Here is a 115,343-nt window from a genome sequence, read left to right on the forward strand (position 1 = left end):
GCCGTCGCGCCCATCGCGAGCGCGCTCCAGGCGACGACGCGCGTGGCACCCGGCAGCATCGGTGCACCGCCCGCGCGTGCGGCGACGGCGCCGAGCAGGGCGAGGCAGGCGAGCGATCCGCCGACGACGATGCCGAGCCGCGCCGTCTCGGGGGCGAACACCGCGCAGGCGAGCGGCAGTGCCGCGCCGATCGAGAACGCACCGGCCGAGGCGGCTGCGGCCTGCAGCGGACGCGCGCGCTGTTCGGGCGTGATGCCGAGCTCGTCGCGCGCGTGCGCCTGCAGTGCGTCGTGCGCGGTGAGCTGCTCGGCGACCTGCGCGGCGAGCGCGGCGTCGAGGCCGCGACGTTCGTAGATCAGGGCGAGCTCGCGCAGCTCGTGCTGCGGTTCGGCGGCGAGCTCGCGTCGTTCGATGGCGAGATCGGCGTGCTCGAGGTCGGCCTGCGAACTGACCGACACGTACTCGCCCGCCGCCATCGACAACGCGCCGCCGACGAGGCCGGCGACACCGGCGAGTACGACGCCTTGCGTACCCGTGCCGGCCGCGGCGAGTCCCGCGATCAGGCTCGCGGTCGAGACGATGCCGTCGTTGGCGCCGAGCACGGCCGCACGCAGCCAGCCGATGCGGCCGGAACGATGCATCTCTCGCGTGTGCGGCATGGCGGCGTGTCGTGGCGTGGGGGCCGCGTCACCGTAGCGGCGCCGCATGGCGGCGTCAAAGCCGCCTGCACGCGGATCAGTAGGCGATGTTGAGGCGGCGCATGACCTTGCCGGCCAGCCACGCGGGGCCGATCAGCAGATAGGCGAGGTCGGTGAAGAACGAGGGACGCGCGCCTTCGATGACGTGACCGATGAACTGCCCGATCCATGCGGCGACGAACACGCCGATCGCGCTCCACAGCAGCATCTGCGGGCCGAGCTGGCGATACAGGACCTCGGTGATCCCGCCGAGCACGACGAACACGAGCAGCATCGCGAGGCCGATCGGCTTGGACATCTTCCAGTAGAACGCGAACGCCGCGACCATCGCGAGCATGCACCAGAAGCCCGGGCGGCCGATCGACGGCGACACCGGGATCACCCACAGCGCGGCGAGCACCGACCACAGGATCGCCGGCACGCAGATCCAGTGGATCAGCCGGTTGGTCGGGTTGCGGTGATCCTGGCTGTAGTGGCCGAACCACTCGTTGACGGTACGCATGGCGACGGCTCCGGTACGCGAACGTGCCAAGTCTAGTGCGCCGGCCCGCGCCCCGGAAAGGCGCGTCGCAGCACGTGCGCTCAGGGCCTCGGGGCGGGCGCCGGATCGACCGCCGGCGCGACGCGCGCGATGCGCAACGGGCGCAGCGGCGAGCTGTACCACTCCGTGACGCGTCCCTGGTGGAACATCACCCAGGACGGGCCGTAGTCCCAGCGCACGCCACCCCGCTCGATCGGCTCGCCCTCCTGGCGCACGACGTCCTCGGCGCGCATGCCGACATACAGGCCCGGGGAATCGCTCGCCACGACCGGCGCAGCGGTCGGGACGCGCGACGCCACGCCGGCGACGGGTGCGCTCATGCCTGCATCGTCGGCGGGATCCGTGCCCTGCAGCGCATACCATGCGCCGAACGCGGCGGCGCAGGCGAACACGATCAGCGGCGTGCGCAATCCCGTGCGCCGATGCACCTCCACAACGGGGGCGTGTGCGGACGCGCTGCCGGCGCGTGTGGCGGACGGCTCGGCAGCGGCAGGCGCGGCGCCTGGCAGGCGGCCGTGCCGGCGGTGGAAATCGACGCCGGCGTCGTAGAGCACCGTGAGGCGCTTGAGCTCCTCGCCGGCCAGCTGTGCCGAGATCGGATCGCGGTGTGCATGGCGGTCGGGATGCAGCTTGGCGACGCGGCGCCGGTAGGCCAGCCGCAGATCGTCGATGCCGGCGCCGGGCTCGAGGCCGAACGCCTGGTAGAGCTTCAGGACATCGATGCCGTGCGCCATGCTCCGCCCCCCCGCAGAGACCGGACGCCGCCCGTGCGTCCGCGTGACCCAGTATAAGCGCGTCAGTCCAGCGTGATGCCGGCCAGGCGCTGCAGGGCTTCGGCGTACTTCGCCGCGGTCGCCTCGATGACGTTGGCGGGCACGTGCGGTCCGGGCGCGGTCTTGTTCCAGTCCAGCGTCTCGAGGTAGTCGCGCACGAACTGCTTGTCGTAGCTCGGCGGGCTCGTGCCCACGGCGTACTGTTCGGCTGGCCAGAAGCGCGACGAATCGGGCGTGAGCATCTCGTCCATGACGTAGAGGCGGCCTTCCGGATCGGTGCCGAACTCGAACTTGGTGTCGGCGATGAGGATGCCGCGTTCGGCCGCATAGGCGGCTGCATGGCGATAGATGCGCAGCGTCGCGTCGCGCACGCGCTCGGCGAGGTCGCCGCCGATCTTCGCGACGACCGTGTCGAAGCCGATGTTCTCGTCGTGGTCGCCGACCGCGGCCTTCGTCGACGGCGTGAAGATCGGTTCCGGCAGGCGCTCGGCCTGGCGCAGGCCTTCCGGCAGCGCGATGCCGCACAGCGAGCCGGTCGCCTTGTAGTCCTTCCAGCCCGAGCCGATCAGGTAGCCGCGCGCGATCGCCTCGATCGGCACGGGCTTGAGGCGGCGTGCGACGACGCTGCGACGCAGATAGGTCGAGGCATCGACGCCGGCCGGCAGCACGTCGGCGACGGCGCGCCCGGTGAGGTGGTTCGGCATGACCTCGGCGGTCAGCGCGAACCAGAAGTTCGACATCTGCGTGAGCATCTCGCCCTTGCCGGGGATCGGATCCGGCAGCACGACGTCGAACGCACTGAGGCGGTCGGTCGCGACCAGCAGCAGCGTGTCGGCGTCGAGCGCGTAGACGTCACGGACCTTGCCGCGGTGGACGAGGTCGAGGCCGGGCAGGTTCGAGGCAGACAGCGTGGTGGGCACGGCAGCGGATCCGGGACGGCGGCGGGGCGCGCATTCTACCGCCCGCGCAGCGCGTCGCGGACGGTAGAATGCGTGTCCGATCCGCCCTGGCTTGCCTGGATGCCTTCACCCGTGTCGTTGTCCATCGCTCTTCGTGTCGCCCGTGCCGCCGGCGCGCCAGGGCACACATGCACGTCCTCCCTGGAGCGCTGCGCATGAGCTGGATCGGCAAGATCGTCGGCGCGGTCATCGGTTACCTGATCTTCCGCAACACCGTCGGGCTGCTGCTCGGCGCGGTGGCCGGCCACTTCTTCGACATGAGCGTGCAGCGCGTGCGCCACGGCACGCAGGAAGGGACGTTCATCGGGCCGCTGTTCGCGTTCGCGGGCGCCCTGTCGAAATCCGACGGGCGCGTGTCGGAACAGGAGATCCGCGCGGCCGAGGCGCTCATGACGCGCCTGCAGCTCGACGGCGAGCAGCGGCGCGTGGCCATCGAGCGCTTCAACGTCGGCAAGCAACCCGAGTTCGAGGTGCACCTCGCGGTGGCCGAGCTCAAGGCGTGGACGCAGGGTCGCCGCGACCTCGCGTTCCTGCTGCTCGACATGCTGCTCGATCTCGTCTACGCGGAAGGCACGCTCGCCGTGGCCAAGCACGGCATGGTGCGCAAGCTGTGCTGGGCGCTCGGCGTCAGCGACGCGGAGCTCGGTGCGATCGCGGCGATGAAGGGCTACGGCCCGCGTTACGAGACGCCGCGCGGGCGCCCGGGCGGCGGTGGGCAGCGCGCGCCGTCCGGTCCGCCGACGACCGATCCCTACGCCGTGCTCGGCATCGGCCACGATGCGGACCCGCGCGACATCAAGCGTGCCTATCGCAAGCTCATGAGCCAGCACCATCCCGACAAGCTCGGCAACGTGCCGGCCGAACTCAAGAGCCGCGCGGAGTCGCGCGCACGCGAGATCAACGCGGCCTACGAGCGCATCAAGGCCGAGCGCGGGTTCACGTGACGGGTCGCTGCGGTCGGGGGCTGCGGCGCCTCGCGTCGTTCGCCGTGGCCATCGTGGCCATGCCGTGCGCGGGGTTCGCGGAAGAGGGCGGCGACGGCCTCGCCTCTGCACGAACCACCTACGCGCTTGCGGTGCGCCAGGCGATCCAGGCCCACCTCGTGTTCCTGCCCGGACTCGAAGGCACGAGTTGCCGCGTCGCGATCGAGCAGGATGACGGCTTGGTCACGTCGATCGAGCGCATCGCCTGCGACGATGCCGTGCTCGCCGCAGCCGTCGAGCGCGCGATCCGTCGCGCGTCGCCATTGCCGCGTCCCGGCGATGCACGCGTGTCCGAACCGCGCATCGTCCTCACCCTCACGGTGCCTGCGTCGTACTGACGGCGGCACGATGCCACACGGCACGCGCTTGCCCGTGCCACGTGTTTGCCGGAGCATCCGCCGCATCGCCGCCGCCTCCGAGGAACTCGCCATGGCCAAGCAATCCTGTGTCATCGCCCCGTCGATCCTGTCGGCGGATTTCGCGCGGCTCGGTGCCGAGGTCGACGACGTGATCGCCGCGGGCGCGGACTGGGTCCATTTCGACGTCATGGACAACCACTACGTGCCGAACCTCACGATCGGCCCGCTCGTGTGCGAGGCGCTTCGCAAGCACGGCGTCACGGCGCCGATCGACGTGCATCTCATGGTCAAGCCGGTCGACCGCATCGTTCCCGATTTCGCCAAGGCCGGCGCGACGACGATCAGCTTCCATCCCGAGGCGTCCGAGCACATCGACCGCACGATCCAGCTGATCCAGGGCGCGGGCTGCAAGGCCGGCCTCGTGTTCAATCCGGCCACGCCGCTGCACTATCTCGACCATGTGCTCGACAAGCTCGACCTCGTGCTCATCATGTCGGTGAATCCGGGTTTCGGCGGCCAGAGCTTCATCCCGTCCGCGCTCGACAAGCTGCGCAGCGTGCGCGAGCGCATCGACCGCAGCGGCCGCGACATCCGGCTCGAGATCGACGGCGGCGTGAAGGCCGACAACATCGCCGAGATCGCACGCGCAGGCGCCGACACGTTCGTCGCCGGTTCGGCGATCTTCGGCCAGAAGGACTACGCGGGCGTCGTCGCCGCGATGAAGGCCGCCGTGGCCGGCGTCTGAGGAGACGACGATGACCACCGCCAAGCCCATCGACCTCGGCGTCGCCGACCTGCGTCCGTTCCTGCCGTCGAAGGATTTCGAGATCTCGAAGGCGTTCTACGAACGGCTCGGCTGGGAGGTCGAGTACATCGACCACGAGCTCGCGCTGATGGCCAATGCGGAGCGCCGCTTCTACCTGCAGCGCGGCTATCTCAAGGAATGGGCCGAGAACACGATGCTGTTCATACCGGTCGCCGACGCGCGTGCGTGCCACGAGGCGATCGCCGCGGCGCTCGCATCCGGCGAGTACGGCGAGGCGCGTGTCGCGCCGCCGCGCCAGCAGCCGTACGGCGCACTCGTCACGCACGTGTGGGATCCGGCCGGCGTGCTGCTGCACCTCGCGGAGTGGAACGAGGGCTGAGTGCGGCCCCGCATGCCGATCGGCAGCGGATCCGGCTCGTCGTCGATGCGCGTCTCGCACACGAGAACGCGCGGGCGAGATTCCTGAACGTTCGCGGCAGGTCCCAACGTCACGGAATTCCAGTATCGTCCGCGCCGGGGTAGCAGTACGGAGCGGCCCGCAGCCGCATGCGTGACGCCGCGTTCGCGGTAATGAATCAGGGGATTTCGGTGAATACACGTTTGCAGGTGCTCGCCCTGAGCACTGCCATGGCCGTGCTGGCCGGATGGACCGTGCCCGGGCGCGCCGTCGCGCAGGGACCGGCGGGGGCGCTTCCGCTCGAGTTCGCACCGGTCCAGTCGATGGACGGCATCAAGGGCGTGATCCCGGGTGACAAGCCGGCCTCGCCGTCACGTGTCGAGAACCAGGCGATTCCTGCGGCCGTGCTCGGGCAGGGCTACCAAGGCGAGGTCGAGCCCAACGGCACGTCGGCGACGGCATCGCCGCTCACCGGCACCAACCTCGTCGTACGCGCGACGCTGTTCCCGAACGGCGACGTCGACTACTACAGCTTCACCGGCAATGCCGGCGACCGCGTCTACGCGGCGACGATGACCTCGGCTTCGGCCGGCAGCAGCACCGACAGTCAGCTCAGGCTGTACGACACCGACGGCACCACCGTCATCGAATTCGACGAGGACAACGGCACGTTCGCGGCCCTCTCTTCGTCTATCGCGGGTGCGGTGCTGCCGACGACGGGTACCTACTACCTGCGCGTCAACGACTTCACTGCGGGTACGACGTCCGAGCGTCCCTACGAACTGCATGTCCGCGTGCAGAGCGGCACGCCGACGCCCGAGGTCGAAGGCAACGACACGCCGGCGACGGCCAATCCGCTGCCTGCCAATGGATGGGTCAGCGGCGCGCGCAATCCCGCTGCCGCGACCGAGCAGGACTGGTACAGCCTGAACCTCAATGCCGGTGACACGGTGTACCTGTCGCTCGACCTCGATCCCGAGCGCGATGGCGTGACCTGGAACGGACGCCTCGGCTTCGGCCTGTTCGGCGACGCCTCCAACCAGATCCTCGTCGCCGACGACGCGGGCACCGGCGACGTCGCGCCCAACCCCAACATTCCGTCCGAGGCGATGTTCATCACGGTCAAGGAGGCGGGCACGTACTACGCGTTCGTCGACTCGGCGAGTGCAGCCGTCGGTGGCCCGACCGCCACCTACCACCTCAGCGTCAGCGTGCATCCGGCCACGCCGCAGGGCGTCAACTGCACGACGTACACGAGCACCAACGTGCCGCAGACGATCGGTCCCGCTGCAGGCCTGGTCAGTTCGACGATCACGGTGCCCGGCAACCCGCGCATCGCCGATCTCGACGTGGCGATCACGCTCAACCATGCGCTCATGGCGGACGTCGATGCGCACCTGCGTTCGCCTGCCGGCAACGACATCGGTCTGTTCACCGACATCGGTGCCGCCGCGACGGGTGGCCAGCAGCAGATGGATGTCGTGTTCGACGACGAGGCCGCCGTCCCGCCCGCGTTCACGGTGCTGAAGGGTGTGAACCTGAAGCCCGAACTCGCCTACCGGCTCTCGTGGTTCGACGGCGAGAATGCCGGTGGCACGTGGACGCTCGACCTGCGTGACGACACGACCAATACGAGCGGCGGTACGCTGACCTCGTGGAGCCTGCGCATCTGCGAGGCGCCACCGCCGCCCGCGTGTCCGGCCGGCTTCGCGCCGGTCACCGTCTACGCGACCGATTTCGAATCGGGCGCGGCCGGCTTCACGCACAACGGCACGCAGGACGAATGGGAGCTCGGTCTGCCGGCCACTGTCGCGACGACCACCGCCAATCCGGTCGCCGCGTTCGACAGCTGCAACAGCGGCGTGAACTGCTGGAAGACCGATCTCGACAACACCTACAACAACAGCAGCGACCAGAACCTGCTCTCGCCGAACATCAACCTCGCCGGCATCTCGCCGCCGATCGTGGTGAGCTGGGCGCACCGCTACCAGATGGAAAGCGCGAGCTTCGATCACTACTCGGTCGATCTGCAGCAGGTCGGCGGCGCGACGCCCGTGCGCCTGTTCGAATGGCTCGACGCCACGATGACCGATGCGCCGGGCAACCCGGTCGTCAACATCGCCGCGAGTGCGGGCTGGGGCGTGGTCTCCGCGCGAGCGGACAGCCTCGCGGGACTCAACACGGAACTGCGCTTCCACGTCGACAGCGACAATACGGTGGTGCTCGGCGGCGTCGCGATCGACGACATCTCGGTCACCGGATGCCGCGCAGCCACGGCCGATCTCTCGATCACCAAGACCAACGGCACGACGACCTCGACGCCGGGCGGCAGCACGACCTACACGATCACGGCGAGCAACCCGACGGGCGGTGATGGCGTCACGGGCGCGACCGTGGCCGACACGTTCCCGGCCGCGCTGACCTGCACCTGGACCTGCGTCGGTGCGGGCGGCGGCACCTGCACCGCGGCGGGCAGCGGCAACATCAACGACACGGTCAACCTGCCGGCCGGTGGTTCGACCACCTATACGGCGAGCTGCACGATCTCGGCGTCGGCGACCGGCACGCTGAGCAACACGGCGACGGTGACGAGCGCGGTCACGGATCCGAACCCGACCAACAACTCGGCGACCGATGCCGACGCGCTCGTCGCTTCGGCCGACCTGTCGATCACCAAGACCGACGGCGTCACCTCGGCAACGCCGGGCGGCTCGGTGACGTACACGATCACGGCGTCGAACGCCGGCCCCAGCAATGCCATGGGCGCGACGGTAGCCGACACGTTCCCGGCGGCACTCACGTGCACCTGGACCTGCGTCGGTGCGGGCGGTGGCACCTGCCCGGCATCGGGCAGCGGCAACATCAACAATACCGTCAACCTGCCGGCCGGCGGATCGACGACCCACACGGCGAGCTGCACGATCTCGGCTGCGGCGACGGGCACGTTGAGCAATACCGCGACGGTGACGGCACCGGCCGGCGTGACGGATCCGAGTCCGGGCAACAACTCGGCGACCGACACCGACACACTCGGTGCCTCGGCGGACCTGTCGATCACCAAGACCGACGGCGTCACCTCGGCGACACCGGGCGGCTCGGTGACGTACACGATCACGGCGAGCAACGCGGGCCCGAGCAGCGCGACCGGTGCGACCGTGACCGACACGTTCCCGGCGGCGCTGACCTGCACGTGGACCTGCGTCGGCGCCGGTGGCGGCACCTGCACGGCGTCGGGCAGCGGCAACATCAACGACACGGTCAACCTGCCGGCGGGAGGCTCGACCACACATACGGCGAGCTGCACGATCTCGACGGCGGCGACGGGCACGCTGAGCAACACCGCCACCGTGACGGCACCGGCCGGCGTGACGGATCCGACGCCGGGCAACAATTCGGCGACCGACACCGACACGCTCGCGGCCTCGGCGGACCTGTCGATCACCAAGACCGACGGCGTGACGTCGGCGACGCCGGGCGGCTCGGTGACGTACACGATCACGGCGAGCAACGCGGGCCCGAGCAACGCGACCGGTGCGACCGTGACCGACACGTTCCCGGCGGCGCTGACCTGCACGTGGACCTGCGTCGGCGCGGGCGGCGGCACCTGCACGGCCGCAGGCAGCGGCAACATCATCGACGCGGTCAATCTGCCGGCGGGTGGTTCGACGACCCACACGGCGAGTTGCACGATCTCGGCCTCGGCGACCGGCACGTTGAGCAATACCGCCACCGTGACGGCACCGGCCGGCGTGACCGATCCGACCCCGGGCAACAACTCGGCGACCGATACCGACACGCTCGTCGCCTCGGCGGATCTCGCGATCACCAAGACCGACGGCGTCACCTCGGCGACGCCGGGTGGCTCGGTGACGTACACGATCACGGCGAGCAACGCAGGCCCGAGCCATGCGGCCGGTGCGACCGTCGCCGACACGTTCCCGGCCGCGTGCACGAGCCCGACCTGGACCTGCGTCGGTGCGGGCGGTGGCACGTGCGGCGCGTCGGGAAGCGGCAACATCAACGCGACGGTCAACCTGCCGTCGGGTGGCAGCGTCACCTATACGGCGACGTGCCCGATCAGCGCGACCGCAACCGGCACGCTGAGCAACACCGCCACGGTGACGGCGCCGACCGGCGTGACCGATCCGAACACGGCCAACAACTCGGCGACCGATACGGATGCCCTCGGCGCCGAAGCGGACCTGTCGATCACCAAGACCGACGGCGTCACCTCGGCGACGCCGGGCGGCTCGGTGACGTACACGATCACGGCCTCGAACGCGGGTCCGAGTGCGGTCACGGGTGCGACCGTCGCCGACACGTTCCCGGCCGCGTGCACGAGTCCGACCTGGACCTGCGTCGGCGCGGGCGGTGGCACGTGCGGTGCGTCGGGCAGCGGCGACATCAACGCGACCGTCAACCTGCCGTCGGGTGGCAGCGTCACGTACACGGCGACCTGCCCGATCAGTGCAACGGCCTCGGGTTCGCTCGTCAACACGGCGACGGTGACGGCACCGGCCGGTGTGACCGATCCGACGCCGGGCAACAATTCGGCGACCGATACCGACACGCTCGTGGCGTCGGCCGACCTGTCGATCACCAAGACCGACGGCGTGACCTCGGTGAACTCGGGCGACACGTTGACCTACACGATCGTCGCGTCCAACGCGGGTCCGAGTGCGGTGACGGGTGCGACCGTGTCCGACACGTTCCCGGCGGCGTGCGCCACGGCGACGTGGACCTGCGCCGGCGCGACCGGCGGCACGTGCACGACCGCGGGCAGCGGCTCGATCGCCGACAGCGTGAACCTGCCGGTCGGCGCGACCGTGACGTATACGGCGGCGTGCGCGACGAATGCGTCGACGCCGAACGGTACGGTCATCAGCAACACCGCCACGATCGCCGCACCGGCGTCGGTCACCGACCCGGTGCCGGGCAACAACGCGGCGACCGACACGACGACGGCGACACTCCTCGGTACCTCGGTCAGCGCGACGAAGTCGGTGACGACCTCGGGCACGACGCCGGGCAGCACGGTCACGTACACGATCGTGATCGCGAACGGCGGTCCGGGCGTGCAGGGCGACAACCCGGGTGACGAGCTCGTCGACGTGCTGCCGTCCGCGCTCGACCTCGTCTCGGCGACCTCGACGAGTGGCACCGCGGTGGCGAACACGGGCACGAACACGGTGACATGGAATGGCGCGATCGCGGCCGGCGGCAGCGTGACGGTGACGATCGTGGCGACGATCCGCGCCGATGCAGCGCCGGGTGACGTGGTCAACCAGGGCACGGTGAACCACGATGCCGACGGCAACGGCAGCAACGAGTCGACGCTCGTGACCGACGATCCGTCCGGTGCGGGCGGTGCCGATCCGACCGTGTTCACGGTGACCTCGCCGACGGGTACGGAAGCGGTGCCGATCCCGGTCGACGGTCACCTTGCCCTGCTCTTGCTGATGCTCGGCCTGGCCGGTATCGCGTGGACGGCGATGCGGCGTCGCGCCGGTACCTGACGCGCCGACACACGGCAGCGGGACACACGAGGGGCGGCATGGCCGCCCCTCGTGCTTTCCGCGATGATGGCGTCGCGTACACGCGGGCGCCATGTGTGACCCGATTCCGCGCGGACGCACCCCATGGCGTGCGACGTGCTACCGCCCCGCTCACCTCCTCGAGTCGCGCCGACGCTTCGTGAACCTCGCCCTGTTCGATTTCGACGGCACGATCACCACCGGTGAGACCTATCCCGCCTTCGTGCGCGCGAGCATCACGCCCGACCGACTGCGCGGCCGCTGGCGGCTCGTACCGTACGTCGCCGGTTACCGCATGGGACTCGTGTCCGGCACACGCGTGCGCGAGGTCGTCACGTGCCACGCGTATGCGGGTGCCGATGCCGCGCAGGTCGACGAGGCGGGCGAGGCCTTCGCGCGCGACGTGCTGCCCGGCCTGCTGCGTGCCGACATGCTCGCGCGCGTCGAGGCCCACCGTGCACGAGGCGATCGCGTCGTTGTCGTCTCCGGTGCGTTCGACGTCTACCTCGCACCGTGGTGCCGCGCGCACGGACTCGAACTGCTGTGCTCGTCGCTCGAGCGCGTCGACGGCGTGCTGACCGGGCGCTATGCCGGCGCGCAGTGTGTGCTCGACGAGAAGGTGCGCCGCGTGCGCGAGGCCTGCGATCTCGCGGGCGCGCGGCACATCAGCGCGTACGGCGACACACCCGAGGATGGCCCCATGCTCGCGCTCGCGCACGAACGCTGGTATCGCGGTGAGCGCATCGCGTGACCTGCGTCGCGCATGGCGGCATGCTCGCGGGATCCTTCACGCTGCCAGGGAGACCACGATGCCGGCCTACGCCATCGCCCATATCCGCGAAACGCGCTTCGGCGACGCGATCGTCGAGTACCTGCAGCGCATCGACGACACGCTGCGTCCGTTCGAGGGCGTCTACCGCGTGCACGGCGGGCCGTACGAGCCGCTCGAAGGCCACTGGCAGGGTGATCTCGTGATCCTCGAGTTCCCGAGCATCGCGCAGGCGCGCGCGTGGTACGCCTCGCCGGCCTATCAGGCGATCCGCGCGTTGCGCATGGCAAACACCGAAGGCGAGCTCATCCTCGTCGAGGGTGTGGCCCCGGCACACAAGGGCGTCGACCTGCTCGGCTGAGTCCAGGCGAGGCGTGCCGGGGAGCCGAGGTTTGGTGGCCATGTTCCTCCACCCCCAAGGCCGTGTCCCGCCCGCGCATGCCTTCCGGCCCACGGGGATCCGGGCCCGGGTCGCTAGACTGCGTTCCCCCTGACCGGAACGGAGTTCCCGCATGCGTCGTCCCGTCCTCGTCGCCCTGCTCGTGGCGGCCGCTGCGCCTGCCGCGCAGGCCATGCCCGCCGGCGACTCCCGCCTGCTGCGCTTCCCCGACATCTGCGGCGACGCGATCACGTTCGTGCACGGCGGCGATATCTACCGCGTCGCCTCGAACGGAGGCACCGCGCTGCGCCTGACCTCGCACGCCGGCCAGGAGCTGTATCCCAAGTTCTCGCCGGACTGCCGCTCGATCGCGTTCTCGGCCGAGTACGACGGCACGCGCCAGGTCTACGTGATCCCGGCCGCCGGCGGCGTGCCGAAGCAGCTCACCTGGTACAACGACGTCGGCGCGCAGCCGCCGCGCGGCGGCACCGACTACCGCGTGCTCGACTGGACGCCGGACGGGAAGAACATCGTCGTGCGCGCCAACCGCGTGGCGACCGACGACCGCGGCGGTCGTCCCTACCTCGTTCCCGTCGAGGGCGGCATGGAGACGCCGCTCGCGATCCCCGAGACCGGCGGCGGCATGCTCTCGCCGGACGGCAAGCAGTTCGTCTACACGCCGATCGACCGTGATTTCCGCAGCTGGAAGCGCTACCGCGGCGGCCGTGCGCAGGATGTGTGGACCTACGACCTCGTCGCCAACACTGCGCACCGGCTGACCGACAACGTCGCCACCGACCATCAGCCGATGTGGGTCGGCGACACGATCTACTTCGTGTCCGACCGCAACTACACGCTCAACCTGTGGGCGATGGCGCCGGACGGCAGCAACCAGCGCCAGGTCACGACGTTCACCGATTTCGACGTGCTCTGGCCGAGCGCAGGCAAGGACGCGATCGTGTTCGAGAACGGCGGCAGGCTGTGGCGCTTCGATCCCGGGGCCGGCAAGGCCGTCGAAGTGCCGGTCACGGTGACCGGCGACTTCCCGCAGACCGTGCCGCAGTGGAAGAACGTGGCCGGCCAGGTCGAGTCCTATGATCTCGTCGCCGATGCGTCGACGATCGTGTTCGGTGCGCGCGGCGAGCTGTTCCGCCTGTCCGGCAAGGACAAGGCGATCACCAACCTCTCGCACACGCCCGACGCGCGCGAACTCGGCGTGACGCTCTCGCCGGACGGCAAGACGGTCGCCTACCTTTCCGACGCGACCGGCGAGTACGAGCTCTACACGCGCCCGGTCGCCGGTGGTGTCGAGAAGCGCATCACGCGCGATGGCGGCATCTGGCGCTTCGCACCGCTGTTCTCGCCCGATGGCAAGCACATCGCCTACGCCGACAAGCAGCAGCGCCTGCGCATCGTCGACGTCGCCACGGGCGCCACGCGCGACGTCGACAGCAGCCGCCGCGACGACATCACCGAGTACACGTGGTCGCCCGACGGCCAGTGGCTCGCCTATACGCTCGAGAACGAGGCCGCGCTGACCCAGGTGTGGCTGTACTCGCTGCGCGACGGCCGCAAGGCCGCCGTGACGGAAGCCGTCTCGAGCGCAGGCAGCCCGGCCTTCGATCCGCAGGGCCGCTGGCTCTACTTCGTGTCGAACCGCGACTACAACCTGCAGTTCAGCGCCTACGAGCAGAACTACCTCTACACCAACGCCTCGCGTCTCTACGCGGTCGCGCTGTCGGCCAAGGGCCCGTTCCTCTATCGCGACGATGCCAGTGCCGCTGATGCGAAGGCCGGCGACAAGGGCAAGGACGCGAAGAAGCCCGCGCTGCCCGAGGTGCGTGTCGACCTCGACGGCATCGTCGGCCGCGAGCAGGTGCTCAAGGCTCCGAGCGGCAACTACAGCAACCTGCAGGCGAGCGCGAACGCGCTGTTCTACGCGGCCGGCTCGGGTGGCCGCGGCGGCGGTGGCGGCGAGCTGCGCATGCTCGCGCTCGATGCCGACAAGGAGGCGACGATCGCGCGCGGCCTGTCGGGCTTCCGCGTCGCCGCGGACGGCAAGAGCGTGCTGGCCCAGCAGGGCGACAAGTTCGCGCTGCTCGAGGCCAAGCCCGACCAGGACTTCGCCAAGGCCTCGCTCGACGTCTCGCGCCTGAAGATGCTGGTCGACCCGCCGCGCGAGTGGAAACAGCAGTTCGTCGACGGCTGGCGCATCCTGCGCGACTGGTTCTACGAGCCCGGCGTGCACGGCGGCATCGACCGCTGGAACGCGATCCGCGCGCGCTACGAGCCGCTGGTCGCCTACGCGGCGACGCGCCAAGACCTCGACTACCTGTTCCAGGAGCTCGTCGGCGAAGCCAACGCGGGCCACGTCTACGTGCAGCAGGGCGATGAACCGCGCATCGAGCGCACGCCGGGCGGCCTGCTCGGGGCCGAGTTCGCGGCCGATGCTTCGGGCTACTTCCGCATCACGAAGATCTTCGCTGGTGCGAACTGGGACGAGCGCAACCGCTCGCCGCTGACCGAGAACGGCGTCGGCGTGCGCGAGGGCGAGTTCCTGCTCGCGGTCGACGGCGTCGATGCGCGCAGCGTCAGGAACGTCTACCAGCTGTTGCAGGACAAGGGCGACCGCGAGGTCGTGCTGCGCGTCGGCGCGAAGCCCGATGCGGCTGCCGGCCGCGACGTGCGCGTCAAGACGCTGACCTCCGAGCTCGCCCTGCGCTATGCCGACTGGGTCGCCTCGCGCCGTGCGCTGGTCGATCGCCTGTCGGGCGGCCGCATCGGCTACATCCACGTCCCGAACACGGCCGTCGAAGGCAACCGCGAACTGTTCAAAGGCATGCTCGCCTACGCGCACAAGGACGCGCTGATCCTCGACGACCGCTACAACGGCGGCGGCTTCATCCCGGACCGCATGATCGAGCTCGTCGCGCGCAAGCCGCTCAACTACTGGAAGCGCCGTGGCCTCGATCCGCAGGCCACGCCGCTGCTGTCGCACAACGGTCCCAAGGCGATGCTCGTCAACGGCCTCTCGAGCTCGGGTGGCGACGCGTTCCCGTACTACTTCAAGAAACTCGGCCTCGGCAAGGTCATCGGCACGCGCACCTGGGGCGGCCTCATCGGCATCTCGGGCAACCCGTCGCTCGCCGACGGCGGCACGCTGCTCGCGGCGACGTTCCGCTTCATGTCGACCGACGGCCAGTGGGCGGTCGAGAACGAAGGCGTGAGCCCGGACATCGAAGTGATCGACAGCCCGGATCGCATCGCCGCGGGCCACGACCCGAGCGTCGAGAAGGCCGTCGAGCAGCTGCTGCAGGAACTCGCCGCGAACCCGCCGCGCAAGCCCGTCGCCCCGCCACCGCCGAGCGATTTCGGCCAGCCGCGCTGAGCGATCCTCGAGCCCCTCTCCGGTACGGAGAGGGGTTGGGCAGGGCGAGATGTCGCTCCTGCCGTCTACTCCCTGGTGAAGTGTCCGTGGCCCACGCCAAGCGCGGGGTGGCGCGTTGGCTCGCGATCGCGCGGGTCATGCCGTCCACGGACATGATTGGCGCAGAGCCTATTCCACGATGATCGTGAACCGGTACTCCAGACAGGATGCTCCCTTCGCGACGATCGTTGCGCTCATGAGCAGGTCGCCACGGACCTGCTTCATGGCGAACCAGTGGGTCTGTTCACCACGGTGTTCCTCGTGGCTGTAGCGCACGATCGTGTAGTCGCGATTCGCCAAGGCGTGCTTCATTTCGTCGTGACTGATCGCGTCGCCGCCTCGGATGCAGCCCCGGCCACTCGTCATGGCGCGTACCCCCTGCTCCAGAAGCCTGACGGCGGTTTCGGGCGCGACGGCATCTCTCGTGACATGGAGTTTCGGCTGGCAGCCGGTCAGCAGTACAAGCAGCGAGACGGCGCTCATCATGCTCACCATCTTGCGGCGAAGCGGAGCGTTGTTTTCCGCGGGCCGGAAGAACACATCATGCGCCTTGCTGGAATCGTGCATGGAGCGCGGGTCCTTTGACGCGAGCGATGTGATGCGTTTCGTTCGCGGGTGACGCGCCTCAGCGCGGCTTGCGCGTCCGCGAGCTGCCGAGCTTGCGCGTGATCGTGTTGCGGCCGAGGCCGAGGGCCTTGGCGGCGTTCTGGCGGTGGCCGCGGTGTTCGGCGAGTGCGGCGTCGAGCAGCACGCGTTCGAATTCGGCGAGCGCGCGCGCGTGCAGGTCCGGTTCGCCTTCGGCGAGCTCGCGCGCTGCCCATTCGCCGAGCGACACGCTCCATTCGGGACGGCGAGGCACGTGCGCGGCGCGCATCTCGGCGGGCAGGTCGGCGACGCCGATCTGGCGGCCGCTCGCGAGCACGGCGAGGCGGCGGCACACGTTCTCGAGCTGGCGCACGTTGCCGGGCCACGGCTGCTCGCGCAGCGCGGTGAGCACGGCCGGCGAGAAACGCTTGGACTCGATGCCGGTCTCGGCGACCGCACGCGCGAGGAAGTGCTCGGCGAGGCGCGCGATGTCGTCGCGACGCTCGCGCAGCGGCGGCACGTGCAGGCGCAACACGTCGAGTCGGTGGAGCAGGTCGGCGCGGAACTCGCCACGCTCGACCTTGCCTTCGAGATCCTGGTGCGTCGCCGCGATCACGCGCACGTCGGCACGCAGCAGCTCGCGACCGCCGACGCGGTAGAACTCGCCCGCGGCGAGCACGCGCAGCAGGCGCGTCTGCAGCGCGAGCGGCATGTCGCCGATCTCGTCGAGGAACAGCGTGCCGCCTTCGGCCTGTTCGAAGCGGCCGGCCTGGCGCTTGAGTGCGCCCGTGAACGCGCCGGCCTCGTGGCCGAACAGTTCCGACTCGAGCAGCTCGGACGGGATCGCCGCCGTGTTGAGCGCGACGAAGATCTCGCCGGCCCGCGCGCTCTCGCGGTGCAGCGCGCGCGCGACGAGCTCCTTGCCGGTACCGGTCTCGCCGAGCACGAGCGCGTTGAGTCCGCTCGCGGCGGCGCGGCCGATCGCGCGGAACAGTTCGCGCATCGCCGCCGTGCTGCCGATGAGCTCGGGCTCGCTGACCGCCGGTGCACGCGGCGGCGCGACCTCGGGATGCGCCTGCGCGAGGGCGCGCTGCGCCATCTCGACCGCGGTGTCGAGGTCGAACGGCTTGGGCAGGTAGTCGAACGCGCCGGTGCGATACGCCGCGGCCGTCGTGGCGACGTCGGTGAACGCGCTCATGACCACGACCGGGAAGCGCGGCACGTGCGCGGCGAGGCGTTCGAGCAGGCCGAGGCCGTCGCGGCCCGGCATGCGCACGTCGGTGAACAGCATGCCGGGCTGCGCCTCGCCGAGCGCGCCGAGCACCGATTCCGCATCGGGGAATTCGCGCGGCACGAGGCCGGCGTCGCGCAGCGCCGCGCTCAGCACGAGGCGCACGCTGCGGTCGTCGTCGACGATCCAGACATGGGCCGGCGCGCTCATGCGGGCAGCTCCAGCGGCAGCAGCAGGATGAACGTGGTCAGCCCGGGCCGACTGCTGTGGCGCAGCTCGCCGCCGTGCTCGCGTGCGATCTCCTGCGCGAGCGCGAGGCCGAGGCCGGTGCCGTCGCTGCGCCCGGAGACGAGCGGCTGGTACAGCGAGCCGGCGAGCTCGGGCGGGATGCCGCGGCCGTCGTCGATGACGTCGACGCGCAGCGCGACGCGGCGCAGTCGCTCACCGAGGCGCACGCCGAACTCGATGCGCGTACGCAGCGTGATCGTCGCCGCGCCGGCCTGCACGGCGTTGCGCGCGAGGTTGAGCAGCAGCTGGAACAGGCGGTCGGCATCGCCGGTCGCGGAAGGAAGGCTCGGATCGTAGTCGCGGCGCATCACCGGCGCACCGGGTTCGGCACCGATCAGTGCGGCGACGCGTTCGAGCAGCTCGTGCACGTTGAGGCGCGCGAGGCGCGGCTTGCCGCCCGCGCGCAGCAGGCGGTCGGCGAGCGCGGTGAGGCGGTCGGTCTCGCCGATGATGAGTTCGGCGAGTTCGGCGAGCTCGGGATCGTTGACGCGGCGGCCGAGCAGCTGCGCCGCACCGCGCACGCCGGCGAGCGGATTCTTGACCTCGTGGGCGAAGCCGCGCAGCGATTCCGACAGCGCCGGCGAGGTCGCTTCGGTGGTCGTGCTCGCGGCATGCAGCTCGAGCAGCACGCGGCGTCCTTCGAGCGGCGTGAACGCGATGTCGCCGAGCAGCTCGCCGTCGCTGCCGCCGCGCAGGCGTGCATGCAGCAGCAGCACCATGTGCTGCGCGTCGAGCGCGCGCCGCGCCGCGTCGGCGAGGCCCGAGGCGCCCGGATCGAGCAGGTCGAGCGAGGCGCCGAGCCAGCGCCGCGTGCCCGCGCCGAGCATCTCGGTCAGGGCCGGATTGAGCCAGGTGAAGCGCAAGGCCTCGTCGAGCTGGGCGAGGCCGGTGCGGCACAGGCCGACGAGTTCGGCCGGTTCGATCGGCTCGGGTTGCGCCTGGGTGGTGCGTGGAGCGCTCATTGCACGATGGTAGTGCAATTCATGGGCGTCAGGACGATTTCAGGCAGTCGAATCGTGTTCGATGGCTCACCGCGTGCCCGCCGACCTTGAAGTGCTGCTCAACAATGCTGTGTGCGCAGCCCCGTGGCGACCTGCCGCAGCGAGGAGTAGCCTCGGTCCCACCCAGGCCCGTACCCAGGTGAAGCGATGAAGCTCGAGGTCAACGGTCGGCCGCACGAGGTCGACGCCCCCGATGACATGCCGTTGCTGTGGGTCCTGCGCGACCTGCTCGGCATGACCGGCACGAAGTTCGGTTGCGGCATGGCCCAGTGCGGGGCCTGCACCGTGCATGTCGACGGCCAGCCGATGCGCTCGTGCGTGACGCCCGCGTCCGCGGTCGCCGGCAAGCCGATCACGACGATCGAGGGCCTCGCCCCCGAGGGCGGCCTGCACGCGGTGCAGCGTGCGTGGATCGAACTCGACGTCGTGCAGTGCGGCTACTGCCAGTCCGGCCAGGTGCTCGCCGCGGCCGCGCTGATCAAGGCCAAGCCCAAGCCCACCGACGAGGACATCGACGCCGCGATGGCCGGCAACATCTGCCGCTGCGGTACGTACCAGCGCATCCGTGCCGCAGTGCATCGCGCCGCCGAGCTCGACGGGGAGAACGGCCGTGCAGCATGACGACGACGTGATCGCGCTGCCGTCGCGGCGGCGCTTCCTCGCCACGACGGCGATCGCCTCGACCGGCCTCGTCATCGCGTGCTTCGTGCCGTTCGGCATGCGCAAGGCGTTCGCGCAGGACGCACCCAAGCCGCAGCCGGTCGACCCGAACGCGTTCGTGCGCATCGGCGCCGACGACACCGTGACCGTGCTGCTCAAGCACTCCGAGATGGGGCAGGGCATCTGGACCTCGATGCCGATGGTCGTCGCCGAGGAACTCGACTGCGACTGGTCGCGCGTGCGCGTCGAGCACGCGCCTGCCGCGCCCGCTTACGCGCACACCGCGTTCGGCATCCAGATGACCGGCGGTTCGACGAGCACCTGGGAATCGTTCGAGCAGCTGCGCACGGCCGGCGCGATGGCGCGCGCGATGCTCGTGCAGGCGGCCGCCGCGGCGTGGAAGGTCGATTCGAAGACCTGCCGCACCGAGAACGGCATGATCCTGTCGGGCACGCGCAAGGCGCGCTACGGCGAATTCGCCGAGGCGGCCGCGAAGTTGCCGCCGCCGAAGACCGTGCCGCTCAAGGACGCGGCGAAATGGGGCGTCATCGGCAAGCCGACGCGTCGCGTCGACAGCCAGGCCAAGGTCACCGGCACCGCGCAGTTCGGCATCGACATCCAGCGTCCCGGCATGCTGGTCGGCGTCGTCGCGCGTCCGCCCGTGTTCGGCGGCAAGGTCGTGCGCGTCGACGCGGCGAAGGCGAAAGCCGTGCCCGGCGTCGTCGACGTCGTGCAGATCCCGCAGGGCGTCGCGGTGCTCGCCAGGCATTTCTGGGCCGCGAAGCAGGGCCGCGAGGCGCTCGTCGTCGAGTGGGACCACGGTGCCGGTGCCGCGATGTCGAGCGCGGCGCTGCGCAGCGAGTACCAGGGCCTCGCCGGCACGCGCGGTGCGGTCGCCAAGACCGCCGGCGACGTCGATGCCGCGCTCGGCTCGGCCGCGCATCGCGTCGAGGCCGAGTACGAGCTGCCGTACCTCGCGCATGCGCCGATGGAGCCGCTCAACTGCACGGTCGAGATCGGCAAGGACGGTTGCGAGATCTGGACCGGCACGCAGTTCCAGACCGGTGACCAGGGTGCGGCCGCGAAAGCGCTCGGCCTCAAGCCCGAACAGGTCAAGGTGCACACGCCGTTCCTCGGCGGCGGTTTCGGCCGCCGTGCGAATCCGGCGTCGGATTTCGTGCTCGAGGCGGTGCATGCGGCGAAGGCGGCCGGCAAGCCGGTCAAGCTCGTGTGGACGCGCGAGGACGACATCCGCGGCGGCTACTACCGCCCGATGTGGCTGTCGCGCATGAGCGCGGGCATCGGCGAGGACGGCAAGCCGAGTGCGTGGGCGCACACGCTGGTCGGCCAGTCGATCATGGCCGGCACGCCGTTCGAGATGATGATCAAGGACGGCGTCGACGGCTCGTCGGTCGAGGGCATCGGCACCTACCTCGCGTCGATCCCGAACCATCGCGTCGACCTGCACAGCCCTAAGAGTCCCGTCACGGTGCTGTGGTGGCGCTCGGTCGGGCATTCGCACACGGGCTTCGTCGTCGAGAGCTTCATCGACGAGCTCGCCCACGCGGCGAAGCAGGACCCGCTCGCCTACCGCCTGTCGCTGCTGCCGCAGGGTTCGCGCGACCGTCGTGCGCTCGAACTCGCCGCGGCGAAGTTCGGCTGGGGCAAGCCGCTGGCGAAGGGGCGCGCGGCCGGCCTCGCCGTGCACGAGTCGTTCGGCAGCCACGTCGCGCAGGTCGCGGAAGTCTCGGTCGAGGCCGGGCGCATCCGCGTGCATCGCGTGGTCTGCGCGATCGACTGCGGTCCGGTCGTCAATCCGCTCGGCGTCGAGGCGCAGATCCAGTCCGGCATCGTCTACGGCCTCAGCGCGGCGCTGTACGGCAAGATCACGTTCAAGGACGGCAAGGTCGAGCAGGGCAACTTCCACGACTATCCCGTGCTGCGCCTCGATGCGATGCCGGTCGTCGAGGTGCACATCGTGCCGAGCACCGACAAGATGGGCGGCGTCGGCGAGCCCGGCACGCCGCCGATCGCACCGGCCGTCGCCAACGCCGTGTTCGCGCTGACCGGCAAGCGCCTGCGCAAGCTGCCGTTCGACCTCGCCTGATCGCGTCACGCCTTCCCCGCCACGAGGGTGGGGAAGGCGCCCTTGCGGCGTTCATCACCTCGTCGACCCTGAACGCGACGACGTGCGAGCTGCGCGCGTCCTGGCGTCGATGCGATCACTGCATGCACGCGCTACGCTTCGCCGATGAAGGTCGCGGCCTACGCATTCGAAGGATTCCGCCTCGTGCCGGCGACGCGCGAGCTGTGGCGCGACGGCGCACGCGTCGCCGTGCCGCGGCGATCGTTCGAATGCCTCGAGCACCTCGTCGCGCACCGTGACCGCGCGGTCGGTCGCGACGAGCTCGTCGCCGTGGTGTTCGGACGCGCGGACGTCTCCGACGCACAGCTCGGCCAGGTCGTGCTGCGCGCGCGCCGCGTGCTCGACGATGACGGCAATGCGCAGCGCCTGATCCGAACCGTGCCGGGTTTCGGCTACCGCTGGGTCGGCGAGGTCGAAGTGCTGGCGGGTGATGCGTCGGGCACGGCGAGGCGTGAGCGTTCTGAGCGAGATGCGGGCGTGGATCCTGCGGTCGCGCCGCTCGACCAAGACGGCGGTGGCGAGGTCGATCGCCTGCCCGGTGTCGCCGACGACATGACGAGCGTGGCCGCGGATGCGATCCCGGCATCGGCACCTGCATCGTCGACGCGGCGGTCGAGCTTCGATGGCGCGCCGGATCCGGCCATCCTCGTGAGCGGCGACGCACGCGCGAAGGGCTCGACTGCAGGCCAGCAACGTCGTGGTCGCGCGCGCCTCGCCGCGTGGGGCGCCCTCGCCGTGCTCGTGATCGTCGTCGCAGGCGTGTTCGCGTGGCGTCCGGGTGTGCCGGATGGCGCCACCGATGCAGCGGTCGGTGCGGTCGCCGACACGACGGCCACGCCGTCCGGCCTCGCCGTGCTGCCGATCCGCGTCGAAGGCCTGCGCGAGGATGCGTGGATCCGCCTCGGCGCGATGGACCTCGTCGCCGACCGCTTGCGCCAGGCCGGCTTCGCGGTGCCGCCGAGCGAGAGCGTGCTCGCCGCGATCGATGCCGAGGCCGCGACCGAGCCCGCACCACGCGTGCGCGCCGCGACCGGCGCCGTGCGTGTCGTCGAGGGACGCGCGCGACGTGATGCGACCGGCTGGCACGTCGAGCTCGCGGCGATCGGAGCCGACGGCGTGCGCACACCCGTGCAGTTCGCCGACCGCGATGCGATGTTCGCGATGCGTGGCGCGACCGACCTGCTGCTCGCCGCACTCGGCCGCAGCGCGCCGGTCGACGGCGAACTCGACGCACCGATCGAGTCGACGCTGCAGCGGGCACGTGCGGCGATGCTCGCGAACGAACTCGACACCGCACGTGCGATCCTCACCGCATCGCCCCAGCTCGCCGACGCGTCCGCATTGCTGCGCTACCAGCTCGCGATGGTCGACCTGCGCGGCGGCCAGCTCGATGCGGCCGAGGCGAGCCTCACGGCCCTGCTCGACGATCCCGCCACGCGCGCCGACGCGGCCTTCCACGCCAGGGTGTTCTCGGCGCGTGGATCGACGCGCATGCGGCGCGCCGCGTTCGCCGGAGGTGGCGCCGATTTCGACGCCGCACTCGCGCTGCTCGGCACGGAAGGCGATGCGCTCGAGCGCGGCCGCGCGCGCATGGGCCGCGCGAACAGCCGCGTGCCCGAGCATCGCTACGACGAGGCGCTCGCCGATTTCGGTGCCGCGCGCGTCGACCTCGAGACGGCCGGCGACGCGCTCGGCGTCGCGCGCGTCGACGCCAACCTCGGCATGCTCGAACTCTACCGTGGGCGACCGGCCGCGGCGCTCGACGTGCTGCAGCCGGCCGCCGAGCGCTTCCAGTCGTTCGGTGCCTTGCACGAGTTCCTCGTCACGCTCACCGCGGTGATCGACGCACAGCTCGCGATGCTGCAGCGCGCCGACGCGGCGGCGACGGTGGAGCGTGCATGGGCGCTGCGCGAGCGCATCTCCGATCCGGACCAGCAGGCCGACGTGCTGCTCAACCGCGCGCAGGTCAGCCTCGGCGAAGGCCGCTACCGCGACGCCGCCGAAGCGCTCGCGCACGCGCAGCGCACCGTCACCTCGGGCAACCGCGTCCTGCTCGCCCGGCAGCGCTCGCTCGCCGCCGATCTCGCCTGGCGACGCGGCGATGCACGCGCCGCCGCGGGTGCGTCGGCGGCGGCGCTCGCGGGCTGGCCCGCCACGGGTGCCGACGTGGAGCGCAACAGTGTCGCGCTGCTGCGCCAGCGCAGCGCGCTCGCGAACGGCGAGGAGGCCGCCGTATCCGGCCTGTTTCCCCGAAGCGAGGTTCCATCGCCGGATGCACGCGAGGGGCCCGGACGCGTTGCCGAGGCGATCGCGAATGCCGAATGGGCCGCGAGGCACGGCGATGCGGTGGTCGCGGACACATGGTTCCGCGAAGCGATGGCGCGCGCGGATCGCCGCGGTGTCCCGGCCGACCTCGTCGCCGTCGCGCTCGCGTGGACGCCTCACCTGCTCGCGCGCCGCGACGAGGCGCAGGCCGCCGTGGTCGTCGGACGCGTCGCCGCGTGGGCTGCGCGCGACTACGACTGCGCGTTGCTGCAGGTGCGCCTGCTGCACGCGCTCGGACGCCGCGAGGCATGGCAGGCGGCACTCGCCCAGGCTCGCGCACTGGCCGGCGAGCGCGAGATCCCCGCCGAACTCGTCACGCTCGACGCACCGCCTGCGCCCGTGCGCATCAGCCAGGCGGCGCGCTGAGCCGGCCCATCCGGGCCATGGCGTCCTTCACCGAGCCCCGCGCCGGGATGGCGGCGCGAGCGCAGGTCCGGCATCTCGATGTCCCGACGGCGGGTCCGCTGCGTGCTTGCGTCGATGCCAAGCGATCCGAGCGGAGGTGCGGTCGCCGTGATCGCGCCCCGGAATCGTTCCCGGTGCCTTGCCTTGAAGCGCGCATGGAGCGCCTTGCAGAAGGACTTGTCACGCGTTTGTAGCGCCGATGGAGTGCCGGCCCGGTGACCGGGATCGAGACTCGGCCCACCGTGCCAGCCCCGGAGTCCTGCGATGCCCGTCCCGCATTCCTTCCTCGCGCCACTCGGCGCGTTCGTCGCCACCGCGCTCGCCGCGGGCACCGTGCAGGCCACACCGCAGGCCGGCGTGGCGCTGCGGTTCGATGCCGGCGGCATCACCGTCAACAACTGCTGCTTCGCGAACACGATGGCGACGGCCGACGTGAACGGCGACGGGCGCCCCGATCTCGTCACCGGCAACGGCTTCAGCAGCGACATCTCGGTGCTGCTCGCGCAGCCGGGCGGCGGCTTCGCGGATCCGCTGACCGTCACGCTCGGCAACGTCGAGGTCGGCTACGTCGCGGTCGCGCTCGGCGACCTCGACGGTGACGGCCACGTCGATCTGGTCGCCAACGGTTATGCGGCAGGCCAGGTCGAGACCTGGCGCGGCGACGGCCAGGGCGGCTTCACCCCCTCGACCGTGCTGACCGAAACGGGCAGCGGCGGCGTCTGGACGCGTGCGCTCGCGGTCGCCGACATCGACGGCGACGGCCACCTCGACATCGTCGCGGGCAGCCGCGAGGTCGAGCGCATCGTCGTGTTCCGCGGCGACGGCGCCGGAGCGTTCCCGGCCCCGCAGGCCTACGTCGTCGGCGCCGGTCCTGTCGCGATCGTCGCGCGCGACCTCGATGGCGACGGCCACGTCGACCTCGCCGTCGCGAATGCCGAATCGCTGGACATCACCGTCCTGCGCGGCAGCGCCACCGGCACGTTCACGCACGCGCAGACGATTCCGCTCGGCGCCTCGACGCAGCCGGCCTCCCTCGCGGTGGGCGACCTCGACGGCGACGGCCATCTGGACCTCGCCACCGCCAACGCGATCGTCGACGAATGGGGCTTCCCGTCGCCGGACGTGCCCGGTTCGGCATCGGTCGTGCGCGGCACGGCCTCCGGTGTGTTCGCTGCAGCGCAGTCGCACGCGATCGGTGAAGGTGGCGGTCGCGGCCAGACCATCGCGATCGCCGACGTGACCGCGGACGGCGTCGCCGATCTCGTCGTGACGCGGCCGATCTCGAACCACGTCGCCGTGCTCGCCGGCGACGGCAACGGCGGCCTGCTCGACGCGGTGCTGCTGCCGACGTCGGTCGGGCCGACCTCGCTCGTGGTGGTCGACGCGAACGGCGACGGCCATGTCGATGTCGTCGCCGGCAATGCGGTCAGTGCGAACCTGTCGATCCTGCCCGGCAATGGCCAAGGGATGGTCGGCTTCCGCCGCCAGGCCGCGGTCGGGCGCTACCCGCATGCGATCACGACCGGCGACTTCAACGGCGACGGCCACATGGACGTCGCCACCGCGAACCTGGATTCGAACGACGTCTCGATCCTGCTCGGTCATGGCGACGGCACGTTCGCGCCCGAGGTGCGCCACACGGTGGGCATGTCGCCGGTCTCGATCACGGCCGGCGATCTCGACGGCGATGGGCATCTGGATCTCGTGGCCGGCAACCTCGGCGGCGGATCGGTGTCGGTGCTGCGCGGCAACGGTACGGGCGGCTTCGCGAATGCGGTCGCGTATCCGGTCGGGCGCGGCTTCGAAGGCCCGTACGCGATCGTGATCGGCGATGCGAACGGCGACGGACGCCCCGATATCGCGACGGCGAACTCGAGCTTCGAGAGCGACAGCGTGTCGTATCTCGCCGGCAACGCCCAGGGCGGCTTCGCGCCCGCGCTCACGCTGCCGGTCGGGCCGGCGGCCGGCTACATGGTCAACGGCCTCGTGTTCGCCGACGTCACCGGCGACGGCCACGCCGACCTCGTCACCGCGAACGGCGGCAACGACACCGTGTCGCTGCTGGTCGGCAACGGTGCGGGCCAGTTCGCCGCCGCGCAGGTCCTCGCGGGCGAAGGGGGGCCGGTCATCGTGCGCGCCGCCGACGTGACCGGCGACGGCATCGTCGATCTCGTCACCGTGAATCAGTACGGCCACAGCATCTCGGTGTTCGCGGGCACCGGCAGCGGTGCGTTCGCGGTGCCCGTGAGCCACGCGATCTATCCGGCGCAGGTCAATTACGAGTACGAACCGTGGGCCTGGGGCATGGTGCTCGCCGACCTCGACGGCGACGGCATCGCCGACGTCGCCACCGCCAACACGCAGAACGACACCGTGTCGGTGCTGGTCGGCGACGGATCCGGCGGATTCTCCACGCCGCTCATCGTCGGCACCGGCGCGCATCCGGGTTCGATCGCGGTCGCCGACATCGACGGCGATGGACGTCCGGACCTCCTCACGGCCAATCGCCAGAACAACAACGTCTCGGTGCTGCGCAACGTGGCGGCGGCTGCCGACACGATCTTCGCCGACGGCTTCGACTGAACGGAGCACGACGCGCGCCTGACTGCGCGGCGAACGGCGATTCGTCGTTCCGCCGCGGGGTCAGGTGGCGGTCAATCCACGGCCGCTACAACGAGGGTGACTCCAACGCCATCGCATCGCGCGAAAGCTGCGGAAGCCCGTCTGCCGGTGCGGCGGTCGCGGCACGACAGGCGTCGGGGCGGTCCGTGCAGCGTGCGTGGACCACAAGCGGAGAACCGCCATGGTCGCCCGAATCCCGTATGCCGCCGCAGGACTTCTCGCCGCCGCGCTGGCCGGTCCGCCCGCGTCGGCGGCTTCGCGTGCCGAGGCGATCACGGCCTTCGACACCGTCAGGGACGTGCTGCAGCATCCGCGTTGCCAGAACTGCCACATTCCCGGTGACGCGCCGCTGCAGTTCGACGAAGGGCGCGTCCACGCGCAGCTGGTCAAGCGTGGCGACGAAGGCAAGGGCGCACCTGGCCTGCCGTGCTCGACCTGCCATGGCGAGAAGAATCTTCCCGCGAGCTACGGCGACCACGTGCCGCCCGGCGCACCGAACTGGCACCTGCCGCCGCCCGATCACAAGATGGTCTTCATCGGCCTCGACGCGCCCGCCCTGTGCAAGGGCCTCAAGGATCCGAAGAAGAACGGCGGCAAGGATCTCGAGGCGCTGCTCGAGCACGTGCGTTCCGACGGCCTCGTGCTGTGGGGCTGGAACCCGGGCCAGGGGCGCGAACCGGTGCCGGTGCCGCACGCGCGTTTCGTCGCGGCATTCAAGCAGTGGACCGATGCGGGAGCGCCTTGTCCGGGCTGAGGCACGCCGCGTCGGAACCCGGCATCGATCGCAAGAAGAAGGGGCGCCGAGGCGCCCCTTCTTTCGTTCACTCGGGATCCCGCGCGTGGATCACGGGGCCGGATCGAACCCGTTGGCGAAGATCGCGTCGGTGAGCGTCGCGCAACTCGTCACGTTGATGTCGTCGACGTACCAGCCTTCCTTGGCCTGCGACGAATCGGTGCCGAGGCGGAAGCGCAGGTTGACGGTCTGGCCCGCGTACGCGCCGAGATCGACCAGTACGGGGCCGGTCGTGTACGGACGCGCCGGATCGTCGCACCATGCCGGCATGCCACCGAGCGGATTCGCAAAGCTCGTGCTGACCGCGCCGCGGTAGGCGCCGCCGCCGATGATGCTGGCCGCGGGAACCTGCGTGAACGACGTGCCGCCGTTGGTCGAGACCTCGAGGATGCCCGCGTCGTAGCAGCCCGTCGCGCCGTTCTGCTCGATCTGGCGCCAGTTCTGGAAGCTCAGCGTCAGCGGCTGCTGGCCCGTCGGCAACGTGATCGCCGGCGAGATCAGGCGCTGGTCGCTCACGGTCGCGATGTCGGAGGCGAACCACGCATGCGTGCCCGAGTTCGGGCGTGCGGTGCTGCGCGTCCATGTGCTCGCGCCGGTGCTGCCCGTCGTCGTCCAGCCGTTGACGCCACCGTCGACGTTGTCGGCGAACACGCTGAGCTGGGTCTGGCCGTCACTGCACTGGCCCGGTGCCGCGACCGTCTTGAACGAGAACACGGCCGAATTCGCCGCGTCGCCGCAGTAGTTGGTCGCACGCACGCGCCAGTAGTGCGTCGTGTTGCCGGTGAGCGGCGTGGTGACCGTGTAGCTCGTGCCGGTGACGACCTGGTCGACGACGACGGTCGTGAAGCCGGCGTCGGTCGCGATCTCGAGGCGGTAGCTGTTGGCGGCACCGCCCGTGCCTGCGGCCCACGTCAGCGTCGGCGTGAAGCTGACGCCGACGTCGCCGTTGCCGGGGGCCGACGGTGCGGCGACGCCCGGAGCCGTGCTGCTGAGGCCGAACGGGATCGTGACCGGGAACGTGTCGCCGCCGGCCGTGCCGGTGACGACGACATTGGTATTGCCGGGCGTGGCCGAGGCGAGTCCCGAAACCGTCAGCGTCGCGGTACCCGGCGGCGTCAGCGGATTCGGCGCCACGGAGGCCGTGCTGCCGGCCGGTGCACCGGTGACGGCGAGCGCGATCGGCGTCGTGAAGCCGGCGTCGGCCGTCGCGGCGATCGACACCGTCGTGCTGCCCGCGGTCGCGCAGACGCCGACCGAGGCCGGCGTTGCCGCGAGGCGGAATGCCGAGGCGCCGATGCCGTCGATGAAATCGGGCGCACCGCCGACCGGATCGAGGTAGTCCTTGAGGCGCGTGGTCGGCGTGCCGAGGCCTTCCCAAGCGTGGGCGATCTTGCCGTACTCGTCGGACAGGCTGGAGCCCGTCGCGCCGCAGAACGAGGCGCCGCCGCTGAGCACGCCGACGAGGCGCTGGCTCGCGTTGTACAGCGGCGAGCCCGAGGAGCCGCCTTCGGTGACGCTCGGCGGCAGCGCGCCACCGGCCGGGAATGCCGGCAGGTTGGGCGGCGTCGGATCCCACATCACGCGCCAGTGCACGCCGTTCGAGGCGGCGATGCTGCCCGACACCATGTTCTGCTCGATGAAGGTGATGCGCTTCTCGTCGACGCCCGGGTGGTGGATGCTCGCGCACAGGCCCGTGGTCTGCGTGATGTCGCCCGGAGCCGAGCAGGTCGAGGCGACGTCACGGCGATCCCAGCCGGACCAGTACAGGTTGAACGCAGGATTCGCGGGCTGGTTGAGCTGGACGATCGTGTTGTCGGAGCACTGGGTGCCGTTGGTGCAGCCGCCGCCCGTGAACGGATTGATCGTCGCGGCGAGGAACGTCGCACCGGTGTTGGTGATGTTCGGGTCGCGCGTGACGACGACGCCGCTTGCCGCGGAACCGGGGCGACGACAGGTCGGCGACTCGTAGTTCCAGTAGACGACCATCGAGGGCGCGCTCGCGGTCGTCACGCCGCAGTGCGTGGCCGTCATGAACAGCATACGGCGGTCGTTGGCGGTGTTGTTCACGAGCGAACCCGTGCACGCGTCGACGCCGCTGCGCGAGTACGCGCCGACCGAGCGGCGCGGCAGGTTCCACGGATCGCCTGCGCTGAGGCAGGTCACGTCGGTGTTGCACGAACCCGAGCGCGTGCCGCCTTCGTTCTTGCAGGCCTTGCCTTCGCCATTTGTATCGAGCTCGGGCTGCGCATAGCCCTTCACGGCCGTGCCGAAGCCGCGGTAGCCCTGGTTGATCTTGGTCAGTTCGAGGACGACCTGGCCCTTGCGGGCCGTCGGCACCTCGAGCTCGATGACGACGTCGGCGCGATCGATGATCGGCGTCCACAGCTGCTCGGCGTCATTGTTGTGGAACGAGGTATACGGGCCTGCCGACACGCTGCGGTCGGCCGCGTAGATGAACAGGCGGGCCTCGTCGGGCAGGCGGAAGCGCGTGAAGCCGAAGTTGAACGACGCGGTCTCCTTGCCGGTGACGCGCAGGCGCCAGATGCTCGTCGCACCGCGCTCTTCCCAGGTGCCACCGGAGGACGGCGTGACCGCCACGTCGTTGGCGACGGCGAAGCGCGGCGGCTTGCCGGCGGCTTCGTTGAAATGGTCTTCCTCGGCGAGCGTGGCGAGGTCGAGGGCCTCGTAGCTGCGCGTCGCGACCGCGTCGAGCGAGGCGGCCGCCTCGTTCCACGTCAACGGTCGAGGCTGATCGGCCGCGGATGCGGCCACACCGGTCAAGGCCAGCGCGAGTGCGCCGGCCAGCGTGAGAGCTCTCATGATCATCACACCCCAAGTCTGTGGTTGGATCGGAACCGCCCCTGTGCGGTCGACGCTACCACAGACTTCCGGGATGGACGGCGGTCACGTGTCGCGCTTTTCGCGCGACGCGCACCGTTCGCCGGCGTACGTGCCCGACAGGTCAACTGGGGAACTCCAGAAATAGACCCCGCTACCGACAACAGTACTTTCAACACCAGCTCGGCCTGCATCTGAACTTGCATCATCCAGCCCACGACCTGACTCCAATGCAGATCGAGCACCACCACCGCCAGGTACGCCCAACCTTCGTGAGTGCGGATGTAGGTGATGTCGGTCACCCGGTGCGTATTCGGCGCAGTCACGTCGAACTGCCGGCCAAGCAGATTGGGCGCCGCCAAGGAGAGCTGGCCGCTCCGGGCGATGTGGCCTGTGCCCATAGCTCACTTGGGCGCGCAAGCACTCTTTGTGCATCAGTCGGGCGACGCGGTACTTGCCGCAAGCCTCACCCAGATCGCTGTCGATCTTGCGATACCCGTACACCGTTCCACTTTCCAGCCACGAATGCTTGATCAGGCCCAGCAGGCGACGATCCTCGCGATCTCGCGCACTCGATGGCTGACGCTGCCATGCGTAGAAGCCGCTGCGCTCTACGCCGAGCACCCGGCGCACGCGAGTGGCGTGGAACTGTCCACAATACGATCGCATGAACGCGTACTTCGCCCTCATCCGTTGGCAAAGTACCCTGCGGCCATTCTTAGGATGTCGCGCTCCTCGATCACGCGCCGCAGCTCCGCTTGCAGGCGCCAATTCTCCACGGCTAGCGAGGCATCGGCCTGCCGTGTTTGCGGGACCTTGCGATGCTCACGCACCCACGCGTACATCGAATGGATGCTTGTGCCCCAGACGTGCAGCCACATCCCATGCCGAACGCCCTTGCTCGATCACCTGCTTGGCCGCCTCGGCCTTGAACTCATTCGGGTGTCGCTTGCCGCTCATACACGCCTTCGTCGTTGCCGTAATGTACGGCTTGGAGATGTCTACTCAACTCGGGGCGATTCAGTGAACAAACTGGCTGAGCTAAAGCCGCGGCGACGTGATCGCATCATGGATGCCGTGAAGGCTGCCGGATTGGATGTCTCCGAATGGGCAGGCTCGGCCATGGGGGCCGCTAACGGCAAGTACTGTTATGAATGGGCGTTTGCCGATGAGCGGCGGGACAACGTCGTCCTCTGCCTCTGGTTTGAAGACTGCGAGTTGGATTCGGATGGTGAGGTGGTGCAGCGGGGCAACATGCGCCCACTGATCTTGCGACTCGAGGGGCAGGGAACGCCGCGAGCCCGACGCGCACGACGATTTGATGAGCTCTTGCAAGACGCTTGGCGACTCGGCTCCAGAATTCGCGTTGCCTTGGTAGATCGAAGTGATGCCGCAAAACGTGGCGTCGCAGGTCAGGACGTCTCGCACGCTGCCTTCCGTCAGCTCGATCCGGTTGCATGGCGCGTAGCGAGCTACGACATGTTGAAGGGCGACTATCTGCTCAGGCGTGAGCGGGTTCAATCGGGGCCCGCGGCTGCAACGGACCTTGCCGACGTCGATCGTTTCGCTCACGAGGTTGGGGACATCCCGGATTCCGATTCGCCCAGCAACGACGCCGACGCGGGCACGGGTCAGATGGACTACGTATGCCGCATCGTCTACAGCGACAACGGCTGGGTTCGCCCGGCAGCTGCGTTCGAAGAAGCGGCAGATTCCTTCGCATCGACAAGAGGATTCGGCCACGAGGAGTGGCTGTTCCGTGACGAATGGACGATCGGCGGTTGGCGCTACGCATTCTTGCAGGGCGTCAATGACAGCTACGAGCGTCTCTGCAAGGAAGGAGCGCCCTTCAGCGTCACGCTGTTCACCATAGCCCCAGATGTGGGGCACCGGTATGTCGCGCGAATGTTTGGTGTGGAGGTGCTGTGTCCGGACGATGCGAAGCGGGCGGTCGAGGAGTTTCGCCGTCGGGGTTGGTTTGATGTGATGCGCGCAGAGATTGCGGCGGTTGGTGGTCGCCCCGAGGCCTTGGGTGACGATGTCCTCGCTGCGCACATCTTGAATCTTCGCTACCGGCCCGATCGGGTCGAGCGGCTTAAGGGCATGCCTGTGGCGATGCAGGATGATCCAGTGCGCCGCATTCGAAGGTATACGCTATGTAGATCCAAGAACGTCGGCCTGCAAGACCAGGCCGACGTCACTGAAGGTCATGAGCCGAAGACGGCTGCCTATTTCAGAAACGGAACCGAGCCATCATGGGTCACACCTGAGCATGGCGCCATGCAAGAACGGCTGCGGCAGGAGCTGCGTATGGAGTTTCCCGACGCAACGGTGCGCTGCGAAGTCGGCGGCGTCGATGTGCTGCTGGAAACGCATCAGGAGCGAGTGTTCTTTGAGGTTAAGTCGGAACTCTGCACGCGCCGCGTGATCCGGGAAGCGCTGGGCCAGGTTATGGAATACGCCTACTACCGCCCCCCTGGTGACGATCGGCATGTTCGCCTTGTCGTCGTGGGGCGCAGTGCGGCTTCCGATGACGACCTCAAGTACTTGGCTTTGTTGAAGCAAAAATTCGGGATTCCAGTCGAGTACCGGCGAGTCATTGTCGATTCCGATGACTAGTAGAAGTCATTCGAGCACATGACCTACGTCTGGTACGCCTCGTTGACCCCGTCCCCGGAGAACTTCTGTGCTCACCTTCCGCGCTGAGTCAGGTGGAGCTCCACTGAATCCCATTCCGGGAACCGATCAAGCGTGAGGCGTCCGCGTTCGCCGGAGAGATTCGTCGACCACTCCTGACAAGGGGGAAGAGGGCCGGGCCGGAACCCGAAGCGCTTGCGGAGGCATGAGAGGTCTTCGTGACCTTCAACCTCGGCTGCCAATCGGGAAGTTGGCGAAAAACTGCGCCGGGCAGGAGCGCCGGCGGGCGGTTGCGCCAGATGAAAGCTTCTTTCACGAACAATGAAGCCCCGCTGGGTGAAATTGCCTTGAAAATCAAGACCCCAGCGGGGCTTCTGAGGAGTCCTCAGCTATGGAGGACTCTGGGGGCTCAGATCGAGTAGTACATCTGGTACTCGAGCGGATGCGTCGAGGCGCGGAACTTCGTCACCTCCTGCATCTTGAGCTCGATGTAGCCGTCGATGAAATCGTCCGAGAACACGCCGCCCGCGGTCAGGAAGGCGCGGTCCGCGTCGAGTGCGGCGAGCGCCTGGTCCAGCGAATGGCAGACGGTGGGGATGTTCTTCTCCTCCTCGGGCGGCAGGTCGTAGAGGTCCTTGTCCGACGGTGCGCCCGGATCGATCTTGTTGAGGATGCCGTCGAGGCCGGCCATGAGCAGCGCCGCGAACGTGAGGTAGCCGCTGTTGACCGGATCGGGGAAGCGGATCTCGATGCGGCGTCCCTTCGGGCTGTGCACGAACGGGATGCGGCAGCTCGCCGAGCGGTTGCGTGCCGAGTAGGCCAGCATCACCGGTGCCTCGAAGCCCGGCACGAGGCGCTTGTAGCTGTTGGTCGTCGAATTCGCGAACGCGTTGATCGCGCGTGCATGCTTGAAGATGCCGCCGATGTACCACAGCGCGGTCTGCGACAGGCCGCCGTAGAGGTCGCCCGCGAACAGGTTGGTCCCGCCCTTCGAGAGCGACTGGTGCACGTGCATGCCGGAGCCGTTGTCGCCGACCAGCGGCTTGGGCATGAAGCTCACGGTCTTGCCGTACTGGTGCGCGACGTTGCGCACGACGTACTTCATCGTGATGAGTTCGTCGGCCTTCTTCACGAGCGTGTTGAAGCGCGTGCCGATCTCGCACTGGCCTGCCGTGGCGACTTCGTGGTGGTGCACCTCGACGACCTGGCCGAGCTGCTCGAGCACCTTGCACATCTCGCCGCGCAGGTCCTGGAACGAATCGACCGGCGGCACCGGGAAGTAGCCGCCCTTGATGCCCGGGCGATGGCCGCTGTTGCCGCCCTCGATGCGGTCGCGCGACGACCACGCGGCTTCCTCGGAATTGACCTCGAAGAACACCTTGCCCATGTCGTTCTGCCAGCGCACCGAATCGAACACGAAGAACTCGGGCTCGGGACCGAAGAACGCCGTGTCGGCGATGCCGGTCGACTTGAGGAACGCCTCGGCGCGGCGCGCGACCGAGCGCGGGTCGCGCGAGTAGGCCTGCATCGTGTGCGGCTCGAGCACGTCGCAGGTGATGACCAGCGTCGGGTCGGCCATGAACGGGTCGATGATCGCGGTCGACGGATCCGGCATGAGCACCATGTCGGATTCGTTGATGCCCTTCCAGCCCGCGATCGAGGAGCCATCGAACATCTTGCCGTCCTCGAAGAACGCGTCGTCGACCGAATGCGCGGGGAACGTCACGTGATGCTGCTTGCCGAGCATGTCGGTGAAGCGCAGGTCGACGAAGGTGATGTCGTTGTCCTTGATGAGCTGGAGCACGTTCGAAGCGGACATGGTGGATCCTCAGGAAGTAAAGACGCCGCGCACGACGGCGCCGGGCGCGGCGGGGGCGCGATTGTCGCACCGAAGGGTGGCGAAACCATGTCGCAGTGCATGAAGACAGCGCATCTGGCCTATGCTTGCGGCCTGTCCCGCCGGATACGCGTTCGTGCCCGACCTGATCAACGTCATCCTCCTCGGCATCATCGAGGGCCTCACCGAATTCCTGCCGATCTCGAGCACCGGCCACCTGCTGATCGCCCAGCACTGGCTCGGCGAGCGCTCCGACACCTTCACGATCGTGATCCAGGCCGGCGCGATCCTCGCCGTCACCCTGGTCTACTGGCGGCGCCTGTGGGAGCTGGCCACGAACTGGCGCGAGCCGCGCAACCGCGACTACCTCGCCAAGCTCGGCGTCGCGTTCGGCATCACCGCGGTGCTCGGCTTCGCGGTCACCCGGCTCGGCTTCGAGCTGCCCGACGCGGTGGTGCCTATCGCGGTCGCGCTGATCCTCGGCGGGTTCTGGATCCTCGCCGCCGAGCGCATCACGCGTTCGCGGCCGGCCAGCGACGTGATCACGTGGAAGGTCGCGATCCTCGTCGGCCTCGCGCAGATCGTCGCGGCGATCTTCCCGGGCACGTCGCGCTCCGCCGCGACGATCTTCACGGCCATGCTCGCGGGCGCCAACAACCGCCCGGCCGCGACCGAGTTCGCGTTCCTCGTCGGCATCCCGACCATGTACGCGGCCAGCGGCTACCAGATCCTCAAGCAGCTGCTCGGCGGCCACACGCAGGAGGACTGGGTCGGCCTCGGCGTCGCCTTCGTCGCCGCGACGATCACCGGCTTCATCGCCGTGCGCTGGCTGCTCGGCTACATCAAGGGCCACAGCTACACGCCGTTCGCGATCTACCGCATCGTGTTCGGCGTGATCCTGCTCGTGGCGGTGCCGTGGTGAGGGCGAGCCTGACCCTCGCCCTGGCGCTTGCCGGCACGTCGACGAGTGCCGTCGCCGCGCCGGAGGGTCTCGCCCCCGCCGGGCGCGAGGCCACCGTGACGTGGATGGTCGGGATGGCCAAGGCCTGGGCCGATCAGGCGTGCGGTGGCCGCTGGGTGGTGAGCGAGCTTTTCGCGGACGATTTCAGGGGTACCGCGCCGAAGGGCATCCGTTACGGAAAACCCTCGGGTGAACCTGCCCACGATCCAGCGACCTCGTGGTCGAAGGACTGCAGCCTCGACGAGGCCGACGTGCGCTTCTTCGGAGATGACGTCGCCGTCATGTACGGCGCGGAGTCTCGAACCGTCACGTTGCCGGACGGCCGCGACGAGCGGCGTTGCCTGGTGTGGACCGACACGTGGCTCGAGCGCAACGGGCGATGGCAGATCATCGCGGTGCAGGACAACCGGATCGACTGTCCGGTGAAGAAGTAGCGATCCGGGCAGGACCATCGCCGTCGGCCGCGGGTGGCATCCGTCGCGACGGCAGCGGCGCACTCACTGCGCGTGCGCGGGATCCACGAGCGGGTCGGCGAGTCGCGCCTCGGCGTTGAAGTCGGCGATCGCGACCACGAGCGACCTGCAAGCCTCGACTTCGGCCTCGCTGAGGTACGGGTTCCACGAGTCCATCAGGATCACGACGCGCGTGCGCTCGCTGTGGTTCCAGGCGTCGTGCAGGAACGTGTCGTCGAACGTGAAGCAGCGGCCCTGGACCCATTCGCGGTCCTCGCCGCCGACGCGCAGGGCGCCGTCGCCGGGCACGACCAGCGGGAAGTGGGTCACGACACGCGTGTTGGTCACGCCGCGATGCGGTCGGATGTGCGAGCCCGCGGTCAGCTTGGAGTACAGGCACTCGGGTGCGTGGCCGGCGAGGCGCACGATCGGCGCGGCATCGAGCGCGGCCGCCGTGACCGGACAGCGCTGGCAGTTGTCCTCGAAGCGCTCGCCATGGCGGTAGAAGAAGTAAGCGTCCCAGCGTGGTTCGCCGCGCGTGCCGGTCAGTGCGTCGGCGGTCGACTTGCCGGGCATGACCTTGAGGAACGACTGGAATGCCGTGGCATCGTCGATGACCGTGTCGAGCTCGGCACGGATCGCGTCGTAGCGGTCCTCGAACAGCGCGTACCACGGGAACAGCGACCGCTCGAACCACGCGGTCGTCGGCAGGTCCGGCACGTAAAGGAACGAAGGCTTCTGGCGCGGATCGGCATAGGCCGCAGGCAGATCGCCGAGATAGATCGCGAGCGCCTTCTCGACGCGTGCGAGTGCGTCACGGCCGTGACGTTCGCGCAGCGGTGCGATCGATGCGTCGAACAGGGCGGCGCGACCACCGTCGATCACCTCCATCGCATGGCGCACGGGGGCGAGCAGCGCGGGCGCCGTCGTCGCCTCACTCAGCCAGCGGCCCTGCCGTTGCGCCGTCGTGACCGCGCCGTAGTAAGCCGCGAGCGCGTCGCGATGGCGTCCGAGGGCCTCGAGCTGGAGACCGGCCTGCAGGCGTGCGATGAAGAAATCCGGATCGAGCCTGACCGCTTCGCGGAACGACGCGAGTGCCTCCTCGCCACGCCCGGCGGCACGTTGCGCGAGGCCGAGGTTGCGCTGTGCCGTCGCATCGAGCGGTTGCGCGTCGCGTGCCCGCGTGAGCCGGTCGAGCGCGTCGTCGACGCGTCCCGACGCGAGGGCGCGCAGGCCGAGGTGGGACAGCGCCTCGGCCTGCGCCGGCGCGGCATCGAGCACGCGCGCGTAGAGCAGGTCCGCCTCGCCGATGCGTCCCTGTTCGGCGCATCGGCGTGCCTCGGCGAGCGTGGCTTCGAGCGGCGCGCCGGCGTGCATCGCAGCGATCAGCCGGCGACGGCGGGATTCAGCGTGTAGGTGCCCACGTGTTCCGCTTCGGCGAGGACGTGGCCGTGCATGGCGTCGCGCAGCGCGGTCACGTCGAAGCCCTCGGCAAGCCCGAGCGAGGCTATGTCGAGGGCGTACACGCGGAAGTGGTAGTGGTGCAGGAGCTCGTCGTTCCACGGCGGGCACGGGCCGTCGTAGCCGCGGTACTCGCCGCCCATGTCGGCGTCGCCCGCGAACCAGCCCGTGTAGTCGTTGCGACCCTGCACGGATCCCGCCGGCCCCGGCGGAGACGTGCGGCCGCGCGCGACGACGCCGTCGGCGCAGCTGCCCTCGGCGATCGACGTGACCGATGCCGCGATGTCGGCGACGAGCCAGTGCACGAATTCGGTGCGCGGCAGCGACGCGGGAACCGTACGGCCTTGCTGGTTCACGTCGTCGCCGACGGTCGGCACGTCCGGATCGATGCAGGTCACGACGAACGAGCGCGTGCCCTCGGGCGCGTCGCGCCAGGCGAGGTGCGGGTTGCGGTTCGCCGAGAGCACGCAGGGTTCTCCGGCGTCGCCGCGGCGACCGAACGCGAACGTCGACGGGATCGGCTGGCCGTCCGCGAAGCTGTCACTGTGCAGGTGCATGCGCTGTTCCTCGTGTCGGCGTCAGACGAGCGGCGTCGCGGCCTGGCCGGTGACGCGCGCGAACGCGGCGGCCAGCGTGTCCGCGTAACGCTCGCAGTGGCCGTCGTCGAAGCGGGCCGGCAGCCCGCCGATGGCGTGGGTGACGCGCGCACTGCGCGCGCCGGGCGTCAGCGCGTCGACACCGACGAAGCGCGCGAGCTCCGCGCCGGCACCGGCGGGATCGGCGAGCACCTTCTCGGCATTCACGACGAGATGGGGCAGGCCGCCGTGCTCGACGACGAAGCGTGCGTGCTGGTGGGCGCGCTCGAGCCACTCGACGCTGCGGTCGATGTCGCCGAAAGCGGTCAGCGGCAGCCAGCCGAACGCCATCCAGTTGAGCAGCGCGTCGCGCGGGTCGTTGTCGACGACGATGACGCGCGTGCCCGGCAGGAAGCGGCGCGCGAACACGAGGAAGCGGGCATCCCAGCGCGGGATCCAGTCGACCAGCGGCTTGTCGAGGTCGACGCCGGCGGCGCGCAGCGGCGCGAGGTATTCCTCGCGCAGCGCCTCGATGCCGGCATCGTGCATTTCGCTGTGGGTATGGTCGAACGCGCGCACGTCGAAACCGTCGTTGCGCACGCCCGCGACGCGATCGCTGAGCACGCTCAGGCCGCCGTGGTCCTCGAGCAGCGCGGCGATGCGCTCGACGCCGCTGCCGGGGGTGCCGACGAGCAGGATCGGCGCGTGCTTCCACGGCGCACCCTCGGCATCGGCGAGGACGCGGTCGTAGTCGACCGGCAGCGTCTCGAGCGTCGGCAGCGCCATCGGCATGCCCTGCTGCGCCCCCGCGAAATGGCGCACCGCTTCTCCGTACTGGCCGAGTGCGTCGAACACGCGGCCCTGGTAGTGCAGGCCGCGGCGCGCCTGCGACTCGTTCACGGGCTTGCCCGAGAAACCGTCGAGCAGGGCCTGGGCCGCGGCCGCGTCGCCGTCGCGAAGGCTGGCGCGCACGAGGATGAACGCGGCATCGATGTCGTCGGGGCGCTTCTCGAGCGCCTCGGCGGCGAGCGCGCGCGCCGCGTCGAAGTCCCCGCCGAGCTCGCGCAACTGGGCCAGCTGGCTCGCCACGACCGGGTTGTCCGGATGGCGGTCGCGCAGGACCTGCCAGTCGGCGGCAGCGTCCTTTTCGCGACCCATGCCGGCCAGCAGTGCGGCGCGTTCGGTGCGCCAGCGTTCTTCCTGCACGGGCTGCGAGGCGATGCGTTCGTCGAGCAGCTGCAAGGCCTCGTCGCGGCGGCCGAGTCGGCCGAGGCACCACGTCAGGGCCTGCAGGCCGGCCTCGTGGTCGGGGCGTCGCTCGAGCGCGGCACGGTACTGCTCGACGGCCTCCTCGAGCTTGCCCTGTGCGCGGAACGCGTCGCCGAGGCCGAGCAGGCCCGCCAGTTCGAAGCCGCGCGCATGGAGCAGGGCACGCATGTGCGGTTCGGCTTCGGCGGCGCGGTTGGCATTGATGAGCAGCTGGCCGAGCGCGTTGCTCGCGTGCGGCATGCCGGGGCGCAGGCGCAGCGCGGTCTGGAACGACTGCTCGGCGAACGCGAGCATGCCGCGCTTGCTGAAGCCGCGGCCGAGCGAGAACGCGACGGCAGGATCGTTCGGGGCGAGATCGGCCGCGCGCGTGAGGTGCTTCATCGCGGTGTCGACGTCTTCGGCGTCGAGCGCGAGCATGCCGAGGCCGGTCAGGGCCTGCGGGTCCTCGGTCGCGCGCAGTGCGGTGCGGAAATGCTGCTCGGCGAGCTTCGGCTCGCTCGTCAGCAGGGCGAGGTGGCCGAGCGAGGAATGCGCGCCGGCGATGTTCGGATCGAGCGTGAGCACGCGCTCGTACGCCTCGCGGGCCTGGCGGTAGTCGCCCGACTCGGAATGGATGGCGCCGAGCATGAGCAGCAGGCCCGGCTGTTCCGGCGCGAGCTGGTGCGCGCGCGTGATCAGGCTCGCGCTCTCGACGAGATCGCCGCGGTCGCGGCGCACGATGCCGAGCAGGCGCAGCGCCTCACCGTCGAGCGGGTTGTCGGCGAGCAGGGCGCGATAGCCGGTCTCGGCCTCCTCGAGGCGCCCCTGGCGGTGCAGTTCCAGCGTTTCTTTCAGCATGTCCGTCATCGTGTGGAGGCGCGGGGCGGCCGCGCGGGAAACGCCCATTATGCCGCAGCCCGGCGTGCTAGGCTCTGGCCCCTTTTTCAGCGGCGCGGCCGGCAACACATGGGTGCGAATCAGGATCTCGCAACGCTGCTGCGCGCGCGCACCCCGCTGCTCGTGGTCGAATCGGTCGAGGAGAGTCGCGTCGTCGAGGCGTTCCGCCACGCGATCGGGCAGGTGCTGCGGCCGCTCTATACCTGGAGCATCACCGACGGTCTGCTGCGGCTGGACATGGACGACGACCAGCCGCGCGGCCTGCCCGATGCGAGCATGACCCTCGGCACGATCAAGCAGATGCCCGAGGCGGGCGTGTTCCTGCTGCTCGATTTCCAGCCCTACCTGCGCTACCCGATGGCGTTGCGCCTCATGCGCGAGATCGTGCAGCGCCAGGGCACCGCCGCGCATACGCTGGTGCTGGTCGGCGCGCGCTTCGAGATGCCCGAGGACCTCGCCGCCTACATGACGCGCTTCGAGCTGGCCCTGCCCGATGCGCAGGCGCTCGCGCAGATCGTGCGCGAGGAGGCGTTCCAGTACTCGCGCGAGCACGGCGGGCGGCGCGTCGAGGTCGATGCCGACGCGGCGCGCGCGATCGTGCGCAACCTCGCCGGCCTCACCGACGCCGACGCGCGCCGTATCGTGCGCAAGCTCATCTACGACGACGGCGCGCTGACCGCCGACGACGTGCCACGCCTGGCCGAGGCCAAGTTCCGCCTGCTCGACCGCGACAGCCTGCTGCATTTCGAGTACGAGACCGCGCGTTTCGCCGACGTGGCCGGCCTCGCGCGCCTCAAGCGCTGGGTGCAGCAGCGCGAGCCCGCGTTCCTCGGCAAGCGCATGCCGGTCAAGCTCGATCCGCCCAAGGGCATGCTGCTGCTCGGCGTGCAGGGCTGCGGCAAGAGCCTCGCCGCGAAGGCGGTCGCCGGCGGTTTCGGCGTGCCGCTGCTGCGCCTGGACATCGGTACGCTCTACAACAAGTACCACGGCGAGACCGAGCGCAACCTGCGTGCCGCGCTCAAGAGCGCCGAGCTGCTCGCGCCGTGCGTGCTGTGGCTCGACGAGATCGAGAAGGCGCTCGCCGCCGAGAGCAACGACGACGGCGTGTCGCGCCGCGTGCTCGGCTACCTGCTCACGTGGATGGCCGAGCGCAAGGCGCCGGTGTTCCTCGTCGCGACCGCGAACGACGTGCAGGCGCTGCCGCCCGAACTGCTGCGCAAGGGCCGCTTCGACGAGATCTTCTTCGTCGACCTGCCCGACGCGGCCACGCGCGAGGAGGTGCTCCGCATCCACCTCGTGCGTCGCGGCCTCGATGCCGACGCGTTCGACCGCGCCGCGCTCGCCGAGGTCTCCGAAGGCTTCTCGGGCGCCGAGCTCGAGCAGCTCGTGGTCGCCGCACTGTACGCCGCGGCCGCTGAGGGCAAACCGCTCGAGACGCGCCACCTCGACGAGGAGGCACGCGCCACGCGCCCGCTGTCGGTGATCATGGCCGATCGCGTCGAGGCGCTGCGTGCATGGGCGCGCGAGAGGACGGTGCCGGCGGATTGAGGGTACGGCCGTCTGCGGCCGGAAGGGGCCTGAGCGGATTCGAAGGAGCGAAGATGATCCGGAGTGCGTTGTTCATCGCCTTGTCGATCGCGGCCTCGTCATCGTGGGCATGCACGAGGACCGGGCCGCCGGACCATGCGATGCTTGCGGAGTACAGCGTGCTCGTCGTCGAGGTGACCGGTATCCACCTGACGGCCTACGAGTCCCGGCGGCTCGCCGAGCGTGGAGCGGCATCACGCGATGAGCCCTCCTCGATCTTCGGGCAGTACACCGGGATCGGAGGATTCACGCCGGAGTTCAAGGCCGATGTCCTCGTCGACCGGGTCGTGTCGGGGATGAGCGAACCGGCGAGGACATTGACGCTCTCCGACTGCGCGTTGCCCATCCCTGCGCTCAAGGAGAAGGGCATCGCCGTCGTGCCGCGCGAAGGCGTCGAGGCGAGGACGAAGGTCGTGTGGGCCAGTGAAGGGGAGCTCTATGCGTCGTGGGCACGCCGGCTCGGCGTGTCCGAAACGGGCTCCGGCGAGTGACGGGAAGTCCCGCCCGAGCGCGCGATCGGATCAGCCCATGTGCCGCTGCACGCGCTCGGCGATGTAGTCCTCGGTCCAGCTGCGCAGCGAGAAGTCGCGGATGAAGCCGCAGTGTCCGCCGCCGGGGGCGATGTCGAGTTCGACGTGCGCGGGCAGCACGAGCTCGCGGAAGTTCGCGACCGGGATGATCGGATCGTCGGTCGAGGTCAGTATGCTGGTCGGCACCGCGAGCGTCGACAGGCGGTCGCCGGCGATCGAGTAGCCGTCGAGGTAGTTCTCGAGCGTGCCGAAGTCGGTGTGCCGCTCGACCATGATGCGCGTGAGTTCGCGCATGTTCGTGCGCAGGTCGGCGGCGTCGAACAGGCGCTTGTCGGGGAACGCGCGCTGCTTGAGCGTGAGCGACTGGCGCCATTTGCGCATGAAGTAGCTGTGGTAGAACCACGGCGCGCCCTCGATCGCGACGAGGATGTCGCGCGGGCTGATCGCAGGGCAGACCGCCACGGCATGGCGCAGGGCGATACCGGCCGCCGGTGCGCGCAACGCGACGCGCAGCGCGAAGTTGCCGCCGAGCGAGAAGCCTGCGATGCCGAGCGGCAGATCGGGGAACAGGCGTGCGACCGCGCCGACCGCGCCGACGACCTCGTCGATGCGGCAGGAGTGGAACAGGTCCGGATTGAGGTGGTGCGTGTCGCCGTGGTCGCGGAAGTTGAGCCGGAACACGTCGAAGCCTTCGGCGAGCAGGCGCGAGCCCGTGTGCAGCAGGTAGCTCGAATGGACGCTGCCTTCCCAGCCGTGCAGCAGCACGACGAGGCCGCGCGGCTGTGCGAGTGCCTGCTGCGGCGTGTGGTAACCGAGCAGACGCACGCCGTCGCCGCAGTCGAGCACGTGTTCAACCGCACGGCGTTCGAGCGCGGCGCGACGACGTGCGAACAGGATCCGGCGGATGCCGCTCGAGGCGAGCACCGACTGCACATGCGGGTTGCGCAGCAGGCGCGGCGCGCGATAGTCGGCCGCGTTCACGCGTCGTCGGCCGCGGCCGTGGCGCTGCCGCGGCGCAGGTCGCCGTAGCCGAGCGCGCCGATGATGCGTGCGCGACTCTCCTCGGCCATGCGGCGGCGTGCATCCGGCGTGGATTCGACCGGTTCGAGGAAGTGCACCTCGGCGTCCATCGACGGCGCGCCGAGCAGGCGCAGGAAGTTCGCGGCGAAGCTCTCCTTCGCGCCGAACGGCACGTCGAGGTCCTGGCGTCCGTTGCGGCCGTAGAGCAGCGCGACCGGCTGCACGGGCACCTCGGCGTCGAGCGCGGCCTGGAAGATGCGCGCGTGGAACGTGCGGATCTGGTCGCCGCGGCCGGTGCCGCCCTCGGGAAAGATGCCGACCGGCTCGCCCGCACGCAGCTTGTCGACGACGCGTGCGCTGACCGCGGCCATCGAGTGAGTGCTGCCACGCTGGTGGTAGATCGTGCCGGCGCGCGTGGCCAGCCAGCCGACCAGCGGCCAGCGGGCGATCTCGCTCTTGGCGACGAAGCAGATCGCGCGCTGGCTGTGCATGAGCTCGATGTCGAGCCACGAGATGTGGTTGGCCACGTACATGACCGCGCCGGGCAGCGGCGTGCCGAAGCGGCGGATGCGGAAGCCGAACAGGCGCACGAGCGTGCCCGACCACCAGCTGATCATGAACTGGTCGAAGCGGCGCCGGCCGACCGGGATGCGCGCGAACCACGGATTCAGCGCGAGCACCGCGAGCGGCAGCGACAGCGCGATGTGCAGCGCGAGCAGCGGCCCGCGCACGAGGTAGCGCAGCGGCCGCATGAAGTCGCGCCGCGGCCTGGCGGACGGGAGGTCGGTGGAAGGCGTCATCGTCGCGAATGGTAACGGATGCGTCATGATCCTCGCTGATCGGAATGGAGCGTTTGCACGGTTCGGAAAGACCGCCAATCGCGTATTTTTGGTGCAGGCCGTCGATTCAGCCGCGACGCGCGACGATGGCCGGCCCGATCTCCTGCACCAAGGACTCCCGATGATGTTGCGCGACCGCCTCAAGCCGATCCTCACGACCTGGCTGACGGGCTTCCTCGCGGTGCTGCCGCTCGCGATCACGCTGATCCTGGTCGGCTGGGTGGTGACCATGCTCAACAGCGTGCTCGGTCCGAACAGCCTGTTCGGTCGCACGTTCTCGGCTTTCAGCCAGTACCTGCTCGGCAGCCAGCTGCTCGCGTGGCTGCTCGGCACGCTGCTCGTGATCGGCCTGATCTACCTGCTCGGTCTGGCCGTGCGCTCCCAGCTCAAGAAGCCGTTCGCGGGCGTGATCGACCACACGCTGCGGCGCATCCCGCTGGTGCGCAGCGTCTACGCGCTGGCCGAGCGTTTCGTCGCGGTGATCGGCGACCGCAAGGCCGCCGACATCGGCGCGATGAGCCCGGTCTGGTGTTTCTTCGGCGGCGAAGGGGTCGCCGTGCTCGGCTTGCTGCCGAACCCCGCGCCGATCGAGATCGACGGGCGCCGCTACCTGACCGTGCTCGTGCCGACCGCACCGGTGCCGGTCGGCGGCGGCCTGCTCTACGTGCCCGAGGCCTGGGTCAAGCCGGCCGGTTTCGGCATCGACGCGTTCACGAGCATGTACCTGTCGATGGGTATCACGCAGCCGCCGCTGCCGCCCGAGGCTGTGCAGGAGCCGCGCAGGGCCGACCTGACCGGCTGATCGCGCCGGTCAGCCGGCCAGCGAGGCGAGCGCGTCGTCGAGATCGTTGCAGTGCTGCTCCCACCAGCGCGCCTCGCCGACATGCGCGAAGGCGAGCGGGAACGCGGGATCGTGCCAGCGCGACGCGACCCATCCGGCCCAGTGCACCTGGCGCATGATGCGCAGCGGCTCGACGAGCGCGAGCTCGGCCGGATCGGGCTCGCGGAACTCGGCGTAGCCTTCGAGCAGCGCCTCGAGCGCGGCGCGCGACGGCGCGAGCATCCACAGGTCCTGTACGGCCGGGCCCATGCGGGCGTCGTCGAGGTCGACGAAGTGCGGTCCCGTGTCGGTCCACAGCACGTTGCCGAGGTGGCAGTCGCCGTGCAGGCGCAGCGAGCGTACGGGGCCGATCGCGTCGAGCCGGGCATCGAGCGCGTCGGCGAGATCGTCGACGAGGCCGGCGTAGCGATCCTCGACGTGCGTGGGCAGCAGGTGCGAGGCGAGCACCGCATCGCTCGCGTCGAGCACGAACGTGTCGACGTCGATCGCGCCGCGTGCCTCGAAGCGCGCGCGCGCGCCGATCGCGTGGATGCGCGCGATCAGGCGCCCCATCCAGGCGAGGTGGTCGGCCGATTCGAGCTCCGGCGCACGGCCGCCGCGGCGCGGGTAGAGCGTGTAGCGGAATCCTTCGTGCACGAGCAGCGTCGCGCCGTCGACCGCGATCGGTGCGACCACCGGCAGTTCGGCCGCGGCGAGTTCGGCCGCGAACGCGTGCTCCTCGGCGATCGCGGCGTCGCTCCAGCGCGCCGGCCGGTAGAACTTCGCGACCAGCGGCGCGCCGTCGTCGAGGCCGACCTGGTAGACACGGTTCTCGTAGCTGCCGAGCGCGAGCAGGCGTCCGTCCGGCACGAAGCCGGCTGCGGCGACCGCATCGAGGACGACGTCGGGCGAGAGGCGCGCGTACGGCGCGGTGTCGCCGTTCGGGGAATCGGGATCGGTCACGGCGGGGAGGCGCGGAAAAGCCGTCATGGTACGCGCCGGGCGTGATGGCCGGCGAATCGCGTGCTCAGCTGCGGCGCGGCACCACGGCCATGGTCAGGCGCGAGATGCAGACCAGCCGGCCGCCCTCGTCCTCGATGCGGATCTCCCACACCTGCGTGGTGCGGCCCAGGTGCAGCATGCGCGCGGTGCCGGTGACCTCGCCGGCGGTGACCGCTCGCACGTGGTTGGCGTTGATGTCGAGGCCGACGGCCATCTCGCTGCGCGTGTCGAGCGTGAGGTTCGCGGCGAGGCTGCCGAGCGATTCGGCGAGCGCGACCGAGGCGCCGCCGTGCAGCAGGCCGAACGGCTGGTGCGTGCGTGCATCGACCGGCATCGTGCCGCGCACGAAGTCGTCGCCGACCTCGGTCACGCGCATGCCGAGGTGCTCGACGAGCGTGTTCGCGTTCCAGGCATTGATGCGCTCGAGATCGATCGCCTGCTTCCAGATCGCCATGCCGCCCACCGTCGTGTCAGAAGGGCGGCGACTATAGCGCGGGCGTCGACAAATCCCGCCCGAGGCTTGATGCTGTCGTCCGCGACCCCACGATCGCCCCACATGGCCGTCCTCCACACCGTGACCTTGCAGGCTTCCGGCAAGCGCTTCGAGGCGCGGGCCGACGAGTCGATCCTGCAGGCCGCGCAACGCGCCGGCCTCGCGCTGCCGTACTCGTGCCGCGCCGGCGTCTGCGGCAGCTGCAAGGCCACGCTCGTCGAAGGCACGTGCACGTATCCGGACCAGCCGCCTGCGGCGCTCAACGCGGCCGAGCACGCACGCCGCCAGGTGCTGCTGTGCCAGGCGCATGCCGCCAGCGACATCGTCATCGCGGCGCGCGAGGTCGCCTCGGTCGCCGACATGCCGTGCCGCACGCTCACGGTGCGCCTGCGCGAGAAGCGCGTGCTCGCCGACGAGGTGGCCTGCCTCGTCTTCGATCCGATCGACGGAGCACCGCTGCGACGCCTGCCGGGGCAATACCTCGAAGTGCACCTCGAGGACGGCCGTCGGCGCGCGTTCTCGATCGCGAATGCGCCCGGCGCCGGAGACGGCATCGAGCTGCACGTGCGCCGCGTCGCCGGTGGCGGCTTCACGACCTGGATCGTCGACGAGATGCCGATCGGTGCCACGCTCGACATCGAGGCGCCGCTCGGCACCTTCGTGCCGCGCGAGGACAGCGAACGGCCGATCCTCATGGTCGCGGGTGGCACCGGGTTCGCACCGGTCAAGGCGCTCGCCGAGCACTTCCTGCGCCTCGGGTCGCGTCGCCCGATCATGCTGTACTGGGGTGTGCGTGCCGCCGCCGATCTCTATCTGCGCGCGCTGCCCGAGGGCTGGGCGCGCGACGCCGCGGCGTTCTCGTTCGTCCCCGTGGTGTCCGATGCCGAATTCGCCGACGGCTTGCGCGTCGGCCTGGTCCACGAATCCGTGCTCGAGGATCACCCCGACCTGTCCGGCGTCGACGTCTACATGAGCGGGCCGCCGGCGCTGATCGAGGCTGGCCGCCGCGGTTTCGTGCAGGCTGGCCTTCCCGAGGAGCGGCTGTTCTACGATGCGTTCGACTACGCCCCCGACATCATCGCCGCGGTGCTGCAGGCACGCGCCGGCATCCACGGCCACTGACCGCGCGGGAACCCGCTGCGACGGTGGCGTGTCACAGCGGCTCGTCCGCGGCGAGGAGAACCGCATGATCCGCCGATCCCGATGTGCCGCCGCCCTCCTGCTGCTGTTCGCGGCCACGGCGAGCCTGCCGGCCGCGGCCGCGCTGCGCTGCGGCAGCCGCCTCGTCGACGCCGGCGATGCCGACTTCCGCGTGCGCGACCGCTGCGGCGAACCGTTCTGGAACGAGACCTACCTCGCCACCGACGTGCTCGCGCAGGGCCGCGACGTGCAGCGCCTGCGCGAGGTGCGCTGGGACGTCTGGTACTACAACTTCGGTCCGCGCGCGCTCATGCAGAAGCTCGTGTTCGTCGACGGCACGCTGCGCTCGATCGAGTCGCTCGGCTACGGGGTCGGCGAGATCGGCGTGAACTGCGACGCGCGCATGGGTTACTCGGGCATGAGCGCGGGCGAGGTCGTCGCGCGCTGCGGCGAGCCGCAATGGCGACGCACCAGCAACGACACCGTCGTGCAGCGGCCGGGGCGCGGCCTCGAACGCTGGCGCGACGAGCGCCTCGAGACCTGGACCTACGATTTCGGTGACGGGCAGCTGCTGCGCACCCTGCATCTTCTCAACGGGCGCGTCACGCGCGTCGAGCACACCGCGCGCTGACGTCGCGTCATCCGCCGCGCGGCAGCCGCGGCACGCCGTGCGCGTCGCGCTCCTCGACCACGAGTGCACGCGTATCGACCGGCCCCGCGTGGCGCGAGGCCAGCGCCGTGGTCGCAGCGCCGCGCGCGGCACGCGCCGCATTGGCGTAGGCGACGATCGCCGCATCACGTTCACCTGCGCCGGCGTGGGCATCGCCGAGGGATTCCCAGGCGTCGGCGCGTCCGTCGATCGCGATCGCACGCTCGAGGTACTGGATCGCCTTGCCCCACAGGCCCTGCTCGACGCACAGGCGACCGAGCGTGGTGAGCAGGGCGGGACTGTTCGGGGCGACCGCGAGCCAGGCTTCGGCGTGGCGCAGGCGCGTCGCCGCTTCGGCCGGCCCGAGTTCGCCGTAGGCGCTCGCGAGCGTCTCGCTCCACTCGCGGCGCTGCGCGGTCTCGATCTCGTCCATCGCGGCGAGCACCTGGCCGAACCCGGCGGCGCGACGTGCGAACGCGGCGACGATCACGGACTGCTGGCGGCGTGCGCGGCTGGTCGCGTTCCAGGTCGTGTTGAGGCGCGCCTGAGACGGTGCGGCCTCGAGCGCGGCGACGAGCACGCGCGTCTCGATCGCGGCCATCGCGTCGGCGGCGAGCGACTGCGTGCGTGCGAGCTTCGGCAGCGCCTCGAGTGCGGCATCGGCCTCGCCCTGTGCGAGCGCGGCCTCGATGAAGGCGCGCCAGCCGACCGGCGGCAGCGTGCCGGCCTGGGCCGGCGCGCGCAGCAGCGCGAGGGCTTCGGCGGAGCGATCACGTTCGAGCAGGAACTTCGCGCGCTGGGCGAGCGCGGCCTGCGGCGCTTCGACGGCGGCCTCGTCGAGGATCTGCGCGGCACGCGCGTCCTCGCCGCGTGCATGGGCGGCGCGTGCCATCGCGAGCAGGGCCGGTCCGCGCAGGGCGGGCTGCTGCGCCGCCTTGCCGAGGTCACGCTCGGCCTGCGCGTAGCGGCCTTCGGCGAACGCGGCGAGACCGCCGGCGAGGCGCTCGCGACCGCGACGGCGCTGCGAGCGTCCCCAGGCGCGCATCGGCCAGCGCGCGAGGCGCCAGATCGCGCCGAACAGGCCCCAGGCGACGAGCAGCGCGATGATCGCGACGACCACGCTCGTCTCGAGCGACCAGCCGCGCATGCGCACGAGCACGTAGCCCGGATCGTCGGCGATCCACTGCCAGCCGAACGCGGTCGCGGCAGCGACGAGGAGCAGCAGCAGGCACCAGGTCCAGAACCTCATGGCGAAGCGTGCGCCACCGGCTCGCGCGACAGCGCGCGGGCGCTGCGCAGGTTGCGCAGCTCGCGCAGCGCGGTGCCGAGTTCGGGCAGCGCCGGGGCGAGCGGCGAAGCGAGCAGGCGGTCGAGCGAGGCACGCGCCTCGCGCACGCCTTCGGCGGCGGGATCGAACGCTTCGTCGAGGCCGCCACGCGCGCTTTCGAGCGCGCCCTTGAAGGCCGCTTCGTCGCGCGCGAACAGCGAGGCTTCGGCCGTGCGCAGGTCGAGTACGACGAGCGTGCGCGCGAGGCCGGTTTCGCGTGGTGCGATCACGGCACCTTCGCCGTCGTGGCGGATGCGTACGAACGGCGCGACGAGGCGGCCGAGGCGCGAGGTCGGCTGCAGCGCATCGGCGCCGGCCGCGAGCGGTCTCGCCGGCCACTGCGCAGCGGCCTCGCGCAGCGCGGCGAGTGCACCGAGCGTGGCCTGGGTCTGCAGGGGCTGGGCGGCCTCGAGGGCCTGGATTTCGGCGGCGATGGTCTGGCGCACCGAGGCGAACAGCGGATCCTCGGCGCCGGCTAGCGCACTGTCGGCGAGGCGGTAGGCGGCGATCGCGGCGGCCGGGTCACGGAACAAGGCCAGGCGCTCGCCGGCCAGCTGCAGCACGTACTCGGCCTCGTTGAGCGCGAGCACGTCGCGGCTGGTCAGGCGCTGCTGGGCCAGGTTGGCGACCGCGTCCTCGAGCGCGCGCGAGCGTTCGGTCACGCCGAGCAGTTCCTCGCGCAGGCTGCGGTTCATGGCTTCCGCATCGGACAGGCGACTGCGCAAGGCCTCGACTTCGCGACGCATCGCGCCGTCCTCGCGCGTCGCTTCGGCGATCGCGGCGGTCACGCGGTCTTCGCGCTCGCTCGCATCGGTGCGCTCGCGTTCGCGGTGCGTCTCCTGCAGCCACGCCCATGCCGCGACGCCCGCGGCGAGCACGAGGATCGCGAAAAGCGGAAGCCAGCTGCCGCGGCGGCGACGGGGCGTAGTGGCCGGCGTGGCGGTGTCGTCACGGACCGCCGGCGTGGGCAGCGTCGTCTCGGAGTCGTTGTCCATATCGGTATTTTAACGGAAACGGCGTGCTGCGACGCGGAAGCCGCGTGCGCTGCGGGTCACCCCGTTCAGCTTCGCAGGCGTGGTGCGGCGCGCGAGCACGCCGCCTCGACGAGGTCGGCCGGGCGCGCGGACGCGGCGATCGAGACATCCGCGAAGCCGGCATCGGCAGCCAGCGCCGCGAGGCGTGCACTGCTGACGACGAGCGGCTCGTCACGCCAGCGCGCGGCGAGGTCGGCCGGCAAGGCACGCCCGAGGTAATCGAGTGCCTCGCCGCTCGAGACCAGCGTGATCCAGGGGTGTGGCGCGGCGGCGAGTGCGTCGATCCGGCCCTTCGAGAGACGGGCCGGCGCACGCCGGTAGACGTGGATGCGCGACACCGACGCCCCGCGTTCGCGCAATGCGGGGGCGATCGCGTCGCGGCCGCCCGGTGCGTCGACGATCGCGATGCGCGCGCCGTCGACGGCGGCGAGCTCCGGAAGCGCGAGCAGGCCGTCGCCATCCTGGCGCATGGCGGGCGCGATCGCGGCCACGCCGTGGCGCGCAAGCACGCGCGCGGTGCCGCCGCCGACGGCGAACACGCGCATGGGCGCACGCCGCAGCGCGAAGCCGAGTGCGAACGCGTGGCGCACGGAAGCCGGACTCGTGAACACGACGATGTCGCCGGTGGCCGCCGTGCCGAGGGCGCTGCGCGCGGCGTCCCGGTCCTCCACCTCGTCCAGCACCAGACCGGGCAGGCGCACGACGTGCGCACCGGCGGCGCGTGCGCGGCGCACGAGCGGGCCGGCGTCCTGGCTCGGGCGCGTCACGATCACGCTGGTACCGGCTAGCACGGCGGCGGGGGAGGCAAGGCGGGGCATCGGGCGTTCCGCGGGAGTCGCCGCATCATACGCAGCGTCGGCACGCCGTCCGAAATTGCAAGCGTCACGCGGGCTGACTAGGATGGCGGGACGCCGTGCGCATGCGCGGTGCCGGAAGCCTGCATGTCCCCGAGCCGCCCGCGGTCCAGCCTGCACGTCCTCGTCGCGAGTGTCGCGACGTGGCTGCTCGTCTGCGTCGCGGTGGCCTCGGCGCACGGTGGCGGCTTCCCGGGTGGCCACCATGCCGACGACGCCCACCACGCGTGGCTGCACGCTCAGTCGCGTGTCGAGGCGCCGCCTGATGTTCCCGGCGAGCGCCTGCGCGAGGACGAGCCACGTCCGCACGGCAAGCGACTGCTCGTTCGGGCGGTCATGGCCAAGCTCGCCGTCCGCGCCGCGGTCGACCCGATCGCCCTGCTTCCCGGGCCCGCCGAGCGTCCGCTCGCCGAGGCGCCCGTCTTGCGCCACGCCGTACCCGAGCCGGGTGTCGTCGTGCGTGGCCTCCACGATCCGCACTCCCGACGCGCGCTGGGCCGCGCCCCGCCCGTCACGACGCGATCCGTCCCCACGCTGCACGCGTGAGGTCGCGTCCCGTCGCCCGCATCGGGCGACGCAGCGTCCCGACACCTGGACGATCCGCCACGCATCGGCGTGGTCCGTCCTCCCGTCATCGTCGCGATCCACGCGTGCCCCGCCACGCCGCGCATCCATGCGCGGCTCCCGGAGCCCGCCCCATGCTGCACGATGCCTTCATTCCCGCCACGCCGCGCTCGTCGATCGCCGAGCGCGAGACCGTTCGCCACACCGATCCCGCACCGCGCGCGTACGCGGTCGACGCCTTGCGCGCCCACGGCCTCATGGTGACCGAGCCACGCGTGCGCGTGCTCGCCGAGTTGCGCCGCCATGGCCGCTCGGCGGTGGCCCACACCGTGGACGACCTGTACGTCGCGCTCGAGTACGCGATCCATCCCGCCACGATCACGCGCGTCGTGCGCCAGCTCGAGTCGGCGGGCCTCGTCGAACGCGACGACGAGGCGCCCGGGCGCAATCAATACCGTGCCGTATGGCCTTGATTCCGCAAGGCTTGCTGCGCACACTCGCGCGCCCCGAGTGATCCGCGAGCCCTGCATGACGCACGAATCCGATCCGGTCGCGCCGCTTCGCGCGAGCCTGCGCGAGGCGCTGCAGCGTGAGCTGCTCGCCGACATCCCGCTGACGCGTGCGCTGCAGCTGCGCCTCGCCGCGTGGGATGGCCAGAGCCTCGCGATCAGTGCGCCGCTCGCGCCGAACATCAACGACAAGGGCTGCGCGTTCGGCGGCAGCCTCGCCAGCGTCATGACGCTGGCGGGCTGGGCGTTCGTGAAACTCTCCACGCAGCTGCGCCGCCTGGACTGCGACATCTACGTGCAGGACAGCACGATCCGCTACCTCGCGCCGGTGTGGGGCGACTTCACGGCGACCGCGCGGCCCGATCCCGACGAGCGCCTCGAGGACTTCCTCGCCGCACTCGCCGCACGCGGCAAGGCACGGCTCACCTTGCGCTGCGACGTGCCCGCCGCCGACGGCAGTGTCGCGACCACGCTGGTCGCGCGCTTCGTCGCGCTTGCCGCCGCGCATGCCCCGAAGCCGCGCGATGCGGCACAATGCGCCGACGCTCCAGCCTGAGGAAGGCGACGTGGACCTGATGCGGACGATGCGGCGCGGCGCGCTGCGCGTGGTGGTGATCGGCATGGCGCTGCTTGCCGTCGCCTGTGCGAGCACCAAATCCAAGGAGACGCTGCTCACCGAGACGCTGCGCCTCTACCACGCGACGATCCGCTGGCATTCGATCGAACAGGCCGAGACGTTCGTCGATCCCGCCTACCGTGCCACGCACCCGCTGACCGCGCTGGAGCTCGAGCGCTACCGCCAGGTGCGCTTCACGGGTTACAGCGAGGGCGGCACGGTGCCGGTCAGCGACACCGAGGTGCGCCAGGCCGTCGAGATCACGCTCGTCAACGTCAACACACAGGCCTCGCGCACGGTCATCGACCGCCAGACCTGGACGTACGACGCGACCGGCAAGCGCTGGATGCTCTCGAGCGGCCTGCCGGACATCACCCAGTCCAACTGAGGCGTTCCGCGGCGCGCCTTTGCAAGGCACGCCCACGCTCGTCGATAATCGGCGGCCTTTTCCCCGGCGCGGGTCCCCGTGCCGCCAGCGAGCGACCCCGCACCGTGTCCGATTTCCTCACGCGCCTGCCCGAATTCATCAGCAACCACCCGTTCCTGTCGTTCGGCTTCGCCGGCGTCGCCGTCGCGCTGGTCGCCAACGAGGTCGCGCACGCCACGCGCGGCTACAAGGGCATCACGCCGGCCGGGCTCACGCAGCTGGTCAACCGCGAGAACGCCCTCGTCGTCGACGTCTCGGGCATCCAGGATTACGAAAAGGGCCACATCCCTGGCGCGCGCCACGTCGCGATGAGCCAGTTCGATCCCGAGCACAAGGACCTCGCCAAGGCGAAGGACCTGCCGATCGTCGTCTACTGCCGCACGGGCCAGTCCTCGTCGGGCGCGGCCAAGCGCCTGCGCAAGGCCGGCTTCACGAAGGTCTACGCCCTCGAGGGCGGCCTGCGCACGTGGACCGAAGCCCAGCTGCCGCTCGCCAAGGGCCGCAGCGCGGGCTGACGCCACGCCGACACCGGCCCGCGGCGCCCGCCGCGTGCGCCACCTGCACGGGCGTGGGATACTCCGCGTCCTTTTTTCCCAAGCTTCACCGGAGCATCCGTACCATGGCAGAGAACACTCCCGCGAACGGCGCCGCCACGAATGGCGCGGCCGAAGCGATGGCCCAGCTCAACCTGCAGAAGATCTATGTCAAGGACGTCTCGTTCGAGGTGCCGAACGCACCGCAGGTGTTCCAGTCGCAGGGCCAGCCGAACGTCGAGCTCAACCTGAGCCAGCGCGTCGCGCAGCTCGGCGAGGGCGTGTTCGAGGTCGTCCTCAGCGTCACCGTGACCTGCAAGCTCGAGGAATCGACGGCCTACCTCGCCGAAGTCCACCAGGCCGGCATCTTCGGCGTGGCCGGCTTCGATCCGGCGTCGCAGGAGACCGTGCTCGCCACGTACTGCCCGAACGTGCTGTTCCCGTACGTGCGCCAGACCGTGTCGGACCTCGTCCAGGCCGGCGGCTTCCCGCCGCTGCTGCTGCAGCCGATCAACTTCGACGCGATCTACGCCGAGCAGGTCCGCCGCCGCAACGAAGCGCCGGCAGGCGCGGGCCAGACGCTCAATTCCTGAGTCGATGACGGCGCATCCCGCACCGGTCGCGGTCCTCGGCGCCGGTTCGTGGGGCACGGCGCTGGCCGTGCTCCTCGCGCGCAATGGCGTCCCCACCACGCTGTGGGGACGTTCGGCGCAGTCGGTGGTCGATATGGCCACCGCGCGCGCCAACACGCGCTACCTCCCCGACATGCCGTTCCCCGACGCACTGCAGGTCAGTGGTGCGCTGGAAACCTGCGTGCGCGACGCCGCGATGGTGCTGGTGTCGGTGCCGAGCCACGCGTTCCGCGAGCTGCTCGACACGATCGCACCATGGGCCGCGCCGGGTACCGGCATCGCCTGGGCGACCAAGGGCTTCGATCCGGGCTCGGGCCGGTTCCTGCACGAACTCGTGGCCGAGCGCCTTCCCGATCATCCGGCCGCGGTCGTGACCGGGCCATCGTTCGCGCGTGAAGTCGCCCAGGGCCTGCCCACGGCCGTCACCGTGCACTCGGCCGATGCCGACTTCGCGCAGCGCGTCGCGCTGATGCTGCACGCACCCGATTTCCGCGCCTATACGGGTACCGACCTGCTCGGTGCCGAGCTCGGCGGCGCGATGAAGAACGTGCTCGCGGTCGCCACGGGTGTCGCCGACGGCATGCAGCTCGGCCTCAACGCGCGCGCCGGTCTCATCACGCGCGGCATGAACGAGATGCTGCGCCTCGGCACGGTGCTCGGCGCGAAGCCCGAGACGCTGATGGGGCTCGCCGGCCTCGGCGACCTCGTGCTCACCTGCACGGGCGACCTCTCGCGCAACCGTCGCCTCGGCCTCGCTCTGGGCCGCGGCACGCCGCTGTCGCAGGCGGTCGCCGAGATCGGCCAGGTGGTCGAGAGCATCGTCACGGTCGACGAAGTGGTGCGGCTCGCCCAGCGCCACGGCATCGAGCTGCCGATCGCCGAACAGGTGCAGCGCGTGCTGCACCAGGAGATCACGCCCGTCGAGGGCCTGCAGACGCTCATGGCGCGCGAGCAGAAGCCCGAGTACCCCGAAGACGCCGCGTGATGCGTCGCGGGCGCTCAGAGCCCGCCTTCGAAACCGTGCTGCCGCCAGGCCTCGAACGCGACCACCGCGACCGCATTGGACAGGTTGAGGCTGCGGTTGCCGGGCCTCATCGGCAGGCGCAGGCGCCGGTCCGCGGGCAAGTCGTCGATCATGGCCTGCGGCAGGCCGCGCGTCTCGGGCCCGAACACGAACGCGTCGCGTTCTTCGTAGCGCACGTCGTCGTAGCGGCGCGTGCCGCGCGTGGACAGCGCGAACACGCGCGCCGGCGCGACCTCGGCGAGGAAGGCCTCGAACGTCGCGTGCACGCGCAGGGCCGTGAACTCGTGGTAATCGAGTCCCGCGCGCCGCAGTCTGGCGTCGTCGAGTTCGAATCCGAGCGGTTCGATCAGGTGCAGGCGCGCGCCCGTGTTCGCGCAGAGGCGGATCACGTTGCCCGTGTTGGGCGGGATCTCGGGTTGGTACAGGACGATGTCGAGCATCGCGCGATTGTGCGTCGCGCACGGCGCACGTCAACGCCTGCAGGCTCCGCCACCGTAAAGGCGACGGAGCCTGCGCGGATCAGACCAGTTTCGCGTCGAGCGTGATCTCGACCGCACGCAGCGCCTTCGACACCGGGCAGCCACCCTTGGTCTGCTCGGCGAGCGTCGCGAACGTGTCCTTGTCGATGCCGGGCACCTCGGCCTCGGTGACGAGATTGATGCGCGGGATCTCGTAGCCGCCGTCCTTCTGCTCGAGATGGACCTTGGCCACCGTGTGCACGCGCGTCGGCACGTGGCCGGCCTTGGCGAGCGCGAGCGACAGCGCCATCGAGAAGCACGAGGCGTGCGCCGCGCCGATCAGTTCCTCCGGATTGGTGCCGCCGGAGCCGTCGCCCATGCGCGACTTGAAGCCGTAGTCGGCCGCGAACGTGCCGCTCTCGACCGACACCTTGCCCGAGCCTTCCGGCACGCCACCACGCCATTCGGCCTCGCCCTTGCGGATCGTCATGTCGAACTCCTCATCGGTGTGGAAAAGGCCGCCGAGCCTACGCCGCGCGTGTGGCTGCGACGTGAACACGGCTGCCGCGGCGAGGCTCGACTACCAGGGCATCGGCCGGCCCGTGTGCGCGAACAGCGTGCCGATCGACGCCTCGTCGAAGCGCAGCGCGTCGATCACGCCGAGCATCGCGGCGACCGATTCGTCGACGCCGAGATCGGCGTGATCGCCGCCCATCGCGGTGCGCACCCAGCCCGGGCTCAGTGCCGCGACCGCGATGCCGCGCGGCGCAAGCGCGTGGCCGAGCTGACGCATCGCCATGTGCAGCGCGGCCTTGCTGATCGCGTAGCTCGGCGTGCCGAAGCGCGTCGTGCGTGCGATCGAACCGAGTCCCGAACCGACCGCGACGACCTTGCCGCCGTCGACGAGGCGCTCGGCGAGCGCCTGCGTGAGCAGCACCGGGCCGATCACGTTGGTCGTGAAGGTCGAGGCCAGCGTCGCGCCGTCGAGCGTGCCGAAGCGTTCGCCGTCGACCAGCACGCCGGCGTTGTTGACGAGCAGGTCGACGCGCACGTCGAGCACGGCGAGCTCGCGTGCGAGTTCGTCGATCGAGCGCGGCGCGTCGACGTCGAGTGGCAGGATGCGCAGGTGGCCCGGGTATTCGCCGGCCAGCTTCGTGAGCTCGAGCGCGCGGCCGGGGTGCCGGCAGGTCGCCACGACCCGACCGCCGCGTGCGAGCAGCTGCTGGACGAAACCGAGGCCGAGGCCGCGGTTGGCACCGCTCACGAGCGCATGGGACATCGCGGCCTCCGGCGAACTTCCGTGCGGGATCCGCAGTCTACGCCGCCCGCGTGAACCGCATCCGTTGCGGCTGCGCCGGGCACTCGCTAGCCTGTCCGATCCCCTTTCGTCACCCGAAGGACCCTGCATGCGCACCCGCATCGCCGCCGCCGTCATGGCCGGCCTCGGATTCGTCGGCGCCGCCAGCGCGGCGACCGACACGATCGACATCCCGTTCACGCGCGAGGTGCTGCCGAACGGCCTCACGCTGATCGTCCACGAGGACCACAAGGCGCCGGTCGTCGCGGTCAGCATCTGGTACCACGTCGGTTCCGCCGACGAGCCCAAGGGCAAGACCGGGTTCGCGCACCTGTTCGAGCACCTCATGTTCTCGGGCTCCGAGAACCACAAGGGCACGTACTTCAAGCCGTTCGAGAAGGTCGGCGCGACCGACCAGAACGGCACCACGTGGTTCGACCGCACGAACTACTTCCAGACCGTGCCGACCACCGCGCTCGACATGGCGCTGTGGATGGAATCCGACCGCATGGGCCACCTGCTCGGTGCGATCGGCCAGAACGAGCTCGACACCCAGCGTGGCGTCGTGCAGAACGAGAAGCGCCAGGGCGAGAACCGCCCGTACGGCCGCACCGACGAGAACCTGCTGCTCAACGCGTTCCCGGCCAACCATCCCTACCAGCACGACACGATCGGCTCGATGGCCGACCTCGAGGCTGCCTCGCTGGCCGACGTGAAGCAGTGGTTCCACGACTACTACGGCGCCGCCAACACGACGATCGTGCTGGCCGGCGACGTGACCCCGAAGGCCGCGCGCGAGAAGGTCGAGAAGTTCTTCGGCGACATTCCGGCCGGCCCGCCGGTACCGCGCCAGCAGCCGTGGGTGGCCGCGCGCACGACGTCCACGCGTGGCACCCAGGCCGACCATGTCGCGCAGGTGCGCATCTACCGCGAGTGGAACGTGGCCGAGCTCGGCCACGCCGACGAGCCGCTGCTCGAACTCGCCGCCGACGCGCTCGGTGGCGGCAAGACCTCGCGCCTGTACCAGCGTCTCGTCTACAAGGACAAGCTCGTCGACGACATCTCGGTCGGCGTGCAGCCGTTCTCGCTGGCCAGCCAGTTCGTGCTGAGCGCCGACGTGCGCAACGGCGTCGATCCGGCGAAGGTCGAGGCCGCGATCGCCGAGGAGTGGAAGACCTTCCTCGCCGAGGGCCCGACCGCCGACGAGCTCGAGCGCTCGAAGATGGCCAGCCGTGCCGGCTTCATCCGTGGCCTCGAGAAGGTCGGCGGTTTCGGCGGCAAGGCCACCGTGCTCGCCGAGTCGCAGGTTTATCGCGGCGATCCGGCCGCGTACCGCGTCGACCTGGAGCGCATCCAGGCGGCGACGTCCGAGAGCGTCAAGGCCGCCGCGAACCGCTGGATCGCACGCGGCGACTACACGCTGACCGTCGTGCCGGCCAAGCCCGGCGAGGCGATCGGGCAGGAGGTCGTGAAGGGCCTGCCCGAGGCCGAGGGCAAGCCCGCGCCGAAGCTGCCGTCGAAGCGCGACTACACGGTGACGAAGAGCACCCTGGACCGCAGCACCGGCGTGCCCGAAGTGACCACGTTCCCCGAACTCGGTTTCCCGGCGATCCAGCGCGGCAAGCTGTCCAACGGCATCGAGATCGTGCTCGCCGAGCGTCGCACGATCCCGGTCGTGCAGATGCAGCTGCAGTTCGACGGCGGCTACGCGGCCGACCAGGGCCGCCTGCTCGGCACCTCGTCGTTCGCGATGGCGATGCTCGACGAAGGCACGCGCGAGCTCGATTCGGTCGAGATCGCCAAGCGCAGCGAGCGCCTCGGCGCGCGCATTGCCGCGGGCTCGGGCCTCGACAGTTCCACGGTGCGCCTCGACGCGCTCGCCTCGCAGCTCGAGCCCTCGCTCGCACTGCTCGGCGAGATCGTGCGCCACCCCGCGTTCCGTGATGCCGACATCACGCGCGTGCGCGACCAGTGGCTCGCCGACATCGCGCAGGAGAAGACCGACGCCGGCTCGCTCGCGCTGCGCGCGCTGCCGCCGCTGCTCTACGGCGAGGGCCATCCCTACGGCATCCCGTTCACGGGCAGCGGCGACGAGGCCTCGGTGCGCGCGCTCAAGGCCGACGACCTGCGCCGCTTCCACGCCGACGTGATCCGCCCCGACAACCTGCGCATCCTCGTCGCCGGCGACACCACGCTCGAGGCGATCCGCGCCCAGCTCGAGAAGGTGTTCGGCGACTGGAAGCCCGGCACGGGCGCACCGCCGAAGAAGGCCATCGCGACCGTCGAGGCGCAGAAGAAGCCGCGTGTGTTCCTCGTCGACCGTCCCGATTCGCCGCAGTCGCTGATCTTCGCGGGTGGCCTCGCGCCGTCTACGAAGGCGGCCAACCAGCTCGAGATCCAGACCATGAACGCCGCGTTCGGCGGCACGTTCACCTCGCGCCTCAACATGAACCTGCGCGAGGACAAGCGATGGGCCTACGGCGCGCGCAGCTCGCTGCCCGACGCGATCGGGCAGCGCCCGTTCATCGCCTCGGTCTCGGTGCAGACCGACAAGACCGCCGAATCGGTGACCGAGGTGCTCAAGGAGGCGCGCGAGGCGATCGGCGACAAGCCGATCACGGCGGCCGAGATCACCAAGATCAAGGAGCAGCGCGTGCGTGCGCTGCCGGGCAGCTTCGAGACCACCGCGTCGGTGCTGTCGGTGCTCGCCGGCAACAGCCTGTACGGCCGTCCGGACGACTACGTGACGACGCTCAAGGCGCGCATCGAAGGCCAGAAGACCGACGCCGTCGAAAGCGCCGCGCGCGAGGTGATCCGCCCCGAGGCGTTCACCTGGGTGATCGTCGGCGACCTCAAGCAGATCGAGGCGCCGGTGCGCGCGCTGAAGCTCGGCGAGGTCAAGGTGCTCGACGCGGACGGCAAGGTCGTCCGCTGAGCCCGGCCGCGCGGCGCCCGCTCCGGGCGCCGCGCGTTCACGCAGGTCGCGCTAGCATGCGCGCGTCGCCCACCTCCCTCCGGATCGAACCGCCCATGAAGCGCCTGCTCCCGTTCCTCGTCGTCCTGCCGCTCGCCGCCTGCAGCTGGGGCATCAAGATGGAATCCGGCGGCAAGGCGATGCGCGTCGCCTGGAACGACGACGTCTCGGCCTGCCGCGACCTCGGCAAGGTGACGGTGTCGGTACTCAACCGCGTCGGCCCGGTCGACCGCAGCAAGATCAAGGTCAACGACGAGCTCGAAATCATGGCGCGCAACGAGGCCTCGACGATGCAGGGCGCCGACACGATCAAGCCGCTCGGCGAGGTGCGCGACGGTCAGCAGTCGTGGGGCGTGTACTCGTGCGGCGGCGCGCTGTCGCGCAACGCACCGCCGCGTCAGGCGCCGCGCGGCAAGGACGGCGTCGAGACGTTCCCGATCCGCGAGAACTGATCGCCGACCTCTTCCGGCGTCCGGATGCGTCGCCAGCCGTGCTTTTGCTTTTCCGTTCGGGAGAAGAGCCTGCCCCGTACCCGATACGGGGTGGCCCCAAGGGCCGGATGAGGAAGCGGTAGCGTGACGGCGCACGATCCGTGACGGGTGGCCATGACTGGGGTCAGGTTCATTTGCCCCCGAATGAGCGCGCAGTCCTCGAGATGGCGTGCCGGGCAAATGAACCTGACCCCAGGGGTTGATCCCCATCCGTCGCTCGCCGCGCTTCAGCGCCTCACGAGCTCCACGCGGCGGTTCTTCGCGCGTCCGTCCTCGTCGTCGTTCGAAGCCAGCGGTTCGTTCGCCCCCGCGCCGCGCGGCGAGAGGCGTGAGGCATCGATGCCGTAGTCGCGCACGAGCAGCGTGTTGACGCTGGTTGCGCGACGGCGTGACAGGTCGAGGTTGTAGTCGGCGCCGCCTTTCGCGTCGGTGTGGCCGACCACGGTGAGCTTCAGCGACGGATCCTCTCGCAGCAGCTTCGCGATCTCGTCGAGTGTCGGGCGCGAGTCTTCCCTGACGACATCCTTGTCGAAATCGAAGTGGATGCCATACAGGCTGATGCGGCCCGTGTCGGCGATGCTCCGGCGCATCGTGTCGGCGCCCACGAAGCCGATCTTGTCGCCTTCCATCGCCTCGGTCTCGATCACGCGGATGAAGGCGTGGTTGCCGCGGTTGTGCTCGGCGAGGGAGATGCTGACCCACGCGGTGCCTTCCGGGCGGGCGAGCTTCGCGAGCAGGTAGCGCGCGTTGGTGCCGAAGTAATTGCGGATGAAGTCGCCGTCCAGGCGCGGCAGCTCGGGATTCGCATCGAGCGCGAGCGCGAAGTCGTAAGGCGCCGTATTGACCGTGCGGCCCTCGCGCGCCTCGTAGCACGAGCCGTTGCCGGTGTTGCACGAGAACACGTCGGTGAAACCCTTGGCCTTGAGGCTCGCCTGGAAGTTGCGCAGCACCTCGAGCGAGGAGCGTCCTGCCGGCAGGCGGTAGTAGAGCAGCGTGATGCGGCCTTCGAGGCGCAGCCAGCCCGGCGCGCCGACGCCGCGGGCACCGGTGCCCGCGATCGGCCCGTTCATGACCTCGACCTCGTCGAACGCGGTGTCGGTACGCCCGACGAGATCGGAACCCTCGTAGCGGCCTACGAGGGGATGGTCGCCTGCCGGTGCGGCGAGTGCGGTGAACGCCGCGCAGGCGAGCGCGACGGCAGTGAGGATCCGGAACATCGATGGCATGGCACACCTCGCAGGGCCCTGCGGGCCGATGGCGCGACGTCGGGACGTCGTGCGATGGCGCGGCCGGCGGCGGAGTGCCGGGCATCGGCGGGCCATGCCGGGGATACGCGACGGGAAAGCCACATCGGACAGTCCCGCGTCTGCTCCGCATGCACGGCGATCCCGAGAGGCATCACGACGCGCGATGTCGATGTGTCCTTGTCGAAGCGTTCGCTCGCGTCCCCGGGACCTGCTCACGGCCGACATCGATCCCATCCGATCCGCGAAGCTCGGTCGTCGCATGTGCCGATGTGGTCCAGGGAAGCGGTTCACGCCGCACCCCTCACGGTGCCGACGGACGCTCTCCGAGCCGGTCGATCAGGGGCGCAAGGGATGCGAGGTAGGCGTCGCCGATCTTGCCGAGCGTGCCGATGATCGCCTTGGCGCGCGCCACGTCGGCGCGTGCGTCGTCACGGCGCCCCTGCGCGAGGCGCACGTTCGCGCGGGCGCGATAGCCCAGTGCCGTGAAGCCGTTCGCGTCGCCGAAGTGCGCATGGCCGATGCGCACGGCATCCTCGGCGAGCGGCTCGGCCTCGGCCACTCGACCTGCCGCCGCGTAGGCTTCGGCAAGGTTGATGCGTCCCAGGACCGCGGCGCGGCTCGATTCGCCACCGAACTCCAGCGCCATCGGATAGGCTTCCTCGAGGATTGTCGTGGCTTCCCTGAAGGCCTCGTCCAGCGGCTGCGTCCCGTCTTCGCGTGCTGCGTGCACGAGGGTGAGCGCGAGGTTGTTCTGTGCGACCGCGAGCTCGGGCGAGCGCCCGTAGAGTTCGCGCCGCAACGCGACGACACGGCGGAAGTCCTCGATGGCGCGCGCGTGCTGCTTGAGTGCCATGAGCGACACGGCGCGGTTGTTCAGTACGGCCAGGCCGGCCACCTGCTTGTCGGCGCCGACGCTCCTGAACACGGCCATCGCCTCGTCGGCCGCACGGACAGAATCCTCGAAGCGTGCCGCGTCGGCGAGCGCGAGCGTCAGCGCGTTGAGTGCGGCGCCGACCTCGCGATCGGCATCGCCGAACCGCTTTCGTTCGGCGACCGTCTTCTCGAGCGTCGCGATCGCCTTGTCGACATGGCCTTCCGCGCGCTCGAGCTGGGCTTGCGAGGTGCGGCTCTCGTTGAGGATGCGCTCGTAGCGCACCGGTTGCCTGAGCCACCATGCTTGTGCGGCATCGAGCAGTTCGCGTGCGCGCCGGGCGTTGCCGCGCGAGTACTCGAGCTGGGCGAGGTTGTAACGCGCGCGTGCGAGGGCGTCCGGATTGCGTTCGATGCCGGGCCACGCGAGCACGCGTTCGAGCAGCGGCGCACCGCCGTCGAGATCGCCGAGTTCCATGAAGAGGTCGGCGAGGCTCAGAGCGATCTCCTGTCCGGTCTCGGGCTGGTTCGCGAACTGCGTGAAGATGCGTTCGGCGCCGCGCTTGAGCACCTCGCGCGCGCTGAGGCTCGCGCCGCCGTGCTCGCCGGCGTCCCGGAACATCAGCAGCACGTACTCGCGCACCGCGTTGACGCGCGCGGTCTCGGCCACGGCGGCCTCGCGCTGCAGGCGTTCCAGATGCGCGCTGCGCAGCGCGATCACGCTCGTCGCGACGAGGCCGGCGGCGAGCGCGCCGGCGACCACGACCGCGACGCGGTTGCGCCGCACGAACTTGCCGAGCCGGTAGCCGAAGCGGTCGCCGGTCGCCTGCACGGGCTTGCCATCGAGCCAGCGCGAGAGGTCGGCCGCGAAGGCTTCGACGGTCGCATAGCGTCGCTCGGGTTCCTTGGCGAGTGCCTTGCCGAGAATGCGCGCGAGGTCGCCGCGCACGAGCGCGCGGTAGGCATGGGCGCCGGAGTCGCGCGCGTCGAGCCGCTCGGCGGTCACCGCATCGTCGCCGCCGCGTGCGATCGCGGTCGCAAGCGCCTCGGGTGGCGCGTCGCGCACGATGCGCTCCGCGTCGGCCATGTTGCGGCGGTCGATCGTGTAGGGCCCGACGCCTGCGACGAGCTCGTAGGCGATGACGCCGAGTGCGTAGATGTCGGCGGCGACGCCGGCTGCCGCGCCGGCAAACTGCTCGGGGGCGGCGTACTCCGGCGTCAGCGCGTAGCCGGAGCCGGCCATCGTCATCGTCGCGTGCGCATCGCCGTCGTCGCCGCCGACGATGCGCGCGATGCCGAAATCGAGCAGGCGCACGGTGCCGCGTGCGTCGACGAGCACGTTGCCGGGCTTGAGGTCGCGGTGCACGACGAGTTGCGAATGCGCGTACTGCACGGCCGTGCAGACGTCGAGGATCAGGCGCACGCGTGCCTTCACGCCGAGCCGGCGCGCGTCGCACCAGCGCAGGATCGACTCGCCGTCGACGAACTCGAGCGCGAACCACGGGCGCCCGTCCGGCGCGACGCCGCCGTCGATGAAGCGTGCGAGGTTCGGATGCGACAGCCGGGCGAGGATGCGCCGCTCGCGCAGGAAGCGCGCCTGCACGTCGTCGACGTCGAAGCCGCGCCGGATCAGCTTGATCGCGACGGTCTGCGCGACATCGTCGGCATCACGCTCGGCGCGGTAGACCACGCCCATGCCGCCGCGGCCGATGCGTTCGACGACGCGGTAAGGCCCGAGCCGCGTGCCCGGCAATGTATCGACGTCGGCCGGGGACGCGTTCGCGGTCGCATCCTCGAACGCTTCCGACTGCGCGAGCAGCGCGTGCACGCGCGCGGCGAGTGCCTCGTCGTTTCCGCAGCGCGCCGCGACGAACGCGGCGCGTGCCTCGGCATCAAGGTCGAGCGCCTCGCGGAACAGCCGCAGTGCATCGCCTTCGTGCGGGGTCATCGCCGGGGTGCTCCGCGGCGATGCGTGTTCACGCGTCGAGCCGGCTCTTGAGCCAGGTGCGCGCACCGACCCAGTCGCGGTGCGCGGTGCGCTCGGTGACGCCGAGGATCGCCGCCGTCTCGGCCACGCCGAGGCCGACGAAATAGCGCAGCTCGACCACGCGCGCCATGCGTTCGTCGAAGGCTTCGAGTTCGTTGAGCGCATCGTCGAGCGCGGCGAGGTCGGTGCCGTCGGGGATCGGCAGCTCGAGCGCGGCGGTGAAATCGTCGCGCAGCCAGCCGCCGCCGCGCTTCTCGGCCATCGCCGCGCGCGCGCGGCTCACGAGCGTCTGGCGCATCATGCGCGCCGCCGCATTGAGCAGATGCGCGGTGTTGGCGAAGTCCGCAGCCGGTCGGTCGAGCAGGCGCAGCAACACGTCGTGCACGAGCGCGGTCGTCTGCAGCGTGGCGTGGCCGTCGTAGGCGCGCAGGTGCGCCGCAGCGATGCGGCGCAGGTCGGCGTAGACCAGCGGCAGCAGCGCATCGAGGGCGCCACGGTCGCCGTCGCGCCATTGCGCGAGCAGTCGGGTGACGCGGTCGTCGGTCGGTTCCATCGAGCCCGGACGGTACCGCCAACGTGGCCTCGCTGCCAGCGTTCACGCGGCATGGCGGGAGGAGCGCGAGGTGGCGATGGGGGCTCATGCAGGTCGTCTGGCGTTGCGGTGACGGCACGCGTACTGCGCCATCTCAGGGGGATACGCCAAATGCAGGGCGTGTCGGACAGCCGGCGTGACGGCGCGATTTGCTAGAGTGCGCGCCTTGTGGTGTGGAGGTCGGCGGCATGTGGCGAGGGCTCGGACGAGCGGCAGGGCAGGCGTCCGCGGGGCGCGGTTCCGAGCGCGCGGCGATGGCCGTGTGCGCGCTGCTCGTGCTGCTCGCGATCTGGCTGCTCGCGCGCGTGTTCTGGCTGCTCGTGCCGCGTGACGACGGCAGCGCCGATGCACCGTTGCGCAGCGCCGTCTCGGTGCCGTCGCAGAGCGTCGCGCTGTCGCGCTGGCATCTGTTCGGTGCCGCGCCGGCGCGCCTCGTCTCGAATGCGAACGCCCCGGCCACGTCGCTGGCGTGGAGCCTGCGCGGCACGCTCGCCGACGGCGACCCGAAGACCGGCATGGCCGTGATCGCCGACGACAAGGGCGTCGAGCGTGCCTGGCGTGCCGGCGACGAGATCACCACCGGCGTGCGCCTCGAGGAAGTCCACGCCGATCGCGTCGTGCTGCTGCACGAAGGCGTCCAGGAAGTGCTCGCGCTGCGTCGTGACGAGCCTCCGCCCGACCGCGTCACGCCGATCCCGCCCGCACAGCGCGGCGGACCGCGCAACACCGCGCCGGCGGCCTCGACCACGCCGCCCGTGCAGGGGTTCGCGCCGCCGAACATGGCGCACGGCTCGCTCAACTGGGAGCAGACGATGGCCCAGGTGCGTGGCGACGCCGCCGACATCGCCAAGCGCGTGCAGGTCACGCCGGTCATGGCCGACGGACGCCTCGCCGGCGTGCGCCTGTCTGCAACCGGCGACGCCGCGATGCTCGCCCAGTTCGGCCTGCGTCCGAGCGACATCGTCACCGCCGTCAACGGCTTGCCGGTCGATTCGGTGTCGCGCGGCCAGCAGATCCTCGAAAGCCTCGGCAACGCCGACAGCGTGCGCGTCACGGTCACGCGCGACGGCCTGCCGACCGAGCTCACCGTCAAGCTGCGCTGAGCACGCCGCGCTGCGGCGGCGCGCAACTTTTCCACGACGTGCTTTGCTACCCTTGCGCGGTTCCGTGCCGGGGCTCGCCGACGCTGCCCGGGTTGCCGCCTTCCAATCCCGGGCCTTGCCGATGCTGCGTGTCGTCCTCTGTTCCGCCGTCGCCCTCGCCCTCGCGGCACCCGTCGCGTTCGCGCAGCCGGCACCGCCGCCGCCGACCGCCGCGTCGGCCGACGGCCGCCACACGCTCAACCTCAAGGATGCCGACATCCAGGCGCTGATCGCGACGGTGTCGGAGATCACCGGCAAGAACTTCATCCTCGGCCCGAACGTGACCGGCAAGGTCACGGTGATCTCGGCCAAGCCGATGCAGCCCGACGAGATCTACGACGTGTTCCTGTCGGTGCTGCGCGTGCACGGCTACGCGGCGATCCCGCAGGGCAGCATGATCAAGATCGTGCCCGAGGCGATGGCCCAGCAGGACGGTTCGGCCGCGCTCAACGGCAGCCCGTCGGCGCACACGCCCGACGAGCTCATCACGCAGGTCGTGCCGGCGCGCCACGTGTCGGCCAACGACCTTATCCAGATCCTGCGCCCGCTGATGCCGCAGGGCGCGCAGCTCGTCGCGCACCCGTCGTCGAACTCGCTCGTGATCTCCGACCGCGCCGGCAACGTGCAGCGCCTCGTCGCGATCATCCAGCGCATCGACACCGCGGCCGACGCCGAGGTCGAGGTGATCCCGCTCTCGCACGCGAGTGCCTCGGAGCTCGCACGCACGCTCGGCGTGCTCGCCGACGACAAGGTCGCGCAGGCCAACGGCCAGGCGCCGCGCGTGTTCGCCGACGCACGCACGAACTCGCTGATCCTGTCGGGCGCGAAGAATGCACGCCTCAAGCTGCGCGCGATCATCGCCCATCTCGACACGCCACTCGAGAGCGGTGGCGACACCCAGGTGATCTACCTCAGCTACGCGACCGCGAAGGACCTCGTGCCGATCCTGCAGGGCATCGCCGCGACGCTGACCGGCATCGCGCCGCCGACCGCGGTCAAGGCCGGCGAGACGGCCGGCGCAGGCGGTGCTTCGCCGGCGACGATCCAGGCCCACGACCAGACGAACGCGCTCGTGATCAGCGCGCCGCCCGCGGTGTTCCGCTCGCTCGCCTCGATCGTGCGCCAGCTCGACGTGCGCCGCCACCAGGTGCTCATCGAGGCGATCATCGCCGAGGTCGCCGACACCACGGCGAGCGAGCTCGGCGTGCAGTGGTTCACCGCGCCGCAGCGCGCCGACGGCTCGCTCGGCCAGGGCATGATCGGCGGCACGAATTTCCCCGGGCCGAACGGCAACTCGAGCCTGATCGGCCTCGCCGGTGACGCGACCGGCCTCGCCGGCCTCGGCGGCCTGTCGCTCGGCTACGTCGACGGCACGGTCAAGATCCCGGGCACCGACAAGGAGATCCTCAACCTCGGTGCGCTCGTGCGTGCGCTGCGTGGCGACGGCAAGACCAACATCCTGTCGACGCCGTCGATCCTCACGCTCGACAACGAGGAAGCCGAGATCAAGGTCGCGCAGGAGGTGCCGTTCCTGACCGGCTCGTACACCAATACGGCGAGCACGGGCCAGAACGGCGCGGTGACCAATCCGTTCCAGACCATCGAGCGCAAGGACGTCGGCCTCGTGCTCAAGGTCACGCCGCAGATCAACCAGGGCGACTCGGTGCGCCTGCAGATCCATCAGGAAGTTTCCTCGCTCGCGCCGCAGGTCAGCGGCGCGGTCGACCTCATCACGAACAAGCGCGAGCTCTCGACCAGCGTGCTCATCGCCGACCGCTCGCTGCTCGTGCTCGGCGGTCTCATCGATTCGAACGTGTCCGACTCGAACTCGAAGGTGCCGGGCCTCGGCAGCATCCCGGTGATCGGCAACCTGTTCCGCTACCGCTCGAACAAGAACGAGAAGCGCGACCTCATGGTGTTCCTGCGCCCGCAGATCCTGCGTGACGCGGCGACCGAAGCGGCGGTATCGAGCGAGAAGTACAACTACATGCGCACCGAGCAGCTGCGCATGCGCGAGAACCCCGCGGCGCTGACGCCGCGTTCCGAGCGTCCGATGCTGCCCGAGGTGCACGATTTCCTGCGCAGCCCGCCGCTCAACACGCCGGCGACGCGCAGCGAACGCCGCGCCGACTGAGTACGGCGAGGCACACGAGCGTATGAACGAGGCCACGCGTCCGTCCCGTCCCGGCTTCGGCTTCGCGCGCCGTCACGGCGCGACGCTGACCGGCTGGCGCGAGGACGGCGCCGACATCGCCTGCCGCGACGGCGTGCGTCCCGAGGTGCTCGCCGAGCTGCGCCGCCACCTCGGCGTGCGCCTGCACCTGACCGCGCACGAGCCGGCCGCGTTCGAGCGTCTGCTGCGCGACCTCTACGAGCAGGGCGACGACGCGCGCACGATGGTCTCGGATTTCGACGAACGCCTCGACCTCAAGACGCTCGCCGAGGAACTGCCCGAGCCCGAGGACCTGCTCGAGAGCGAGGACGACGCACCGATCATCCGCCTGCTCAACGCGCTGCTGACCGAGGCGGTCAAGGAAGGCGCTTCGGACATCCACGTCGAGCCGTTCGAGAACCGCCTCGTCGTGCGCTTCCGCATCGACGGCGTGCTGCGCGAGGTGCTCGCGCCGCAGAAGGGCATCGCCAACGCGGTGGTCAGCCGCATCAAGGTCATGGCCAAGCTCGACATCGCCGAGAAGCGCCTGCCGCAGGACGGCCGTATCGGCCTGCGCATCGCCGGCCGCCCGGTCGACGTGCGCGTGTCGACGATCCCGGCCGGCCACGGCGAGCGCGTGGTGCTGCGCTTGCTCGACAAGCAGGCCGGTCGCCTCGACCTCGCCCAGCTCGGCATGGATCCGGACGCACGCACGCGCCTCGAATCGCTGATCGAGCGTCCGCACGGCATCCTGCTCGTGACCGGCCCGACCGGCTCGGGCAAGACCACCACGCTGTACGGCGCGCTGCTCAAGCTCAACGACTCGTCGCGCAACATCATGACGGTCGAGGATCCGATCGAGTACTACATCGACGGCATCGGCCAGACCCAGGTCAACAGCCGCGTCGACATGACGTTCGCGCGCGGCCTGCGCGCGATCCTGCGCCAGGATCCGGACGTCGTGATGGTCGGCGAGATCCGCGACCTCGAGACCGCCGAGATCGCCGTGCAGGCCTCGCTGACCGGCCACCTCGTGCTGTCGACGCTGCACACGAACTCGGCCGTCGGCGCGGTCACGCGCCTGCGCGACATGGGCGTCGAACCGTTCCTGCTGTCGTCGAGCCTGATCGGCGTGCTCGCGCAGCGCCTCGTGCGCGCGCTCGATCCCGCCACGCGCGAGGCCTACCCGGCCACGCCGACCGAACTCGCCGCGTTCGGCAAGCCCGCCGACACGGTCGCGACGCTGTACCGCCCGCGCGCCGACCTCGGCCGCCACGGCGGCTACAAGGGCCGCCTCGGCATCTACGAGCTCGTGCCGGTCGACGACGCGATGCGTCGCCTCGTCCACGAGAACGCCTCGGAAGCCGAACTCGAGCGGCACGCCCGCGCACGCTCGCCCGGCATCCTCGAGGACGGCTGGCGCAAATGCCTCGCCGGCCTCACCTCGACCGAGGAAGTGCTGCGCGTCACGCGCGAGGAGTAACGCCGGTTCGTGGCGGCCGTCGTCGACGGCTGTCGATCGTGGTGGACCCTTTGCACGCCGTTCCGGCCTCGTGAGCACGCCGCAGGGGTCATGCGTGCCGGCGCCGTGACATCGGCTGCCGGGTTCGATGGAATCCGTTGCGTGGGTTCCGACCTGCGATGGCGGGACCACGCTCGCGACGATGGTGAAGAACTCCGCGTAGATGACGCCTTGCCTACGCCCTGGCAGGCCCAGGCCTGAGTTCGCAGGGTGTGCCGTGCGACCCACCCACATCTGCGCCGATCCGCACGACACGTCGCCCCGGCGCAGGCCGGGGCCCAGTGCCATTGTTCGCTCGGTTCGGCGGTCGATCCCCCGGATCGTGGGCGCCTGTCGTGGTGCGGACATCGTGCCGTGCGTGCTGTACGCGTGGATGCAACCCACTCGTCATCCCGTCGGCTCTCAACAGCCGAATGACTGGTCAAGCCGGAATCCCCTTGGGCGTCGCACGATGCTCGGCGGCGGTGAGGGAGAGCGGTTCGACACCGTTCGATCGTGCCGCAACACGAACCTCTGCAAACAACCTGGCGCTTGAGGGGCTCCCGGCGTTCGCCGGGATGACGGTGGACGGGTTCGGCGGATATCGCGTGAAGCAAACCTGCTTCTTCACGACATCGTGTCCGAACGCCGGCGACGCCCGACATGAAGGCACCGGGCCCCGGCCTGCGCCGGGGCGACAGCGTTCCTTCTGCAGGGATGATGTCGTCGGTGATGACGTCACGTCGCATCGTGCAACCGACGCAGGCAATTCCTCGATCCCGGGTCAGCTTCGCGTCCTCGCGCCACGATGGACACATGAGCCCGACACCGTGCTGTGGCCGGCACGTCCAGCAGGCTCCACGCCCGGCTCCGTTGCCGATCCGATCTGGAGTGCGACCGCACGCCGCGGCACGCGCGCCGCATCTCATGACGTTTCGTCCCTTGTATTTGCTGCTATGCAGCAATACGGTTCCGACTGCGCTTCCGGATCACGCCCGCATGTCCTCATCCTCGTCTTCGTCCCGCATGCCGATCGCGCTGTGGGCGCTCGCGGCCGCGGCCTTCACGATCGGCACGAGCGAGTTCGTGATCATGGGGCTGCTGCCCGAGGTCGCGGGTAACCTCGGTGTCGACATCCCGACCGCGGGCCTGCTCGTGACCGGCTACGCGCTCGGTGTCGTGGTCGGCGCGCCGGTGCTCGCCATCGTCACCGCGAACTGGCCGCGCAAGGCGACGCTGCTCGCGCTCGCGTCGCTGTTCGTGGTCGGCAACCTGCTGTGCGCGATCGCGCCGACGTATCCGCTGCTGATGGCCGCGCGCGTGGTCACCGCGCTCGCGCACGGCACGTTCTTCGGTCTCGGTGCGGTGGTCGCGGCCGGCCTTGTCGCGCCGAACCGGCGTGCCCAGGCGATCGCGCTCATGTTCACCGGGCTCACGCTCGCCAACGTGCTCGGCGTGCCGCTGGGCCGCCTGCTCGGCCAGCACTACGGCTGGCGCACGAGCTTCGCGGCGATCGTCGTCGTCGCGATCATCGCGATGGTCGCGCTCGCGCGCTGGCTGCCGCGCGATCTCGCGATGCAGAAGGGCGGCATCGTGCGCGAGTTCAAGGTGCTCGGCGACCTGCGCGTGCTGCTCGCGCTCGCGACGAGCACGCTCGCGTCCGCGAGCCTGTTCTGCGTGTTCACCTACATCACGCCACTGCTCACCGACGTCAGCGGCTTCACGGCCGACGCGGTCGCGCCGATCCTGCTGCTGCTCGGTGTCGGCCTCACCCTCGGCAGCACGCTCGGCGGGCGCCTCGGCGACACGCGCCTCGTGCCGTCGCTGCTCGCGGTGTTCGGCCTGCTCGCGCTCGTGCTGGTCGGCGTGCAACTCGTGAGTGCGACGAAGCTGCCGATGATCGTCATGCTGTTCGCGTGGGCGACGCTCGCGTTCGCGCTGGTGCCGCTGCTGCAGACGCTGATCGTGCGCCACGCCGAAGCGGCGCCGAACCTCGCCTCGACGCTCAACCAGGGCGCATTCAACCTCGGCAACGCGGCCGGTGCATGGATCGGCGCGCAGATGCTCGCGCGCGGCGCGCCGCTGGCCGACCTGCCGTGGGCGAGCGTGGCGATCGCGCTCGCGGCACTCGCGCTGGCCGCATGGAGCGCGCGTCTCGGCGAGCGCACGCACGACGACGTGCCGTGCACGCAGGGCGGCCCGATCGCGTGATGCGGCCGGTGCGTCAGGCCAGCATCGGCACGCCGCCGATCCAGGTCTGGCGCACGCGCAGGTCCCCGTCGAGCGCGACGAGGTCGGCGCGCAGGCCCGGCGCGATGCGTCCGTGCGTGGCCTCGACGCCGAGGAATTCGGCCGGATAGCGCGAGGCCATGCGCACGGCTTCGTCGAGCGGCACGCCGAGGTCGCGCACGCTGTTGCGCACGGCGGTGGCCATGTCCAGCGCGGAACCCGCGAGTGCGCCCGCCGCGTTGCGGCAGATGCCGTCGCTCGCGGTGATGCGTTCCCCGTAGAGCACGAACGTCGGATCGTCGGCGCCGACCGGTGGCATCGCGTCGGTGACGAGGAACACCTTGCCGCGCGGCTTGGCCGCGAGCGCGACGCGCAAGCTGGCCGCGTGCACGTGATGGCCGTCGACGATGACGCCGCACCAGCTGTCGCGATCCTCGAGCGCGGCGCCGACCGCGCCGGGTTCGCGGCCCTGCAGTGGCGACATCGCGTTGTAGAGGTGGGTGAAGCCGCGGATGCCCGCATCGAGGCCGGCACGGATCGCCGCGTAGTCGCCGGCCGTGTGGCCGGCCGCGACGATCGCACCGCGCGCGACGATCGCGCGCAACGCATCGACCGGCATGCGCTCGGGAGCGAGCGTGATCAGCGTGGGTCCGTTGTCGAGCGACGTCGCGAGGGCGATCTCGTCGGCATCGGGCACGCGGAAATGCGCGTCGTCGTGCGTGCCCTTGCGCGCGGGCGCGAGGTAGGGGCCTTCGAGATGCAGGCCGAGCACGCCGGGCACACCCGTGGCGATCGCCTCGCGCACCGCGGCGATCGCAGCACGCATCGTCGCGAGGTCGTCGCTGATCAGCGTCGGCAGCAGTGCGGTCGTGCCGAAACGCGCATGTGCGCGCGCGATCGCGCCGACGCTGGCGACGTCGGGCGTGTTGTTGAACAGCACGCCGCCGCCACCGTTGACCTGCGCGTCGATGAAGCCCGGCACGAGCCAAGCGCCGTCGAGATCGTGCCGCGTCGCGCCGCGCAGCCGCGCGTCGCCGGCGACGACGATGTCGACGATGCGGCCGCCCTCGACCAAGACCGCACGGTCGCGCACGAAGCCGTCGTCGCCGAGCACGATGCCACCGACGAACACGTCCATGTCAGACCGTCTCCGTGACCTTGTTGAGGTGCGGCGGCAGGTCCGGGTTGCGGCCGCGGCGCCGCGCGAGTGCTTCGACGGCGCGGTAGAAGCTCTGTACGGCGACCAGCGGCGCCATCGTCGCGTGCGGTGCGGCGGCGAGCGGCAGGTCGCCGTGCGCGGAGGCGACCCACACGGCGGCGCCGCGCGTGCGGAACTCCTCGGCGAGCGCGAGCGTGCCCGCTTCGGTCTCGTCGGGCTGCGCGAAGCACAGCACCGGGAAGCCCGGGCCGACGATCGCCATCGGGCCGTGCTTCACCTCGGCCGAGCTGTAGGCCTCGGCGTGCAGGCCGCAGGTCTCCTTGAACTTGAGCGCGGCCTCCTGCGCGGCGCCGAGGCCGAGGCCGCGACCGAGCACGAACAGGTTGGTCGCGCCGGCGAGGCCGTCGACGACGGGCGTCCAGTCCCGATTCCAGGCGTCGCGCAGTGTCGCGGGCAGGCGGGCGAGCGCGGCCTCGAGCGCGCTGTCGCCCTTCCAGAGCACGGCGAGCTGCAGCAGCGCCGAGAGCGAAGCGAGGTAGCTCTTGGTCGCCGCGACGCTGCGTTCGTGTCCGGCGCCGAGCGGCACGACGGTGTCGGCGATGACAGCGAGTGGCGAATCCTCGACGTTGACGAACGCGACGACGCGCGCACCGGCTGCGCGCGCTGCCTCGGCATTGGCGAGCAGGTCGGGGCTGCGGCCGGACTGCGAGATGACGATGTACAGCGCGTCGTCGAGGCGCTGGCGCGCCGCGTAGACCGAGCCGACCGACGGCGATGCCGAGGCCGTGACGAGGCCGAGCTGCGTCTCGAACAAGTATTTCGCGTAGGTGGCCGCGTGGTCCGAACTGCCGCGCGCGCAGGTCACGACGAAGCGCGGCGGATTCGCGCGCAGTTCGGCCGCGAGCGTGGCAAGCGGTGCGGCATTGCGCGCGAACTGGCGTTCGACGACGTCGGCGGCCTCGGCCGCCTCGCGCCACATCCAGGTCGGTTCGGTGGAAACGTCGTTCGCGGCGAGGGTCGTCGTCATGGCTCAGTCGCTGTGCAGTTCGGCGACGAAGTCGTAGGCGTCGCCTCGGTAGTAGGAGCGCGTGAACTCGACGACACGGCCGTCGTCGAGGAACGCGCGGCGTTCGATCAGCAGCCCGGGGCTGCCGGGTGCGAGGTCGAGCATCGCGGCCTGCTTCGCGTCGAAGGCGACAGCGCGCAGGCGCTGCAGGGCGCGCTTCGGACGGCGGTCGTGCGCGTCGAGCGCTTCGTAGAGCGAGTCGACCACCTCGTGCGGATCCGCGAGCAAGGCCTGCGGCACGGTCGTGCGCTCGATCGCGAGCGGTTCGTCGCCGCCGTAGCGGATGCGGTACAGGCGGATCACCGGGCTGCCCGGCGAGAGATCGAGCGCCATCGCCTCCTCGGGTGTGGCCTCGCTGACGCTGCGTTCGAGGAATACCGAGCGCGGATCGAGGCCGCGCGAGCGCAGGTCGTCGGTGAAGCTCGTCATGCGCGAGACCGACTTGACGATGCGCGCGGCGACGAACGTGCCCGCGCCATGACGCTGCGTGAGCAGGCCTTCGTCGATGAGGCCGGCGATCGCCTTGCGCACGGTCACGCGCGACAGCGACAGCAGGCCGGCGAGGTCGCGTTCGCTCGGCAAGGCCGTGCCCGCGTGCACGCCACCTGCCTCGACCACGTTGCGCACGGCGCGACGCAGACGGTCGTAGGCGAGCGAACGACCGGGCTGGTCGCCGAGGCGCGTGTACTCGTGGAGCAAGGCCTGTTGCATGCCAACAAGCATACCAATCCGATACCACGATGGGTAGGGGAGGCCCGGATGCCGCCCAGCGTCGCGCGTGTCAGGCTCGCGGCATCGGGTGCGCCGGGCCGATGCGGAACCGTGTCGCCTACCGGCGAATCTTGCGGCATGCTTGCAAGATGATGTTGCTAAGGGATTTATGGACGGTTCGGCGCTGATGGGTAGCGATCCGTCGGCGTGATCTGGATTCCCTGCCAAGCTGGTGGATCATTGCGCGGTCGCCGTGGTGGCGAGCCGGGCTGGACGCCATAGGTATTAAACTGGTATTGTTATCGAAAGTCGCCCTCGGAGCCTGCCCGCGTGACATCGCATACCGTCCCCGTCGATCCGTTCGATCTCGTCATCTTCGGCGGAACCGGCGACCTCGCCTTGCGCAAGCTGCTGCCGGCGCTGTTCCGCCGCTTCTGCGACGGCCAGATTCCCGCCGGCGCGCGCATCCTCGGCGTCGCACGCGACGAGCGCAGCGACGCCGCGTACCGCGAGCTGGTCAGCGACGCGCTTGCACGCGCCAGCGTCGACACGCTCAAGCCGCGCGTGGCGGAGTTCCTCGAGCTGATCGGCTACCGCACGCTCGACGCTTCGCGCGGCGAAGGCTGGGATGCGTTCGCCGCCGAACTCGCCGCGGCCGACGCGACGCGCGTGCGCGTGTTCTACCTCTCGACGAGCCCGTCGCTGTTCGTCGACATCTGCGAGCGCCTGCGCGCGGCCGGCCTCAACGACACGCGCTCGCGCGTCGTCATCGAGAAGCCGATCGGCCGCGACCTGCCGAGTGCGCGCGCGATCAACGACGCGGTCGGCCACGTGTTCGAGGAAGGCCAGATCTTCCGCATCGACCACTACCTCGGCAAGGAGACGGTGCAGAACCTGCTCGCGCTGCGCTTCGCCAACGCGCTGTTCGAGCCGCTGTGGAACAGCGCGCACATCGACCACGTGCAGATCACGGTGGCCGAGACGGTCGGCCTCGAGAAGCGTGCCTCGTACTACGACGGCGCCGGCGCGCTGCGCGACATGGTGCAGAACCACCTGCTGCAGCTGCTGTGCATGGTCGCGATGGAGCCGCCCGCGACGCTGCAGGCCGACGCCGTGCGTGACGAGAAACTCAAGGTGCTGCGCGCGCTCAAGCCGGTCGATGCCGCGAACGCGAACGCGTCGACCGTACGCGGCCAGTACCGCGCCGGTGCCGCGAACGGCCAGGCCGTCGCCGGCTACCTCGACGAGCTCGGCCGCAACGATTCGCGCACCGAAACCTTCGTCGCGCTCAAGGCCGAGGTCGGCAACTGGCGCTGGGGCGGCGTGCCGTTCTATCTGCGCACGGGCAAGCGGCTCGCCGAGCGCGTGTCGGAGATCGTCGTGAGTTTCCGCCAGGTGCCGCACTCCATCTTCAACGGCGCGGGCGGTCCGATCGCGCCGAACAAGCTCGTGCTGCGCCTGCAGCCCGACGAGGGCGTGAAGCTGTGGCTCATGATCAAGGAGCCCGGCCCGGGCGGCCTGCGCCTCAAGCGCGTCGCGCTCGACATGAGCTTCGCCGAGGAATTCGGCGTGCACCAGCCCGAAGCCTACGAGCGCCTGCTCATGGACGTCGTGCGCGGCAACGCGACGCTGTTCATGCGCCGCGACGAGGTCGAGGCCGCATGGACGTGGATCGATCCGATCCTCGCCGCGTGGGCGGCCGGAAACGAGGCGCCGAAGGCCTACACGGCCGGCTCGTGGGGGCCGAGTGCCGCAGTCGCGCTGATCGAGCGTGACGGTCGCACCTGGCACGAAGATGCGCACTGACGTGTTCACGCACGGGCCACGCGGCCGCGCCGACACTCGCGCGTCTGGATGCCGTCATGCATGAGCCTTCCGTTCCCGCCTCGGTGAGCTGGCGTCGCCACGACGAGGCCGACGCGCTCGCGTCGGCACTCGCCGCTGCGGTCGCCGCGGCGCTGCGCGCGGCGATCGACGCACGGGGTCGCGTGAGCCTCGCGCTGTCGGGTGGCACGACGCCGGTGCGCTTCTTCGAAGCGTTGTCGCGCGAAGTGTTGGCGTGGGAGCGCGTCGTCGTCACGCTCGTCGACGAGCGCTGGGTGCCGAGCGGACACGAACGCTCGAACGCTGCGCTCGTGCGTGCGCACCTGCTGCAACGCGAGGCCGTGGCTGCGCGCTTCGTGCCGCTGCATCGCGATGCAGCCGAACCCGAGGCCGCGCTCGCCGACGTGTCGCGCGATCTCGCCGATCTGCTGCCGCTCGATGTCGTCGTGCTCGGCATGGGTCTCGACGGTCACACCGCGTCGTACTTCCCCGATGGCGAAGGCCTCGAGGCCGCACTCGATGCCGGCACGCATGCGATCGTCGCCGCCGTGCGCGCGCCAGCCGCGGGCGAGCCGCGCATCACGCTGACGCTGACCGTGCTCGCCTCCGCGCGCGAGGTGCACCTGCACATCGAAGGCGAGGCCAAGCGCGCCGTGTTCGAGCGCGATGGCGATGCCGGCGCGGTGTTGCCGATCCATCGCGTGCTGGGCCACCTGCGCGTGCCGCTCGAGACGTGGTGGTGCCCGTGATCCTTCCTTTCGGCCAGCCCTGCAGCATGAGGAGCCCGCCATGCCGTTGAATCCGACCGTCGATGCAGTGACCAGACGCATCGTCGAACGCAGCCGCGCGGCGCGCGAGCGCTACCTCGACCGCATCGCGCGTGCGCGCGGCGACGGCACGCGGCGCGCGCGCCTGGCGTGCGGCAACCTCGCGCACGGCTTCGCTGCGTGCGGGCCAGCCGACAAGGCCGCGTTGCGCGAAGGCCGCGCCGCCGACATCGGCATCGTCACCGCGTACAACGACATGCTCTCGGCGCACCAGCCGTTCGAGACCTATCCCGAGCTGATCCGTCGCGCCGCGCGCGAGGCCGGCGCGACCGCGCAGGTCGCCGGCGGCGTGCCCGCGATGTGCGACGGCGTCACTCAGGGCCGCGCAGGCATGGAGCTGTCGCTGTTCTCGCGTGACGTCATCGCGCTGTCGACCGGCGTCGCGCTCTCGCACGACATGTTCGACGCCGCGCTTTACCTCGGTGTCTGCGACAAGATCGTGCCGGGCCTGCTCATCGGCGCGCTCGCGTTCGGCCATCTGCCCGGCATCTTCGTGCCGGCCGGACCGATGCCGAGCGGCCTGCCGAACAAGCAGAAGGCCGAGGTGCGCCAGCGCTACGCCGAGGGCAAGGCGACGCGCGCCGAGTTGCTCGATGCCGAGGCGGCGTCGTACCACGCGCCGGGCACGTGCACGTTCTACGGCACGGCGAACTCGAACCAGATGCTCATGGAGCTCATGGGCCTGCATCTGCCGGGCGCGAGCTTCGTCAACCCGGGCACGCCGCTGCGCGATGCGCTGACCGTCGAGGCCGTGCAGCGCGTCGCGCGCCTCACCGCGCTCGGCGACGACTACCTGCCGCTCGGCCGCATCGTCGACGAGAAGGCCGTCGTCAACGGCGTCATCGGCCTGCACGTCACCGGTGGCTCGACGAATCACCTGCTGCACCTCGTCGCGATGGCGCGCGCGGCCGGCATCGACCTGCGCTGGGACGATTTCGACGCGCTCGCCTCGGCGGTGCCGTTGCTTGCGCGCGTGTATCCGAACGGCGCCGCCGACGTGAACCATTTCCACGCTGCGGGCGGACTCGGCTTCGTGATCGCGCAGCTGCTCGATGCGGGCCTGCTGCACGCGGACGTGCACACGGTGTTCGGCGCGGGCCTCGACGCGTATCGCATCGAGCCGGTGCTCGGTGCCGACGGCAGCGTCGAGCGCGTGCCGGTCACCGCGACGAGCCGCGACACCCACGTGCTGCGCCCGGTCGCCGATCCGTTCCGCGCCGACGGTGGCCTGCGCGTGCTGCACGGCAACCTCGGCCAGGCCGTGATCAAGGTGTCGTCGGTGCCGGGTGATCGCGTCGTCATCGAAGCGCCCGCGCGCATCTTCGCCGACCAGGACGAGGTCAAGGGCGCGTTCGATGCAGGCGAGCTCGATCGCGACGTCGTCGTGGTCGTACGTTTCCAGGGCCCGCAGGCCAACGGCATGCCCGAGCTGCACAAGCTCACGCCTACGCTCGGCGTGCTGCAGGACCGCGGCCACCGTGTCGCGCTCGTCACCGACGGCCGCATGTCGGGTGCGTCGGGCAAGGTACCCGCGGCGATCCACGTCACGCCCGAAGCGGTCGGCGGCGGCGCGATCGCGCGCCTGCGCGACGGCGACATCGTGCGCCTCGACGCGATCGCGGGCACACTCGAGGCGCTCGTCGACGCGGGCGAGTGGGCCGCACGCGAGCCCGCGACCACCGATCTCTCGCGTTACCACCACGGCACCGGCCGCGAGCTGTTCGCGGCATTCCGCGCCGCCGTCGGAACGGCCGACGAAGGCGCCGGCATCTTCGGGCCTGTCAACTGATCGCACACGTCGCGCCGCACGCGACGACGAGGAATCGAGCATGAGCGCCATCGCATCCCGCCAGCAGGCCATCGCCGCGACACTCGCGCTCGCGCCGGTCGTGCCGGTCGTCGTCGTCGACTCCGCACGCGATGCGGTGCCGCTCGCGCGCGCACTCGTCGCGGGCGGCATCCCCGCGATCGAGGTGACGTTGCGCACGCCGGCTGCGCTCGAGGCGATCCGCGCGATCGCGGCCGAGGTCGAGGGCGCCGTCGTCGGCGTCGGCACCGTGCTCGATGCGACGCAGCTCGCTGCCGCCGAGCGCGCGGGTGCGCGTTTCGCGGTGTCGCCCGGCGCGACGCGCACGCTGCTCGACGCGGCCGACGATCATGCGATCCCGTACCTGCCCGGCGCGGCGACCGCGAGCGAGGCGATGGCCTTGCTCGAGCGCGGCTACACGCACATGAAGTTCTTTCCCGCCGAGAACGTCGGCGGCGCGCCGGCGCTGCGCTCGCTCGGCGGTCCGCTGCCGACACTACGGTTCTGTGCGACCGGCGGCATCGCGCTCGCGAACGCGCGCGACTACCTCGCGCTCCCCAACGTCGCCGCGGTCGGCGGCTCGTGGCTCACGCCGAAGGCCGCGGTCGCCGCGGCCGACTGGTCCGCGATCGAGGCGCTCGCGCGCGAGGCTGTGGCGCTGCGTTGATCGGTGGAATCCGCTGCGCGGGTTCCACCCTACGAAAGAGAATCTTCAGTAGGGCGGAACCGCCGCAGGCGATTCCGCCGTGACCCGAGTCGTCGGCGCGCGCTCGCGCCGGCAAGCCTTGCGTGTCACGCAGCATGGCGATGGAATCCAGGCCTGGAGTCGGGTCGATCGCATCAGTGGCAGATCACGACGTGGCTGCCTGAGGACGAACCCTGCGGTGGATTCCGCTGCGCGGGTTCCACCCTACGAAAGAGAATCTTCAGTAGGGCGGAACCGCCGCAGGCGATTCCGCCGTGACCCGAGTCGTCGGCGCACGCTCGCGCCGGCAAGCCTTGCGTGTCACGCAGCATGGCGATGGAATCCAGGCTTGGAGTCGGGTCAATCGCATCAGTGGCAGATCACGACGTGGCTGTCCGGCGACGAACCCTGCGGTGGAATCCGCTGTGCGGGTTCCGCCCTGCGCCATGGGCATCGACGCGCTCAACCCGCCGCGGGCTTCGGCGGCGCGGTCGAGCCGCGCACGACGAGCTCGGGGCTGAAGCCGCGGTTGCCGATCGCGGCTTCGGTGTCGCCGCGCGCTTCGCGGCGCAGTTCGCCGATCAGCAGTTCGGCCGCGTGGCGGGCCATGTCCTCGGTGGCCTGCTTGGCCGTTGTCAGCGCAGGCCACGACTGCTTCGAGAACGGGCTGTCCTCGAAGCCGGCGATCGAGAGGTCGTACGGTACGTGCATGCCGCGCGACTTCGCGGCGGCGAGCACGCCGGCGGCGATCTCGTCGTTGGAGCCGAAGATCGCGGTCGGTGGCTGCTCGAGCGCGAGCAGGCGGCGCGCGCCGCGGAAGCCGTCGTCGAAGGCGTAGTCGCCGTCGACGATCAGCGCGGGATCGCGCGTGATGCCGTAGTCGCGCAGCGCGTCTTCGTAACCCTGGTAGCGCTCCGAACTCGAGCGGTGCGAACGGCCGCCCCAAAGAAAACCGATGCGCTGGTGGCCGAGCTGGATCAGGTGTTCGGTGATCGCGTAGGCCGCGTCGCGGTCGTCGAGGAACACGCAGGGATAACCGTCCTGCGGATCCTTCGCGGCCGAGATGATGCGCACGAAGCGCACGCCGTGGTCGGTGAGTTCCTGCAGCAGCTCGGGGCGCTCGGACATCGGCGGCGCGAGCACGAGGCCGGCCAGGCGCGAATGCCGCACGAGCTCGACGAGTTCCTGTGCGAGGGTCGGCGAGGTGGAGTCGCAGGGATGGATCTGCAGGCCGAAGCCGAGCGCGCGACACGCGCCGAGCACGCCTTGCTGGATGCCGATCACGTAGTACGCATTCGGGTTGTCGTAGGCGACGCCGATCGCGAACGACTGCGCGCTGCGCAGGCTGCGCGCCGAGGCGTCGGGCTGGTAGCCGAGCGCAGCGATCGCCTGCAGCACGCGCTCGCGCGTCTGCTCCTGCACCGAGGGTTCGTCGTTGATGACGCGCGAGACGGTCTTGAGGGAAACCTCGGCCCGCTCGGCGACATCCTTGATCGTGGTCCTGCGCACCGCGTCCTCGTGTCGTCACTGGCGCCCGTGGAGGGCGCAGCCCGTTAGCCTACTGGTGCGCCGCCGCATTGGGAATGCGCGGCGCGCCGTTCGTACGAGTATGGAGCGTGCGGCTTTGCGGCCGTGTGAAGGATCCGCTCAGGGCTGGCCGATGCGGTGACCGCGCAGCGCGTAGAACAGGATGTAGGCGTAGCACGGCAGAACGAGGAGCAGGAACACGAGCTGGAAGTCCATGTGCTGCTTGAGGATCGCGAACGCCTGCGGGATCAGTGCGCCGCCCGCGATGCCCATGATCAGCAGCGCCGAGCCCTGCTCGGTGAAACGGCCGAGGCCGCGGATCGCGAGCGGGAAGATCGCCGGCCACATCATCGCGTTGGCGAAGCCGAGCGCGGCGACGAAGCCGACCGAGACGTAGCCGTGGGTCACGTACGCGGCCGCGGCGAACAGCATGCCGAGGATCGCCGAGACCGTGAGGTAGGCCTCCTGCGAGATCAGGCGCGGGATCGCGACGAGGCCGACGAGGTAGCCGACGAGCATCGCGCCGAGCGTGAACGCGGTGAAGAACTTGGTCTCGTCGAGCGGCAGGCCGAAGCCGTTGCCGTAGGTGCCGATCGCGTCGCCCGCGAGCACCTCGACGCCGACGTAGACGAAGATGCACAGCGCGCCGAGCAGCAGGTGCGGATACGCGAACACGCTGGCGCGATCGTGGCCGTGCGACGCGCCTGCATTCGCACGGCTGGCCTCGATCTCGGGCAGCGGCGAGAACACCACACCGACCGCGAGCAGCGCGAGCACGCCGGCCATGGCGAGGTAGGGCAGGTGGATCTTCGCCGCGAACGCGTCGAGCAGCGTCTCGCGCGTGGCGGGATCGGCGGCCTGCACCTGCGCGGCGAGATCGCCGATGCCGTGCAGCACGAGCGCGCCGATCACGATCGGCGCGAGGATGCCCGCGATCTTGTTGCAGATGCCCATGACCGCGATGCGCTGCGCAGCGCTGTCGATCGGCCCGAGGATGCTGATGTAGGGATTCGCTGCGGTCTGCAGCACCGCGAGTCCCGCACCGATCACGAACAGGCCGCCGAGCGCGCCCGGGTACCAGCGCTGCGTCGAGAACTCGCCGAACGCGGCCGCACCGATCGCCATGACGAGCAGGCCGAGCGCGATGCCCTTCTTCATGCCGGTCGCGCGCAGGATCCAAGACGACGGGATCGCGAGGAAGAAGTACGACAGGTAGAACGCGAACGGCACGAGGAAGGCGTTGATCTCGTCGAGGTCGAACGCGAGCTGCACGAACGTGATGAGCGGCCCGTTGAGCCACGTCACGAAGCCGAAGATGAAGAACAAGGCGCCGATGATCGCGATCGATGCCAGATAACCGTCGTGGCGTTGCGCCACGGCCGTTTCGTTGCTGCCCATGCCTGCCTCCCCAGCGAGTCGGACGACGCGTGTCCGCACGGCTTTCCGGGATGTCCTGTAGGACAAGGAAGGCCCGCACGGCGCGTTCCGATGCATCCTTGCACAGGTTTCGGGTGTCCGCTACTGACCTGTCGGATGGCGCATCGGACACTCGTGCGGCGCAACAACTCGATGCGATCGCGAAAAGAGGCACAAGTACATGATTCAATTCATGCGATCGCAGGTCGTTCCGAGACGCTCGACATCAGATTCAGCCACGATATCGCACCGCCGCATCGAAAGTTCCGACGCCTTCCGGAATATCGTTGACAACGTTGTCATCACGGGGCAACACTGATCCTGCCGGTGCCGTGCTGCACCGTGCGCCACGGGGAGTCGAACGAACGTGCACGACGCGCTGGCCAGGGCCACGGCGGACGCCGCAAGCCATGAACGCTTCATCGCCGCCGATGTCGGCGGTACCCACGCGCGCGTCGGCCTCGTGCAGCGCGTGGCGGGCGGCCGCGTCGCCGTCGTCGACTACCGCAAATACGCCTGTGCCGACCATGTCGGCCTCGACGCGATCCTCGCCGACTTCATCGGCCATGTCGGCGGTGGCATCCGCCATGTCGTGATCGGCCTGCCGGGCTACGCGCTCGACGGCGTCGTCATCAACGTCAACCTGCCATGGCCGGTGTCGCTGGCCGACATCCGCACGCGCCTCGGCGGCCCCGACATCGCCCTCGTCAACGATTTCCTCGCGATCGCGCACGGCGTGCCGCAGATCGACGCCACCGAGACGATCGCGATCGCGAACGCCGACGCGGCACCGCTCGACGGACCGGTGCTCGTCGTCGGTCCCGGCACCGGGCTCGGCGCCGCGGTGCGCATCCCCGACCGCGGTCGCACGATCGTGCTGCCAACCGAATCCGGCCAAGCCGCGTTCGCACCGACCACCGAACTCGAGATCGAGATCCTGCGCCTGCTGCGGCGCAAGGCCTCGCACGTCTCGATCGAGCAGGTCGTGTCGGGCCCCGGCCTCATGAACCTCTACGCCTCGTTGTGCGCGCTGCGCGGCGAGAAGCCCGTGCACGACGCGCCCGCGGCGATCAGCGAAACCGCGTTGCGCAGTGCCGACTCGGCCGCCGCGCAGGCGCTCAACGTGTTCTGCGGCCTGCTCGGCAGTGTCGTCGGCGATCTCGTGATGATCCTCGGCGCGCACGGCGGCGCCTACCTCGCGGGCGGGATCCTGCCGCAGATCCGCGAGTTCCTGCTGCGCAGCGATTTCCGGCAGCGCTTCCTCGACAAGGGCGCGATGCGCGCCGTGCTCGAGCGCGTGCCCGTGCGGCTCATCGAACACGGCCAGCTCGGCGTGCTCGGTGCGGCCGCGTGGCACCTCGGGCGGGATCACGAAAGGTAAGGCGTCAAGGCGGGAGCCATCCCGCGGAGTGGATCAAGGTTCGGCAATTGGGGCCGGCAGGCGACGGGGGAGATCCGGGCGCGCCGGGACACTGGATGGAGGAGGCGAACTCATGAACACGCAATACCGCAAGAGCGTGCTGGCGATCAGCATCGCGGCCAGTCTCGGCCTGGTACAGGTCGTCCACGCACAGGACAACGATGCCCCCGCATCGGAGGAACTCGACACGATCGTCGTCACCGGCATCCGCGCGAGCCTCAAGCAGTCGCTCGATACCAAGCGCGAGGCCGATGCCGTCGTCGACGCGATCACCGCCGAGGACGTCGGCAAGTTCCCGAGCACGAACGTCGCCGAGGCGATGACGATCATCCCGGGCGTCACCGTCGACCGCCTGTTCGGCCAGGGCGAGCGCATCAGCATCCTCGGCACCGATCCCGCGCTCAACCGCACGCTGCTCAACGGCCAGGCCGTCGCATCGGCGGACTGGTTCATCCTCGATCAGCCCGGCCGCACCTTCAACTACACGCTGCTCGCACCGCAGATCGTCGGCAAGGTCGAGGTCTACAAGTCGTCCGAGGCGCGCCTCGACGAAGGCAGCATCGGCGGCACGGTGATCGTGAGCACGCGCAAGCCGCTCGACTTCACCGAGCAGCACACGCTGTCGGGCTCGTTCGGCTGGCTCTACAACGACCGCTCGGAGGAGGGCGATCCGCAGGGCTCGCTCATGTACGCGTGGAAGAACCCCGCCAGCACCTTCGGCATCGCGCTGTCGGTGCAGGATTCGACCGAGAACATCCGCCGTGAAGGCCTCGAGGCCTACGGCACGGTCACCGGCATCGACTATCGCGACGGCCAGGGCGGCGGCGGTTCGATCAACAACCCGCCGATGAACTGGGGCACCGGCGAGCCGTACCCGCCGAGCTGCACCGGCGCCTGCGCCGACACGATCAACAACAACCTCGACGCACGCGGCCCCAACTCGTGGGGCGCCTCGTGGTTCGAGCAGGAGCGCAAGCGCCGCAGCTACACGGCCGCGTTCCAGTGGAAGCCGGTCGAGCAGCTTGACCTCGAGTTCAACGCGTTGCGCGTCGACGCGAGCTACGACAACACCAACCAGTCGATGTTCGCGTTCATGGGCAATGCCTGGAACTCGCTGATGTGGCTCGACGATGTCACCGTCGACAACGGCCTCATCACGCGCGGCCACTTCTCGCGCGCGCTCAGCGTGCTCGACGTGCAGTACCGCGAATCCGACGTCAAGACCGATTCCTACGACCTCAAGGGCACCTGGCAGGACGACGGCTGGTTCCTGTCCACGCACATCGGTACGACCAAGGCCGACGGCGGCACCAAGCGCCAGCTGTTCGGTGAATTCCTCAACTGGGCCGCCTACAGCTACGACATCAGCGGCGCGCCGGGTCGTCCGGGCTCGATCACGTACGACAACGGCAACGTCATGAACAACCCCGATGCGTTCCGCATCGACGGCGGTTGGGGCAGCGATCCGTCGGGCCCGTCGACGTGGAACACCGGCTGGGGCGGCAACCTCGTCTCCAAGCCGACCACCGACGAGGAGAAGTACGGTCAGATCGACTTCGGCGTGAACCTCGACTCGGTCATCACCCAGCTGCGCTTCGGCTACAAGTACCGCAACCACGAGACCTCGCAGGTCATGTCGGGCGTCGCGGTCGCCGCGGTCGCCGGCTACGGCGACGCATCGGCCGCGGAGTTCAATCCGCGCCAGGTGCCGGGCAGCTACCTGAGCGGTTTCGACGGCGTGAACAGCCAGATGCGCGGCCGCTTCATCATCGACGGCGCTGCGATGGCGCGCTGGATCGCCAGCGGCGCGTGGCTCGCGCCGTGGCAGACGATGCCGGTGCCGGGCACGTTCATCGATCCGAGCTTCGTCGCCGAGACGTGGAGCGTCGACGAGAAGATCCACGCCGCCTACGGCCAGGCCGATTTCGCGACCGACAACCTGCGCGGCAACTTCGGCGTGCGCTACGTCAAGACCGACTCGACCAGCCACAGCTGGATCTGCACGACCGGCCAGAGTCCGTGCGCGGTCGACGGTTACGCACCCGTGCAGCAGGGCAAGAACTACGACAGCTGGCTGCCGAGCGTGAACCTCGCCTATGACGCCAGCGACGCGCTCGTGCTGCGCTTCGCGGCGGCCAAGGTCATCGCGCGCCCGAACTACTCGGACATGTCGAGCTACCTGTGGCTGTCGGACCAGATCCTCAACGGCGGCGGCGGCAACCCGGACCTCGATCCGTACCGCTCGAACAACTACGACGTCTCGGCCGAGTGGTACTTCGACAACAACGCGATCCTCGCCGCTTCGCTGTTCTACCGCGACATCAGCGACTACATCGTGGTGTCGACGCGTCCCGAGGTGCACTGGAACCAGGCCCAGCAGATGGACACGACCTACCAGGTCGGCCGTCCGTACAACGCCGGCAGCGCCGAGATTAAGGGCGTGTCGCTCGCCTACCAGCAGACCTTCGATAATGGCTTCGGCCTGCTCGCCAACTACACCTACGCCGACGGCAGCGGTGCCTCGGGCGCGGGCCTGCCGTACAACTCGCGTGACCAGGTCAACCTGAGCCCGTTCTTCGAGAAGGGCCGCTGGACGGCGCGCCTCAACTACGGCTGGCGCTCGAAGTACTTCACGAGCGTGGACCGTGGCGACAACATGTACGCACGCGCCTACACCTCGCTCGACGCGTCGCTCGGCTTCACGATCAACGAGAACTTCAACCTCTCGCTCGATGCGATGAACCTGCTCGATTCGGAGTACTACAACTACGCCAACGTGCCGGAGCTGCCGCGTGGCGTCTACCGCACGGGTCGCCGCTACATGGCCACGGCGCGCTTCAACTTCTGATCGCCCGCGACGACGCCGTGCCGCGTGCACGGCGTCGTCGCGCGTCCTTTCGCGATCCCCCAAGGAGATTCCCGGTCCGATGCTGACGATGTCCACGCCGTCGCGCGCGCGACGCACCGCCCTGGCCTGTGCCGTCCTGCTCGCGAGCGTGCTCGCCGGCTGTTCCGATCCCGCCGCGCCACCGCCTGCTGCCGGATCCGCAGGCTCGACGGCCACGGCGGCGCACACCCCTTCGATCATTCCGGCCCCTGCGCGCCTCGAGGCACGCGAGGGCCGTTTCGTCGTCGACGGTGGCACGCTCGTCACCGTCGACGGTGACGGCGCGCGCGATGTCGCGCTCGTCTTCACCGACCTGCTCACGCGTGCGGGCGGCATCTCGCTCGTCGTGACCGAGCGCGTCCTCGATGCGGCGACGCCGGCGATCCGCCTGAAGCTCGACGCGACACTCGCACAGCCCGAGGAAGGCTATGTGCTCGACATCGACGCGAACGGTGCGACGCTGGTCGCGCGCAGTGCGCACGGCCTGTTCAACGGCACGATGACGCTGTGGCAGCTGCTCGTCGACGGCCGCGGCGGCGACGTGGCGCTTCCCGCCCTGCACATCGAGGACGCGCCGCGCTTCCGCTGGCGTGGCCTCATGCTCGACTCGGCGCGCCACATGCAGTCGGTCGACGACATCAAGAGCCTGCTCGACGCGATGGCGCAGCACAAGTTCAACACGCTGCACTGGCACCTCACCGACGACCAGGGCTGGCGCATCGAGATCGCGAAATACCCGAAGCTCACCGAAGTCGGCGGCTGCCGCATCCCGCTCGGCGACGCCGGCCGCGATCCGGCGACGGGTGCGGCGCAACCTTACTGCGGCTTCTACACGAAGGCGCAGATCCGCGACGTCGTCGCGTACGCCGCCGCGCGCCACATCACGATCGTCCCCGAGTTCGACCTGCCGGGCCATGCACGCGCGGCCGTCGCCGCCTACCCGGAACTCGGCGTGCTCGACGTCGCCGAGCCCGTGTCGGCCGAGTGGGGGATCCACACGACGCTGTTCAACGTCGAGGAATCGACGCTGGCCTTCATCGAGGACGTGTTCGCCGAGATCATCGAGCTGTTCCCGGGCGCCTACATCCATGTCGGCGGCGACGAGGCCGCCAAGGACCAGTGGAAGGCCTCGCCGCGCGTGCAGGCGCGCATGAAGGAACTCGGCATCGCCGACGAAGCCGGCCTGCAGAGCTGGTTCATCACGCGCATGGAGACGTTCCTCGCCGCGAAGGGCCGCAAGCTCATCGGCTGGGACGAGATTCTCGAAGGCGGGCTGCCCGCGACCGCCACCGTGATGTCGTGGCGCGGCACCGAAGGCGGCATCGCCGCCGCGCGCCACGGCAACGACGTGGTCATGGCGCCGCACGATCGCCTCTACTTCGACTACCTGCAGAGCGACTCGCCCGAGGACACGCCGGGCCGCCCCAAGGCGAACCCGCTGCGCACCGTCTACGACTACGAACCCGTGCCCACCGAGCTGACGCCCGAGCAGGCGAAGCACATCCTCGGTGCACAGGCCAACCTGTGGACCGAGCACCTGCGCACCGCGCAGCGCGTCGAGCGCTCGTTCTTCCCGCGCGCCGCCGCGCTCGCCGAAGTGACGTGGTCGCCGGTCGCGCGCCGCGACTGGTCGAACTTCCTCGCGCGCCTGCCCGCGCAGTTCGAGCGCTACCGCGTACTCGGCATCGACGCCTCGACGGTCGCCTTCGACGCGCGCGCCAGCGTGCGCAGCGAACTCGCCGCCGGCAAGGCGACCGTCACGCTCGCCAACCAGGTCGAACAGGGCGAGATCCGCTACACGCTCGACGGCAGCGAGCCGACCGCGGCGTCGCCGCAGTACGGCGCACCGATCGACGCGAAGGTCGCCGACGGCAGCACGCTGCATGCACGCACGTTCCTCGCCGGCGAGCCGTTCGGCCACACGCTCGTGCAAGCCCTCGACACGACTTCGCTGCGCCGCCGTGCCAACCACGAGCTGCCGCCGTGCAAGCCCGGCCTGCCGCTGCGCCTCGAGGACGACACCACGATCGACGGCACGCGTGGCGTCTTCACGATCGACATCTTCAACCCGTGCTGGCGCTACGCCGATGCCGAACTCGATGGCATCACCACACTGCACGTGCGCGCGGTGCGTGTCCCGTACGCGTTCCAGCTCTGGCACGACGAGCCGCACCGCAAGTTCGTTGCCGCAAAGAGCACGCACGGCGAGTTCGAGGTCCGCGCCGGCTGTGAAGGCGACGTCATCGGCAAGGCGGATCTTCCCGCCGACGCGGGACCGTCCGGCATCCTCGACCTCGACGTACCGCTCACCATGACGGCCGGTCGCCACGACCTCTGCATGATGTTCACGGGCGACACGCGCCCGGCAACATGGGTGGTCGCGGAGGCGGCGTTGAAGTAGCGGCGAGCCGTTCAAGCGTCGCGTGCGTCGCCGTGATGCATGGATGCATGCTGGGAACGCTCACGAATAGATGCTTCTCCGCTTGTCGCCCCGGCGCAGGCCGGGGCCCAGTGACTTTCCGGTTGACCATGCACCGACGGCATGATGCCGTTGCCATGGAGCCCCGGAACATGATGATGTCCCCGTACCGCTTGGGCACGGAGGCACCATGGCATTCCCCGAGGAGCACGGGTTTGGCGATCCACCGCTTGGGCCCGAATCCGGGCGGCTCGTGGCCGGACTGAGCGACGAGCGCCTTCGGCATGAGCTACCCCGAGATGCGCATACCCGGGGCCGTTGCGTCATGAGGCCGTCACGGTGGTGGATGTGGCGAGTCGTGCCTGACGTGCGATGCAAGCGCGCGGAAGAACGGCCGTCTCCGACAGGCAACGCCTTGCGTATTACCGGCTTGATCGCCGCGCTCTCGGGTTGCGTGCACCTGGGCCCCTTGGATGCGCCCGTCCGGGTCGTCGGCGCCGCACCCTCGCATGCGACGTGCGTGGTGAGCGTCGCCGCTGTCGGCCGGCGTGTGGATGCGAACGAGCGTCCGGTCTCGGCCGCATTCCGGGAAAGCTTCGTCGTGAATCCGTCGCGTGGCGGGCACAGGGCGGTCCTGACCTGCGACGGCGTGATCGTGGCAGAGCGGGTCTTCCGGCTTGGACGCGACGTTCGGGCTGGCGGGGACGTCGTGTTGTCGACGGACGCATCGTTACCGTGATGCCGGACGACGCCTCGAGGCCTGGTGCAGAAGGTCGTGCAGCCCGAGGAGGGGCGCGCGGCATGTGCGCGACGACATCCACGCGCTCCAGCGAAATCGATCCAGTGCCATCAAGCCATCGGCATGCCACGAGCCGATCCCCGTGATCGGCCCGTGATCCCCGTGCATCGACGATCGACACGTCGGCGGGTGACGATCGTGGTCGCGCTCGCCTTCGTCCTCGGCATTCTGGCGACGTGGATCGTCGGCGACCTGCTGAGTCGCCCCGCGCTGCGCGCGATCGGCGATCCGCCGCGTGACCTCGGAGCGCAGCGCGTCGAGATCGCGGTGCCGTCGGCGTCGCCCGTCGCAGGTTGGTGGTCGAAGGGGCAGTCCGGCGCAGGCGTGGTGCTGCTCCTGCACGGCGTGCGCAGCGACCGCACGCAGATGCTCGCGCGAGCACGGTTCCTGCGCGAGGCCGGATACGGCACCTTGCTGATCGACCTGCCTGCGCATGGAGAGAGCTCCGGCGAGCGCATCACCTTCGGCGCACGCGAATCGGCCGGAGTCGTCGCGGCACTGGCGTTCCTGCGGAGCGAGGCGCCCGCGGAACGTGTCGGCGTCATCGGCGTCTCGCTCGGCGCGGCGTCGACCGTGCTCGCCCATCTGCAGCCGCCGCCCGATGCCGTCGTCCTCGAGTCGATGTACGCGTCGATCGACGCCGCCGTGCGCGATCGCCTCGCGATGCGGCTCGGCCGCCTCGGCGCGCCTCTCGCTCCCATGCTGCTGTGGCAACTGCCGCTGCGGACGGGGATCGATCCCTCGGCGCTTCGCCCGATCGATCATCTCGCGCAGCTCCACGCACCCGTGCTCATCGCATCGGGCGCGGAAGACCGGCACACGCCATGGGCGGCAACCGAGCGCCTGTTCGACGTCGCACACGAACCCAAGGCGCTCTGGCGTGTCGAAGGCGCTGCGCACGTCGACCTGCACGCGTTCGCGCCGGTCGAGTACGAGCGAAGGATCCTCGCGTTCTTTGCGAGGCATCTGCGGGAGACGCGCTGAGTCGTCAGGGCCGGCGGCCGCAGCGTCTCGTCGGGCATGTGCCACCACGTGACGAGTGCCTGGCGACGCGTGGCCTCGTACTGCAGACGATCAGCGCTTCGAGACGACTTGCCTCGCCTATCGCCGGCAAGCATGCTTGCGACTCATCAAGGGATGCAGGGGTGCTCCGCATGGAATGCTTCGACCATGCCGGTCAATCGGCGGTTGGGTTGTGCAAGGTCTGCGCGCGCGGCGTCTGCCGTGCGTGCGCGGTTACGGTCACCAACGGCCTCTCATGCTCCGAGGAGCATCGGGAACTCGCGGAACAGTTGGCGCGCACGCAGATCGTGGCGGCCCGCAACGCGGGTTTCTATCGCATGCAGCGATGGATCCAGCCGATCTGCGGCATCGCCATGGCGGCGATGGGCGGCATCGTCCTCGTCATGGACGAATCCGATATCCTGGGGCTCGTGCTGTTCACGTCGGGCATCGCCATCGTAGGCCTCGCCCTGGTCGGCGTACTGAGAAAGCGCTGAGCCATGGAGAAGGGTGCACGCAACGTGGTGCCGGGCCAGCATGCGCGAAGCCCCGATCCTCTTTCCGGAAAGCACGCGCTGCATCGCTCGCTGCTCTTCTGGGCCGGCCTGTGCTCCGCGCTCGCCTCGGCGCTGCACATCGCCTGCATCGTCGGCGGGCCGGCGTGGTATCGCGCGCTCGGTGCAGGCGAGGGCATGGCGCGCATGGCCGCGAACGGTGATGCCTATCCCGCGATCGTCACGTCGTTTGTCGCACTCGTGCTCGCCGCGTGGGCGGCGTTCGCATGGTCGGGTGCCGGCCTGATCCGGAGGTTGCCGCTGCTGCGCACGGCGCTCGTCGCGATCACGATGGTGTATCTGCTGCGCGGCATCGCGTTCGTGCCGCTCAAGGCGCGCATTCCCGACAACAGCGAGGCGTTCTGGTTGTGGAGTTCGGCGATTTGTTTCGTGATCGGCATGCTGCATCTCGCGGGGCTCGTGCAGGCGTGGTCATCGTTGAAGCGGACGCCGAGTGCACGGCGGGCGGCATGACGATGCCGCGATCCCGGAAATGCGCATGAAGCGCTTCTTCGAAGCCATGCTCGCGAAGCTCGATGCCGCGTCACCGCGGGTTTTTCTCTACGCCAACCTCGCGATTGCGGGTTTCGTGCTGTTGGCTCACGGGTTGCTGCTGCTGGTTCTGCACCTGAAGCCGTCGATCCAGCAGCCCGAAGGCATGATCGGTATGACCATGGTGTCGCTGCCCGTCGCGGGCCTTGTGATCCTGTCGTCCGTCGGGGCGTTGTTCGTCGACCGTGCCCGTGCCGGTGTGCTCGCGTTTCACGGAGCGTCGCTGATGCTCGGCGCCCTGGCCATGCTGGCGTTTGCCCTCCATGTCGTCCTTTGGGGCATGAGCGGTGGCAACGTCAGCTGGACACCGGGCCTGTTCTCGCTCGGTATCGCGTATGCGGCCTTCGTCTTCACGCGGTACACGGTGCCGGTGGCATGGCGCAGCAACCCCGCGATCACGTTCGCGCCGGTCTGGTCACTCGCGATCGCCCTCGTGGTCGAGGCGGCCATTCTGGTACGGCTGGTCGGGGGGCTGGTGGCGACGCCCAGCCAATTCACGTAGCGTCCACATCGCGGCCAGGCGGCGCGAGGTGGCGAGCCAGATTCCGCGAGACCAGGAGATGGTCGACATGGATCCACCCCGCTTCCACATCCTCGCCGCAGGTACGAAGCCCGGCGCGGACCCGGCCGTGCCATGGCCGTACGAGATCTCGCTGTGCTTCGACGGTGTCGAGCGCCCGGTCGGCTTCGCGGAAGGCTCCGGGCATTGTTCCGCGGGCAACGTGTTCACGGCCGAATAAGCGTTGCGCGAGCACTGGCGCCCGCACTTCGTGTTCGCGCAGGGCGAGTGGCTGATCCCCTACGTGCAGCAGCTCGCGCAAGGCATCGTGCCGGACCGTGAGGCGCTGATCGCCTTCGCCACGCAGCGCCTCCGGCGCGTGCCGGACAGTTTCGTGCGGAAGGTCCAGCGCTGATGTCGATGACGCGGCACCGCGGCGACTCGAAGCAGGCAGCGCCTCACGCGTATGCGATGCCGTCGTGGACCAGGAGCCTGCTCTACATCGGTGCAGCAGGCAGCGCGTCGGCGCTTCTGAGCGCGTTCGTCGACATCGCTCCCGCCTGGGCCGTGGCCGCCACGTTCCTGGCATGGCCGATCATCGGGACGTTCGTGACGATCGACGACGACCTGCCCGGAGGCTGGGCGAATCTCGACGGCGATCGCCTGCTGCCGACGGAGACCCCCATCTACTGGACGAACCTGCTGGTCGGGCTCGTCGTCGTGTCGCTCGCGTTTCTGGTCGATGCGTCGTCGCGGATCGCACTCGGCGCAGGGTGGCCGTGGATCGTGCTTGTGCCCGCTGCGTACGTGATCGCGATGCTCGTGCGCACGTTGCGCATCGTGCGCTCGTTACGTGACGCCGCATCCGACTGATGCTGGCCGTTCCTCAGCGACCCACCGCACGCTCCAGCGACGACCGCATGATCGCGCGGTGGAGCGGTGCAACGAGGCGGATGTAGCTGCGGCCGAGCAGGTTGTGGCAGTGCACGACGGTCACCGCGACGAGTCGCCCGGCGTGGCAGCGCACCGACAGGCGGAAATCGAGGTGGCGGTCGTCCTCGCCGAGCACGAGTTCGTCGGCATGCTGCTCGTAGATGCGGAACAGGCCGATGCGCGCCGGTGCGTCGACACGACGGTCGTTGCGCAGCGCCTTGACGGTCTTGAGGCCGAATGGCGTCACGAGCGCGTCGCGCAGCGCCATGAGGCGATCGACCCAGGGTGAGGGTTCGCCGACCGCGCGCTCGGCGAGTTCGCGTACGTCGGCGCTGCCGCCGGGCGGCAAGGGCACCGCGAACGCGTCGGCGAAGAAGGCGCCCGGGTAGCGCGCGGCGACGCGCACGTCGTCGGGCAGGGCGATCGCGAGAGCACGCGGCATCACGAGACTCCGTCATGGGCCGGACCGGCATCGTCGCGCGCGGAGGCGCCGGTGTCCAATGCGCACGACGTCGCATCACGAACGCTTGATGATCGACGGGCTAGCGTGCCGGCGTGTACGCCATCACACGTCCCGCGCCGATGCTTGCCGACATGTCTGCGATGTCATGCACGCGCCGGTGCTGCATGCTCGTCTTCGCCATCCTCGGCTTCCTTCCGATACCGGTATCCGCCAGCGACCGCCACGACCACGCGGCTCTCGAGCCAAGCATCACGCGTGAGCTCGAGACGCAAGGCCTGCAAGGTTCCGTCTGGTCGCTCGTGAGCCCCGATGGCGTTTCCACGGGCGCTGCCGGCGTGCGCGATGCACGCAGCGGATCGCCGATGCATGCCACCGACAAGGTGCAGGTCGGTTCGATCGCCAAGACCGTGCTCGCGGTCGGCGTGCTGCGCCTGGTCACCGAAGGAAGGTTGGCGCTCGATGCGCCGGTGGCGTCGATGCTTCCCGAGCTCGCGTTCGACAACGCTTGGCAGGCGACCGATCCGGTGCGCGTGCGTCACCTGCTCGACCACACGGCGGGGCTCGACGATGCGCGGCTGTCGCAGGTCTTCAGTCGGCAGGTGGATGCCGGCACGCCGTTGCGCGAGACGCTCGCCGACGTGCTGCCCCTCGTCGCGCGCCATCGTCCCGGTACGCGCGCGAGCTACTCGAACACCAGCTACGTCGTGCTCGGCATGCTCATCGAGCGCGTGACCGGAACGCGCTACGAGGCCTGGCTCGACGACAACGTGCTCGCACCGATCGGCATGCACGACAGCACGTTCGCGTTCGCGAAGCAGGAAGGCGAGCGTGCGGATGCGAGGCTCGCGATGGGACACTTCGAGAAAGGCGTCGCACAAGCCGCCGTGCCGACCAGGCTGCGTCCTGCTGCGCAGTTCACGACGACCGCCGCGGACATGGCTCGCTTCGCACGCTTTCTGCTCGAAGGACGAGCGCCTGGCGGCGAGACGCTCGTCGACGCCGCGCTGCTGCGCATGATGGGCAAGCCTTCGACCACCGATGCCGCGGTCGCGGGCCTGCGCGTGGGCTACGGTCTTGGCCTCGCCACGCGTGACCGCCACGGTGTGATCGGCCTTTGCCACGGCGGCAACACCGTGGGCTACCGCGCGATGCTCTGTGTGTTACCCGGGCAGGATCGCGCGTTCTTCATCGCCCACAACGCCGATGTCGAGGATGCCGACTACGGCCGCTTCGACGCGATGCTGATCGAGGCTTTGGGCGTGGAGTCCACGACGACATCGACACCCGCTCTGCGCGGCACCGGGGCCGCGTCATGGGACGGCTTCTACGAGCCCTCGCCGAACCGTTTCGCGAGCCTCGCATGGATCGATGCCGTGTTCGGCATCGTGCGCGTGCGCGGCGAGGGCGAAGGGCTGCGCGTCGGCCCGATCATGACCGACGGAGCGCACTTGTTTCCCGCAGGCGGCTCGCTGTGGCGGGCGCAGGGCCGCGCGATCGCCTCGCATGCGTTGTTCTTCGATCCTGACGGCACGCGCACGCTGTCGACGGGCATGCAGACGTTCGCGCAGGTCACGTGGCCGACCGTCGCCGCGCGGTGGCTGAGCGCTGCTGCAGGCATCCTCGGCCTCGCTTGGCTGCTCTTGGGTGGCCTGCTGCCGTGGCGCGGTGCAGTTGCACGGCCGGGCTTCGTGCCCTTCCTCGGTATCGTGGCGCTCGCGCTGCCACTGCCGCTTTTCCTCGCGCAGCCGTTTGTCGCAATCGGTGACATGACGATCGCGAGCGTGCTGCTGGCCGTCGTGACGGCTTCGTTGCCTGTCACGATGCTCGCGGGACTGGCGTGCGTGCGCGGCACGGCATTCGACTCGCCACGACGATGCATCGACACACTCGCGATGCTCGCCGTCCTGCAGCTTTCGATCGCGCTGGCCTGCCGGGGCTTGCTGCCGCTGCGTTCGTGGGCTTGAGGCGTACACGAGCATGTGATGCAGGCAAGGCGCAACGCGACAGACGTGGGATACGATGCCCCGGAATCGCCACATGCGCGCCGCGTGATGGCCTCTCGCGGGAGCGATGCTGGGGCCATGTGAGAGGCGTGGTGGTCGCGCCCGGGAGCCACGTGATGCGTGCAAGGCGTTTGGCGGCTGGCACGGCGGCCGTGCTGGTGTCGTCGCAACTGCTCTGGACAGCGGCCTCGACGTGGTGGAGGGTCGACGCATGCCTCGATGCCAGCGGAAGCTATGACTACGCAGAAGACCGCTGCGGCATGCTCGAATCCCATCCGTACGCGACGGCGTCATCGTGGTGGATCGTGGCGGGGCTGGTCGGCGGAATCGCCGGTACGGGTCTGGTGATCTCGGGCCTTCGTCGATGATCAGGCACTTTCCACGTGGCAGTTCCGGGAAGCGCGCCCGCGATGAACGCCGGAGTACGACGTGCACGGCATGATGGCCGGCGCGTCAAGCCCGTACCGGCGCGGTGACACGAAGGTCCCGTCTCTCCTTGCGGCGCTCATCCTCGCCATGCTCGCGTCATCGCCTGCCGTCGCCGCGTCCTGCCCGGCCAGCGTGGCGCGCTGGATGAGGCAGGCGGCGTTCTTCTCGGCGCTCGATGCGTCCGACGAGGCCGCCTTCAAGGCATCGCTGAAGCGTTACTACGTCGGCGTCTACCGGGGCGCGCTGCTCGAGCGGATGCAGGTGTGGATCGAGGAAACTTCGGTCGAGAGCGAGGGCTATGCGGCGTTCTACGACGATCTGCGGGACACGACATACACGCAGGCCGGACGGATGGCCGGCGACCGCTGTGTGGTGGAGGCCGTTCGCCGGTCCTGTCACGACGTCGTCCATGATCCCTGGCTGCCGGTCATGGCAACGCTGGTCTCGGATCATCGCGTCACCAACGTCACGCAGGCACAGGTCGATGCATGGCTCGCGTCGGGTACGCCCCATCATCGGTTCTGCATGACGGTGGCGTCGCGAACGTCGTTCGTGCTGGCCGACGACCTGATCGTTGGCGAGGATCACGAGATCCAGCAGGCTCGTGTCGAACTCGAAGCGCCGTGAAGCGCGCTCGGGTGGGCCGCTCCGGACGTCGATGTGTATGTCGCCACGCGCCATGCGCGGCCGGCTGGCGAGCCCTGCCGCCCATGTGCCCGACGTGCGGCCTGCGCCATTTCTCCACGGTTCGCGCGGCGGCGCGCACGGGGTGTTCCGTTATCATTCGCGACGCACCGCGCGTCGCGTGGTCGCCGTAAGCGTTCACGTCAATCAACGCGCCAACGTCTCCGGCATGCCGGACCCGTCGTGCCGCCGTCCGCGGGCACGGGGCGCAGTCGCTTGACCGGTCCACGAGGAACGCCCTTGAACGCTTCGACTCCCGCACCGGCGCCGCCGGTCGCCTTCGCCGCCCTGCGGCACCCCGGTTTCCGCGCGTACTTCCTGCTTTCGGCCCTCGCGATGATGGCCGACAACATCGAGCACGTGATCAGCTACTGGGTCATCTTCGGCAAGTTCAACTCACCCGCGCTCGGCGGCTTCGCGGTGGTCTCGCACTGGCTGCCGTTCCTGCTGTTCTCGGTGTACTCGGGCGCGCTCGCCGACCGCTTCGATCCGCGCCGCATGATCCAGCTCGGCATGGTGCTCTTCATGGGCGTGTCGATCGCCTGGGGCGTGCTGTTCGTGACCGACATGCTGGAGGTCTGGCATGCGGCCGTGCTGCTGATCATCCACGGCCTCGCCGGCGTGCTGTGGGGGCCGCCGTCGCAGCTGCTGCTGCACGACATCGTCGGCCGCGAGCACCTGCAGAGCGCGGTGCGCCTCAACGCGACCGCGCGCCAGCTCGGCATGCTCGCCGGTCCCGGCGTCGGTGGCGGCCTGCTGCTGTGGCTCGGCCCCAAGACCGGCATCCTCGTCAACGCACTGCTCTACCTGCCCTTCATCCTGTGGCTCGCGGTCGCGCCATATGGCCCGAAGTTCCGCGCGGCCGGCACGGTCGTGGCGACGCGTGCGGTGCGCACGCTCGGTGACATCGGCCGTGCGCTGGGCGAGATCGCGCACCATCGCGTGATCCTCGCGATGACGATCCTCGCCGGCGCAGCGTCGCTGTTCATCGGCAACGCCTACCAGGCGCAGATGCCGGGCTTCGCCCACGATCTCGGCCAGGGCAAGGCCGACTTCTTCTACAGCATGCTGCTCGCCGCCGACGCGGCGGGCGCACTGACCGCCGGCATCGTGCTCGAGAGCCGCAACCTGCTGCAGCCGCGTGCGCGCACGGCGTGCTTCCTCGCGATGACGTGGTGCGTCGCGCTGGCTTCTTTCGCACTGACCTCGAGCTACCCGCTCGCACTCGCGCTGCTGTTCGTCGCGGGCTTCGTCGAACTGTCGTTCAACGCGATGGCGCAGACGCTGGTGCAGCTCGAGGCGCCGGCCGAGCTGCGTGGCCGCGCGATAGGCGTGTTCAACATGTTCGCGATGGGCATGCGCACGTTCAGCGGCATCACCGTCGGCCTCGTCGGTGCGAGCATCGGCATCCACTGGTCGCTCGCCCTGAGCGGCGCGGTGCTGTTCGTCGTGATCGGCGCGCTCGTGCGGTTCGGCCTGAAGGTGCCGCGCGCGGCCTGACGCCACGTGGATCGCGTGCCTGCCTGCTCACGTTGCGGGCAGGCGTGCGCTTCGGTCGCCCGCGCTGCGGACGAAAGGCGCCGCGCCCGGTGGCACCACATGCTCGCACCAGGCCTGTCGCCACGGCATCGACAGCCGGGGTCAGGTTCATTCGTGCATGCGGTACCTCCAGGCTCGCAGGTCCGTTCGGACGAATGAACCTGACCCCAGCTCTGGACGCCGGTCCTATGCCGCGGGCAGTGTCTGGTGAATCGGGTAGGCACGGGTGTGGCCCCGCCTGTTTCAGTTGCACGTGGAGAACGCCGGAGGTGACGCACGCCTTCCGACCGCGCAGACTGCGGTCGTCCCCGGCAATGCGGAGCGAGCGATGCGGACGTTGCGAACGGTTGGATGGCTCTTCGCGGCGTGGTTGGCCGCCATGTCGGCTCATGCGGAAACGGTCGATCCCGTGATCGCGCAGGTGCAGGCACGCGATGCCGAGATCGCCGCCGCGCACGGTCGTGGCGATCTCGAGGCCTACCGTGCCGGCCTGTCGTCGCGATACACCTACGTCGACATCGGCGGCAAGCGCGTCACCGCGGACATGCTGCTGCAGCGGCGCGAAGGCGACCAGCGCCGCGTCGTGTCGTCGAAGGCTTCCGAAGACGAAGCGGTGCGCATCGCCGACGACGTGGTGCTGCTGCGCGGCCTGGAGGAAAGCAAGGCGCTGTACTTCGGCGGTCTGCCGCGCCACGGCCTGTCGCGCTGGACCGCATTGTGGGTACGCGAAGACGACGGCGTCTGGCGCATCATCGCCGAGACGTCGACACCCGTGCGCAAGAGCGAGGCACTGCCGTTCGTGCACGCGCCGCAGCCGGCGTCGACGCTCGAGGCGCTCGCCGGGCGCTGGTCCATCGCGACCGAGCCACCGCTCGAGCTGACGCTCTCGGCCCACGACGGCACGCTCGTCGGCACGCTCGCGGGAGCGTCGGCGCGCTTCACGTTCAAGCCGGCCTCGGCGACGCACTGGTTCGCCGAAGAGCGTCCGTTCGAACTGCGCATCGCCGCGGACGGCAGAACGATGGATCTCGTCACGTGGGGCACGGCGACGGCGGCGAGGCGTGTCGTGGAACCGTGATGCACTCACGTGAAGCGATGGCTCGAGCATCCCGATGGTGAGATCGCGTGCGACGTCGGGCCATGCGCATCACGCAGGCTCAAGCCCGCACGGCGGATTTCACGATCGTCAGCGAAGGCCGAACCCGTGGCTCGCATGCCTTGCATGCACGGATGGTCTCGTCGCTCTCGTGCTGCGCGGCGGCTTCGCATGTCCACGGTGGAATCGCCTGCGGCGGTTCCGCCCTGCGCGTCACGTGCTCGCGGAAGGTTGCGGCAGGGGATCGACTAGACTGGTGTGCAAGCCCGATGCGCGATGCCCCCTGAGCATCGAGAGCGGCCTCGCATGGATCCCGGAGCACGTCGTGTACGTTCGATCGCTCGTTCTCGCGTTGACCTTCTTCTGCAGCATCCAGGATGCGTCGGCGCATGATCCGTCGCCCGGCACCGACGCTGCCGCGTGCGTCAACGACGCGTCGTGGGTGGCCGAGCAGGCGCCGTTCCGGATCCACGGCGACACCTGGCATGTCGGCCCGCGCGGGCTCGGCGTGTTTCTGATCAAGGCACCGACCGGGCATGTGCTCATCGATGGTGGCGTTCCCGCGAACGCGGCGCTCGTCGAGAACAACCTGCGCAGCCTCGGCGTCGACCTGCACGACATCAAGTGGATCCTCAATTCGCAGGCGCATTGCGACCATGCGGGCGCGATCGCGCAGCTCGCGCGCGACACCGGCGCGCAGGTGATCGCGGGTGCCGCGGACGAGGCCTTGCTCGCGCGCGGCGGGCGTGACGATCCGCAGTTCGCCGACCGCTTCACCTATCCGCCCGTGCGCGTCGACCGCACGGTGCGCGACGGCGAGGCCCTGCGTCTCGGCGACCTGACGCTGACCGCGCACGCGACGCCGGGACATACACCGGGCAACACGACGTGGGCGTGGCGATCATGCGAAGACGGACGCTGCCTCGACATCGTGTTCGTCGGCAGCCTGTCGGCACCCGACTACAGGCTCGTCGACAACGCCGCGTATCCCGGTCTCGTGGACGATTTCGAGCGCAGTTTCGCGAAGGTCGCCGCGCTGTCCTGCGACCTCGCGCTGGCGCCGCATCCCGGCATGATCGGCTTCTGGGAGCGCGTGGAGAAGGGCGGGAAGATCGATCGCACGGCGCTCGTCGATCCCTCGCAATGCCGCCGCTATGCCGAACGTGCCCGCGAGGCCTTCGGGAAAGAACTGGCCACGCAACGCAAGGCAGCGGCCTCGCGCAACTAGCCCGGGCCGGCCGGCAACGCGCGCCTGCACGCGCCGCAAGGCACGCCGCTTCGGCCGCTACGTGCCGAGTCGTGGAGATTCGGCGCGTGGCGTGACGCTGCCGCGAATGCCTCGGGTCACGCGTGGGCGTGTCCGCGACACGCCGCATGGGGCTGCGCCTGTCATGCGACTCGCGCTACCCTCGGGGTTCGACCGGGGGAGGTTGCCAACACGCAGGAGTCCGCTCCATGCGTCAGGGAAGTGCCGCCGGCAGTCATGACAGGGAGGGAGTTTCATGAAGTCCAGCATCGCATCCGTTGTCGTCACGCTTTCCGTGGCGGCATGGGCGTCCCAGACAGGTGCCACATGGCATGCATCGGGTCCTGCGGGCGGTGGCGTTGCCGTGATCGTGAACGATCCGGCAGCGCCGGAGCACATCTACCTTCAGACCGCGAACGGGAGTTATGCGTCTTCCGACCAAGGCGGGAACTGGCAGCGGATCGGCGGTGGCCTGCCGCTGCAGCAGCCCATCGGGCGAGGTGGTGCAGCCACCGTAGTGGCATCCGGTGCGGTGTTGCATGCGCCGGACGGTGGATGTCAGCGCCTGTTTCGATCTGACGACCATGGCCGGACCTGGGCAGTGCAAGGCGTCTTGCCCGGTCTCGAAGCCTGCTCGACAGGGATCGTGCGGACACGTGGACAGCAGTCGCGATTCATCGGCATGGGTCAGGCGGGCGTGTACCTCAGTGCCGACGGCGTCCAGTTCGATCTCGTGCCCGGAGCCTTTCCTGCAGGATCGGCGATCGCCCTTCGCGCCAGTCCCGCACAGGACGGTGTCGCCATCGCGATCCGCCAGCCGCAGGGAAGCCAGTCGCTCGAGGTGTACCGGACGGCCGACTCGGGCGCCACATGGACGCTTGTCCGCTCCGTGCCGGAGTGGGACTGGAACAGGATCACGATGCCCGTGATCACCTTCGGTGCCGGCGGAAGCGTCTTCGTCTACCTGACGTTGAACAGCTACCGGAGCGACGATGGTGGCATCACATGGCAGGAACTGGGATGGTGGGGCGTGCCGGCGGTGGCTCATCCCTCGTTCCCCGGTCTCGTCTATGCCGTCGACGAGGCCAACACGCTTCGCATGTCGACGGACGGGGGCGTGTCGTTCTCCGCCGTTCCGGGATCCGCGGCCATCCAGGGTCCCGCCGGTCCGGCGACGATCGTCTCGCTCGCGATCGTTCCGAGGGCGGACACCCACGATCTGCTCGCGGGTACGACGGAAGCCGGGCTTTTCAGGTGGCGTGATGGGCAATGGCAGCGCTCCGATGAAGGATTGACTGCACCGGTTCGCGCGCTCGCGATTCATCCTTCGGCTCCAGGCTACGCACTCGCGGCATCCCAGACCCAGCACGGGATCTTCCGGGGACAGCTCGAAGAAGGGCTTGTCGCGTCGACGTCGACGCCCCGCCATATCGGCATCCGCGCGCTGGTGTTCGATCCGACCAGCGGCGGCGCGCCGGCGACGTCCACGGTGTTCGCAGGCGGCACCGGTTGGCAGGGAAACGGAACCACGACGCCGTTCACCACGGGGCTGTGGAAGAGTATCGATGGGGGCGATACGTGGACGGATATCGGCCATGCCGACTTCGGCGTGGGCGCGAGTCTGGGCCAGGTTCGCGACATCGCGCTGGATCCGCGCTCGTGCGTGAACCCGCCGGCACTGCCTGCCGCGTGTACCGTGGGGCCGCTGCGAACGTTGTATGCCACGAGTACGGGAAGAAGCACGATGGGCGTCACGTCCCATCGCATCATCAAGTCCGTCGATGGTGGCGAGCGCTGGTCGGATATCGACGGCCTTCCGAAACCCGTTTCGGGTTCGGGTCAGGTCCTGACGACGGTCGCCGTGATCGTCGATCCGTTCGACACGCAGACCTTGTACGTCGCGACGTCGTGGTCGGGTGCGAGTGGCAGTGCTGCAACACTTGCGAACGGCGTCTTCCGCAGCACGGATGGAGGCGCGTCGTGGTCGTTGCGATCGAGCGGTATGCCCCTGGCGCCGGGCTCGATCTCGTCGCATCACAGCGTCTACGCGCTCGCGATGGATCCGGGAAATCCTTCCCGGTTGTGGGCGGCGGTGGCGGGGTTGCCTGCCGGAGGCGGCGACTCGACGATCTACCGCAGCGATGACGGCGGTGCGCAATGGATGCCTTCGAGCTCGGGCATCACCGCGGGCGACATCCGTTCGATCGCGGTCGATCCCGTGACGCCCTCGACGTTGTACGCCGCGGCGTCGGGGCGCGTGGGGCATCCTGCCGGCGTCTACCGCTCCATCGATGGTGGCGTGACCTGGCGCTCGATCAGCGTCGGCCTCGGGGCCGAAGGCGTGCTGACTGTCGCCGTCGACCGCAGCATGCCGTCGACCGTGGTCGCGGGTGGAACGCGTGGCGTGAGCATGTTGAACCTCGAGGCCGACGCCGATGCGGACGGCGTTCCCGACGCGGTCGAGCAAGCCGGTCCCGGCGGCGGTGACGCGAACGGTGACGGCATCCCCGACCATCTGCAGGCGCACGTCGCCTCGATCGATGCGTCGGCCGTGTCGGGCCGCTGGCACGGTGGCAGTGCGATCGGGCAGGGGGCGGGAACGGGGCGTGTCGTGATCGAAGTGCAAGGCGATGCCGCCGGCACGTGCACGCAACTCGTCGATGCGCAGCTCGTCGATCCCGCCGACCGTCTGCTCGACATCGTGGATGGCGTGCGCTTCGTCGCGGCGACGCCGCTGGTGCGCTTCGAGATCCTCGACTGCCCTTCCGCGGACGTGATCGTGTCGTGGCCGGGCAGCGTGTTGCCGCCCGGCGCGCAGTGGCGCTTCCATGGCGCTTCGGCACCGGGCAGCGATGCGCTCGGATGGCACGATTTCTCGTCGCAGGCCGTCGATCTCGGCGGCGGACGCTGGCGCCTCCGCCTCGCCGCGGGTGGCTTCGGCAGCTACCGCCCCGCGAGTTCGCAGGCGATCCTGTTCGAGGGCGCGCTTTCGGTCTCCGACGACCGTCTCTTCAGCGACGGCTTCGATCCGCGTTGAAGGCCTGGCATCACGAGGCAGCCGTGGGCCGCCTCGTGATCGGCGTCACGGCTTCGTCGCGCCCGCGCGGATCACCGGACCGATGGTCTCGATCCATATCGCATAGCCCGCGCGATTCATGTGCAGGCGATCCTCGAGGAAGATGTCTTCACGCGGCACGCCGTTCGCGTCGAGCATCGGCGTGAAGATGTCGACGAGCTCGACGCCGCGCTGGGTCTTCGCCCACGCCGCGATCGCGTCGTTGGCGGCGCGTGACGACGACAGCAGGTTCGCGCGCGCGGGGCTCGGCTTGATCGCGATGTAGGCGATGCGCGTGTCGGGAAGATCCTTGCGCACGCGCGCGACGAACGCCTTGAAATCGTCGACGACCTGCTGCACCGAGCGGCCTGCGGCGAGGTCGTTGTCGCCCGCATAGAGCAGCACCAGGCGCGGCTTGTACGGCACGACGATGCGGTCGGCGTAGTGCGTCGAATCGCGAACCTCCGAGCCGCCGAAGCCGCGGCGCACGATGCGCACGTCGGGGAAGTCCTGCTCGAGCGAGGTCCAGAAGCGGATCGACGAGCTGCCGATGAACAGCACGCCGCCCGGTGCAGGCGGGTTCGTACGGTCGGCCGCCTCGAACGCGGCGATGTCGGCGCTCCAGGGATCCGGTGCGTCGGCGGCGCGCTGAGCGAATGCGGGCAGCGCGGCAAACAGCAGGACGAGCGCGAACAGCGCACGCTGCAGCGTGCGGCGCGTGAGGATGGGCGAGCTCATGACAGGCGGGCCTCCGTATGCGGATCGAACAGGTGCAGGCGCTCGGGTGCGAAACCGAGCGCGATCGTGCCACCCGGCTCGGGCAGTTCCTGCGGTGGCACGCGCGCGACGAGCGCCTGCTTGCCGCAGCGCAGGTTGAGGAAGATCTCGTTGCCGACCGGCTCGACGAGTTCGAGCTGGGCTTCGAGGCGTGCACCGGACGTTTCGCCCGTGACCGGTGCGAGATCCTCGGGGCGCAGGCCCGCGACGAGCTCGCGGCCGACGTGCGCGCGCGCGATCGCGTTGTCGCCGAGCGGCACGACCATGCAGCCCGTGTCGAGGCGCAGGCCGTCGCGTTCGATCACGGTGCCGCGCAGCAGGTTCATCGCCGGGCTGCCGAGGAAGCCCGCGACGAACAGGTTGACCGGGCGCGCGTACAGCGCCATCGGCGTGTCGATCTGCTGGATGCGGCCGTCCTTGAGCACGACGATGCGCTGGCCGAGCGTCATCGCCTCGATCTGGTCGTGGGTGACATAGATCATCGTAGTGCCGACGCGACGATGCAGGCGCGCGAGCTCGACGCGCATGGTCATGCGCAGGCGCGCATCCAGGTTCGACAGCGGTTCGTCGAGCAGGAACACGCTCGGGTTGCGCACGAGCGCGCGGCCGAGCGCGACGCGCTGGCGCTGGCCGCCCGAGAGCTGGCCCGGCTTGCGCGCGAGCATCGAGCCGAGTTCGAGCGTGTCCGCCGCTTCGGCGACGCGGCGCGCGATCTCGTCCTTCGGCGTGTCGCGCAGCTTGAGCCCGAAGCCGAGGTTCTCCTCGACCGTCATGTGCGGGTAGAGCGCGTAGCTCTGGAACACCATCGCGATGTCGCGGTCCTTCGGTGCGACGTCGTTGACGACGCGGTCGCCGATCGACAGCGTGCCCGAGCTGATCGTCTCGAGTCCGGCGATCATGCGCAGCAGCGTGGACTTGCCGCAGCCCGACGGCCCGACGAGGACGAGGAATTCGCCGTCCGCGATGTCGAACGTCGCGCCTTCGACACCGACGTGGCCGTTGTCGTAGACCTTGCGGACCGCATCCAGCCTGAGGCTCGCCATGAGGCATTCTCCCAACGTGTTGCGGTGCGGCATGAATGCCGCGACCGATCGCGCGATGCTTGGCAACCCGGCAATGTAATCGTTTTCAGCATGGCATGGCCAGTGCCGGGAGCCGACGTCTCGCACGACGCGCTGCATCGGTGTTGTCGTGCTGGCGCGCGCCACGCGTTTCGCGCTACGAAGACGACGGCCGCGCCAACGCCCCGAGGAGTTCCGATCCGCATGACGACCACCTTGCTCGCCGACGTCGGCGGCACCAACGTCCGCTTCGCGCTCGCCGACACCGAGGCCGCGCAACCGCTGGTCGAGGATTCGATCCGCCGCTACCGCGTCGCCGACTTCGCGGGTTTCGCCGACGCCGCGCGGCGCTACCTCGACGATGCCGGTGCGCGCGTGACACGTGGCGTGTTCGCGTTCGCGGGGCCGGTCGTCGGCGACGAGGTGCGCCTGACCAACCATCCTTGGACGACCTCGCTCGAAGGCACGCGTGCGGCACTCGGCCTCGACGGCGTGCGCGGGCTCAACGACTTCGCCGCGATGAGCCTGTCGCTCACGCTGCTCGACGATGCGCACGTCGAGGTGCTCGGTGGCATCGCGCCACGCGCACCGGGCGACGCCGCGCACCAGACCTTCGCGATCGCGGGGCCCGGCACGGGGCTTGGCGTCGGCGCGCTGCTCGTGCGCGACGGCCGCGTGCTCACGCTCGACACCGAAGGCGGGCACCTCAGTTTCGCGCCGCGCACCGCGCACGAGATCGAGATCCTGCGCGTGCTCACCGAACGCTTCGGACGCGTGTCCAACGAGCGCCTGCTGTGCGGATCGGGCCTGGTCAACCTCTACCACGCGCTCGGCACGATCGACGGCGTCGCCACGGAGGCCCTCGAGCCGGCCGACGTGACGCTGCGTGCGCAGCACGGCGACGATGCCTTGTGCGTGCGCGCGGTCGAAGGCTTCTGCGAGATGCTCGGCGCGGCCGCGGGCGACCTCGTGCTCGCGTTCGGCGCGTGGGACGGCGTCTACCTCACCGGCGGGCTCACGCCGCGCCTGCGCGCTTGGTTCCACAGCGAGGCGTTCCGCCGCCGCTTCGAGGACAAGGGGCGCTTCGCCGCGCGCATGGCGCAGGTGCCGACGGTCGCGGTGCTGCACCACGATGCGGGTCTTCTGGGAACCGCCGCACAGGCAGTGCTCGACGCAGGTCTCGTTCTCGTGCCGCGTCGCCGCGTAGGGTAGGGCGCTCCGCCGACACGGAACCCGCGATGCCGAGGATGCTGCACACGATCGCATGGCCTGCGTTGGCGCTCGTCGCGCAGGCGGCCGGCGCGACGACGACCGCGCGCCTGCCCGACTGGATCTGCGCGCATCCCGACAGTGTGTTCGCGGACGCATTCGAAGGCGCGGCGTCCGTCGTCACGCTGCCTTCGGGCGGCAGCGGCGGCACGTTCCCGGGCAGCCTCATGCGCAGCGTCGCGGTGCCGGGCTTCGGCACGCGCACCTATTACCTGCACGTGCCGTCGAGCTACACACCGGGTCGCGCCGTGCCGCTCGTGTTCGCGCTGCACGGCCAGTCCGGCAGCGCGGCCTCGGCGCCGACCGCCGCCCAGTCCGTGCGCAACGCGTGGAGCAGCGTGGCCGAAGCCGGCGGTTTCATCGTCGTCGCGCCGGTTGCCACGGGTTCGAGCGGCGGCTGGGTCGCGCCGCCGCCGGGGCCGAGCGACTACGACACGTTCGCGGCCGTGATCGCCGACGTCGAGGCTGCGTACGCGATCGACCGCTCGCGCCGCATCGGTTGGGGCTTCTCGGCCGGCGGCCACGTCATGCACGACCTCGTGCTCAATCACTACAGCACGCAGGTCACGATCGACACGTTCGCGGGCTACGCGGTGAGTGCGGGCGCGCAGCAGGCCTTCGCCTGTGGCAACGCGTCGGAATGCAATACGCTCGTCGCGGCCGCATCGCGGCGCATCCCCGTGAGCCTGCACGTGGGCACCGGCGATTCGCTGCAGCCTTTCGTCGCGGCCGATCGCGACCGCTTCGCCGCGAACGGCTGGGTGCTCGGCGACACGCTGTGGTATGCGACGTTCACGGGTGGCCACGTCTACGCGAGCGCGCAGCTCGCCGAGGCCTGGCAGAACCTGTGCCCGTTCCAGGCGCTGCCCTGACGCAGGCCGCCCGCGGCGTCAGCGCGGCCGGTCGGGGTGCTTGCCGTCGAGCCAGCCGATGAGGTCGTCGAATGCCGACGTGACCGACGCCTGCGACATCGTGCAGTGGCCTTCGCGCGGCTCGATGCGCGTCACGAGGTTGGCCTCGCGACCGGTCTCGCGCAGGCGCTGTGCGTAGTGCCAGGCCATCGACGCGGGCACGAGCGGATCGCGGCTCGTGTGCAGCGCGACGAGCGGCCGTTCGAGGCGACCGGTCGGCGTGTACCAGCGCGACAGGTAGCGCGTCGCCTTCGCATCGGCGGTGTAGCGCACGACGCCGACGGCGAGCGCATCGTCGTCGCCGGTGCCCGTGTACGCGAACGCGCGGTTGTCGAAGGGATTGCCACCCGCGCGGCGCTGCATCTCGCCGATGACGTACGTCGAGAAGCCGATCACGCCGGGCAGGTTGTCGTCGTCCGAACCGGCCTGCAGCGCGCGCAGCGCCGCGGCAGCCGTCGGATTGCTGCGCAATGCCGCATCGATGCGCCCGCTCGTGCGGCCGTCGGGCATGAACAGCGGCGGCACCGGCGTGAGCGGACCGAGCAGACCGGGAAAGTAGTAGTCGAACGCGGCGCGCACGGCGAACTGGTGCTGCATCAGCGTGTCGGCCGGGGCGAGCACGCCGCACAGTGCGAGGCCGCCTGCATAGACCTTCGGCTGCGTCTCGAGCGCGTGCACGGTCAGCAGGCCGCCCATCGACATGCCCATCGCGAGCGTGCGCTTCGGCGCGCCGTGCAACCGCACGAAATGCTTGCGCAGGCGCTCGCTGTCGGCGCTGGCCTGCTCGACGGCCCAGCCGGTCTGCGCGTAGGCCGACTGTGCGACCGCGTAGCCGCGGTCGACGAGGTCCTGCAGCGGCGGATACAGCGCGGCGGTCTGCGGCAACGTGACCGGCTCGACCGAGTAGCCGTGGAAGTAGACGACGAGCGTGCGGTTCCAGTCGGCCGGCACGTCGATGCGCCACGCGGCGCCTTCGAGCGTGCCGGTGTGCGTGTCCACGCGCGACTCGAACGCGTGCAGGATCGGTGCGAACAGCAGGCAGACGAGCAGGGCGACGACGCGCATGGTGGTTCTCCGGTCGATGCGGTGCGCGCTCAGCGCGCCTTGGCCAGCGTCACGACGACGTCGGCTTTCGCGTTGGTCAGGCGCAGCTCGCCATCCTTCCACGTCGCATTGCGACCGTCGACGCGCGTGCGCGCGGGCACGAGGTCGGGCGGCAGCGTGAGCACCCAGCCACCGGGTGGCACGCGCGCGGCGTCGCCGCGCAGCGACAGCCGGATGCGCTCGCCGTCGCGGCGCAGCGTGTAGCCGAGCACGCCGTACGGCGTGTGCAGGCCGTCGAGCGTGATGCCGGTGGCGTCGATCCAGTCGGAGGTGAGGCCGCCGCCGAGCACGATCGCACGGTCCGACACGCGCTCGTAGGCGAACAGGTCGAGTGCGGCGCGGATGAAGTCCGAGGCGACCCAGCCGTGCGGCATGTCGCCGATGAAACGCGGTTCGCGTGCGTCGCGGCCGACCACTTCGGCCCACTGGTTCCAGGCCTGCGGGCGGCGGTCGCCGAAGAAGAACGCGATCGCCTCGTGCGCGCGTTCGCGCCAGCCCAGGCGCACGAAGGCCGAGACGTTGCGCCACTCGTACGGCGTGTAGTCCTTCCACGCACGCTGGCCGTCGCGGCGCTCGACGAACTCGCGCCAGTAGCGTTCGAACGTCGCCTCGAGCATCGCCGGCGGCAGGTGCTCGCGCTCGCCGCCTGGCGACAGGGCCATCGTCGTGGACGTCGCGTCGAAGTCACCGAGATCGGCCGCGCCCGGAATGAACGTGATGCCGAAGCGCTTCGCGCTCGCGTCGAGCGAGGCGAGGATGTCGGCGCGGAACGCGTCGCGAGAGAGTGCCAGGCGCGTCGCGTCGGCGTCGCGGTCGAGCTGGCGCGCGAGCGTCTCGGCGCTCGTGTAGCCGATCAGGCCCCAGAAGTTGTCCCAATGCGAGTAGGCCGGCTTGGCCGAATAGCCTTCGTGGCTGATCGACGGCGGCAGCAGGCCGTAGCGCTCGGTGCCGCGGTTGGCGTCGGTGCGCTCGCTCGCGCGAAGCTCGTCCATGTAGCGCGTGGCCTTGTCGACGTGCGGCCACATCGCCTCGGCGAGCGCGCGGTCCTGCGTGTAGCGCGCGACCTCGGCGGCGAGGAACGCGAGCTCGCCGTGGCTGTCGTTCTCGGGCACGGGATCCGAGCCACGCGCGTCGACGCAGCACGGCACCTTGCCGTTGGCGAACTGGAACGGCGCGTACCACTCGAGGAACTCGCGCGCCTCGGTCGCGTGGCCCATGCGCAGCAGTGCCTCGGACGTCATCGCGCCGTCGCGGATCCACGAGCGCGCGTAGGAGCGCGTGCCGGGACGGATCTTCACGCCGTCGCGGTTGATCAGCACGTGCGCGAGCGAGGTGCGCAGCGTATCGACGAGGGGCTGCATGCCCGCCGGTCCGGCCAGCTTCACGCGGTCGAGCTTGGCACGCCATTCGGCTGCGACGCTGCCGCGCTGCACGTCGACCCAGCCCTGCAACGCGTCGGACGGCAGGTTCGGCGTGCGCGGCGTGCCGCTCAGCGGGATGCCAAGCGTGATCGTGCGCGAAGCCCTGGCATCGAGCTCGAGGCGGTAGACGAGTGCGCCCGAAGCGAGGCCGGTCTCGTCGCGCACGTATGTCGCCTCGGGAAGGCGATCACGTGACAGGTGCTGCGCGACCATGTCCTGGTCGAACGGCGTCGCGAAGAACGACGTCGGCGCGACCATCGGCCACACGCGCGGCTTGCCGTCGACGTTGACGCTGCGGCCGTCGAACCCGAGTTCGCGGATCGGACTGACGCCACCCGGCGTGGTCAGGAACTGCACGGGCGGGTTGACCTGGAACGGCTGCACCGCGAGTGCGAGCGTGAGCGTCTTCGGTGCGTCCGTGTCGTTGCTGAGCGTGTAGGTCGCGAACAGGCGCGAGGTTTCGGTGTCGCCCTGCGCGAACGCGTCGATGTCCAGATGCCACGACGGCGTACCGTCGCGTGCGCCGTCCCAGCGCACGCCCGGCATCGGCAGATGCGCATCGGCAAGGCGCTGCGTGATCGCGACATCGGCCCATGAGCGTGGCGGCGTGCCTTCCTCATCGGATTCGCGCACGAACGGCGTGATCGAGAAGCCGCCGCGCGCGACCTCGATCGCGCCGTCCTCGCCGATCAGGCCGCTCTCGTGTCCGCCGTCGATGCCGACCAGGGTCCAGTAGGTCTGCTCGCCCGAGAAGCCGCGCGGATACTGTCCGCGCGGTGCGTCGGCCGCGATCGCCTGCAGGAACGTGTTCGGCGTCGCGCCGACGGCGATGTCCTGCACGTCGACCGAAGACAGTGCGTACTCGCTGCCGGGACCGTCGTGCAGCACGAGGCGCAGGCGGCGCGCCTCGGATTCGGTGAGCAGCAGGTGGTCGACGCCGCCGTTGCCGTGCTCGACGCGGCGCAGCATGCGCCAGCGCCGACCGTCGTCGGAGGCCTCGACGTCATAGCGGCTTGCGTAGGCGCCATCGGCCCAGTGCAATGTCAACGCGCCGAACTCGCGGGGGCGCGTGAAGTCGATCGTGAGCGTACGCGGCGTGCCTTCACGACGCGTCGTGCGCCAGGCGATCGCGTCGTCGGGCGGATTGCCCACGAGTCCAGCCGGGACACGACCGGCATCGGACGTGAGCTTCGGCGCCGGCCATGTCGCCGGTGCGGGATCGCGCTCGGCGAGGCGCAGGTCGCGCAGGCAGACCTCGCCCTTGCCGCCCGTGTTCGCGTAGATCGTGAACTCGACGAACTGCGTGCGGCGCAGCGTCTTGTCCTCGAGCGGCCCCCAGGCCGGCGAGATGTGGCGCTTCTTGTAGCGCACGGGCGTCCACTCCGACGGGAACGTCGTCGAGGGCTTGCTGACCCACCAGACGTTGTCGCCGCTGTCGTCGATGAGCTTGAACTCGAACTGGTTGGCCGGGCCGCTGCCGCGCACCTCGAAGTCGAACGCGTAGTCGGCCGGGAACGCGAGCGGCAGCGTGCGGCGCATCGCGGCGTGGCCGGACACGCCGTTGAAGTCGTAGTCCAGGCACAGCGCACGGTCGAGCGGGCGCAGCGTCGCCGAGACCTGATCGGAGGCGAGTGCCTTCCACGGCTTCGGGTTACGGAAGTCGTCGATCACCTCGGCCGAAGCAAGCGTCGGCAGTGCGCCGAGCGAGAGGACGGCGGCGAGCGCGCGCAGGGAAAGGATGTCGATGCGTGCGGGCATGGGGATCTCCGTGGCGCGGGGCATGTGGATTCGAGGTGGCGTCATCGGCGGGGCGTGGCCGGTGTGATCCCGTCGGGCATCCGGGCGGGGCATGACGCGGAAGGATGCGCTCGTCTTGCGGCGGCATCGCGTCGCGTTGTCTCGTCCCCTTCTCCCACCGGGAGAAGGTGGCCCGAAGGGCCGGATGAGGGGCCGGTCCCGCGACGGGCATCGGACATCGTCACGTCACCGCACCCTCTCCCCAACCTCTCTCCCGGAGGGAGAGGGGCTCGAGCGCGACACGCCGCGCCAACCTCATCCCTTGACGCTTCCGAGCAGCAGGCCTTGGATGTAGTAGCGCTGCAGCACGAGGAACAGCAGCAGCACGGGCGTGATCGTCACGACCGAGCCGGCCATCATGAGTTCGTTGTCCATGACGTGCTCGCGCGACAGCGAGGCGAGCGCGACGGGCAGGGTCTGGTAGGTCTGGTCGCTGAGCACGATGAGCGGCCACATGAAGTCGTTCCAGCTCGCGAGGAACGTGAAGATCGCGAGCGTGACGATGATCGGCTTGAGCAGCGGCAGCACGATGCGCGCGAAGATGCGCAGCTCACCGGCGCCGTCGATGCGCGCGGCCTCGAGCAGCTCGTCGGGGATCGAACGCGCGTACTGGCGCACGAGGAAGATGCCGAAGATGCCGGCCATCGCGGGCACGATGATGCCGCCGTAGCTGTTGACGAGGCCGAGCGACTTCATGAGCAGGAACAGCGGGATCATCGCAACCTGTGCCGGGATCACGAGCGCACCGAGCAGGGTCTTGAACAGGCGCTCTCGCCCCCTGAAGCGCAGTTTCGCGAAGGCGTAGCCCGCGGCGAGGTTGAACGCGAGCGACAGCAGCGTCACCGCGCTCGCGATGAACGCGCTGTTGGCGAGGTAGCGGCCCATGCCGTCGCGCTCGAACAGCTGCGTGTAGTTGGCGAGCGTCGGCGAGCTCGGCAGCAGCGGTGGCGGGAACGCGCTCGCTTCGCCGGCCGGCATGAACGACACCGACAGCATCCATGCGAGCGGCGCGAGGCTCACGATCGCGAAGCCGATCAGCAGGCCGTTGACGAGGACCTTGGCGAGGCGCGGGTTCACGCCTGTTCCCCGCGGCGGCCGAGGCGCAGCATGAGCGCCGTGACGCCGAGGATCAGCGCGAACAGCAGGAACGCGACGGCCGAGGCGCGGCCGAGGTTCCACCACTTGAAGCCTTCCTCGAACATGAAGTACAGAACGCTCGTCGTGCTCTGCAGCGGGCCGCCGCGCGTCATCACGTAGGGCTCGGCGAACAGCTGGAAGTAGCCCGAGGTGGTGATGATCGCGACGAGCAGCATG

General features: G+C 70.0%; 96 protein-coding genes and 1 pseudogene (2 of these 97 only partly in view). 58 read left to right on the forward strand and 39 right to left on the reverse strand.

The features are described 5' to 3' along the window. The 4 genes from ACQQ2N_RS08145 to ACQQ2N_RS08160 form a co-directional block, all read right to left on the reverse strand. On the reverse strand, window positions 1-659 hold the 5' portion of the coding sequence (locus ACQQ2N_RS08145) for a VIT1/CCC1 transporter family protein (RefSeq protein WP_440225211.1). 37 nt of this gene lie to the left of the window's left edge; only the first 659 of its 696 coding nucleotides appear in the window; its start codon is at window positions 657-659; the stop codon falls past the left edge of the window. 76 nt (window positions 660-735) lie between these two features. Beyond that, window positions 736-1,200 (reverse strand): Mpo1 family 2-hydroxy fatty acid dioxygenase, encoded by a 465-nt coding sequence (locus ACQQ2N_RS08150; RefSeq protein WP_440225212.1) that lies wholly within the window; start codon window positions 1,198-1,200, stop codon window positions 736-738. Between the two features lie 80 nt (window positions 1,201-1,280). Next, window positions 1,281-1,973 (reverse strand): J domain-containing protein, encoded by a 693-nt coding sequence (locus tag ACQQ2N_RS08155; RefSeq protein WP_440225213.1) that lies wholly within the window; start codon window positions 1,971-1,973, stop codon window positions 1,281-1,283. 62 nt (window positions 1,974-2,035) lie between these two features. Further along, window positions 2,036-2,932, reverse strand: a complete 897-nt coding sequence (locus ACQQ2N_RS08160; RefSeq protein WP_440225214.1) for a phosphoribosylaminoimidazolesuccinocarboxamide synthase — start codon at window positions 2,930-2,932, stop codon at window positions 2,036-2,038. A 194-nt stretch (window positions 2,933-3,126) separates the two neighbouring features. On the opposite strand from ACQQ2N_RS08160, the gene djlA reads away from it, so the two are divergent. The 8 genes from djlA (at window position 3,127) to ACQQ2N_RS08200 (ending at window position 15,546) form a co-directional block, all read left to right on the forward strand. After that, the gene (gene djlA / locus ACQQ2N_RS08165; RefSeq protein ID WP_440225215.1) at window positions 3,127-3,915 is read left to right on the forward strand and encodes a co-chaperone DjlA; all 789 of its coding nucleotides are present in this window, start codon (window positions 3,127-3,129) and stop codon (window positions 3,913-3,915) included. Window positions 3,916-3,959: 44 nt separating this feature from the next. Next, a complete protein-coding gene (locus ACQQ2N_RS08170; protein ID WP_440225216.1) occupies window positions 3,960-4,292 on the forward strand; it encodes a cell envelope integrity protein TolA in 333 nt (110 codons plus the stop codon). 91 nt (window positions 4,293-4,383) lie between these two features. Next, window positions 4,384-5,058: a ribulose-phosphate 3-epimerase gene (gene rpe, locus ACQQ2N_RS08175; RefSeq protein ID WP_440225217.1), complete on the forward strand. Its 675-nt coding sequence runs from the start codon at window positions 4,384-4,386 to the stop codon at window positions 5,056-5,058. Window positions 5,059-5,068: 10 nt separating this feature from the next. After that, entirely contained in the window at window positions 5,069-5,458 is a 390-nt protein-coding gene (locus ACQQ2N_RS08180) for a glyoxalase (RefSeq protein ID WP_440225218.1), read from the forward strand. 209 nt (window positions 5,459-5,667) lie between these two features. Then, window positions 5,668-10,992, forward strand: a complete 5,325-nt coding sequence (locus ACQQ2N_RS08185) for a proprotein convertase P-domain-containing protein (protein ID WP_440225219.1) — start codon at window positions 5,668-5,670, stop codon at window positions 10,990-10,992. Between the two features lie 178 nt (window positions 10,993-11,170). Beyond that, on the forward strand, window positions 11,171-11,761 hold the full coding sequence (locus tag ACQQ2N_RS08190) for an HAD family hydrolase (RefSeq protein WP_440225220.1): 591 nt from the start codon (window positions 11,171-11,173) through the stop codon (window positions 11,759-11,761). 58 nt (window positions 11,762-11,819) lie between these two features. Next, window positions 11,820-12,140: a DUF1330 domain-containing protein gene (locus ACQQ2N_RS08195; RefSeq protein WP_440225221.1), complete on the forward strand. Its 321-nt coding sequence runs from the start codon at window positions 11,820-11,822 to the stop codon at window positions 12,138-12,140. Between the two features lie 151 nt (window positions 12,141-12,291). After that, on the forward strand, window positions 12,292-15,546 hold the full coding sequence (locus ACQQ2N_RS08200) for a S41 family peptidase (protein ID WP_440225222.1): 3,255 nt from the start codon (window positions 12,292-12,294) through the stop codon (window positions 15,544-15,546). A gap of 168 nt (window positions 15,547-15,714) precedes the next feature. Here the strand turns inward: ACQQ2N_RS08200 and ACQQ2N_RS08205 are convergent, their stop codons facing one another. From ACQQ2N_RS08205 to ACQQ2N_RS08215, 3 genes are read right to left on the reverse strand one after another with little or no spacing between them, the layout of a single operon-like run. After that, entirely contained in the window at window positions 15,715-16,152 is a 438-nt protein-coding gene (locus ACQQ2N_RS08205) for a hypothetical protein (RefSeq protein WP_440225223.1), read from the reverse strand. A 58-nt stretch (window positions 16,153-16,210) separates the two neighbouring features. Next, the gene (gene ntrC / locus ACQQ2N_RS08210) at window positions 16,211-17,611 is read right to left on the reverse strand and encodes a nitrogen regulation protein NR(I) (protein WP_440225224.1); all 1,401 of its coding nucleotides are present in this window, start codon (window positions 17,609-17,611) and stop codon (window positions 16,211-16,213) included. Then, window positions 17,608-18,651, reverse strand: coding sequence for a two-component system sensor histidine kinase NtrB (locus ACQQ2N_RS08215; RefSeq protein WP_440225225.1), 1,044 nt, complete (start codon window positions 18,649-18,651; stop codon window positions 17,608-17,610). Before ACQQ2N_RS08215 ends, ntrC begins: the two co-directional genes overlap by 4 nt. A gap of 186 nt (window positions 18,652-18,837) precedes the next feature. Here ACQQ2N_RS08215 and ACQQ2N_RS08220 point away from each other — a divergent pair, with 186 nt between their 5' ends. The 5 genes from ACQQ2N_RS08220 to ACQQ2N_RS08240 all read left to right on the forward strand — a co-directional run bounded on the left by ACQQ2N_RS08220 (window position 18,838) and on the right by ACQQ2N_RS08240 (window position 27,602). After that, the gene (locus tag ACQQ2N_RS08220; protein ID WP_440225226.1) at window positions 18,838-19,311 is read left to right on the forward strand and encodes a (2Fe-2S)-binding protein; all 474 of its coding nucleotides are present in this window, start codon (window positions 18,838-18,840) and stop codon (window positions 19,309-19,311) included. Next, window positions 19,301-21,457 carry a molybdopterin cofactor-binding domain-containing protein gene (locus ACQQ2N_RS08225; RefSeq protein ID WP_440225227.1) on the forward strand — a complete coding sequence of 719 codons (2,157 nt, stop codon included), beginning with the start codon at window positions 19,301-19,303 and terminating at the stop codon, window positions 21,455-21,457. Before ACQQ2N_RS08220 ends, ACQQ2N_RS08225 begins: the two co-directional genes overlap by 11 nt. 144 nt (window positions 21,458-21,601) lie before the next feature. Next, window positions 21,602-24,187, forward strand: coding sequence for a winged helix-turn-helix domain-containing protein (locus ACQQ2N_RS08230; protein WP_440225228.1), 2,586 nt, complete (start codon window positions 21,602-21,604; stop codon window positions 24,185-24,187). A gap of 303 nt (window positions 24,188-24,490) precedes the next feature. Beyond that, window positions 24,491-26,809: an FG-GAP repeat domain-containing protein gene (locus ACQQ2N_RS08235; RefSeq protein ID WP_440225229.1), complete on the forward strand. Its 2,319-nt coding sequence runs from the start codon at window positions 24,491-24,493 to the stop codon at window positions 26,807-26,809. A 220-nt stretch (window positions 26,810-27,029) separates the two neighbouring features. Then, window positions 27,030-27,602: a hypothetical protein gene (locus ACQQ2N_RS08240; protein WP_440225230.1), complete on the forward strand. Its 573-nt coding sequence runs from the start codon at window positions 27,030-27,032 to the stop codon at window positions 27,600-27,602. 90 nt (window positions 27,603-27,692) lie between these two features. Here ACQQ2N_RS08240 and ACQQ2N_RS08245 read toward each other — a convergent pair whose 3' ends face one another. The 3 genes and pseudogenes from ACQQ2N_RS08245 to ACQQ2N_RS08255 all read right to left on the reverse strand — a co-directional run. Beyond that, a complete protein-coding gene (locus ACQQ2N_RS08245) occupies window positions 27,693-30,461 on the reverse strand; it encodes a hypothetical protein (protein ID WP_440225231.1) in 2,769 nt (922 codons plus the stop codon). Between the two features lie 5 nt (window positions 30,462-30,466). Continuing rightward, entirely contained in the window at window positions 30,467-30,880 is a 414-nt protein-coding gene (locus tag ACQQ2N_RS08250) for a DDE-type integrase/transposase/recombinase (RefSeq protein WP_440225232.1), read from the reverse strand. A 16-nt stretch (window positions 30,881-30,896) separates the two neighbouring features. Further along, window positions 30,897-31,169: pseudogene (locus ACQQ2N_RS08255) on the reverse strand (IS3 family transposase); the annotation flags it as partial. A gap of 207 nt (window positions 31,170-31,376) precedes the next feature. Between ACQQ2N_RS08255 and ACQQ2N_RS08260 the strand changes: the two are divergent. After that, window positions 31,377-33,098, forward strand: coding sequence for a hypothetical protein (locus ACQQ2N_RS08260; RefSeq protein ID WP_440225233.1), 1,722 nt, complete (start codon window positions 31,377-31,379; stop codon window positions 33,096-33,098). Window positions 33,099-33,525: 427 nt separating this feature from the next. Here the strand turns inward: ACQQ2N_RS08260 and glnA are convergent, their stop codons facing one another. Beyond that, window positions 33,526-34,935 (reverse strand): type I glutamate--ammonia ligase, encoded by a 1,410-nt coding sequence (gene glnA / locus ACQQ2N_RS08265; RefSeq protein ID WP_440225234.1) that lies wholly within the window; start codon window positions 34,933-34,935, stop codon window positions 33,526-33,528. A gap of 154 nt (window positions 34,936-35,089) precedes the next feature. Here glnA and ACQQ2N_RS08270 point away from each other — a divergent pair, with 154 nt between their 5' ends. Beyond that, window positions 35,090-35,875 carry an undecaprenyl-diphosphate phosphatase gene (locus ACQQ2N_RS08270; RefSeq protein WP_440225235.1) on the forward strand — a complete coding sequence of 262 codons (786 nt, stop codon included), beginning with the start codon at window positions 35,090-35,092 and terminating at the stop codon, window positions 35,873-35,875. After that, a complete protein-coding gene (locus ACQQ2N_RS08275; protein ID WP_440225236.1) occupies window positions 35,872-36,348 on the forward strand; it encodes a nuclear transport factor 2 family protein in 477 nt (158 codons plus the stop codon). The genes ACQQ2N_RS08270 and ACQQ2N_RS08275 overlap by 4 nt, the downstream gene beginning before the upstream one ends. 63 nt (window positions 36,349-36,411) lie before the next feature. Here ACQQ2N_RS08275 and ACQQ2N_RS08280 read toward each other — a convergent pair whose 3' ends face one another. Genes ACQQ2N_RS08280 through ACQQ2N_RS08290 form a run of 3 tightly spaced genes read right to left on the reverse strand, consistent with a single transcriptional unit; the run spans window position 36,412 to window position 40,508 of the window. Beyond that, entirely contained in the window at window positions 36,412-37,743 is a 1,332-nt protein-coding gene (locus ACQQ2N_RS08280) for an aspartyl/asparaginyl beta-hydroxylase domain-containing protein (protein ID WP_440225237.1), read from the reverse strand. A gap of 8 nt (window positions 37,744-37,751) precedes the next feature. After that, complete coding sequence (locus ACQQ2N_RS08285; RefSeq protein ID WP_440225238.1) at window positions 37,752-38,384, reverse strand: YbhB/YbcL family Raf kinase inhibitor-like protein; 633 nt, start codon at window positions 38,382-38,384, stop codon at window positions 37,752-37,754. 21 nt (window positions 38,385-38,405) lie between these two features. Then, window positions 38,406-40,508 carry a tetratricopeptide repeat protein gene (locus tag ACQQ2N_RS08290; RefSeq protein WP_440225239.1) on the reverse strand — a complete coding sequence of 701 codons (2,103 nt, stop codon included), beginning with the start codon at window positions 40,506-40,508 and terminating at the stop codon, window positions 38,406-38,408. A 108-nt stretch (window positions 40,509-40,616) separates the two neighbouring features. Here ACQQ2N_RS08290 and ACQQ2N_RS08295 point away from each other — a divergent pair, with 108 nt between their 5' ends. Further along, window positions 40,617-42,095, forward strand: coding sequence for an AAA family ATPase (locus ACQQ2N_RS08295; protein WP_440225240.1), 1,479 nt, complete (start codon window positions 40,617-40,619; stop codon window positions 42,093-42,095). Between the two features lie 68 nt (window positions 42,096-42,163). Next, a complete protein-coding gene (locus ACQQ2N_RS08300; RefSeq protein ID WP_440225241.1) occupies window positions 42,164-42,625 on the forward strand; it encodes a hypothetical protein in 462 nt (153 codons plus the stop codon). 30 nt (window positions 42,626-42,655) lie between these two features. Here ACQQ2N_RS08300 and ACQQ2N_RS08305 read toward each other — a convergent pair whose 3' ends face one another. After that, entirely contained in the window at window positions 42,656-43,645 is a 990-nt protein-coding gene (locus tag ACQQ2N_RS08305) for a YheT family hydrolase (RefSeq protein WP_440225242.1), read from the reverse strand. Then, window positions 43,642-44,484, reverse strand: a complete 843-nt coding sequence (locus ACQQ2N_RS08310) for a lysophospholipid acyltransferase family protein (RefSeq protein WP_440225243.1) — start codon at window positions 44,482-44,484, stop codon at window positions 43,642-43,644. Before ACQQ2N_RS08310 ends, ACQQ2N_RS08305 begins: the two co-directional genes overlap by 4 nt. A 160-nt stretch (window positions 44,485-44,644) precedes the next feature. Between ACQQ2N_RS08310 and ACQQ2N_RS08315 the strand changes: the two genes are divergently transcribed. Beyond that, on the forward strand, window positions 44,645-45,325 hold the full coding sequence (locus tag ACQQ2N_RS08315; RefSeq protein ID WP_440225244.1) for a DUF502 domain-containing protein: 681 nt from the start codon (window positions 44,645-44,647) through the stop codon (window positions 45,323-45,325). Between the two features lie 9 nt (window positions 45,326-45,334). On the opposite strand, the gene ACQQ2N_RS08320 is transcribed toward ACQQ2N_RS08315, so the two are convergent. Both ACQQ2N_RS08320 and ACQQ2N_RS08325 read right to left on the reverse strand, forming a co-directional pair. Beyond that, the gene (locus ACQQ2N_RS08320; RefSeq protein WP_440225245.1) at window positions 45,335-46,333 is read right to left on the reverse strand and encodes a serine/threonine protein kinase; all 999 of its coding nucleotides are present in this window, start codon (window positions 46,331-46,333) and stop codon (window positions 45,335-45,337) included. 37 nt (window positions 46,334-46,370) lie between these two features. Next, complete coding sequence (locus ACQQ2N_RS08325; RefSeq protein ID WP_440225246.1) at window positions 46,371-46,799, reverse strand: hotdog fold thioesterase; 429 nt, start codon at window positions 46,797-46,799, stop codon at window positions 46,371-46,373. A gap of 102 nt (window positions 46,800-46,901) precedes the next feature. Here ACQQ2N_RS08325 and ACQQ2N_RS08330 point away from each other — a divergent pair, with 102 nt between their 5' ends. Further along, the gene (locus ACQQ2N_RS08330) at window positions 46,902-47,960 is read left to right on the forward strand and encodes a 2Fe-2S iron-sulfur cluster-binding protein (protein ID WP_440225247.1); all 1,059 of its coding nucleotides are present in this window, start codon (window positions 46,902-46,904) and stop codon (window positions 47,958-47,960) included. 64 nt (window positions 47,961-48,024) lie between these two features. Next, window positions 48,025-48,609, forward strand: coding sequence for a DUF2845 domain-containing protein (locus ACQQ2N_RS08335; RefSeq protein ID WP_440225248.1), 585 nt, complete (start codon window positions 48,025-48,027; stop codon window positions 48,607-48,609). A 7-nt stretch (window positions 48,610-48,616) separates the two neighbouring features. On the opposite strand, the gene ACQQ2N_RS08340 is transcribed toward ACQQ2N_RS08335, so the two are convergent. The 3 genes from ACQQ2N_RS08340 to ACQQ2N_RS08350 form a co-directional block, all read right to left on the reverse strand. Further along, window positions 48,617-49,876, reverse strand: coding sequence for a heme biosynthesis HemY N-terminal domain-containing protein (locus ACQQ2N_RS08340; protein WP_440225249.1), 1,260 nt, complete (start codon window positions 49,874-49,876; stop codon window positions 48,617-48,619). Then, entirely contained in the window at window positions 49,873-50,949 is a 1,077-nt protein-coding gene (locus ACQQ2N_RS08345; protein WP_440225250.1) for a uroporphyrinogen-III C-methyltransferase, read from the reverse strand. Before ACQQ2N_RS08345 ends, ACQQ2N_RS08340 begins: the two co-directional genes overlap by 4 nt. A gap of 65 nt (window positions 50,950-51,014) precedes the next feature. Continuing rightward, the gene (locus ACQQ2N_RS08350; protein WP_440225251.1) at window positions 51,015-51,806 is read right to left on the reverse strand and encodes a uroporphyrinogen-III synthase; all 792 of its coding nucleotides are present in this window, start codon (window positions 51,804-51,806) and stop codon (window positions 51,015-51,017) included. A 123-nt stretch (window positions 51,807-51,929) separates the two neighbouring features. Here ACQQ2N_RS08350 and ACQQ2N_RS08355 point away from each other — a divergent pair, with 123 nt between their 5' ends. The 7 genes from ACQQ2N_RS08355 (at window position 51,930) to ACQQ2N_RS08385 (ending at window position 56,108) form a co-directional block, all read left to right on the forward strand. Continuing rightward, the gene (locus ACQQ2N_RS08355; protein WP_440225252.1) at window positions 51,930-52,388 is read left to right on the forward strand and encodes a hypothetical protein; all 459 of its coding nucleotides are present in this window, start codon (window positions 51,930-51,932) and stop codon (window positions 52,386-52,388) included. A 152-nt stretch (window positions 52,389-52,540) separates the two neighbouring features. After that, window positions 52,541-52,879: a MarR family transcriptional regulator gene (locus ACQQ2N_RS08360; RefSeq protein WP_440225253.1), complete on the forward strand. Its 339-nt coding sequence runs from the start codon at window positions 52,541-52,543 to the stop codon at window positions 52,877-52,879. 55 nt (window positions 52,880-52,934) lie between these two features. Further along, the gene (locus tag ACQQ2N_RS08365) at window positions 52,935-53,471 is read left to right on the forward strand and encodes a YiiD C-terminal domain-containing protein (RefSeq protein WP_440225254.1); all 537 of its coding nucleotides are present in this window, start codon (window positions 52,935-52,937) and stop codon (window positions 53,469-53,471) included. Between the two features lie 19 nt (window positions 53,472-53,490). Beyond that, entirely contained in the window at window positions 53,491-53,919 is a 429-nt protein-coding gene (locus ACQQ2N_RS08370; protein WP_440225730.1) for a hypothetical protein, read from the forward strand. Between the two features lie 104 nt (window positions 53,920-54,023). Further along, window positions 54,024-54,473: a rhodanese-like domain-containing protein gene (locus ACQQ2N_RS08375; RefSeq protein WP_440225255.1), complete on the forward strand. Its 450-nt coding sequence runs from the start codon at window positions 54,024-54,026 to the stop codon at window positions 54,471-54,473. A 104-nt stretch (window positions 54,474-54,577) separates the two neighbouring features. Next, the gene (gene secB, locus ACQQ2N_RS08380; RefSeq protein ID WP_440225256.1) at window positions 54,578-55,084 is read left to right on the forward strand and encodes a protein-export chaperone SecB; all 507 of its coding nucleotides are present in this window, start codon (window positions 54,578-54,580) and stop codon (window positions 55,082-55,084) included. A 4-nt stretch (window positions 55,085-55,088) separates the two neighbouring features. Next, a complete protein-coding gene (locus ACQQ2N_RS08385; protein ID WP_440225257.1) occupies window positions 55,089-56,108 on the forward strand; it encodes an NAD(P)H-dependent glycerol-3-phosphate dehydrogenase in 1,020 nt (339 codons plus the stop codon). A gap of 14 nt (window positions 56,109-56,122) precedes the next feature. Here the strand turns inward: ACQQ2N_RS08385 and trmL are convergent, their stop codons facing one another. The 3 genes from trmL to ACQQ2N_RS08400 form a co-directional block, all read right to left on the reverse strand. Continuing rightward, window positions 56,123-56,587, reverse strand: coding sequence for a tRNA (uridine(34)/cytosine(34)/5-carboxymethylaminomethyluridine(34)-2'-O)-methyltransferase TrmL (trmL, locus tag ACQQ2N_RS08390; RefSeq protein ID WP_440225258.1), 465 nt, complete (start codon window positions 56,585-56,587; stop codon window positions 56,123-56,125). 79 nt (window positions 56,588-56,666) lie between these two features. Further along, window positions 56,667-57,095, reverse strand: a complete 429-nt coding sequence (locus tag ACQQ2N_RS08395; RefSeq protein ID WP_440225259.1) for an OsmC family protein — start codon at window positions 57,093-57,095, stop codon at window positions 56,667-56,669. A 90-nt stretch (window positions 57,096-57,185) separates the two neighbouring features. Beyond that, window positions 57,186-57,884: an SDR family oxidoreductase gene (locus ACQQ2N_RS08400; RefSeq protein WP_440225260.1), complete on the reverse strand. Its 699-nt coding sequence runs from the start codon at window positions 57,882-57,884 to the stop codon at window positions 57,186-57,188. A 127-nt stretch (window positions 57,885-58,011) separates the two neighbouring features. On the opposite strand from ACQQ2N_RS08400, the gene ACQQ2N_RS08405 reads away from it, so the two are divergent. After that, window positions 58,012-60,837, forward strand: coding sequence for a M16 family metallopeptidase (locus ACQQ2N_RS08405; RefSeq protein WP_440225261.1), 2,826 nt, complete (start codon window positions 58,012-58,014; stop codon window positions 60,835-60,837). Between the two features lie 95 nt (window positions 60,838-60,932). After that, a complete protein-coding gene (locus ACQQ2N_RS08410; RefSeq protein ID WP_440225262.1) occupies window positions 60,933-61,328 on the forward strand; it encodes a DUF4156 domain-containing protein in 396 nt (131 codons plus the stop codon). Window positions 61,329-61,594: 266 nt separating this feature from the next. Here the strand turns inward: ACQQ2N_RS08410 and ACQQ2N_RS08415 are convergent, their stop codons facing one another. From ACQQ2N_RS08415 to ACQQ2N_RS08425, 3 genes are all read right to left on the reverse strand, one after another. Beyond that, a complete protein-coding gene (locus ACQQ2N_RS08415; RefSeq protein WP_440225263.1) occupies window positions 61,595-62,593 on the reverse strand; it encodes an OmpA family protein in 999 nt (332 codons plus the stop codon). Window positions 62,594-62,915: 322 nt separating this feature from the next. Next, on the reverse strand, window positions 62,916-65,432 hold the full coding sequence (locus tag ACQQ2N_RS08420) for a protein kinase domain-containing protein (RefSeq protein WP_440225264.1): 2,517 nt from the start codon (window positions 65,430-65,432) through the stop codon (window positions 62,916-62,918). Between the two features lie 28 nt (window positions 65,433-65,460). Then, window positions 65,461-66,024, reverse strand: coding sequence for an ECF-type sigma factor (locus ACQQ2N_RS08425; protein ID WP_440225265.1), 564 nt, complete (start codon window positions 66,022-66,024; stop codon window positions 65,461-65,463). Between the two features lie 227 nt (window positions 66,025-66,251). Here ACQQ2N_RS08425 and ACQQ2N_RS08430 point away from each other — a divergent pair, with 227 nt between their 5' ends. The 4 genes from ACQQ2N_RS08430 to ACQQ2N_RS08445 all read left to right on the forward strand — a co-directional run bounded on the left by ACQQ2N_RS08430 (window position 66,252) and on the right by ACQQ2N_RS08445 (window position 73,069). Next, window positions 66,252-67,166 (forward strand): type II secretion system protein N, encoded by a 915-nt coding sequence (locus ACQQ2N_RS08430; protein ID WP_440225266.1) that lies wholly within the window; start codon window positions 66,252-66,254, stop codon window positions 67,164-67,166. A 121-nt stretch (window positions 67,167-67,287) separates the two neighbouring features. Then, on the forward strand, window positions 67,288-69,339 hold the full coding sequence (gene gspD / locus ACQQ2N_RS08435) for a type II secretion system secretin GspD (RefSeq protein WP_440225267.1): 2,052 nt from the start codon (window positions 67,288-67,290) through the stop codon (window positions 69,337-69,339). A 22-nt stretch (window positions 69,340-69,361) separates the two neighbouring features. Beyond that, a complete protein-coding gene (gspE, locus tag ACQQ2N_RS08440) occupies window positions 69,362-70,840 on the forward strand; it encodes a type II secretion system ATPase GspE (RefSeq protein ID WP_440225268.1) in 1,479 nt (492 codons plus the stop codon). 1,017 nt (window positions 70,841-71,857) lie between these two features. Further along, complete coding sequence (locus ACQQ2N_RS08445) at window positions 71,858-73,069, forward strand: MFS transporter (RefSeq protein ID WP_440225269.1); 1,212 nt, start codon at window positions 71,858-71,860, stop codon at window positions 73,067-73,069. Between the two features lie 13 nt (window positions 73,070-73,082). On the opposite strand, the gene nagA is transcribed toward ACQQ2N_RS08445, so the two are convergent. Genes nagA through ACQQ2N_RS08460 form a run of 3 tightly spaced genes read right to left on the reverse strand, consistent with a single transcriptional unit; the run spans window position 73,083 to window position 76,023 of the window. Beyond that, window positions 73,083-74,225: an N-acetylglucosamine-6-phosphate deacetylase gene (gene nagA, locus ACQQ2N_RS08450; RefSeq protein ID WP_440225270.1), complete on the reverse strand. Its 1,143-nt coding sequence runs from the start codon at window positions 74,223-74,225 to the stop codon at window positions 73,083-73,085. A 1-nt stretch (window position 74,226) separates the two neighbouring features. Continuing rightward, window positions 74,227-75,273: an SIS domain-containing protein gene (locus ACQQ2N_RS08455; protein ID WP_440225271.1), complete on the reverse strand. Its 1,047-nt coding sequence runs from the start codon at window positions 75,271-75,273 to the stop codon at window positions 74,227-74,229. 3 nt (window positions 75,274-75,276) lie between these two features. Next, window positions 75,277-76,023, reverse strand: a complete 747-nt coding sequence (locus ACQQ2N_RS08460) for a GntR family transcriptional regulator (protein ID WP_440225272.1) — start codon at window positions 76,021-76,023, stop codon at window positions 75,277-75,279. A 330-nt stretch (window positions 76,024-76,353) separates the two neighbouring features. Here ACQQ2N_RS08460 and zwf point away from each other — a divergent pair, with 330 nt between their 5' ends. From zwf to eda, 4 genes are read left to right on the forward strand one after another with little or no spacing between them, the layout of a single operon-like run. Next, window positions 76,354-77,829 carry a glucose-6-phosphate dehydrogenase gene (gene zwf, locus ACQQ2N_RS08465; RefSeq protein ID WP_440225273.1) on the forward strand — a complete coding sequence of 492 codons (1,476 nt, stop codon included), beginning with the start codon at window positions 76,354-76,356 and terminating at the stop codon, window positions 77,827-77,829. A 56-nt stretch (window positions 77,830-77,885) separates the two neighbouring features. Beyond that, window positions 77,886-78,596, forward strand: a complete 711-nt coding sequence (pgl, locus tag ACQQ2N_RS08470; protein ID WP_440225274.1) for a 6-phosphogluconolactonase — start codon at window positions 77,886-77,888, stop codon at window positions 78,594-78,596. A gap of 40 nt (window positions 78,597-78,636) precedes the next feature. Continuing rightward, on the forward strand, window positions 78,637-80,463 hold the full coding sequence (gene edd, locus ACQQ2N_RS08475; RefSeq protein WP_440225275.1) for a phosphogluconate dehydratase: 1,827 nt from the start codon (window positions 78,637-78,639) through the stop codon (window positions 80,461-80,463). A gap of 40 nt (window positions 80,464-80,503) precedes the next feature. Next, complete coding sequence (eda, locus tag ACQQ2N_RS08480) at window positions 80,504-81,148, forward strand: bifunctional 4-hydroxy-2-oxoglutarate aldolase/2-dehydro-3-deoxy-phosphogluconate aldolase (RefSeq protein WP_440225276.1); 645 nt, start codon at window positions 80,504-80,506, stop codon at window positions 81,146-81,148. Window positions 81,149-81,628: 480 nt separating this feature from the next. Here eda and ACQQ2N_RS08485 read toward each other — a convergent pair whose 3' ends face one another. Next, a complete protein-coding gene (locus tag ACQQ2N_RS08485; RefSeq protein ID WP_440225277.1) occupies window positions 81,629-82,675 on the reverse strand; it encodes a LacI family DNA-binding transcriptional regulator in 1,047 nt (348 codons plus the stop codon). Window positions 82,676-82,813: 138 nt separating this feature from the next. After that, window positions 82,814-84,091, reverse strand: a complete 1,278-nt coding sequence (locus ACQQ2N_RS08490) for a sugar MFS transporter (RefSeq protein WP_440225278.1) — start codon at window positions 84,089-84,091, stop codon at window positions 82,814-82,816. A 385-nt stretch (window positions 84,092-84,476) separates the two neighbouring features. Between ACQQ2N_RS08490 and ACQQ2N_RS08495 the strand changes: the two genes are divergently transcribed. From ACQQ2N_RS08495 to ACQQ2N_RS08545, 11 genes are all read left to right on the forward strand, one after another. Then, window positions 84,477-85,490 (forward strand): glucokinase, encoded by a 1,014-nt coding sequence (locus ACQQ2N_RS08495; RefSeq protein WP_440225279.1) that lies wholly within the window; start codon window positions 84,477-84,479, stop codon window positions 85,488-85,490. Window positions 85,491-85,602: 112 nt separating this feature from the next. Next, window positions 85,603-88,377, forward strand: coding sequence for a TonB-dependent receptor (locus ACQQ2N_RS08500; RefSeq protein WP_440225280.1), 2,775 nt, complete (start codon window positions 85,603-85,605; stop codon window positions 88,375-88,377). Window positions 88,378-88,456: 79 nt separating this feature from the next. Beyond that, complete coding sequence (locus ACQQ2N_RS08505; RefSeq protein ID WP_440225281.1) at window positions 88,457-90,817, forward strand: family 20 glycosylhydrolase; 2,361 nt, start codon at window positions 88,457-88,459, stop codon at window positions 90,815-90,817. 448 nt (window positions 90,818-91,265) lie between these two features. Further along, window positions 91,266-91,574, forward strand: a complete 309-nt coding sequence (locus ACQQ2N_RS08510) for a hypothetical protein (RefSeq protein WP_440225282.1) — start codon at window positions 91,266-91,268, stop codon at window positions 91,572-91,574. A gap of 189 nt (window positions 91,575-91,763) precedes the next feature. Next, entirely contained in the window at window positions 91,764-92,618 is an 855-nt protein-coding gene (locus tag ACQQ2N_RS08515; RefSeq protein WP_440225283.1) for an alpha/beta hydrolase, read from the forward strand. Between the two features lie 170 nt (window positions 92,619-92,788). Continuing rightward, entirely contained in the window at window positions 92,789-93,133 is a 345-nt protein-coding gene (locus ACQQ2N_RS08520) for a hypothetical protein (protein ID WP_440225284.1), read from the forward strand. Window positions 93,134-93,136: 3 nt separating this feature from the next. After that, window positions 93,137-93,664: a hypothetical protein gene (locus ACQQ2N_RS08525; RefSeq protein ID WP_440225285.1), complete on the forward strand. Its 528-nt coding sequence runs from the start codon at window positions 93,137-93,139 to the stop codon at window positions 93,662-93,664. Between the two features lie 25 nt (window positions 93,665-93,689). Next, window positions 93,690-94,244 (forward strand): hypothetical protein, encoded by a 555-nt coding sequence (locus ACQQ2N_RS08530; protein WP_440225286.1) that lies wholly within the window; start codon window positions 93,690-93,692, stop codon window positions 94,242-94,244. A gap of 67 nt (window positions 94,245-94,311) precedes the next feature. Beyond that, window positions 94,312-94,482, forward strand: coding sequence for a hypothetical protein (locus tag ACQQ2N_RS08535; protein WP_440225287.1), 171 nt, complete (start codon window positions 94,312-94,314; stop codon window positions 94,480-94,482). A 3-nt stretch (window positions 94,483-94,485) separates the two neighbouring features. After that, complete coding sequence (locus ACQQ2N_RS08540) at window positions 94,486-94,656, forward strand: hypothetical protein (RefSeq protein ID WP_440225288.1); 171 nt, start codon at window positions 94,486-94,488, stop codon at window positions 94,654-94,656. Between the two features lie 56 nt (window positions 94,657-94,712). Then, the gene (locus tag ACQQ2N_RS08545) at window positions 94,713-95,114 is read left to right on the forward strand and encodes a hypothetical protein (protein WP_440225289.1); all 402 of its coding nucleotides are present in this window, start codon (window positions 94,713-94,715) and stop codon (window positions 95,112-95,114) included. A gap of 13 nt (window positions 95,115-95,127) precedes the next feature. On the opposite strand, the gene ACQQ2N_RS08550 is transcribed toward ACQQ2N_RS08545, so the two are convergent. Beyond that, window positions 95,128-95,616 carry a DUF2867 domain-containing protein gene (locus tag ACQQ2N_RS08550; protein WP_440225290.1) on the reverse strand — a complete coding sequence of 163 codons (489 nt, stop codon included), beginning with the start codon at window positions 95,614-95,616 and terminating at the stop codon, window positions 95,128-95,130. A gap of 185 nt (window positions 95,617-95,801) precedes the next feature. On the opposite strand from ACQQ2N_RS08550, the gene ACQQ2N_RS08555 reads away from it, so the two are divergent. The 7 genes from ACQQ2N_RS08555 to ACQQ2N_RS08585 all read left to right on the forward strand — a co-directional run bounded on the left by ACQQ2N_RS08555 (window position 95,802) and on the right by ACQQ2N_RS08585 (window position 105,671). Then, complete coding sequence (locus tag ACQQ2N_RS08555; RefSeq protein WP_440225291.1) at window positions 95,802-97,601, forward strand: serine hydrolase domain-containing protein; 1,800 nt, start codon at window positions 95,802-95,804, stop codon at window positions 97,599-97,601. Window positions 97,602-97,756: 155 nt separating this feature from the next. Beyond that, window positions 97,757-98,008: a hypothetical protein gene (locus ACQQ2N_RS08560; RefSeq protein WP_440225292.1), complete on the forward strand. Its 252-nt coding sequence runs from the start codon at window positions 97,757-97,759 to the stop codon at window positions 98,006-98,008. Between the two features lie 61 nt (window positions 98,009-98,069). After that, the gene (locus ACQQ2N_RS08565; protein ID WP_440225293.1) at window positions 98,070-98,696 is read left to right on the forward strand and encodes a hypothetical protein; all 627 of its coding nucleotides are present in this window, start codon (window positions 98,070-98,072) and stop codon (window positions 98,694-98,696) included. 297 nt (window positions 98,697-98,993) lie between these two features. Further along, window positions 98,994-100,253, forward strand: coding sequence for an MFS transporter (locus ACQQ2N_RS08570; protein ID WP_440225294.1), 1,260 nt, complete (start codon window positions 98,994-98,996; stop codon window positions 100,251-100,253). 367 nt (window positions 100,254-100,620) lie between these two features. Then, window positions 100,621-101,370 carry a nuclear transport factor 2 family protein gene (locus ACQQ2N_RS08575; protein ID WP_440225295.1) on the forward strand — a complete coding sequence of 250 codons (750 nt, stop codon included), beginning with the start codon at window positions 100,621-100,623 and terminating at the stop codon, window positions 101,368-101,370. Between the two features lie 235 nt (window positions 101,371-101,605). Next, window positions 101,606-102,616, forward strand: a complete 1,011-nt coding sequence (gene bla / locus ACQQ2N_RS08580; RefSeq protein ID WP_440225296.1) for a subclass B3 metallo-beta-lactamase — start codon at window positions 101,606-101,608, stop codon at window positions 102,614-102,616. A gap of 700 nt (window positions 102,617-103,316) precedes the next feature. Then, a complete protein-coding gene (locus ACQQ2N_RS08585) occupies window positions 103,317-105,671 on the forward strand; it encodes a hypothetical protein (RefSeq protein WP_440225297.1) in 2,355 nt (784 codons plus the stop codon). A gap of 45 nt (window positions 105,672-105,716) precedes the next feature. Here ACQQ2N_RS08585 and ACQQ2N_RS08590 read toward each other — a convergent pair whose 3' ends face one another. Further along, entirely contained in the window at window positions 105,717-106,427 is a 711-nt protein-coding gene (locus ACQQ2N_RS08590; RefSeq protein WP_440225298.1) for a GDSL-type esterase/lipase family protein, read from the reverse strand. Next, window positions 106,424-107,509: an ABC transporter ATP-binding protein gene (locus ACQQ2N_RS08595; protein WP_440225299.1), complete on the reverse strand. Its 1,086-nt coding sequence runs from the start codon at window positions 107,507-107,509 to the stop codon at window positions 106,424-106,426. Before ACQQ2N_RS08595 ends, ACQQ2N_RS08590 begins: the two co-directional genes overlap by 4 nt. Before the next feature lie 222 nt (window positions 107,510-107,731). Between ACQQ2N_RS08595 and glk the strand changes: the two genes are divergently transcribed. Further along, a complete protein-coding gene (glk, locus tag ACQQ2N_RS08600; protein WP_440225300.1) occupies window positions 107,732-108,739 on the forward strand; it encodes a glucokinase in 1,008 nt (335 codons plus the stop codon). Between the two features lie 35 nt (window positions 108,740-108,774). After that, window positions 108,775-109,668: an alpha/beta hydrolase family esterase gene (locus ACQQ2N_RS08605; protein ID WP_440225301.1), complete on the forward strand. Its 894-nt coding sequence runs from the start codon at window positions 108,775-108,777 to the stop codon at window positions 109,666-109,668. An 18-nt stretch (window positions 109,669-109,686) separates the two neighbouring features. On the opposite strand, the gene ACQQ2N_RS08610 is transcribed toward ACQQ2N_RS08605, so the two are convergent. The 4 genes from ACQQ2N_RS08610 to ACQQ2N_RS08625 form a co-directional block, all read right to left on the reverse strand. Continuing rightward, window positions 109,687-110,772, reverse strand: coding sequence for an alpha/beta hydrolase (locus ACQQ2N_RS08610; RefSeq protein ID WP_440225302.1), 1,086 nt, complete (start codon window positions 110,770-110,772; stop codon window positions 109,687-109,689). A gap of 29 nt (window positions 110,773-110,801) precedes the next feature. Then, window positions 110,802-113,990 carry a discoidin domain-containing protein gene (locus ACQQ2N_RS08615; RefSeq protein WP_440225303.1) on the reverse strand — a complete coding sequence of 1,063 codons (3,189 nt, stop codon included), beginning with the start codon at window positions 113,988-113,990 and terminating at the stop codon, window positions 110,802-110,804. 294 nt (window positions 113,991-114,284) lie between these two features. Then, a complete protein-coding gene (locus ACQQ2N_RS08620) occupies window positions 114,285-115,106 on the reverse strand; it encodes a carbohydrate ABC transporter permease (protein ID WP_440225304.1) in 822 nt (273 codons plus the stop codon). Beyond that, window positions 115,103-115,343 carry the 3' portion of a carbohydrate ABC transporter permease gene (locus ACQQ2N_RS08625; protein ID WP_440225305.1) on the reverse strand. 638 nt of this gene lie beyond the right edge of the window, so the window shows 241 of its 879 coding nt (coding positions 639-879); its start codon lies beyond the right edge, outside the window; the stop codon is at window positions 115,103-115,105. The genes ACQQ2N_RS08620 and ACQQ2N_RS08625 overlap by 4 nt, the downstream gene beginning before the upstream one ends.

The sequence above is a fragment of the Dokdonella aquatica genome (assembly GCF_051987395.1).
Taxonomy (GTDB): domain Bacteria; phylum Pseudomonadota; class Gammaproteobacteria; order Xanthomonadales; family Rhodanobacteraceae; genus Dokdonella.

Excerpts from the sequence above, each read along its gene's own strand:
- ACQQ2N_RS08150 (WP_440225212.1), bottom strand. The coding sequence starts at position 1,200 with ATGCGTACCGTCAACGAGTGGTTCGGCCACTACAGCCAGGATCACCGC.
- ACQQ2N_RS08155 (WP_440225213.1), bottom strand. The coding sequence starts at position 1,973 with ATGGCGCACGGCATCGATGTCCTGAAGCTCTACCAGGCGTTCGGCCTC.
- djlA (WP_440225215.1), top strand. The coding sequence starts at position 3,127 with ATGAGCTGGATCGGCAAGATCGTCGGCGCGGTCATCGGTTACCTGATC.
- rpe (WP_440225217.1), top strand. The coding sequence starts at position 4,384 with ATGGCCAAGCAATCCTGTGTCATCGCCCCGTCGATCCTGTCGGCGGAT.
- ACQQ2N_RS08180 (WP_440225218.1), top strand. The coding sequence starts at position 5,069 with ATGACCACCGCCAAGCCCATCGACCTCGGCGTCGCCGACCTGCGTCCG.
- ACQQ2N_RS08195 (WP_440225221.1), top strand. The coding sequence starts at position 11,820 with ATGCCGGCCTACGCCATCGCCCATATCCGCGAAACGCGCTTCGGCGAC.
- ACQQ2N_RS08200 (WP_440225222.1), top strand. The coding sequence starts at position 12,292 with ATGCGTCGTCCCGTCCTCGTCGCCCTGCTCGTGGCGGCCGCTGCGCCT.
- ACQQ2N_RS08205 (WP_440225223.1), bottom strand. The coding sequence starts at position 16,152 with ATGCACGATTCCAGCAAGGCGCATGATGTGTTCTTCCGGCCCGCGGAA.
- ntrC (WP_440225224.1), bottom strand. The coding sequence starts at position 17,611 with ATGAGCGCGCCGGCCCATGTCTGGATCGTCGACGACGACCGCAGCGTG.
- ACQQ2N_RS08215 (WP_440225225.1), bottom strand. The coding sequence starts at position 18,651 with ATGAGCGCTCCACGCACCACCCAGGCGCAACCCGAGCCGATCGAACCG.
- ACQQ2N_RS08220 (WP_440225226.1), top strand. The coding sequence starts at position 18,838 with ATGAAGCTCGAGGTCAACGGTCGGCCGCACGAGGTCGACGCCCCCGAT.
- ACQQ2N_RS08230 (WP_440225228.1), top strand. The coding sequence starts at position 21,602 with ATGAAGGTCGCGGCCTACGCATTCGAAGGATTCCGCCTCGTGCCGGCG.
- ACQQ2N_RS08235 (WP_440225229.1), top strand. The coding sequence starts at position 24,491 with ATGCCCGTCCCGCATTCCTTCCTCGCGCCACTCGGCGCGTTCGTCGCC.
- ACQQ2N_RS08240 (WP_440225230.1), top strand. The coding sequence starts at position 27,030 with ATGGTCGCCCGAATCCCGTATGCCGCCGCAGGACTTCTCGCCGCCGCG.
- ACQQ2N_RS08245 (WP_440225231.1), bottom strand. The coding sequence starts at position 30,461 with ATGAGAGCTCTCACGCTGGCCGGCGCACTCGCGCTGGCCTTGACCGGT.
- ACQQ2N_RS08250 (WP_440225232.1), bottom strand. The coding sequence starts at position 30,880 with ATGGGCACAGGCCACATCGCCCGGAGCGGCCAGCTCTCCTTGGCGGCG.
- glnA (WP_440225234.1), bottom strand. The coding sequence starts at position 34,935 with ATGTCCGCTTCGAACGTGCTCCAGCTCATCAAGGACAACGACATCACC.
- ACQQ2N_RS08280 (WP_440225237.1), bottom strand. The coding sequence starts at position 37,743 with ATGCACGCCGGCGCGCCGCTCGAAGCCACGCTCGCCGAGGCACGCCGA.
- ACQQ2N_RS08285 (WP_440225238.1), bottom strand. The coding sequence starts at position 38,384 with ATGCACCTGCACAGTGACAGCTTCGCGGACGGCCAGCCGATCCCGTCG.
- ACQQ2N_RS08290 (WP_440225239.1), bottom strand. The coding sequence starts at position 40,508 with ATGCTGAAAGAAACGCTGGAACTGCACCGCCAGGGGCGCCTCGAGGAG.
- ACQQ2N_RS08295 (WP_440225240.1), top strand. The coding sequence starts at position 40,617 with ATGGGTGCGAATCAGGATCTCGCAACGCTGCTGCGCGCGCGCACCCCG.
- ACQQ2N_RS08310 (WP_440225243.1), bottom strand. The coding sequence starts at position 44,484 with ATGACGCCTTCCACCGACCTCCCGTCCGCCAGGCCGCGGCGCGACTTC.
- ACQQ2N_RS08315 (WP_440225244.1), top strand. The coding sequence starts at position 44,645 with ATGATGTTGCGCGACCGCCTCAAGCCGATCCTCACGACCTGGCTGACG.
- ACQQ2N_RS08320 (WP_440225245.1), bottom strand. The coding sequence starts at position 46,333 with ATGACGGCTTTTCCGCGCCTCCCCGCCGTGACCGATCCCGATTCCCCG.
- ACQQ2N_RS08325 (WP_440225246.1), bottom strand. The coding sequence starts at position 46,799 with ATGGCGATCTGGAAGCAGGCGATCGATCTCGAGCGCATCAATGCCTGG.
- ACQQ2N_RS08330 (WP_440225247.1), top strand. The coding sequence starts at position 46,902 with ATGGCCGTCCTCCACACCGTGACCTTGCAGGCTTCCGGCAAGCGCTTC.
- ACQQ2N_RS08335 (WP_440225248.1), top strand. The coding sequence starts at position 48,025 with ATGATCCGCCGATCCCGATGTGCCGCCGCCCTCCTGCTGCTGTTCGCG.
- ACQQ2N_RS08340 (WP_440225249.1), bottom strand. The coding sequence starts at position 49,876 with ATGAGGTTCTGGACCTGGTGCCTGCTGCTGCTCCTCGTCGCTGCCGCG.
- ACQQ2N_RS08345 (WP_440225250.1), bottom strand. The coding sequence starts at position 50,949 with ATGGACAACGACTCCGAGACGACGCTGCCCACGCCGGCGGTCCGTGAC.
- ACQQ2N_RS08350 (WP_440225251.1), bottom strand. The coding sequence starts at position 51,806 with ATGCCCCGCCTTGCCTCCCCCGCCGCCGTGCTAGCCGGTACCAGCGTG.
- ACQQ2N_RS08355 (WP_440225252.1), top strand. The coding sequence starts at position 51,930 with ATGTCCCCGAGCCGCCCGCGGTCCAGCCTGCACGTCCTCGTCGCGAGT.
- ACQQ2N_RS08360 (WP_440225253.1), top strand. The coding sequence starts at position 52,541 with ATGCTGCACGATGCCTTCATTCCCGCCACGCCGCGCTCGTCGATCGCC.
- ACQQ2N_RS08365 (WP_440225254.1), top strand. The coding sequence starts at position 52,935 with ATGACGCACGAATCCGATCCGGTCGCGCCGCTTCGCGCGAGCCTGCGC.
- ACQQ2N_RS08370 (WP_440225730.1), top strand. The coding sequence starts at position 53,491 with ATGCGGACGATGCGGCGCGGCGCGCTGCGCGTGGTGGTGATCGGCATG.
- secB (WP_440225256.1), top strand. The coding sequence starts at position 54,578 with ATGGCAGAGAACACTCCCGCGAACGGCGCCGCCACGAATGGCGCGGCC.
- ACQQ2N_RS08385 (WP_440225257.1), top strand. The coding sequence starts at position 55,089 with ATGACGGCGCATCCCGCACCGGTCGCGGTCCTCGGCGCCGGTTCGTGG.
- trmL (WP_440225258.1), bottom strand. The coding sequence starts at position 56,587 with ATGCTCGACATCGTCCTGTACCAACCCGAGATCCCGCCCAACACGGGC.
- ACQQ2N_RS08395 (WP_440225259.1), bottom strand. The coding sequence starts at position 57,095 with ATGACGATCCGCAAGGGCGAGGCCGAATGGCGTGGTGGCGTGCCGGAA.
- ACQQ2N_RS08400 (WP_440225260.1), bottom strand. The coding sequence starts at position 57,884 with ATGTCCCATGCGCTCGTGAGCGGTGCCAACCGCGGCCTCGGCCTCGGT.
- ACQQ2N_RS08405 (WP_440225261.1), top strand. The coding sequence starts at position 58,012 with ATGCGCACCCGCATCGCCGCCGCCGTCATGGCCGGCCTCGGATTCGTC.
- ACQQ2N_RS08410 (WP_440225262.1), top strand. The coding sequence starts at position 60,933 with ATGAAGCGCCTGCTCCCGTTCCTCGTCGTCCTGCCGCTCGCCGCCTGC.
- ACQQ2N_RS08415 (WP_440225263.1), bottom strand. The coding sequence starts at position 62,593 with ATGCCATCGATGTTCCGGATCCTCACTGCCGTCGCGCTCGCCTGCGCG.
- ACQQ2N_RS08420 (WP_440225264.1), bottom strand. The coding sequence starts at position 65,432 with ATGACCCCGCACGAAGGCGATGCACTGCGGCTGTTCCGCGAGGCGCTC.
- ACQQ2N_RS08425 (WP_440225265.1), bottom strand. The coding sequence starts at position 66,024 with ATGGAACCGACCGACGACCGCGTCACCCGACTGCTCGCGCAATGGCGC.
- ACQQ2N_RS08430 (WP_440225266.1), top strand. The coding sequence starts at position 66,252 with ATGTGGCGAGGGCTCGGACGAGCGGCAGGGCAGGCGTCCGCGGGGCGC.
- gspD (WP_440225267.1), top strand. The coding sequence starts at position 67,288 with ATGCTGCGTGTCGTCCTCTGTTCCGCCGTCGCCCTCGCCCTCGCGGCA.
- gspE (WP_440225268.1), top strand. The coding sequence starts at position 69,362 with ATGAACGAGGCCACGCGTCCGTCCCGTCCCGGCTTCGGCTTCGCGCGC.
- ACQQ2N_RS08445 (WP_440225269.1), top strand. The coding sequence starts at position 71,858 with ATGTCCTCATCCTCGTCTTCGTCCCGCATGCCGATCGCGCTGTGGGCG.
- nagA (WP_440225270.1), bottom strand. The coding sequence starts at position 74,225 with ATGGACGTGTTCGTCGGTGGCATCGTGCTCGGCGACGACGGCTTCGTG.
- ACQQ2N_RS08455 (WP_440225271.1), bottom strand. The coding sequence starts at position 75,273 with ATGACGACGACCCTCGCCGCGAACGACGTTTCCACCGAACCGACCTGG.
- ACQQ2N_RS08460 (WP_440225272.1), bottom strand. The coding sequence starts at position 76,023 with ATGCAACAGGCCTTGCTCCACGAGTACACGCGCCTCGGCGACCAGCCC.
- pgl (WP_440225274.1), top strand. The coding sequence starts at position 77,886 with ATGCATGAGCCTTCCGTTCCCGCCTCGGTGAGCTGGCGTCGCCACGAC.
- edd (WP_440225275.1), top strand. The coding sequence starts at position 78,637 with ATGCCGTTGAATCCGACCGTCGATGCAGTGACCAGACGCATCGTCGAA.
- eda (WP_440225276.1), top strand. The coding sequence starts at position 80,504 with ATGAGCGCCATCGCATCCCGCCAGCAGGCCATCGCCGCGACACTCGCG.
- ACQQ2N_RS08490 (WP_440225278.1), bottom strand. The coding sequence starts at position 84,091 with ATGGGCAGCAACGAAACGGCCGTGGCGCAACGCCACGACGGTTATCTG.
- ACQQ2N_RS08500 (WP_440225280.1), top strand. The coding sequence starts at position 85,603 with ATGAACACGCAATACCGCAAGAGCGTGCTGGCGATCAGCATCGCGGCC.
- ACQQ2N_RS08505 (WP_440225281.1), top strand. The coding sequence starts at position 88,457 with ATGCTGACGATGTCCACGCCGTCGCGCGCGCGACGCACCGCCCTGGCC.
- ACQQ2N_RS08520 (WP_440225284.1), top strand. The coding sequence starts at position 92,789 with ATGGAATGCTTCGACCATGCCGGTCAATCGGCGGTTGGGTTGTGCAAG.
- ACQQ2N_RS08525 (WP_440225285.1), top strand. The coding sequence starts at position 93,137 with ATGGAGAAGGGTGCACGCAACGTGGTGCCGGGCCAGCATGCGCGAAGC.
- ACQQ2N_RS08530 (WP_440225286.1), top strand. The coding sequence starts at position 93,690 with ATGAAGCGCTTCTTCGAAGCCATGCTCGCGAAGCTCGATGCCGCGTCA.
- ACQQ2N_RS08535 (WP_440225287.1), top strand. The coding sequence starts at position 94,312 with ATGGATCCACCCCGCTTCCACATCCTCGCCGCAGGTACGAAGCCCGGC.
- ACQQ2N_RS08545 (WP_440225289.1), top strand. The coding sequence starts at position 94,713 with ATGCCGTCGTGGACCAGGAGCCTGCTCTACATCGGTGCAGCAGGCAGC.
- ACQQ2N_RS08550 (WP_440225290.1), bottom strand. The coding sequence starts at position 95,616 with ATGCCGCGTGCTCTCGCGATCGCCCTGCCCGACGACGTGCGCGTCGCC.
- ACQQ2N_RS08555 (WP_440225291.1), top strand. The coding sequence starts at position 95,802 with ATGCTCGTCTTCGCCATCCTCGGCTTCCTTCCGATACCGGTATCCGCC.
- ACQQ2N_RS08560 (WP_440225292.1), top strand. The coding sequence starts at position 97,757 with ATGCGTGCAAGGCGTTTGGCGGCTGGCACGGCGGCCGTGCTGGTGTCG.
- ACQQ2N_RS08575 (WP_440225295.1), top strand. The coding sequence starts at position 100,621 with ATGCGGACGTTGCGAACGGTTGGATGGCTCTTCGCGGCGTGGTTGGCC.
- ACQQ2N_RS08585 (WP_440225297.1), top strand. The coding sequence starts at position 103,317 with ATGGGTCAGGCGGGCGTGTACCTCAGTGCCGACGGCGTCCAGTTCGAT.
- ACQQ2N_RS08590 (WP_440225298.1), bottom strand. The coding sequence starts at position 106,427 with ATGAGCTCGCCCATCCTCACGCGCCGCACGCTGCAGCGTGCGCTGTTC.
- ACQQ2N_RS08595 (WP_440225299.1), bottom strand. The coding sequence starts at position 107,509 with ATGGCGAGCCTCAGGCTGGATGCGGTCCGCAAGGTCTACGACAACGGC.
- glk (WP_440225300.1), top strand. The coding sequence starts at position 107,732 with ATGACGACCACCTTGCTCGCCGACGTCGGCGGCACCAACGTCCGCTTC.
- ACQQ2N_RS08605 (WP_440225301.1), top strand. The coding sequence starts at position 108,775 with ATGCTGCACACGATCGCATGGCCTGCGTTGGCGCTCGTCGCGCAGGCG.
- ACQQ2N_RS08610 (WP_440225302.1), bottom strand. The coding sequence starts at position 110,772 with ATGCGCGTCGTCGCCCTGCTCGTCTGCCTGCTGTTCGCACCGATCCTG.
- ACQQ2N_RS08615 (WP_440225303.1), bottom strand. The coding sequence starts at position 113,990 with ATGCCCGCACGCATCGACATCCTTTCCCTGCGCGCGCTCGCCGCCGTC.